General features: G+C 38.0%; 107 protein-coding genes and 1 tRNA gene. 72 read left to right on the forward strand and 36 right to left on the reverse strand.

What is annotated here, in order from left to right; translation table 11 throughout:
- Positions 1–150 precede the first annotated feature (150 nt).
- On the reverse strand, positions 151–888 hold the full coding sequence (locus ESV24_RS04660; RefSeq protein ID WP_111814917.1) for a T9SS type A sorting domain-containing protein: 738 nt from the start codon (positions 886–888) through the stop codon (positions 151–153).
- A gap of 336 nt (positions 889–1,224) precedes the next feature.
- Between ESV24_RS04660 and ESV24_RS04665 the strand changes: the two genes are divergently transcribed.
- Together ESV24_RS04665 and ESV24_RS04670 are read left to right on the forward strand one after the other, a co-directional pair.
- Positions 1,225–2,916 (forward strand): T9SS type A sorting domain-containing protein, encoded by a 1,692-nt coding sequence (locus tag ESV24_RS04665; protein WP_111814915.1) that lies wholly within the window; start codon positions 1,225–1,227, stop codon positions 2,914–2,916.
- Positions 2,917–2,994: 78 nt separating this feature from the next.
- On the forward strand, positions 2,995–3,561 hold the full coding sequence (locus ESV24_RS04670; RefSeq protein ID WP_111814913.1) for an NUDIX domain-containing protein: 567 nt from the start codon (positions 2,995–2,997) through the stop codon (positions 3,559–3,561).
- Between the two features lie 19 nt (positions 3,562–3,580).
- Here ESV24_RS04670 and rsmG read toward each other — a convergent pair whose 3' ends face one another.
- Positions 3,581–4,210, reverse strand: coding sequence for a 16S rRNA (guanine(527)-N(7))-methyltransferase RsmG (gene rsmG, locus ESV24_RS04675; protein ID WP_111814911.1), 630 nt, complete (start codon positions 4,208–4,210; stop codon positions 3,581–3,583).
- A gap of 124 nt (positions 4,211–4,334) precedes the next feature.
- Between rsmG and ESV24_RS04680 the strand changes: the two genes are divergently transcribed.
- The 4 genes from ESV24_RS04680 (at position 4,335) to purT (ending at position 10,926) form a co-directional block, all read left to right on the forward strand.
- Positions 4,335–5,438 carry a fatty acid desaturase family protein gene (locus tag ESV24_RS04680; RefSeq protein ID WP_111814909.1) on the forward strand — a complete coding sequence of 368 codons (1,104 nt, stop codon included), beginning with the start codon at positions 4,335–4,337 and terminating at the stop codon, positions 5,436–5,438.
- Between the two features lie 2 nt (positions 5,439–5,440).
- Positions 5,441–6,628 carry a pyridoxal phosphate-dependent aminotransferase gene (locus ESV24_RS04685; RefSeq protein ID WP_111814908.1) on the forward strand — a complete coding sequence of 396 codons (1,188 nt, stop codon included), beginning with the start codon at positions 5,441–5,443 and terminating at the stop codon, positions 6,626–6,628.
- 122 nt (positions 6,629–6,750) lie between these two features.
- Positions 6,751–9,663 (forward strand): GEVED domain-containing protein, encoded by a 2,913-nt coding sequence (locus ESV24_RS04690; RefSeq protein WP_111814906.1) that lies wholly within the window; start codon positions 6,751–6,753, stop codon positions 9,661–9,663.
- 96 nt (positions 9,664–9,759) lie between these two features.
- On the forward strand, positions 9,760–10,926 hold the full coding sequence (gene purT, locus ESV24_RS04695; RefSeq protein WP_111814904.1) for a formate-dependent phosphoribosylglycinamide formyltransferase: 1,167 nt from the start codon (positions 9,760–9,762) through the stop codon (positions 10,924–10,926).
- Positions 10,927–10,981: 55 nt separating this feature from the next.
- Here the strand turns inward: purT and ESV24_RS04700 are convergent, their stop codons facing one another.
- Both ESV24_RS04700 and trkA read right to left on the reverse strand, forming a co-directional pair.
- Entirely contained in the window at positions 10,982–12,487 is a 1,506-nt protein-coding gene (locus tag ESV24_RS04700; protein WP_111814902.1) for a TrkH family potassium uptake protein, read from the reverse strand.
- Between the two features lie 86 nt (positions 12,488–12,573).
- Complete coding sequence (gene trkA / locus ESV24_RS04705; protein WP_111814900.1) at positions 12,574–13,923, reverse strand: Trk system potassium transporter TrkA; 1,350 nt, start codon at positions 13,921–13,923, stop codon at positions 12,574–12,576.
- Positions 13,924–14,129: 206 nt separating this feature from the next.
- On the opposite strand from trkA, the gene ubiE reads away from it, so the two are divergent.
- Both ubiE and porT read left to right on the forward strand, forming a co-directional pair.
- Positions 14,130–14,861, forward strand: a complete 732-nt coding sequence (gene ubiE, locus ESV24_RS04710; protein WP_111814898.1) for a bifunctional demethylmenaquinone methyltransferase/2-methoxy-6-polyprenyl-1,4-benzoquinol methylase UbiE — start codon at positions 14,130–14,132, stop codon at positions 14,859–14,861.
- A 3-nt stretch (positions 14,862–14,864) separates the two neighbouring features.
- Positions 14,865–15,575: a type IX secretion/gliding motility protein PorT/SprT gene (gene porT / locus ESV24_RS04715; protein ID WP_111814896.1), complete on the forward strand. Its 711-nt coding sequence runs from the start codon at positions 14,865–14,867 to the stop codon at positions 15,573–15,575.
- Here the strand turns inward: porT and ESV24_RS04720 are convergent.
- A complete protein-coding gene (locus ESV24_RS04720) occupies positions 15,562–16,290 on the reverse strand; it encodes an RNA methyltransferase (RefSeq protein ID WP_111814990.1) in 729 nt (242 codons plus the stop codon). The two genes, porT and ESV24_RS04720, sit on opposite strands and share 14 nt — an antisense overlap.
- Positions 16,291–16,326: 36 nt before the next feature.
- Here ESV24_RS04720 and tamL point away from each other — a divergent pair, with 36 nt between their 5' ends.
- From tamL to ESV24_RS04795, 15 genes are all read left to right on the forward strand, one after another.
- Positions 16,327–18,885: a translocation and assembly module lipoprotein TamL gene (gene tamL / locus ESV24_RS04725; protein ID WP_111814894.1), complete on the forward strand. Its 2,559-nt coding sequence runs from the start codon at positions 16,327–16,329 to the stop codon at positions 18,883–18,885.
- Positions 18,886–19,093: 208 nt separating this feature from the next.
- Positions 19,094–20,161 (forward strand): class II fructose-bisphosphate aldolase, encoded by a 1,068-nt coding sequence (fbaA, locus tag ESV24_RS04730; RefSeq protein WP_111814892.1) that lies wholly within the window; start codon positions 19,094–19,096, stop codon positions 20,159–20,161.
- A gap of 163 nt (positions 20,162–20,324) precedes the next feature.
- Positions 20,325–21,200 carry an acetyl-CoA carboxylase, carboxyltransferase subunit beta gene (gene accD, locus ESV24_RS04735; protein WP_111814890.1) on the forward strand — a complete coding sequence of 292 codons (876 nt, stop codon included), beginning with the start codon at positions 20,325–20,327 and terminating at the stop codon, positions 21,198–21,200.
- 120 nt (positions 21,201–21,320) lie between these two features.
- On the forward strand, positions 21,321–21,590 hold the full coding sequence (gene rpsO / locus ESV24_RS04740) for a 30S ribosomal protein S15 (RefSeq protein ID WP_111814888.1): 270 nt from the start codon (positions 21,321–21,323) through the stop codon (positions 21,588–21,590).
- 224 nt (positions 21,591–21,814) lie between these two features.
- Positions 21,815–24,064 carry a polyribonucleotide nucleotidyltransferase gene (locus ESV24_RS04745; RefSeq protein WP_111814988.1) on the forward strand — a complete coding sequence of 750 codons (2,250 nt, stop codon included), beginning with the start codon at positions 21,815–21,817 and terminating at the stop codon, positions 24,062–24,064.
- A gap of 214 nt (positions 24,065–24,278) precedes the next feature.
- Positions 24,279–24,986, forward strand: a complete 708-nt coding sequence (locus tag ESV24_RS04750) for a TIR domain-containing protein (RefSeq protein ID WP_111814886.1) — start codon at positions 24,279–24,281, stop codon at positions 24,984–24,986.
- Between the two features lie 333 nt (positions 24,987–25,319).
- On the forward strand, positions 25,320–26,120 hold the full coding sequence (gene proC / locus ESV24_RS04755; protein WP_111814884.1) for a pyrroline-5-carboxylate reductase: 801 nt from the start codon (positions 25,320–25,322) through the stop codon (positions 26,118–26,120).
- Positions 26,121–26,141: 21 nt separating this feature from the next.
- Positions 26,142–26,912: a glutamate 5-kinase gene (gene proB / locus ESV24_RS04760; protein ID WP_111814882.1), complete on the forward strand. Its 771-nt coding sequence runs from the start codon at positions 26,142–26,144 to the stop codon at positions 26,910–26,912.
- Positions 26,913–26,941: 29 nt separating this feature from the next.
- Positions 26,942–28,141 (forward strand): glutamate-5-semialdehyde dehydrogenase, encoded by a 1,200-nt coding sequence (locus tag ESV24_RS04765; RefSeq protein WP_111814880.1) that lies wholly within the window; start codon positions 26,942–26,944, stop codon positions 28,139–28,141.
- A gap of 124 nt (positions 28,142–28,265) precedes the next feature.
- Positions 28,266–29,300, forward strand: a complete 1,035-nt coding sequence (locus tag ESV24_RS04770; protein WP_111814878.1) for a hypothetical protein — start codon at positions 28,266–28,268, stop codon at positions 29,298–29,300.
- A 19-nt stretch (positions 29,301–29,319) separates the two neighbouring features.
- Positions 29,320–29,874 (forward strand): RNA polymerase sigma factor, encoded by a 555-nt coding sequence (locus tag ESV24_RS04775; RefSeq protein WP_111814877.1) that lies wholly within the window; start codon positions 29,320–29,322, stop codon positions 29,872–29,874.
- 35 nt (positions 29,875–29,909) lie between these two features.
- Positions 29,910–30,554, forward strand: a complete 645-nt coding sequence (locus tag ESV24_RS04780; protein WP_111814875.1) for a hypothetical protein — start codon at positions 29,910–29,912, stop codon at positions 30,552–30,554.
- Between the two features lie 128 nt (positions 30,555–30,682).
- Entirely contained in the window at positions 30,683–31,546 is an 864-nt protein-coding gene (locus tag ESV24_RS04785; RefSeq protein ID WP_111814873.1) for a sigma-70 family RNA polymerase sigma factor, read from the forward strand.
- A 270-nt stretch (positions 31,547–31,816) separates the two neighbouring features.
- Positions 31,817–32,476 (forward strand): ribulose-phosphate 3-epimerase, encoded by a 660-nt coding sequence (gene rpe, locus ESV24_RS04790; protein ID WP_111814871.1) that lies wholly within the window; start codon positions 31,817–31,819, stop codon positions 32,474–32,476.
- Positions 32,477–32,483: 7 nt separating this feature from the next.
- Positions 32,484–33,461 carry a YpdA family putative bacillithiol disulfide reductase gene (locus tag ESV24_RS04795; protein WP_111814869.1) on the forward strand — a complete coding sequence of 326 codons (978 nt, stop codon included), beginning with the start codon at positions 32,484–32,486 and terminating at the stop codon, positions 33,459–33,461.
- Here ESV24_RS04795 and ESV24_RS04800 read toward each other — a convergent pair.
- The 11 genes from ESV24_RS04800 to xrtF form a co-directional block, all read right to left on the reverse strand.
- Complete coding sequence (locus ESV24_RS04800) at positions 33,458–34,309, reverse strand: zinc-dependent peptidase (RefSeq protein WP_160110587.1); 852 nt, start codon at positions 34,307–34,309, stop codon at positions 33,458–33,460. The genes ESV24_RS04795 and ESV24_RS04800 overlap by 4 nt on opposite strands.
- 139 nt (positions 34,310–34,448) lie before the next feature.
- Positions 34,449–35,882: a SusD/RagB family nutrient-binding outer membrane lipoprotein gene (locus ESV24_RS04805; RefSeq protein WP_111814865.1), complete on the reverse strand. Its 1,434-nt coding sequence runs from the start codon at positions 35,880–35,882 to the stop codon at positions 34,449–34,451.
- Between the two features lie 11 nt (positions 35,883–35,893).
- Positions 35,894–39,079, reverse strand: coding sequence for a SusC/RagA family TonB-linked outer membrane protein (locus ESV24_RS04810; protein ID WP_394364089.1), 3,186 nt, complete (start codon positions 39,077–39,079; stop codon positions 35,894–35,896).
- 421 nt (positions 39,080–39,500) lie between these two features.
- Positions 39,501–40,034: a hypothetical protein gene (locus ESV24_RS04815; protein ID WP_111814859.1), complete on the reverse strand. Its 534-nt coding sequence runs from the start codon at positions 40,032–40,034 to the stop codon at positions 39,501–39,503.
- 418 nt (positions 40,035–40,452) lie between these two features.
- Complete coding sequence (locus ESV24_RS04820) at positions 40,453–40,773, reverse strand: four-helix bundle copper-binding protein (RefSeq protein ID WP_111814857.1); 321 nt, start codon at positions 40,771–40,773, stop codon at positions 40,453–40,455.
- A gap of 81 nt (positions 40,774–40,854) precedes the next feature.
- Complete coding sequence (locus ESV24_RS04825) at positions 40,855–41,220, reverse strand: heavy-metal-associated domain-containing protein (RefSeq protein WP_111814855.1); 366 nt, start codon at positions 41,218–41,220, stop codon at positions 40,855–40,857.
- A 31-nt stretch (positions 41,221–41,251) separates the two neighbouring features.
- Entirely contained in the window at positions 41,252–43,486 is a 2,235-nt protein-coding gene (locus ESV24_RS04830) for a TonB-dependent receptor (protein WP_111814853.1), read from the reverse strand.
- A gap of 107 nt (positions 43,487–43,593) precedes the next feature.
- Positions 43,594–44,013 (reverse strand): HYC_CC_PP family protein, encoded by a 420-nt coding sequence (locus ESV24_RS04835; protein ID WP_111814851.1) that lies wholly within the window; start codon positions 44,011–44,013, stop codon positions 43,594–43,596.
- Positions 44,014–44,068: 55 nt separating this feature from the next.
- Positions 44,069–44,611 carry a DUF3347 domain-containing protein gene (locus tag ESV24_RS04840; RefSeq protein ID WP_111814849.1) on the reverse strand — a complete coding sequence of 181 codons (543 nt, stop codon included), beginning with the start codon at positions 44,609–44,611 and terminating at the stop codon, positions 44,069–44,071.
- 36 nt (positions 44,612–44,647) lie between these two features.
- On the reverse strand, positions 44,648–45,082 hold the full coding sequence (locus tag ESV24_RS04845; protein ID WP_111814847.1) for an exosortase F system-associated membrane protein: 435 nt from the start codon (positions 45,080–45,082) through the stop codon (positions 44,648–44,650).
- Positions 45,079–45,624 (reverse strand): exosortase family protein XrtF, encoded by a 546-nt coding sequence (gene xrtF, locus ESV24_RS04850; protein ID WP_111814845.1) that lies wholly within the window; start codon positions 45,622–45,624, stop codon positions 45,079–45,081. Before xrtF ends, ESV24_RS04845 begins: the two co-directional genes overlap by 4 nt.
- A gap of 156 nt (positions 45,625–45,780) precedes the next feature.
- On the opposite strand from xrtF, the gene ESV24_RS04855 reads away from it, so the two are divergent.
- Entirely contained in the window at positions 45,781–46,236 is a 456-nt protein-coding gene (locus tag ESV24_RS04855; RefSeq protein ID WP_111814843.1) for a GAF domain-containing protein, read from the forward strand.
- 221 nt (positions 46,237–46,457) lie between these two features.
- On the opposite strand, the gene ESV24_RS04860 is transcribed toward ESV24_RS04855, so the two are convergent.
- A complete protein-coding gene (locus ESV24_RS04860; RefSeq protein ID WP_111814841.1) occupies positions 46,458–47,717 on the reverse strand; it encodes an ABC transporter permease in 1,260 nt (419 codons plus the stop codon).
- Between the two features lie 177 nt (positions 47,718–47,894).
- On the opposite strand from ESV24_RS04860, the gene purH reads away from it, so the two are divergent.
- From purH to rodA, 6 genes are all read left to right on the forward strand, one after another.
- The gene (gene purH / locus ESV24_RS04865) at positions 47,895–49,427 is read left to right on the forward strand and encodes a bifunctional phosphoribosylaminoimidazolecarboxamide formyltransferase/IMP cyclohydrolase (protein ID WP_111814839.1); all 1,533 of its coding nucleotides are present in this window, start codon (positions 47,895–47,897) and stop codon (positions 49,425–49,427) included.
- A 63-nt stretch (positions 49,428–49,490) separates the two neighbouring features.
- Complete coding sequence (locus tag ESV24_RS04870; RefSeq protein ID WP_111814838.1) at positions 49,491–50,519, forward strand: rod shape-determining protein; 1,029 nt, start codon at positions 49,491–49,493, stop codon at positions 50,517–50,519.
- Positions 50,520–50,622: 103 nt separating this feature from the next.
- The gene (gene mreC, locus ESV24_RS04875; RefSeq protein WP_111814836.1) at positions 50,623–51,453 is read left to right on the forward strand and encodes a rod shape-determining protein MreC; all 831 of its coding nucleotides are present in this window, start codon (positions 50,623–50,625) and stop codon (positions 51,451–51,453) included.
- Complete coding sequence (mreD, locus tag ESV24_RS04880; RefSeq protein ID WP_111814834.1) at positions 51,440–51,949, forward strand: rod shape-determining protein MreD; 510 nt, start codon at positions 51,440–51,442, stop codon at positions 51,947–51,949. The genes mreC and mreD overlap by 14 nt, the downstream gene beginning before the upstream one ends.
- A complete protein-coding gene (locus tag ESV24_RS04885; RefSeq protein ID WP_111814833.1) occupies positions 51,946–53,811 on the forward strand; it encodes a peptidoglycan D,D-transpeptidase FtsI family protein in 1,866 nt (621 codons plus the stop codon). The genes mreD and ESV24_RS04885 overlap by 4 nt, the downstream gene beginning before the upstream one ends.
- Complete coding sequence (gene rodA / locus ESV24_RS04890) at positions 53,811–55,067, forward strand: rod shape-determining protein RodA (protein ID WP_111814831.1); 1,257 nt, start codon at positions 53,811–53,813, stop codon at positions 55,065–55,067. The genes ESV24_RS04885 and rodA overlap by 1 nt, the downstream gene beginning before the upstream one ends.
- 84 nt (positions 55,068–55,151) lie before the next feature.
- Here the strand turns inward: rodA and ESV24_RS04895 are convergent, their stop codons facing one another.
- The 3 genes from ESV24_RS04895 to ESV24_RS04905 form a co-directional block, all read right to left on the reverse strand.
- Positions 55,152–55,967, reverse strand: a complete 816-nt coding sequence (locus ESV24_RS04895) for a DNA/RNA non-specific endonuclease (RefSeq protein ID WP_111814830.1) — start codon at positions 55,965–55,967, stop codon at positions 55,152–55,154.
- An 11-nt stretch (positions 55,968–55,978) separates the two neighbouring features.
- A complete protein-coding gene (locus ESV24_RS04900) occupies positions 55,979–57,085 on the reverse strand; it encodes an ABC transporter permease (protein WP_111814828.1) in 1,107 nt (368 codons plus the stop codon).
- Positions 57,086–57,147: 62 nt separating this feature from the next.
- A complete protein-coding gene (locus tag ESV24_RS04905; protein WP_170227865.1) occupies positions 57,148–59,361 on the reverse strand; it encodes a carboxy terminal-processing peptidase in 2,214 nt (737 codons plus the stop codon).
- A gap of 189 nt (positions 59,362–59,550) precedes the next feature.
- Here ESV24_RS04905 and surE point away from each other — a divergent pair, with 189 nt between their 5' ends.
- Genes surE through coaD form a run of 3 tightly spaced genes read left to right on the forward strand, consistent with a single transcriptional unit; the run spans position 59,551 to position 61,143 of the window.
- Positions 59,551–60,327, forward strand: a complete 777-nt coding sequence (gene surE, locus ESV24_RS04910; RefSeq protein ID WP_111814818.1) for a 5'/3'-nucleotidase SurE — start codon at positions 59,551–59,553, stop codon at positions 60,325–60,327.
- Between the two features lie 22 nt (positions 60,328–60,349).
- On the forward strand, positions 60,350–60,637 hold the full coding sequence (locus tag ESV24_RS04915) for a hypothetical protein (protein WP_111814816.1): 288 nt from the start codon (positions 60,350–60,352) through the stop codon (positions 60,635–60,637).
- A gap of 53 nt (positions 60,638–60,690) precedes the next feature.
- Positions 60,691–61,143: a pantetheine-phosphate adenylyltransferase gene (gene coaD / locus ESV24_RS04920; protein WP_111814814.1), complete on the forward strand. Its 453-nt coding sequence runs from the start codon at positions 60,691–60,693 to the stop codon at positions 61,141–61,143.
- Positions 61,144–61,214: 71 nt separating this feature from the next.
- Here the strand turns inward: coaD and rpsT are convergent, their stop codons facing one another.
- The 3 genes from rpsT to proS all read right to left on the reverse strand — a co-directional run bounded on the left by rpsT (position 61,215) and on the right by proS (position 63,120).
- On the reverse strand, positions 61,215–61,466 hold the full coding sequence (gene rpsT, locus ESV24_RS04925) for a 30S ribosomal protein S20 (RefSeq protein WP_111814812.1): 252 nt from the start codon (positions 61,464–61,466) through the stop codon (positions 61,215–61,217).
- A gap of 26 nt (positions 61,467–61,492) precedes the next feature.
- Positions 61,493–61,564: transfer RNA gene (locus ESV24_RS04930), tRNA-Glu, on the reverse strand.
- Between the two features lie 80 nt (positions 61,565–61,644).
- On the reverse strand, positions 61,645–63,120 hold the full coding sequence (gene proS / locus ESV24_RS04935) for a proline--tRNA ligase (RefSeq protein WP_111814810.1): 1,476 nt from the start codon (positions 63,118–63,120) through the stop codon (positions 61,645–61,647).
- 72 nt (positions 63,121–63,192) lie between these two features.
- Between proS and ESV24_RS04940 the strand changes: the two genes are divergently transcribed.
- From ESV24_RS04940 to ESV24_RS04970, 7 genes are all read left to right on the forward strand, one after another.
- Entirely contained in the window at positions 63,193–64,230 is a 1,038-nt protein-coding gene (locus ESV24_RS04940) for a hypothetical protein (RefSeq protein WP_146743129.1), read from the forward strand.
- A gap of 34 nt (positions 64,231–64,264) precedes the next feature.
- A complete protein-coding gene (locus ESV24_RS04945; RefSeq protein WP_111814806.1) occupies positions 64,265–65,797 on the forward strand; it encodes an OmpP1/FadL family transporter in 1,533 nt (510 codons plus the stop codon).
- A 110-nt stretch (positions 65,798–65,907) separates the two neighbouring features.
- Positions 65,908–66,585 (forward strand): GTP cyclohydrolase I FolE, encoded by a 678-nt coding sequence (gene folE / locus ESV24_RS04950; protein ID WP_111814803.1) that lies wholly within the window; start codon positions 65,908–65,910, stop codon positions 66,583–66,585.
- Between the two features lie 72 nt (positions 66,586–66,657).
- On the forward strand, positions 66,658–68,133 hold the full coding sequence (gene cysS / locus ESV24_RS04955; RefSeq protein ID WP_111814801.1) for a cysteine--tRNA ligase: 1,476 nt from the start codon (positions 66,658–66,660) through the stop codon (positions 68,131–68,133).
- 40 nt (positions 68,134–68,173) lie between these two features.
- Entirely contained in the window at positions 68,174–68,407 is a 234-nt protein-coding gene (yidD, locus tag ESV24_RS04960; RefSeq protein ID WP_111814799.1) for a membrane protein insertion efficiency factor YidD, read from the forward strand.
- Between the two features lie 63 nt (positions 68,408–68,470).
- The gene (gene lgt, locus ESV24_RS04965) at positions 68,471–69,400 is read left to right on the forward strand and encodes a prolipoprotein diacylglyceryl transferase (RefSeq protein ID WP_111814797.1); all 930 of its coding nucleotides are present in this window, start codon (positions 68,471–68,473) and stop codon (positions 69,398–69,400) included.
- Positions 69,401–69,474: 74 nt separating this feature from the next.
- A complete protein-coding gene (locus tag ESV24_RS04970; protein ID WP_111814795.1) occupies positions 69,475–69,972 on the forward strand; it encodes a DUF192 domain-containing protein in 498 nt (165 codons plus the stop codon).
- Positions 69,973–70,081: 109 nt separating this feature from the next.
- Here the strand turns inward: ESV24_RS04970 and secDF are convergent, their stop codons facing one another.
- The 5 genes from secDF to ESV24_RS04995 form a co-directional block, all read right to left on the reverse strand.
- A complete protein-coding gene (secDF, locus tag ESV24_RS04975; protein WP_111814793.1) occupies positions 70,082–73,117 on the reverse strand; it encodes a protein translocase subunit SecDF in 3,036 nt (1,011 codons plus the stop codon).
- A gap of 179 nt (positions 73,118–73,296) precedes the next feature.
- The gene (locus tag ESV24_RS04980; RefSeq protein WP_111814791.1) at positions 73,297–73,911 is read right to left on the reverse strand and encodes a hypothetical protein; all 615 of its coding nucleotides are present in this window, start codon (positions 73,909–73,911) and stop codon (positions 73,297–73,299) included.
- A gap of 69 nt (positions 73,912–73,980) precedes the next feature.
- Positions 73,981–74,835, reverse strand: a complete 855-nt coding sequence (locus ESV24_RS04985; RefSeq protein WP_111814789.1) for a hypothetical protein — start codon at positions 74,833–74,835, stop codon at positions 73,981–73,983.
- A gap of 24 nt (positions 74,836–74,859) precedes the next feature.
- Entirely contained in the window at positions 74,860–76,899 is a 2,040-nt protein-coding gene (locus ESV24_RS04990; RefSeq protein ID WP_235003985.1) for a TonB-dependent receptor plug domain-containing protein, read from the reverse strand.
- A 150-nt stretch (positions 76,900–77,049) separates the two neighbouring features.
- A complete protein-coding gene (locus ESV24_RS04995) occupies positions 77,050–77,391 on the reverse strand; it encodes a hypothetical protein (protein WP_170227866.1) in 342 nt (113 codons plus the stop codon).
- 324 nt (positions 77,392–77,715) lie between these two features.
- On the opposite strand from ESV24_RS04995, the gene ESV24_RS05000 reads away from it, so the two are divergent.
- Positions 77,716–80,268, forward strand: a complete 2,553-nt coding sequence (locus ESV24_RS05000) for an adenosylcobalamin-dependent ribonucleoside-diphosphate reductase (RefSeq protein ID WP_111814785.1) — start codon at positions 77,716–77,718, stop codon at positions 80,266–80,268.
- Between the two features lie 136 nt (positions 80,269–80,404).
- Here ESV24_RS05000 and mdh read toward each other — a convergent pair whose 3' ends face one another.
- Both mdh and gyrB read right to left on the reverse strand, forming a co-directional pair.
- Positions 80,405–81,331 carry a malate dehydrogenase gene (gene mdh, locus ESV24_RS05005; protein ID WP_111814783.1) on the reverse strand — a complete coding sequence of 309 codons (927 nt, stop codon included), beginning with the start codon at positions 81,329–81,331 and terminating at the stop codon, positions 80,405–80,407.
- 207 nt (positions 81,332–81,538) lie between these two features.
- Positions 81,539–83,479, reverse strand: a complete 1,941-nt coding sequence (gene gyrB / locus ESV24_RS05010; protein ID WP_111814984.1) for a DNA topoisomerase (ATP-hydrolyzing) subunit B — start codon at positions 83,477–83,479, stop codon at positions 81,539–81,541.
- A gap of 299 nt (positions 83,480–83,778) precedes the next feature.
- Here gyrB and ESV24_RS05015 point away from each other — a divergent pair, with 299 nt between their 5' ends.
- Positions 83,779–84,321 (forward strand): DUF2911 domain-containing protein, encoded by a 543-nt coding sequence (locus tag ESV24_RS05015; protein ID WP_111814781.1) that lies wholly within the window; start codon positions 83,779–83,781, stop codon positions 84,319–84,321.
- A 36-nt stretch (positions 84,322–84,357) separates the two neighbouring features.
- On the opposite strand, the gene ESV24_RS05020 is transcribed toward ESV24_RS05015, so the two are convergent.
- On the reverse strand, positions 84,358–84,987 hold the full coding sequence (locus ESV24_RS05020; protein WP_111814779.1) for a 7-carboxy-7-deazaguanine synthase QueE: 630 nt from the start codon (positions 84,985–84,987) through the stop codon (positions 84,358–84,360).
- Positions 84,988–85,209: 222 nt separating this feature from the next.
- Here ESV24_RS05020 and ESV24_RS05025 point away from each other — a divergent pair, with 222 nt between their 5' ends.
- From ESV24_RS05025 to ESV24_RS05065, 9 genes are all read left to right on the forward strand, one after another.
- The gene (locus tag ESV24_RS05025) at positions 85,210–85,950 is read left to right on the forward strand and encodes a hypothetical protein (protein WP_146743127.1); all 741 of its coding nucleotides are present in this window, start codon (positions 85,210–85,212) and stop codon (positions 85,948–85,950) included.
- Positions 85,951–86,022: 72 nt separating this feature from the next.
- On the forward strand, positions 86,023–87,552 hold the full coding sequence (locus ESV24_RS05030) for a helicase HerA-like domain-containing protein (RefSeq protein ID WP_111814776.1): 1,530 nt from the start codon (positions 86,023–86,025) through the stop codon (positions 87,550–87,552).
- 121 nt (positions 87,553–87,673) lie between these two features.
- Positions 87,674–88,240, forward strand: a complete 567-nt coding sequence (locus ESV24_RS05035; protein ID WP_111814774.1) for a hypothetical protein — start codon at positions 87,674–87,676, stop codon at positions 88,238–88,240.
- Positions 88,241–88,332: 92 nt separating this feature from the next.
- Positions 88,333–88,518 carry a hypothetical protein gene (locus tag ESV24_RS05040; RefSeq protein WP_111814772.1) on the forward strand — a complete coding sequence of 62 codons (186 nt, stop codon included), beginning with the start codon at positions 88,333–88,335 and terminating at the stop codon, positions 88,516–88,518.
- Between the two features lie 56 nt (positions 88,519–88,574).
- Entirely contained in the window at positions 88,575–88,814 is a 240-nt protein-coding gene (locus ESV24_RS05045; RefSeq protein ID WP_111814770.1) for a DUF7218 family protein, read from the forward strand.
- The gene (locus ESV24_RS05050) at positions 88,815–89,243 is read left to right on the forward strand and encodes a VOC family protein (RefSeq protein ID WP_111814768.1); all 429 of its coding nucleotides are present in this window, start codon (positions 88,815–88,817) and stop codon (positions 89,241–89,243) included.
- The gene (locus ESV24_RS05055) at positions 89,240–90,295 is read left to right on the forward strand and encodes an AI-2E family transporter (RefSeq protein WP_111814766.1); all 1,056 of its coding nucleotides are present in this window, start codon (positions 89,240–89,242) and stop codon (positions 90,293–90,295) included. Before ESV24_RS05050 ends, ESV24_RS05055 begins: the two co-directional genes overlap by 4 nt.
- Positions 90,296–90,781: a DCC1-like thiol-disulfide oxidoreductase family protein gene (locus ESV24_RS05060; protein ID WP_111814764.1), complete on the forward strand. Its 486-nt coding sequence runs from the start codon at positions 90,296–90,298 to the stop codon at positions 90,779–90,781.
- Between the two features lie 62 nt (positions 90,782–90,843).
- Positions 90,844–91,284: a YkvA family protein gene (locus tag ESV24_RS05065; RefSeq protein WP_111814762.1), complete on the forward strand. Its 441-nt coding sequence runs from the start codon at positions 90,844–90,846 to the stop codon at positions 91,282–91,284.
- On the opposite strand, the gene ESV24_RS05070 is transcribed toward ESV24_RS05065, so the two are convergent.
- Together ESV24_RS05070 and ffh are read right to left on the reverse strand one after the other, a co-directional pair.
- Positions 91,281–92,159, reverse strand: coding sequence for a bifunctional 5,10-methylenetetrahydrofolate dehydrogenase/5,10-methenyltetrahydrofolate cyclohydrolase (locus tag ESV24_RS05070; protein WP_111814760.1), 879 nt, complete (start codon positions 92,157–92,159; stop codon positions 91,281–91,283). The two genes, ESV24_RS05065 and ESV24_RS05070, sit on opposite strands and share 4 nt — an antisense overlap.
- A 77-nt stretch (positions 92,160–92,236) precedes the next feature.
- Positions 92,237–93,565: a signal recognition particle protein gene (ffh, locus tag ESV24_RS05075; RefSeq protein ID WP_111814758.1), complete on the reverse strand. Its 1,329-nt coding sequence runs from the start codon at positions 93,563–93,565 to the stop codon at positions 92,237–92,239.
- A 217-nt stretch (positions 93,566–93,782) separates the two neighbouring features.
- Between ffh and nhaA the strand changes: the two genes are divergently transcribed.
- The 6 genes from nhaA to arsB all read left to right on the forward strand — a co-directional run bounded on the left by nhaA (position 93,783) and on the right by arsB (position 98,680).
- Positions 93,783–95,111, forward strand: a complete 1,329-nt coding sequence (gene nhaA, locus ESV24_RS05080; RefSeq protein ID WP_111814756.1) for a Na+/H+ antiporter NhaA — start codon at positions 93,783–93,785, stop codon at positions 95,109–95,111.
- 62 nt (positions 95,112–95,173) lie between these two features.
- Entirely contained in the window at positions 95,174–95,629 is a 456-nt protein-coding gene (locus ESV24_RS05085; protein WP_111814754.1) for a GNAT family N-acetyltransferase, read from the forward strand.
- Between the two features lie 96 nt (positions 95,630–95,725).
- A complete protein-coding gene (locus ESV24_RS05090; RefSeq protein WP_111814752.1) occupies positions 95,726–96,055 on the forward strand; it encodes an ArsR/SmtB family transcription factor in 330 nt (109 codons plus the stop codon).
- Positions 96,056–96,100: 45 nt separating this feature from the next.
- On the forward strand, positions 96,101–96,991 hold the full coding sequence (locus ESV24_RS05095) for an arsenite methyltransferase (protein ID WP_111814750.1): 891 nt from the start codon (positions 96,101–96,103) through the stop codon (positions 96,989–96,991).
- Complete coding sequence (locus ESV24_RS05100) at positions 96,991–97,620, forward strand: arsenate-mycothiol transferase ArsC (RefSeq protein WP_111814748.1); 630 nt, start codon at positions 96,991–96,993, stop codon at positions 97,618–97,620. The genes ESV24_RS05095 and ESV24_RS05100 overlap by 1 nt, the downstream gene beginning before the upstream one ends.
- A 1-nt stretch (position 97,621) precedes the next feature.
- Positions 97,622–98,680, forward strand: coding sequence for an ACR3 family arsenite efflux transporter (gene arsB, locus ESV24_RS05105; RefSeq protein ID WP_111814746.1), 1,059 nt, complete (start codon positions 97,622–97,624; stop codon positions 98,678–98,680).
- A gap of 172 nt (positions 98,681–98,852) precedes the next feature.
- Here the strand turns inward: arsB and ESV24_RS05110 are convergent, their stop codons facing one another.
- Positions 98,853–99,323 carry a GtrA family protein gene (locus ESV24_RS05110; RefSeq protein ID WP_111814743.1) on the reverse strand — a complete coding sequence of 157 codons (471 nt, stop codon included), beginning with the start codon at positions 99,321–99,323 and terminating at the stop codon, positions 98,853–98,855.
- Between the two features lie 191 nt (positions 99,324–99,514).
- Here ESV24_RS05110 and ESV24_RS05115 point away from each other — a divergent pair, with 191 nt between their 5' ends.
- The 4 genes from ESV24_RS05115 (at position 99,515) to ESV24_RS05130 (ending at position 103,119) form a co-directional block, all read left to right on the forward strand.
- Complete coding sequence (locus ESV24_RS05115) at positions 99,515–100,066, forward strand: STM3941 family protein (protein ID WP_111814741.1); 552 nt, start codon at positions 99,515–99,517, stop codon at positions 100,064–100,066.
- A 169-nt stretch (positions 100,067–100,235) separates the two neighbouring features.
- Positions 100,236–100,742, forward strand: coding sequence for a hypothetical protein (locus ESV24_RS05120; RefSeq protein WP_111814739.1), 507 nt, complete (start codon positions 100,236–100,238; stop codon positions 100,740–100,742).
- Between the two features lie 277 nt (positions 100,743–101,019).
- Positions 101,020–102,537, forward strand: a complete 1,518-nt coding sequence (gene kaiC / locus ESV24_RS05125; RefSeq protein WP_111814737.1) for a circadian clock protein KaiC — start codon at positions 101,020–101,022, stop codon at positions 102,535–102,537.
- A 6-nt stretch (positions 102,538–102,543) separates the two neighbouring features.
- Positions 102,544–103,119 (forward strand): chemotaxis protein CheB, encoded by a 576-nt coding sequence (locus tag ESV24_RS05130; protein ID WP_111814735.1) that lies wholly within the window; start codon positions 102,544–102,546, stop codon positions 103,117–103,119.
- A 387-nt stretch (positions 103,120–103,506) separates the two neighbouring features.
- Here ESV24_RS05130 and ESV24_RS05140 read toward each other — a convergent pair whose 3' ends face one another.
- Positions 103,507–104,682: a GNAT family protein gene (locus ESV24_RS05140; protein WP_111814734.1), complete on the reverse strand. Its 1,176-nt coding sequence runs from the start codon at positions 104,680–104,682 to the stop codon at positions 103,507–103,509.
- 268 nt (positions 104,683–104,950) lie between these two features.
- Complete coding sequence (locus ESV24_RS05145; protein WP_111814733.1) at positions 104,951–106,225, reverse strand: DEAD/DEAH box helicase; 1,275 nt, start codon at positions 106,223–106,225, stop codon at positions 104,951–104,953.
- Between the two features lie 276 nt (positions 106,226–106,501).
- On the opposite strand from ESV24_RS05145, the gene ESV24_RS05150 reads away from it, so the two are divergent.
- The 11 genes from ESV24_RS05150 (at position 106,502) to ESV24_RS05200 (ending at position 115,314) form a co-directional block, all read left to right on the forward strand.
- The gene (locus tag ESV24_RS05150; protein WP_111814730.1) at positions 106,502–107,122 is read left to right on the forward strand and encodes a tetratricopeptide repeat protein; all 621 of its coding nucleotides are present in this window, start codon (positions 106,502–106,504) and stop codon (positions 107,120–107,122) included.
- A 72-nt stretch (positions 107,123–107,194) separates the two neighbouring features.
- On the forward strand, positions 107,195–109,081 hold the full coding sequence (locus ESV24_RS05155) for a tetratricopeptide repeat-containing sensor histidine kinase (protein ID WP_111814728.1): 1,887 nt from the start codon (positions 107,195–107,197) through the stop codon (positions 109,079–109,081).
- Positions 109,081–109,845 carry a LytR/AlgR family response regulator transcription factor gene (locus ESV24_RS05160; RefSeq protein ID WP_111814726.1) on the forward strand — a complete coding sequence of 255 codons (765 nt, stop codon included), beginning with the start codon at positions 109,081–109,083 and terminating at the stop codon, positions 109,843–109,845. Before ESV24_RS05155 ends, ESV24_RS05160 begins: the two co-directional genes overlap by 1 nt.
- Before the next feature lie 241 nt (positions 109,846–110,086).
- The gene (locus ESV24_RS05165; protein WP_111814724.1) at positions 110,087–110,566 is read left to right on the forward strand and encodes a M15 family metallopeptidase; all 480 of its coding nucleotides are present in this window, start codon (positions 110,087–110,089) and stop codon (positions 110,564–110,566) included.
- A gap of 42 nt (positions 110,567–110,608) precedes the next feature.
- The gene (locus ESV24_RS05170) at positions 110,609–110,935 is read left to right on the forward strand and encodes a hypothetical protein (RefSeq protein WP_111814722.1); all 327 of its coding nucleotides are present in this window, start codon (positions 110,609–110,611) and stop codon (positions 110,933–110,935) included.
- Between the two features lie 62 nt (positions 110,936–110,997).
- Positions 110,998–111,528 carry a nuclear transport factor 2 family protein gene (locus ESV24_RS05175; protein ID WP_111814720.1) on the forward strand — a complete coding sequence of 177 codons (531 nt, stop codon included), beginning with the start codon at positions 110,998–111,000 and terminating at the stop codon, positions 111,526–111,528.
- A 117-nt stretch (positions 111,529–111,645) separates the two neighbouring features.
- The gene (locus tag ESV24_RS05180; RefSeq protein WP_111814718.1) at positions 111,646–112,584 is read left to right on the forward strand and encodes an NAD-dependent epimerase/dehydratase family protein; all 939 of its coding nucleotides are present in this window, start codon (positions 111,646–111,648) and stop codon (positions 112,582–112,584) included.
- A gap of 37 nt (positions 112,585–112,621) precedes the next feature.
- Positions 112,622–113,554, forward strand: coding sequence for a nuclear transport factor 2 family protein (locus ESV24_RS05185; RefSeq protein WP_111814716.1), 933 nt, complete (start codon positions 112,622–112,624; stop codon positions 113,552–113,554).
- Positions 113,555–113,641: 87 nt separating this feature from the next.
- Positions 113,642–114,409 (forward strand): hypothetical protein, encoded by a 768-nt coding sequence (locus ESV24_RS05190; protein WP_235003984.1) that lies wholly within the window; start codon positions 113,642–113,644, stop codon positions 114,407–114,409.
- Between the two features lie 79 nt (positions 114,410–114,488).
- Positions 114,489–114,824: a hypothetical protein gene (locus tag ESV24_RS05195; protein WP_111814714.1), complete on the forward strand. Its 336-nt coding sequence runs from the start codon at positions 114,489–114,491 to the stop codon at positions 114,822–114,824.
- Between the two features lie 58 nt (positions 114,825–114,882).
- Positions 114,883–115,314 (forward strand): DUF1330 domain-containing protein, encoded by a 432-nt coding sequence (locus ESV24_RS05200; RefSeq protein ID WP_111814712.1) that lies wholly within the window; start codon positions 114,883–114,885, stop codon positions 115,312–115,314.
- Positions 115,315–115,343: the final 29 nt, after the last annotated feature.

The raw sequence follows: 115,343 nt of genomic DNA on the forward strand, positions 1-115,343 counted from the left end.
CGATGTAAGAATCGCTTTGCTTAATTTGATCTACTGACTAATCACCTAATTAAACAATCAGCTTCAGAATAAAATCAAAAAGACCAAAAAATAAAAGGTCGCCTAAATAGTTTTTAGACGACCTCTTTTTTTACATCTATAATTTAGGTTTTATCGAACCACAATTTTACTTGTTTGGGCTCCTCCTTTTTCATTTTTGAATTGAACAATATAAGTTTGCGCATTTAAATCTGAAACATTTATTACCTGACGGCCTATAGCAAGTTGCGTTTGTTTTACAACTCTTCCTTGTATGTCATACATAATCATACTAACCGGTTCGTTTACGTTCAAAACCAATTCACTATTAACCATTGTGGCCTGAATGGTTAAATCTACTTTAGAATTGCTGTTAACGCCCAATGTTGGATTGTATCTATAGGTGAAGGTTAGAGGCGTGCCTATTTCAATAGTACCAGCGGCATCAGAATATTGACGAAAAGCAAAAACAAATTCAACATTGTCAACTCCATTTCCTGGATCATCACTGAAAAAGTGATTTCCTAGCGCTGTGGTTTCGCCAATACCAATGGTAAGAGCTCCTTCATTTGATGGAGGAACTGTATCACCGGCAAGAAGATTATTATAACAAAGGCCATAGCACAGTTGCTCGAACTCTCCATTTGTAGAATTGGATTCTGCTAGATATTCTATTCTTGTATAAATTTCCTGAGATCCGTTATCGTTTGTTACGTAAAACTCATAAGAAGCATCTGGATACACAAAAGTTCCAAATTCCATAACGTCGCCTTCATTCAGGACGGTGCCTGATCTATCTGTAACCGTATATTGGGCATTTGTTAAGGCAACTGAACCCATTACACTCAAAAGAAGTAATTTAAATTTCATTGTTTTTAGTTTTAGGATTAATGTGAAAATTGTTACTGAGTGTAACAAAAGTAAACATAATAATTAAAAATCTTTATCTCCAGAGTCTTTCCATTTCAGATATTTAACATTTTCAAACCTAGTATAATTAAGAAAAAATTGTTAAACTTGAAAATAATTAATGGTAAAACGAATAAATTCTTAATATAAGCTCTCAAAAAATGAAATATTGGAAGCTTATTCGAAATTTTAACATTGAAATGTCAAAGTTTTGCTTTTCAGGCTTCTAATAATAAATTATAAAAAAGTACATTTGTAGCTTTACTTAATTTTCACAACATAAAAAACTAAAAAATCATGTTTAAAAAACTACTTCTAAGCTTAGTTTTTGCATTGTTTGCCTTTGTTACTTATGGACAAACAATCGTATCAACTTCCCCCGAAAACAAAAATGTCGTCCTTGAAGAATTTACGGGAATCAAATGTGTTTATTGTCCATCCGGACACGCAATTGCAAAAACTATTCAGGATGCTAATCCGGATCGTGTGTCAGTTATAAATATTCACGTGGGCGGCTTTGCCGTTCCAAGTCCTGGCCAACCAGATTTTAGAACTCCGTATGGCGAAGCAATTAAAAACCAATCATATTCAGGTTCAGGTTTTGGCTATCCTTCAGGAACTGTTAACAGACACGTTTTCCCAGGTCGCTCTATGGCTAGTGGAGGAGGAACTGCAATGGGAAGAAATTTCTGGAGCATATCATCAACCGAAACCTTAGCAGTTGGCTCACCTGTAAATGTTGGTGTTGAAGCTGTAATTGATGTGCAGACAAATGTGCTTACAGTTCACGTGGAAGGATATTATACAAGCAATAGCCCGCAAAGTACTAATTTATTGAATGTTGCTTTATTACAAAACAATACTAAAGGACCACAAACTGGTGGTGGACAAGGAAACAATTACAACCACATGCACAGACTTGTAGAGATGATTACTGGGCAGTGGGGAGAAGTTATTAATACCACTACCGCGGGTACGTTTGTTGATCGTACTTTTACTTACACTATTCCTGCAGATTACAATGGTGTACCAACCGAACTTGCAGATATGGAAGTGGTAGCATTTATCAGCAATACACAACAGGAAATACCTAGCGGAAGTCGCGCATATCCTACCTATAGTGGCATAGCAAATGCTAATGATGCAAACGTAAGATACCTTGTTGAGTTGCCTAATACTTGCAGCAATACAATCGCGCCGGAGGTGAATATCCAAAATACGGGTCAAAATACCATAACTACTTTAGAAATAGAATACGTTATTAATGGAGACGTAAATAATTATACATGGACTGGAAGTCTTGAATCACTTCGCAATGAGACCATTGAACTTCCTGAAGTTGCTTTTAACTTACAGGGAAGTAATTTGGTGGAAGTAAGCGTTCCTAATGATGACGATAACGGAAACAATGAAGTTTCACAATCCTTTGATGAAGCAGCTGGAGGTTCAGGTACCGTAAATATGGTCCTAATTACAGATGGATATGGGTCTGAATGCAGATGGTATTTAAGAGATGGAGCAGGAACAAACCTATATAATGGCGGACCTTACGGAAACAACCAAACAATAAACGTAACATTTACGCTGGATGCTGGTTGTTATTCATTTGAAATTCGTGATACATTCGGTGACGATGGTGCTTCCGTAACTTTGACAGATCATCTTGGAAACCAAATATATTTTACTGACGGTACTTATGGTTCCGGTGAAACTACACAGTTTTCAAGTAACGGTATATTGGGTGTTAATGATAACCAACTTAGCGACATCAGTTTATACCCAAACCCTGCAAGTACAGTGCTAAACCTTAAAAACGCTGAAAATGCAAACATTCAAGTATTTGACATATTAGGAAAACTGATTCTTTCACAAGAAAATATTTCTATGGACGAGCAAGTGAGCGTATCCAATCTTGAAAACGGTACTTACTTTATGAAGATTTCAAAGGACAATGCGGTAACCACCAAAAGGTTCTTGATTGCCAACTAAATCAATTTTTATTAAACATTCTATAAAACCCCGATTCGTTCGGGGTTTTTTATTACTTTAAACTGAAAATATAGAACAGTGAAATATATTATTAAAGACGAAAAAATTGTGTTTAAGGACCATTACAAAATGGTTAAGGCCACGATAACCTATGATACATTCAGCGGAAATCAAATCAACACAGAAAGATTGGCTTTTGAAAGAGGTGATTCCGTCGCAATACTTGTTTTGGAAAAAGAGACCCAAAGTATTTTGCTAACAAATCAATTTCGGTACCCATCTTGTAAAAATGGCGAAGGCTGGTTGCTGGAAATACCAGCAGGTTCTTTAGAGGAAAACGAAAACCCCGAAGACTGTATAAAACGGGAAGTCATGGAGGAACTGGGCTATAAGTTAAAAACTGCAGAATTATTAACCACATTTTATACCTCCCCTGGAGCTTCAACAGAACGCATCTTTTTATACTATTCCGAAATTTCAATCAAAGACAAAATTGCAAAAGGCGGCGGAAATACCGAAGAAAACGAAGATATCCAATTGATAAAAATTCCTGTTTCAGAAATAATCTCAATTATTTACGAAATGAAGGATGCCAAAACTATTCTCGCATTGCAGTGGTATTTGATACACAAAATTTCTACTTAAAATTTCAGGCTTTGAAGCTTTAACCTCTATATTTCAAAGGCAAATGCACTACGCTTTTAGTTTCAAAAAAATCTTCTTCAAAATAATCGGCTAAAGGAAAGACAGTGGCTTTGGGATAAAATTTTAATTCTTCAGCCAAATCACCACCCTTCAAGTAGAGTATTCCATTTTTACGCTCGTGCAAGCTTTTTTTGGCAATTTTGCCATTCACCCAATGTACAAAGGTTTCCATTTGAGCCACAGCACGGCTTACGATGAAATCATATTTTCCTGAAACTGTTTCCACACGAGCGTTTGTGGCTTTCACATTTTGCAGCTGCAGCCCAGAAACTACCTCATCAACAACCATTATCTTTTTCCCAATACTATCAACTAAATGAAACTGTACCTCCGGAAACAGTATAGCAAGTGGGATACCGGGAAAACCGCCACCAGTACCCACATCCAGTATTTTTGAACCGGCAAGAAAAGGTTGGATTTTAGCGATTCCAAGCGAGTGAATTACGTGCCTTAGATAAAGTTCGTCAATATCCTTCCGCGAAACCACATTTATCTTTAAATTCCAATTCTCGTAAAGCTCTTGAAGCTGAACAAATTGGGCTTTCTGAAGATCTGTTAAATCCGGAAAATATTTTAATATGAGTTCCATAAGTCAATTTAAGGGGCAAAAGTATGTCATCTTTGGGAAAATTATGATTTTCAACAACTAGATTTCCACAAAAGATAATTATTTTTGTAACTTATACAGTAAAACACTCAGTAAAAAATTCACTTTGACATCTACAAATCTAAATTTCTCGAGAGTTGATAGCGCAAAATTTTTCAGAACACTGAATAAGCGCGTTAACGATTATTTTAAGGATAACAATATTGCGCGAACGGGCAATTGGAAACTACACTTGAAAACCGTAATTATGTTTTCAATCTACCTCACCCCCTATTTTCTAATGCTTACACTAGATTTTCCAGGCTGGGCCCAATTACTCTTCACCATTGTTATGGGTGTGGGGATGGCTGGCGTAGGGATGAACGTGATGCACGATGCAAACCACGGGGCTTATTCCTCTAAAAAATGGGTGAACAAAATAATGGGCAGCAGTATGTATATACTTGCAGGAAATGTTTACAATTGGCAAGTGCAGCACAATGTGTTGCACCATACTTATACTAATATCCACGGTCATGATGAAGATTTGGAAGCTGGAAGAATACTTCGTTTTTCAAAACATTCAAAATGGAACAAAATGCATAAATTCCAACATTGGTACAGTATTTTCTTTTATGGTTTACTAACCTTCAACTGGGTGCTGACCACAGATTTTTTTCAAACTAAAAGATATTTGGCCCGCAAGCTATCTTACGGAAAACTGCCAAAACCAATTACACAATGGAGTATTTTGGTTGTTACCAAATTAATCTACATTTCTCTATGGATTGTTATCCCAATCCTGTTTTTCAACATTGTTTGGTGGAAAATTTTAATAGGATTCTTTATAATGCATTACGTTGCAGGATTGATTTTGAGCATAGTTTTCCAACTTGCACATGTGGTAGAAGATACAGATATACTACTGCCGGATGAAAGTGGCACTATGAAAAATACTTGGGCAATCCATCAGTTGTTCACCACGATGAATTTTTCAACGAACAATAAAATTGTGAATTGGTATACCGGAGGCCTAAACCATCAAGTGGAGCACCACATTTTTCCGAATATTAGCCATATTCACTACAAGAATATTTCAAAAATTGTAAAGAGCACCACCAAAGAATATAACCTGCCTTACAAAGAATATAAAACCACCCGCAAGGCGATTATTGCCCATTTCAGACACTTAAAAGAAATGGGGCTCAAGCCTGCCGTACCCGCACAATAATTATGGATAACAGACTTTCAAAACGAGTGAACGAGATGGCCACCTCGGCCACACTGGCAATGGCTGCCAAAACAAGGGAATTAAAAGAGCAAGGCATAGATATTATTGGCCTAAGCTTGGGTGAACCTGATTTTCCAATACCAGAGTTTATAAAGGATGCCGCCATTCAAGCCATTCAGGATAATTATCATTCCTATACGCCAGTGGATGGTTATGGCGATTTGAAAAACGCAATTATAACCAAATTTAAACGAGACAATAACCTCGAGTACAAGCCTTCGCAAATTGTTGTTTCTACAGGAGCCAAACAATCTTTGGCCAATCTAACAATGGTTCTATTAAATGAAGGCGACGAGGTCTTGCTACCAGCTCCATATTGGGTAAGCTATGCAGACCAATGCAAAGTTGCTGGAGGAATTCCTAAAGAAATTCCAAGTTCAATAGAAACTGATTTTAAAATAACTGCTGAAGCCTTGGAAGCTGCTATCACTCCAAAAACAAAACTTATTATTTACAGTTCTCCCTGCAACCCGAGCGGTTCTGTTTACAGTAAAAAGGAGCTTCGAAAATTAGCCGATGTTTTGGTGAAATATCCGGAGATCATCGTTATAAGTGATGAAATTTACGAACATATCAATTTTACCGGAAGTCATTTCTCAATGGCCGAATTTGAAGATATGTACGATCGTACTGTTGTAGTGAACGGTGTTTCCAAAGCTTTCTCTATGACGGGCTGGCGCATTGGCTACATTGGCGGTCCAGAGTGGATTGCCAAGGCTTGCAACAAAATGCAAGGCCAAGTAACTAGCGGTGCAAACTGTATTGCACAAAGAGCCACCATTACCGCTTTGGAGAATCCACCAAGCAAGATAAAATTTATGGTTGATGCCTTTAAGGAAAGAAGGAAGCTGATATTGAGCTTGCTTTCGGAAATTGAAGGTTTTAAAACCAACAAACCAGAAGGTGCGTTTTATGTGTTTCCAGATATTTCCTATTTCTTCGGAAAAACGCTGCGCGGAAAAAATATAAATACGGCTTCAGATTTTTCATTATATCTTTTGGAAGAAGCCAAAGTTGCCACCGTTACTGGTGAAGCCTTTGGCGATCCAAATTGTATCCGGCTTTCTTATGCTGCTTCGGAAACAGAAATAAAAGAAGCAATGCGAAGGATTAAGGAAGCCTTGAACTAGACAAAGCTTTTTAGAATAACTAAAACGGGATTGATTATAATACATCAATCCCGTTTTCATTTTAGAAATTATCTGTAATTTAGACGCTTATAATTTTTTAACTCAAACAACAAACTTTTAAAATGAAAACTAAAATTACTTTACTAATCTTTTTCTTTGCACTATGCCTTGGAGTACAAGCACAGGAAAAAACAAAAGCAACTTATATTGGTACGGTGGGCTCAATGGTTCACGTTCCTTCAATAGCCTCACAGACCAATTTAGCTCCAGCAAGGGTTAAGGAACAAGTTATGCAAGACGGAAGAGCTTCAAAAAACTTAATTATCCCTGGAAAAGATCCGCAGATTGAAGATGATTATTTCAAAAGAAACCCAAACAAAATGGAGCAAGTTCTTAGCGGAAGAGCTCCCTCTTTAGTTTTTGATGCGGCTCAGTCAAGCTCACAACCTACAGATCCTTCCATTGGTGTAGGGCCTAACCATGCTGTAGTAGTATTCAACACCGGATTTAGAATCTTTGATAAAAGTGGAAACCCACTAACCGGTCAAGTTAGTCCAAACCCAACAATTTTTCCAAATGGAGGCTGTTGCGATCTTACCATTTCTTACGACAATGCTGCTGATAGATTTGTAATGACCTTTCTTGGAAACGGTGCACAAATAGCAATTTCTGACGGTCCAGACCCAGTAAACGACGGTTGGTATGTTTATACTATTCCTCAAATTAACGATTACCAAAAGCTTTCAGTTTGGAGTGACGGCTATTACATGACAGAGAATACTGGTAGTACCAATAAAATTTACGCCATGGAAAGAACCAAGATGCTGGCTGGTGATCCAACAGCACAAATAATTGGCTTTCCACTTCCTGGAATTGTAACCAGTGGTTTTTATAGCCCACAAGCTTTAAACGTAACCAATAACAATCTTCCTGCTTCGGGAGACTTGCCTATTATTTATTTACAGGATGATGCTTGGTCCGGAGTTTCTCAGGATCACTTTAAATTGTGGACCGTAGATGTGAACTGGGTGACTCCAGGAAGTTCTACCATTTCAGCACCTACTGAATTTATAACCACTCCTTTCATTTCAGTATTTGACGGTGGAAGTTTCTCGAATTTATCGCAACCAGGCGGTGGCGCTGATATTGATGCGCTCCAAGCTACTATTATGAACCAGGCTCAGTTCAGGAAATTTAGCGGGCACAATTCGGCCGTATTCAATTTTGTGGTTGACACCGATGCATCTGGAGGTGAACGTGCAGGAGTACGTTGGTTCGAACTTCGTCAATCTGCAGATGGACAGCCTTGGTCTATTTATCAAGAAGGTACTTATACTTCTCCTGACGGAAAACATGCTTGGCATGCAAGTATGATGATGGATGTACAAGGAAATATTGGAATGGGTTATACCTCAATGGCAGGGCCAACAACTCCAGACCCAACCACTAAAAGAGTTAGTTCATATTATACCGGACGATACGCAAGCGATCCTTTAAACACTATGACAATTGCCGAGGAGTTAATAGCTCCCGGAAACCAGAATATTCCGGGTTTACGTTATGGCGATTACAGTAAAATTGATTTAGATCCTGCTAACGATAAACAATTCTGGTTCATAAACGAATATATGAACAACGGAAGAAAAGATGTTGTGGGTGTATTTCAAATTGCCCCAAACTTCAACAATGATGTTGGCGTTGTAAGCATTGACGCTCCGGTAACAGGTACACTTTCCAATAGTGAAGCTGTAACGGTTACTATTTTCAATTATGGACAGAACAGCGCTTCAAATATTCCAGTAACCTTTCAAGTGGATGGCGGAGCTGTTATTTCAGAAACATTTACGGGCACTATCGCCTCTGCTGCAACAGCTCAGTATACATTTACTGCTACTGCAAACTTGGGCACTGTGGGGCAAACATATACTATTGTTTCAGAAACTAATCTGGCAGGTGATGAAGATACTTCAAACGATGCCCGGACTAAAACAGTAACTTATTTGGAGCCAAACGACATTGGTGTTAGTGCAATAACTTCACCCGTTTCTGGAATCGACTTAAACGGTACTGAAAATATTACAGTTACAGTCACAAATTTTGGTGGTGAACCACAATCAAATTTTGATGTTTCCTATGATTTGGATGGCACAGTGGTAACAGAAATATTTGTTGGTCCTTTGGTAGCAAACTCTACAGCATCCTACACCTTTACACAGACTGGAGATTTTTCTGCAATTGGAAGTTATACCTTGACCGCCACCACTTCCTTGCCTGGTGATAGTGATACGTCTAATGATTCCACTACTGTAATAATAGCACATCAAAACTGCCAACCTGTTGGAGATTGTTCTTTCGGTGATGGTTTGCAACTTTTCAGTGTTACAGATATAAACAATCCATCAGCTTGCGAGGGTTACGGAGACTTTACCAACCTTGTTGCTGGAATGGAGCCAGACTCTACTAACGACTTGACAATAACCACAGGTTATGGAGATCAGTATATTCGTGTTTGGATTGATTTTAATGATGACTTTGTTTTCACAAATGATGAAACCGTTGTAAACAATGTAGTGATTGCTGCCGGTCAAGGCGGTGGAACGTACACTATAACAACAGATTTAGTTGTTCCCGCGGGAGCAGCCATAGGTCAACATTTAATGCGTGCCAAAACAAACTGGCAAGGTCCGGTGCCCGATGATGCCTGTGAGGAAACTACCTTTGGTGAAACAGAAGATTATTCTGCACAGATTGGAACCGCTGGCATTACTGATTCTATTTTTGACGAAAACGGCCTAACAGTTCTAACTTTAGAAAACAACAACTTTGATGTTAGTTTAAAAACAATTAATTATTCTGCATCAATGAATCTGTCTGTTTACAATACGCTTGGCCAAAGATTATTGTTCAGAAAATTGGAGAATAATGGAAACGGATACAACTACAAGTTAGATATGAGCTACGTGGCCAAAGGAGTCTATTTGGTTCGTGTTGGCAATAAGGACAACGGAAGAGTTAAACGGATCATCGTAAAATAATTTCAAATAAATATTAATTTAGAATACCCAAAGTACAAATTGTACTTTGGGTATTTTCATGAAATCTATTCCCGTATTTTTACAAAAACTCATAGAATGGCCAAAATTTTATTATTGGGAAGCGGAGAACTAGGCAAGGAATTTACCATTGCCGCAAAACGAATCGGTCAAACGGTAATAGCCGTGGACAGCTATCCCAACGCACCCGCAGCACAAATGGCTGATTTTTCTGAAGTAATAAATATGCTCGACGGAAATGCTTTGGACGCACTCGTTGAAAAATACAAACCAGACTATATTGTTCCCGAAATTGAAGCCATCCGTACCGAACGTTTTTACGAATACGAAAAGCAAGGTTACACCGTAATTCCGTCTGCGAGAGCGGCAAATTTCACAATGAACCGAAAAGCGATTCGCGATCTTGCTTCAAAAGAGTTAGGATTAAAAACAGCCGCATATCGCTACGCAACCTCTGCCGAAAGTCTGAAGACAGCAGTTTCAGAAATAGGAATGCCCTGCGTAGTAAAACCACTTATGTCTTCCAGCGGAAAAGGCCAAAGCACCATAAAAACAAAAGCAGATATTGAAAAAGCCTGGAAATATTCACAAGACGGATCCCGTGGTGACGTAGCTGAAGTAATAGTTGAAACCTTCGTAAATTTCAATTATGAAATAACACTGCTCACCGTTACCCAGCTCAACGGAAAAACTCTTTTTTGCCCGCCTATCGGACACCATCAGGAACGCGGCGATTATATGGAAAGCTGGCAACCCGCACCTATGAAAACAGATGTTTTAAAAGAAGCACAACAAATGGCCGAAAAAGTTACCACCGCCCTAACTGGCTGCGGAATTTGGGGTGTTGAATTTTTTGTAGCTGACGATAGCGTTTATTTTTCTGAACTTTCACCGAGGCCGCATGATACAGGAATGGCTACGCTTGCAAAAACCCAAAATTTCAATGAATTTGAATTGCACCTCCGCGCAATCTTGGGACTACCAATTGCTGAAATAACGCAGGAGCGCATTGGCGCTAGCGCAGTTATTCTGGCTTCGGAAAATTCCGGAAATCCAACTTTTGAAGGTTTGGAGAAAGTAGCAGCTTCACCAAAAACAGACTTCAGGATTTTTGGCAAACCCACTTCCCGTCCCTACCGAAGAATGGGCGTTGTATTAACGTATGACACATTGGATGGCAACATTTTAGAAGTAACCGAAAAAGCTAAAAAATTGGCTTCCCAAGTGAAAGTGATATCAGGCTAAAGCGAAAATTTTGATAATGTCACCCTGAGCGCAGTCGAAGGGTTGGAACTTAAAATCATCTATTCCTCCAGAAAAAAGGAGTAAGTAGAATAAGTACCGTAAACAATTCCAATCTTCCAATAAGCATCAAGAAACTGGACCACCATTTTGCGGCATCAGGCAGATATGCGTAATTATCCACAGGACCAAGGTCACCAAGCGCAGGCCCCACATTCCCCAAGGTTGAAGCGGCTGCTCCGAGCGCGGTTTTAAAATCCAACCCCAACCAAGAAAAAACCAGCGTCCCAATAATAAAAGAAAGCATATATAGAATAAAGAAACCAAGAATATTGAAAACAATGGGCTGAGGCACTGCTTTCCTATTGTAACGAACAGGTAAAATAGCATGTGGATGTAGCGTTCGCTTAAATTCAAGTATGCCGTTTTTAATCATAATTAGGTGACGCATTATTTTAATTCCACCCGCGGTGGAACCAGCACAACCACCCAAAAACATCATCCCAAAAAAGAAAATTGTCAAAAATGGAGTCCAAAGTGTGTAATCTGCACTCACAAAACCTGTAGTGGTAACAATAGTAAGAACTTGGAAAAGACCATGGCGAACAGCACTCTCAAAGGGGCCCCAAACCATTGGATGCGCTATGCTTGAAAGTGTTGCGTCTGCCTCAAAATAAATTAATAATGCCGCAACTACGGTGAGCCCAATTACAAATATGGTATACATTTTAAATTCTTCGTCTTGAAATACCTTCTGAAATTTGCGTTTGAAAGCGAAATAGCTCAAAACAAAATTGCTTCCCGCCAAAAACATAAATACAATAATGATGTATTGCACCATAGGATTATCATTCCAATAAGCGACACTCGCATTTTTTGTTGAAAATCCGCCTGTGCTCAAGGTTGCCAATGAATGGTTAATCGCGTCAAAGAAACTCATCCCCGCAATTTTCAGTAAAATAGTTTCCGCCACTGTGTAACCTACATAAATAAGCCACAATCTTTTAGCGGTATCCGTAATTCGTGGATGCAGTTTGTCTCCGCCAGGGCCGGGAGCTTCGGCCGCAAAAAGCTGCATGCCGCCAATTCCTAGTAATGGTAAAATTGCAATTGCTAAAACGATGATTCCCATACCGCCAATCCAATGGGTAATACTTCGCCAAAAGAGCACGCCCCGCGGAATACTTTCAATATCAGTTAATATTGAGGCGCCCGTGGTGGTGTAACCACTCATTGTTTCAAAAAAAGCATTGGTAAAACTTGGTATGGCTCCCGTAAAAATATAAGGTAATGTCCCGATAAGTGCCATAAAAATCCAACCAAATGCAACAATAATGTAACCTTCCCGTTTTTGAACTTCTTTTCTGTGGTTTCGCGTCAGCAACATTAGTATTCCCCCCACACCCAACGCAACTGTTCCCGCCAAAATCATTTGCTGAAGTACACCATCTTCGTAATACCAACTTACTATGGAAGACAAAAGCATAAAACCACCATTCACCATGAGCAAAAGACCCATTAAGTGCGAAATGATTTTGTAATTAAGCTTGGAAAGTGAACTCATTATATGAAATGCCGTTTAACATTTTTTTTACCAACCGAAGATGAATGATTGAGGCATTGCATCTTCCGCTTTGTGAAATATTTAATTTAGATGAAAAGTTTTTCCACTTTCCCGATAGATTGCGGAAGGCAGCAAACCACTACCCTATCACCACTTTTAATCTCGAAATCGCCCAAGGCAATTATACCTTCCCCATCTCTAATAACCCCACCAATTATAGCCGAAACAGGAAAATCTAAGTCTTTAATTTTTTTATTGCAAACTTTGGCGTGTGAGGAAACTACAAACTCTAGTAATTCCGCATTCATATTGTTCAGCTTCGTCATTGCTACCACTTCACCTTTACGAACGTAGCGGAAAATATTATTGGCAGCCAAAAGTTTTTTATTGATAAGCGTATCAATACCAATAGAATGCGAAAGTTGAAAATAATCCATATTTTCTACCAAGGCGATTGCTTTTTTAACCCCTTTTGATTTTGCCACTAAGCAAGACATAATATTGGTCTCACTATTTCCAGTAACTGAGATAAAAGCGTCCATATCTTCTATGGATTCTTCAGTTAATAAATCTACATTTCTACCATCGCCGTTAATTACGAGACAGCCGGGAATATCATCTGCTATTTCAAAAGCTTTGTCTTTGCTACTTTCAATTAGCTTTACATTAAAATTACTCTTGCAAAGATCTTTTGCAGTTTTGTAACCAATTTTACTTCCACCGAGAATCATTACGTTTTTAATTTCCTGCCGAACCTTTCCAGTAAGTTTGAAAATTTGTTCCAAACCATTTTTACAGGTGGTGAAGTAAACTTGATCTCCTTCCTTAAACTGCGTATCGCCACGCGGAATAATTGTGTACTGCGTCCCGTAACGTTGTAGAGCAATGGGTACATAGCGCAATTCTGGATTCAGTTTTGCCACTTCTTTTACAGATTTACCCACAAAAGCCGAAGTTCGGGACAAACTAAGTCCAATCATTGTTAAGGCGCCATTTTCAAATTCATAGGTATCGTTGAAGGCACTTTGGCCAAGCAGAAGTTCAATTTCATTTGCAGCTAGAGATTCCGGTGAAATAAGCTCGTCGATCCCAAATTTTTTAAACCCTACTTCATCTTTTCTGTCAATAAATTCAGTATTGGAAATACGTGCGATAGTACGTTTAGCTCCCAATTGTTTGGCCAGTACACAAACGGTTATATTAGTAGTTTCGCTGGAAGTTACCGCAATTACAAGGTCGGTGTCGTTTACACGACTATCCTGAAGTACCGAAATAGAAGTAGCATCGCCACGAACTACGCGAATGTCCAAATGCGTGTCAGCGTTGGCCAGTGAGTCGCGATTTGTATCAATAAGTGTAATGTCTTGCGATTCAAAAGAAAGTAATTTTGCAAGGTGGAACCCAACTTCGCCGGCACCGGCAATGATAATCTTCATTAAGGCTGAATTTAATTCTTAAAAATAAATTTACAGGAATTTTCCGCAAGTAAATCTATCATAATTATTTACGGAGACAAAGATATAGAAATAAAAGGCATTGATTGTTAAATACTCTTTGCTGCATAATTCTTTACCAAAGTTTGAAACTTCAACAAAATTAACAGCACCTCTCAAAAAATATGTAGTTTTGCAAGCGCAATTTTATGGAAAAGAAAATAACACCTTATAAAGATTCTTCGGAAGGAAAAAAGAAGCAGGTTGAACAGATGTTCGATACTATTTCTGAAAATTATGACGGGCTCAACCGTATAATTTCCTTGGGTTCCGATATTAAATGGCGAAAAAACGTCATTAAGATGGTTGCTGAAAAAAATCCAAAAACCATTCTGGACATTGCCACTGGCACGGGCGATCTTGCCATTCAGTTTGCCGAAAAAACTTCCGCAGAAAAAATTGTTGGTTTGGATATTTCTGACGGAATGCTTTCCGTAGCACGCAAAAAGATTTTGGGAAAGGAAATTTCAGAAAAAATTGAATTTGTGCAAGCAGACTCTGAAGCCTTACCGTTTGAAGACAACTCTTTCGACGCCATTACCGTTTCTTTCGGAATCAGAAATTTTGAAAATCTGGAAAAAGGTCTTTCCGAGATTCTTCGCGTACTGAAAAAAGGAGGCATTTTTGTGATTTTGGAAACTTCGGTACCCACAAAATTTCCTTTCAAGCAGGGTTATTATATTTACTCAAAAAATATTCTTCCGCTTATTGGCAAAGTTTTTTCAAAAGACAAAGTAGCGTACAAATATTTAAGCGAAAGCGCCTCGGTATTTCCGCACGGTGAAAAGCTCAACAATATTTTGCGCAAAATTGGGTTTAATGAAGTGAAGAATAAACCACAAACTTTCGGTGTGGCAACCATCTATAATGCTACTAAATAATTTATGAAGAAGCTATTTTTTGTACTGGCCGTTTTATGTATCGCAAACAGCGCGAATGCGCAATGGTTTTTCAATAATGAGCGTATTGCAAATTTGGAAAATTTCGATAAAAAACGTTTTTCTTACGGCTATTTTTTGGGATTCAACAGTTATGATTTTAAAATTGATTATATAGATCAATATGCTGATGACAATACAGATATTCAGGTGGAGCGTTCCACAGGTTTCAATGTTGGGCTCGTTGGCGATATGCGGATCAATGAGTATTTAAACCTGCGTTTGGAACCAGGTTTATATTTTACACAACGGAATCTTACCTTTCCTGGATTTTCAGAACCTAGAGATTTTTTGCGCGAGGTGAAATCTACCTATATTCACGTGCCGTTGTTGCTTAAAGTTTCCACAAAGCGCTTAAACAATATAAAACCATTTATTATTGGCGGTGTTTCCACCTCTCTCAACCTTTCCAGTAATGAGGCAAACCCGGAAGACAATGAGCAGGGAAAATTCCGGATGACAAAGGGCACCAATTATTATGAGCTTGGTTTTGGGATAGATTTCTATCTCTATTTCTTCAAATTTACACCTTCCATTCGTGGGGTTTTTGCGTTGAATGATGAATTGGTTCGCGATGACGACCCTAATAGTCCATGGACCGGAAATATCGACAAGCTTTCCACACGTGGAATTTTTGTAAACTTTACATTTCAGTAGACCTTCTAAATTCGCTTAAAAGAATAGCGGTAGCAGTAGCAACGTTAAGACTTTCTGTTTTTTGAATTTTTCCGAAACGGGGAATCGTAATTTTATGGGTTATTGTTTTGATTATCTCTTCTGAAATACCGTTGGCCTCATTGCCCATTACCATTATGCCCTCTTTGGGAAGTTTTGCAGAGTAGATATTTTCCCCTTCCATAAATCCGCCATAAATAGGCAAAGTAGTCTTTTCGAAATATTCAGAAAGCGACAAATAATGAACTTGCACACGCGCCAAAGAACCCATTGTTGCTTGTACTACCTTTGGGTTAAAACAATCTGCGGTATCTTGAGAACAAATTAATTGCTGCACCCCAAACCAGTCACAAAGGCGAATAATGGTTCCCAGATTTCCGGGATCGCGCACAGCGTCCAAAGCCAGGATCAAACCCAAGTCTTTTAAAGGTTTTGTTTTGGGAATTTCAAAAAGAGCCAATGAAGTGTTTGCTGTTTTCAGGAAACTTATTTTTTTGAGTTCCGTTTCGGTAACCAGAAAATGGTTTACAGCCGTAATTTCTGAAGTATCGGTTGAAAAAAAAGAGTGGAACTTAAAACCTCCGTCCAACAATTCAGATATTACTTTTGGACCTTCGGCTACAAAAAGACCGCTTTGGGTGCGGTACTTTTTTTGTTGCAGACTCGTTATTAATTTTGTTTGACTTTTGCTGACCAAATTATAGTATTTTTGAATTCGAATAAAAATGTACACTTGAAGCGCGATCTCACAAAAATATCACTATTTATAGTATTTATCAGTCTGTTTTTTTCGTGCAATGCTGTAAAGAGAGTTCCGGATGGCGAGTATCTACTTACCGAGAATATTATTTTGGTGGATAGCGTTAAGATTAAGAATGCGGGTGTTTACAGCCAGCTGGCACAAAAGCCAAATACTTCCATTCCGTTAATTGGAATACCGTTGAGTTTGCACATTTATAATTTAGCAGACCCGCAACCAGACTCTACCTATTACCGATGGCTTCACAAAAACCCCAAACGCGAGGAGCGGCTTATTAGTCTTCTTTCCAAAAAGCAAGTTGAGCAAATAGGCAACAGTTATGTGGGTATAAACGAATGGCTTCAAAAATCTGGCGATGCCCCTGCAATTGTGAGTGAGCAAAAAATTGAAAAATCTATGGTAAGGCTAAAACGCTGGTATGCCAGTTATGGATATTTTAATGACGAAGTAGATTATAAAATTGAACCCAGTGACAAAAAGAAGAAACGCGCAAAAGTGACCTACTTGGTTAAAAAACGCCAGCCTTATTTTGTGGGTGATTCTATTACTGAAAAGATAAGTTCGCCAGTTGTAGATTCTCTTTATCAACGCTCAAAAGGCAGATCATTTATCGTTCCCGGGAAGCAATATGCCGCAAATGATCTCGTAAACGAACGCGATAGGCTTACCATTCAATTTAGAAATTCTGGACTTTATCACTTTGAACAGGAATATGTAGGTTTCGAAGCAGACACTGTGAATACCGATCACAAAGCAAACATTACATATATTATACCCAATCGGAAAATTACCCAGGGCGACAGCACTTATACCGAGCCGTTTAAGGTGCACAGCATCAAAGAAGTCAGGATTGTGACAGATTATTCTTATGACAATCGCAACAAAACTTTCCAAGATTCAATAAGTTATAACGGTTATAAGCTGTTCAGCTATGGCAAGATGCGATTTCGCCCAAAAGCGATTGCTGATGCAATTTCAATAACACCCGGGAAAATTTATAAAGACATTGATCGTAAGCTCACTTACAATCAAATTAGCGATTTGCGAATTTTTAAATATCCGAATATTAATTACTCAGAAATTGCAACAGATACTACCGGCAGCTTACTTAACGCAACTATTCTTCTAAGCCCGCGCGACCGCTTTACGCTTGGGGTAGATTTTGACGCCTATACCTCCACCATTCAGCAGTTCGGGATCAGCTTCAGCGGAAATATGATTTTTCGAAATATCTTTCGCGGTGCGGAAATCCTTGAAATTTCTGGCCGAGGAAGTCTTGGTTCCTCAAAGGACGCAGCAGATAGTGAAAGCAGTTTTTTCAATATTTCAGAATTTGGTGCAGATGTTAAGCTAACTTTTCCGCGGATAATCTTTCCTTTAAATACTGAAAAATTAATTCCAAAATATATGTCGCCTTCTACAAGCATCAGCTTGGGAGCGAGCATCCAAAACAACATTGGCTTAGATAGGCAAACCATCAATGGAATCTATAATTACCGATGGAAACCCTCAAAAATTCTTACCTATCAAATAGATTTATTGAACCTTCAATATGTAAGAAACTTAAATGTTGAAAATTACTACAACGTTTATAAAAGTTCTTATATCCGCCTTAATGAAATAGCGCAAAATTTGGGTTATGATTTCAACGATTCATCTACCAATCCAAAACTTGAAATTCCAGGTGAAACAGAACAATTTTTATTTGACGTTTTACAGGAAAATATTGCTGCAGATTCCGATACTTTTGACGAAGTTTTAAGTATTGCCGAACGCGAAGTTCGTTTAACCGAGAACAATTTGATTTTTGCATCAAACGTTACTTTAACCCGGGATACGCGGGAAAACATAAACGACAACAATTTTTCGCGTTTGCGCTTTAAGGTTGAATCTGCAGGAAATGTGCTTTCGGGAATTTCCAGTCTCGCCAATTTGCAAAAAGACAATAACGGAAACTATGAAACCTTGGGCGTTGTTTACTCACAATACATAAAAACGGAAGCCGAATACATAAAACACTGGGACGTAGACAGTAAAAATATAATCGCTGTACGCGCCTTTGGTGGTATTGCCATTCCTTATGGAAACAGTAATAGCATTCCTTTTACCCGAAGCTATTTTGCGGGTGGCACAAATGACAATCGCGGTTGGAGGGCTTATGATCTTGGCCCGGGAAGCAGTGGCAGTGTTTTGGATTTCAACGACGCGAACTTCAAGCTCGCCTTTAACGCAGAGTATCGGTTTACCATTTTGGGTGCTTTTAAAGGAGCTTTATTTGTGGATGCGGGTAACATTTGGAACGTCTTAGACGATATAAACAGACCCTCGTTTACGTTTGACGGAATTGCAGATTTAAAGGAAATTGCCGTTGCCTCTGGAGTTGGACTTCGGTACGACTTTGGTTTTTTTGTGTTTAGATTTGATGTAGGTTTTAAAACCCACAACCCAGGAAAACCTGTGGGCGAGCGATGGTTTACAGATTATAATTTCCGTGAGGCTGTTTACAACATAGGTATTAACTATCCATTCTAAACCATATAAATTTGTTACTTTTGTTTGCTGAAAAATAGTTGTCGGTTGTCGGTTGTCGGTTGTCGGTTGTCGGTTGTCGGTTGTCGGTTGTCGGTTGTCGGTTGTCGGTTGTCGGTTGTCGGTTGTCGGTTGTCGATTTTCGGTAAAAGTATTCACCATTAACAAATAACAATTAACATATAGCGATTAACACTTTACCCAAAAAATTATGAGTCACGGTATACAGCCCGGTGTAGCAACTGGAAAAGAAGTTCAAGAAATACATAGATACGCAAAAGAGAAAGGTTTTGCTATGCCCGCCGTTAATGTTGTGGGTTCAGATAGCGTTAATGCCGTTATGGAAACCGCAGCGGCGCTTAACGCTCCTGTAATCATTCAATTTTCCAATGGTGGCGCACATTTTAATGCTGGAAAAGGTCTTTCAAACGAAAACGAAAAAGCCGCTATTGCTGGTGGTGTTGCCGGTGCAAAACACATTCACGAACTTGCGAAAATCTATGGAGCGACGGTTATTCTGCATACAGATCATTGTGCAAAAAAACTGCTTCCGTGGATAGACGGTTTGCTTGATGAAGGCGAAAAATTCTTCAAAGAAACTGGAAAACCACTTTATAGCTCACATATGATAGATCTTTCCGAAGAGCCTATTGAAGAAAATATTGAAATCTGCAAACGCTATTTAGAGCGCATGAGTAAAATGGGAATGACTCTCGAAATTGAATTGGGAATCACAGGCGGCGAAGAAGATGGTGTAGATAATACAGATGTAGACTCCTCAAAACTGTACACACAACCGGACGAAGTTGCTTACGCTTACGAGGAGCTTTCAAAAATAAGCGACCAATTTACTATTGCTGCAGCTTTCGGAAATGTGCACGGCGTTTACAAGCCAGGAAATGTAAAACTGACTCCTATTATTCTGAAAAACTCACAAGAATACGTTCAGAAAAAATTCAATACTGGCGATAATCCTATCGACTTTGTTTTTCACGGTGGAAGCGGTTCTACTTTGGAAGAAATTCGCGAAGCTATAGGCTATGGCGTTATAAAAATGAATATTGATACCGATATGCAATTTGCATTTACTGAAGGTGTTCGCGATTATATGGTGAAGAATTTAGATTATTTAAAAACACAAATAGGAAACCCAGAAGGTGATGATCTTCCGAATAAAAAATATTACGATCCAAGAAAATGGCTTCGCGATGGCGAAATCACTTTCAAAAAAAGACTTGAACAGGCCTTTAAAGATTTGAACAACGTAAATACGTTGTAGCGTCTCCCTACCCCCCAAAGGGGTAATAATGAAAACCCAGATAAGTAAATCAATTTATTTATAAACTCTGTTTTCATAGGTAGTTACAAATAACCGAGAACTGAGAACCGAGAACTGAATTCTCATAACTCATAACTCATAACTCATAACTCATAACTAGAATATGCCTTGGTTTAAAAGAACAAAAAAAGGGATACAAACCCCAACAGAAGATAAAAAAGATGTGCCAAAAGGACTTTGGTACAAATCTCCCACAGGAAAAATTATAGACAGTGAAGAGCTTGAAAAGAACTTCTACGTGAGCCCTGAAGATGGCTATCACGTTCGCATTGGCAGTAAGGAATATTTTGAAATTCTTTTTGACGATAATAAATTTAAAGAGCTCGATAAAAATCTCACCTCTCAGGACACATTAAAGTTTGAGGATAAAAAGAAATATACAGATAGACTAAAAGAAGCCCAGGATAAAACGGGTCTTAAAGACGCCATTCGTTGCGCCGTTGGAAAATCCATGGGTGAAGATTTGGTTATAGCCTGTATGGATTTCAGCTTTATTGGCGGTTCTATGGGAAGCGTTGTAGGTGAAAAGATTGCCCGTGCTGCTGATTATTCGCTAAAAAAGAAAATTCCTTTATTGATAATTTCAAAAAGTGGTGGCGCCAGAATGATGGAGGCCGCACTTTCCTTAATGCAGCTTGCAAAAACAAGTGTAAAACTTGCCCAATTAAGTGATGCGGGAATACCTTATGTTTCGTTATGTACAGATCCAACTACGGGCGGCACAACGGCCTCATTCGCGATGCTTGGAGATATCAACATTAGTGAGCCTGGCGCGTTGATTGGCTTTGCAGGTCCTCGCGTAGTTCGCGATACTACAGGAAAAGAACTTCCCGAAGGTTTCCAAACTGCTGAATTTGTTATGGAGCACGGTTTCTTAGATTTTATAACCCATCGCCGGGATTTGAAACGCAGAATAAATCTTTACTTAGATTTAGTTTTGAATCGTCCCCTTCGCGAGAAAGCAGAAAAATCTGCCTAAGTTGTTTCTTGTGTAATATTTCACAAAAACGACCCGCTAACTAAATAACTTTTACTATTTTTGCACCCTTGATTATCAAAACGGTAGTCAGTACATAAAAATCATTTTAACAATATTGGCATGTATTTATCAACAGAAGAAAAAGGAAAAATTTTCGAAAAACACGGAAAGTCTAAGACTGACACTGGTTCAGCTGAAGGACAGATTGCGTTATTTACTTACCGCATTGCCCATTTAACAACCCACCTAAAAGCAAACCACAAGGATTACAACACAGAGCGTTCTTTGGTAATGTTAGTAGGTAAGCGCCGAGCATTGTTGGATTATCTTATGAAAAAAGACATCCTTCGTTACCGTGCTATCATTAAAGAATTAGGATTACGTAAGTAATATTCTCAAAGGGCTCTTACGAGCCCTTTTTATTTTATTATTATTATTTTATTCTTTAGATTTTAGTGTGAAAACACAGAAAAGCTACCCTTAGGTTTTTCATTGGTCAAACCACAACAACACAACAACACTAAGTCTGAAAATCAGGCTTTGACCAAAATTAACGTACTCCTTTGCTAGTGCTGAAAATGCAAAAGCTTTGGAGCACAAAAAATGAAAAACAAATGATACCTAAAGTATTTAGAGAGGTCATTGACCTTGGTGATGGAAGAGAAATTTCCATCGAAACCGGAAAATTGGCAAAACAGGCCCACGGAGCTGTTGTTGTTCAATCCGGAAAATGTATGTTGCTATGTACCGTAGTTTCAAATTACGAACAAAAAGATTTGGATTTTCTACCATTAACTGTAGATTATCGTGAAAAATTTGCTGCTTCGGGTCGTTACCCAGGCGGTTTCTTCAAAAGAGAAGCAAGACCAAGCGACGGCGAAGTATTAACAATGCGTTTAGTAGATCGCGTTTTGCGCCCACTTTTCCCAAAGGATTATCACTCTGAAACACAGGTGATGATTCAGTTGATGAGTCACGACGACGATGTTATGCCAGATGCAATGGCAGGTTTGGCGGCTTCTGCGGCTATCCAACTTTCAGATTTTCCTTTTGAATGTGCTATTTCTGAAGCACGCGTGGGAAGAGTAAATGGTGAATTTGTAATCAACCCTTCAAGAGCACAATTGGAAGAATCAGACATCGATATGGTGATTGGAGCTTCTATAGATTCTGTGATGATGGTTGAGGGCGAAATGAAAGAAATTTCAGAAGAAGAAATGGTGGAAGCAATTAAATTTGCCCACGAACATATTAAAAAACAATGTGAAGCCCAACTTAGATTGGCCGAAGCATTTGGAAGAAAAGAGGTTCGTGAATACCCTTCTGAACGCGAAGATGAAGATTTAGAAAAGAAAGTTTACGATATGGCTTATGACAAAGTATACGCCGTAGCAAAAGCAGGATCTGCAAAACACGAAAGAAGCGCTTCCTTTTCTGAAATAAAAGAAGAAATTAAAGCTACTTTTTCTGAAGAGGAATTAGCAGATTTTGGCGATTTAATTTCAAAATACTATAGAAAAGCTGAGAAAGCTGCCGTTCGTGACCTTACCTTAAACGAAGGTCTGCGTTTGGATGGAAGAAAAACAGATGAAATCCGCCCAATTTGGTGTGAGGTTGATTATTTACCTTCCACACACGGTTCCGCACTTTTCACACGTGGAGAAACACAAGCTTTGGCAACAGTTACTTTGGGAACTTCTCGCGAAGCAAACCAAATTGATATGCCCTCTTTTGAAGGCGAAGAAACTTTTTACCTTCACTATAACTTCCCTCCTTTCTCAACTGGTGAAGCCCGCCCAATTCGCGGAACCTCTCGTAGAGAAGTCGGTCACGGAAACTTGGCACAAAGAGCGTTAAAAGGAATGATCCCAAAAGATTGTCCATATACAGTACGTGTAGTTGCAGAAGTATTGGAATCTAACGGTTCTTCTTCTATGGCAACGGTTTGTAGCGGAACAATGGCGTTAATGGATGCTGGGGTTCAATTGAAGAAACCTGTTTCCGGTATTGCAATGGGATTGATTTCTGATGGCGAAACTGGAAAATACGCAGTTCTTTCTGATATTTTAGGTGATGAAGATCACTTGGGTGATATGGACTTTAAAGTTACTGGAACGGCTGACGGAATTACCGCTTGCCAGATGGACATTAAAGTAAAAGGACTTTCTTACGAAATTTTGGTAAATGCTTTGAAGCAAGCATCAGCGGGTCGTTTGCACATTCTTGGTAAATTAATCGAGACTATTGCAACGCCAAATGCAGATGTGAAGCCACACGCTCCAAAAATGGTTACCGTTACTATTCCAAACGAATTTATTGGTGCTTTGATTGGACCTGGTGGAAAAGTGATTCAAGAGCTTCAAAAAACTACAAAAACCACTATTGTTATCAATGAAGATCCTATTACCGAAGAAGGTATCGTGGAAATTCTTGGAACAAACCAAGAAGGAATTGATGCAGTATTGGCGAAGATAGATTCGCTTACCTTCAAGCCTGAAGTTGGTAGTGTTTATGAAGTGAAAGTGATCAAAATGCTTGACTTCGGTGCTGTTGTAGAATATAAGGATGCTCCCGGAAACGAGACATTACTACACGTTAGTGAACTTGCTTGGGAAAGAACAGAAAACGTAACCGATGTTGTAAATATGGGTGATGTTTTTGATGTGAAATTTATTGGTTTCGATCCTAGAACGAAAAAAGATAAAGTTTCAAGAAAAGCGTTGTTACCAAAACCAGAAGGTTACAAAGAACGTCCACCACGCGACGATAGCCGAAGTGGTTCAAGAGACAGAGATAATCGTGGACGCGACAACCGTGGCCGTGATAGTCGCGATAGCCGTGACAGAGATAGAAAGAGAGATTAATTCTCTTTTTAAATATTCAAAAAACGCCTTCAGCAATGAGGGCGTTTTTTATTTGGAATAAGTTCATTGAAAGAATTTATTGGAAGTAAAAGTCCTTTAGATAATGTGATAAAAAATTTATCTTTACGGGATAACGGTAACAAAAAGATTGACTTATCCTGATATATTTACGGCATAACAAAAGATAATTATATAACGGGTATCTAGCATTTTTATGAAAGATTTTCAAAAAGAAATAGAATCTTTAGATCATAAAGTTTTAATCCTAACCTATAAATCGGATAAATTAAAACAGGAAGTTCAAGAAATAACTGATAAAACTTTAGAACTGTTTACTGCAAAAATAGATGTTCAGGAGAAGATTGATAAATTCAGAAAAATTTTAAAGGCTAAGAGTGTTTCGGAATTTGACATACATAAACTTCGTTTCTCAAATGATTTACATTTACTGAAGATGAGTAGATTAATGGAGCAAACCGATGTTTCTCTTAGTAAGATTAAGTCTGTTCGGTTGCATACCCCTCCATCTAATAAAATTTTTATCGTACATGGACATAATGAAGTAATGAAAAAAAAGGTTGCTGATTTTATCGGAAATCTTGGCTTACAACCAATAATTCTTCATGAGCAGCGAAATCAAGGAAGAACTATAATTGAAAAATTCGAACACGAATCAGACGTTGGTTTTGCAGTAGTTTTACTTTCCGCAGATGATCTAGGTTTGAATAAAAATGATAAATACGAAAATGCTAAGTTAAGAGCTAGGCAAAATGTAATTTTTGAATTAGGTTATTTTATTGGTAAAATAGGTAGAGAAAATGTTGTTGGATTATTAGAAACAAATAATAATTTCGAATTTCCAACAGATTATCAAGGAGTTATTTATGAAAAATTTGATGATGCCAATAATTGGCAAAATTAAATTAGAGAAGAATTAATAGTGAGTGGATACAAATTAAAAAACGACACATAAAACAAATTATCTAGATTTAAAAAACGCATTCAATGCCGAGAATTCGGAGCGGGCGTTTTTTATGCCACAATAGCAGTATTTTACTGATAAGCTTCGTTTACCGACATATTAGCATAGCTTTAATTGTAGATTATAGTTTTAACAAACCTTTAGTGATTCTCTCTCCCTTGCATCAACCATTGAGCTAACATCCCTTTATTTTTAACATTTAGCCGAATTAATAATAAGGCCCCTTTCTAGTACAGTATTTGCACTTATATAGGCTAAATAATAAAACCAACTATGAAAGTACTAGTAATAGGCGCAGGTAATATGGGATTGACCTATGCAGAAGGTATGGTAAAATCGCCATATCTAAATCGTAGGAATTTAATGATCTACGATGTTTCACCAGAAAAAACATTGGAGTTAAAGGAAATCCCGACTTTTGATGTTTACGATAAAATTGATGATTGCCTTCCGAAAGCGGATGTAGTTTTTATAGCCGTGAAACCTTATCACAGTGAAGAGTTATTTAATTCGATAAAAAAGCATGTCAATGAAAACCAGCTTTTTATTTCCTTAATGGCAGGTATTACCATCAATTCCATTCAAGAAGGATTAGGGGTTAAAAAAGTAGTTCGTGCCATGCCCAATCTTCCTGCAAAAGTAGGTTTGGGAATGACTTCCTTTACAGAATCAAAAGAAGTGAGCCGCATTGAACTTATCATGGTTCGCAATCTTCTCGACACTACAGGAGAAGCTATTCATGTTGAAAATGAAACTTTCATAAATGCTTCTACAGGTATTTCAGGAAGTGGGCCGGCCTATGTTTTTTACTTTATGCAATCCATGATGGAAGCCGCTCTAAAAATGGGCTTTTCACAAAACGATTCAAAAATATTGGTTACCCAAACGTTTGAAGGTGCCGTGGCATTGTTCAATGATTCAGACCTTTCACCAAATGCGTGGATGGATATGGTCGCCTCAAAAGGAGGCACAACTCGAGCAGCTTTGGATTCCATGGAAGACAACAACGTAAAAGAATTAATTAAGGAAGCTGCATACGCGGCATTTGACAGAGCAACAGAGCTCGGAAAATAAACAAATACCAAAAGAAAAGTTATGAATAAAAAACGAGTGGTTATTAAAGTAGGAACCAACGTTATGACGAACAGGGACGATAGAATTGTAGGTCCAATTCTAAATGAACTTGTCCGTCAAATTGCAGAATTGTATGAAAACGGGATTATGCCAATATTGGTTTCCTCAGGATCTGCAATTGCCGGAAAAGAAGTTTTGGGCGAATGTAGGGCCAAAGATGATTCTACCCGGAGACAAATTTATTCTTCGGTAGGGCAACCCCGAATGATGAGACATTACTACAGTTTATTTCATGATCACGGAATGCGTTGCGCACAAATTCTGGCAACAAAACGCGATTTTTCACCCGGAAAACATCGAGAAAACATGATTAATTGTTATGAAGGTTTGCTCGATGAAGGAATTGTACCCATTGCAAATGAAGACGACGCAGTATCATTAACAATGTCCATGTTCAGCGATAACGACGAATTGGCAAGTCTGGTAGCAGAACTAGTTAAAGCGGACGCAATGATTATTTTAACAGACACAGATGGCCTATATACTGGGCACCCTGACGATGAGGATTCCCAAAAAATTAATGAAGTGCACCATGAAGAAAAAGTAGAACAATATGTTCAGAAATGCGAAAAAGGTGAAGGCCAAGGTCGCGGCGGAATGAAATCTAAATTGAAAATCGCCAAAGAAACCGCCCGAAAAAATATACCTACCTATATAGCAAACGGAAAACAGAAAAATGTAATTGTAGATATTTTGAACGGAAAAAAAATCGGAACAAAATTTTACGCATAAATAATAACTAAAAACAGAAGAGAGATAATATGAAATTGATAGACACCAAAACAAAGAACAACGTACTAGATTCTATGATGAAAAACATAGAACAAAACCGCGCTGCCATTTTAGAAGCCAATAAAAAAGATTTGGAGGCTTTTAAAAAAGACGACCAGGCATTATACGATCGTTTGGTAGTTGACGATTCCAAAATTAATGGAATGATAAAAGCTATTTCTGAAGTACGCGCACAAGAAGATCCCGTAAATCAGGAAATTTCAAATGCTACCTTAGACAATGGTCTTAATATTATAAATAGAACAGCTCCTTTCGGAACTATTATGATTATTTATGAATCCAGGCCAGACGTTACTGTGGAAGCTGCTGTATTAGCCTTTAAAGCGAATAACAAAATTTTATTGAAAGGTGGCAAAGAAGCGTACAATAGTAATAAAGAATTGGTGTCTTGCTGGCACAAATCACTTGCTGAAAATGGGTTGGAAAACGACTGGATTAAAATGCTGGTATTAAACAGGGAAGAAACACAAGCCTTTCTTAAAAATCCAACCGAACCATTGGACCTTATTGTTCCACGAGGTGGTGAACGATTGATCAATTTTGTAAAGGAAAATGCAAAATGCGCCGTTTTGGTGAGCGGAAGAGGAAATAACTTTTTGTATGTAGCCGAAGATGCCGATTGGATAAAAACGCTACAGGTAATTTTAAATGCAAAGACTGATAAAATATCGGGTTGTAATGCCTTGGATAAAGTTTTAATTGATAAAAAACTTCCCCATTATGAAACACGCCTTCAGGAATTAAAAACTGTTTTGGAAAAAGCCAAAGTAGAAATTTTGGTAGATGATGAAATAAAAAAAGTGCTTTCAGAAAATAAATCTATCCCAAATGAAGCAACTTGGAATGAAGAATTTTTAGCAATGAAAATCGCAGTGGGAAGCGTTGATGGAATGGATGAAGCCATATCAAAAATTAATAAATATAGTGGCGGTCATTCCAGTGTTATTCTCACGGAAGACACTCAAACAGCAAAACATTTTATGGAAAATGTGGATAGTGCTGCCGTTTATCACAATGCCTCTACCCGCTTCACGGATGGCGGCCAAATGGGTGTTGGCGCAGAACTTGCCATCAGTACAGACAAATTGCACCATCGTGGTCCGTTGGGCTTAAAACAGCTAGTTACCAATAAATACTATGTTTTTGGTGACGGGCATGTAAGAGTTTAAAATAAGAAACTTTACCAAACAAGCCTTCAGTTCCGAGTCTTCGGAGCTGGAGGCTTTTTTTTTAATCTTCACGCAACCTTTTAAAAATTTTCAGACTATAGGGTAACAACGTAATGAAATTATTATGAAAAACTTTTTTTATTTACCACTTATTCTTCTGCTCACATTTTTCAATTCATGCGAAAACGAGCCCATAAGCAAGGCGGACCCTTCCAAAGTTATTCAGGTGAATTCTGAACTTTATAACCTTATTGAACGAGCGGCAGGAAATGATTTCGAAAATAAAATTACTTGTATTGATTTCAACTACGCTTTCACATTAGTCATCTATGACGAAAACATGGACATTTTCGCTTACCAAGTTATCAAGAGCGATATTGAATTCAGTGAATTTTTGGGAACTTTGGAAGAAGGAAAATCCATCAGCCTAAGTTACCCAATAAGCAGTATTTTAAATAACAGCCAACCCTATGTTATTAATAACAACGAAGAGCTGAAAGAGGCAATTGATAAATGTTTAGAAACTGATACTATAACCACCTGCAATAATATACTCTGCCAATCCACTTGCATCTGGAAAGTAAAACATCTTGACGGCCCCAACAGTGAATATGAAGGTTCTTACTTCGAAGTAAATTATTCTGGAAACGTGGGGCTCATTTTTCAAGAGAACGCTTTCGGCGGAACGTGGGTTACCTATTTTATAGAAGATGAATTGCACCTCAATATTTTTCCAACAGGAGACGAAAAGGTAAGTGAGGACTGGAATTTTGATTGGAAAGTAATCAATTTTGACGAAATGCAGATGCAAATAGAAAATGGAACAGATAGTTTCTTACTGACCAAGGACTGTTACGAACCCTGTAGAAAATTTCTTTTTGAAGAATGCGAAACCGAACCAGGTTCGCAAAGGGCAGTTTTTGATCTGGAAAGTTTCTTTGAATGTTTTTTTCCATTAGCTGGAATAGAAGACCCAGCAACTGTGGTTACAAGCTATTATGAAACCTATGAAGATATGCTGGCAGGCATTAATGCCATTGTGAATTTACAGTATGAGAACACCGTCAACCCGCAGATTATCTATGTTAGATTTGATGATGTAAATACGGGAGATATTGTAGCAACTTTACCTATAATTTTAAAAGCAATTAAATGCTGATAAAACATTTTCAATTTATTTGAAAGAATCCGAACTCATAAAAGCCTGCATAAAAAACAACCGAACAGCTCAAAATGAATTGTTCCGGCAGTACAAAGACAGCCTTTATTTTACCTCTTTAAAATATTGCAGGAATGAAGTTGATGCTGAAGACAATTTGCACGATGCCTTTATAACTATTTTTCAAAAGATAAAAACGTATAAAAACAAAGGCTCTTTTGAAGGCTGGATGAAGCGGATAACCATCTATAAAGCCATAGATAAATACAAGGCTGTCAAGCCTATAAATATTGAAATTAAAGATGACATTCTGGAAGAGACAATTGCTGTTGAAGAAACAGAAAACCTTGATTTGGAACAACTTCTAAAGCTTATCCAAAATCTTCCGGATCAATACAGGTTTGTGTTTAACCTATACCAAATGGATGGTTTTTCGCATAAAGAAATAGCTTCGCTTTTAAACATTTCCGAAGGAACTTCAAAGTCCAACTATCACCGCGCAAAGCTTATTTTACGCGAAAAAATTATTGAACTCAACAAAACTTTAAAGACGTACGGCCGTACGTCTCAATAAAAACGGAAAGACGCACGGCCGTGCGTCTCAACAAAATGGGACAAAAGAAAGACATAGGAACACTTTTCGAAAATAAGTTGAACGAAGGAAAAAGAACTCCCAACAACAGTCTTTGGGAAAAAATAAATATTTCTCTGGATGAGGAAAAACGCAAAAGGAAAAAAATAATTTTGTACTGGCTCGTAGGCGGCGGGCTGTCGGTTTTAATAGGAGTATTGTTAGTGTTTGACAACGGTAGTTTTTTAATGTCAACTACTCCACCACCACAAAATAATGCAACATTAAATGAAAGATCTTTATCTCCTTCAGAAGGAAAAAATGAAAAATCTGAGGTTAAAATTTTATCGAAAAATGCATTAAGTCAGCAACCGGGAACCGGCGAAAAACTTTCCAAAATTTCAACAGTACAGGAAAATACAACAGAAAATAACGAAGAAAATTCTTTACGAACAGAACCTTCGCCCGAGCCGGCTGCGAACCACGAAACCAGAAAGCTTTCTTCAAAAAAGAATGACATTGACGATACGTTCAATATCTCCGAAATGTATTATTATTACAACAGCCTTAATGGAAAACAAATAATTACCGCCAACAAGAAGGAAGTTGACAGTTTGATTTCGGAAAAACAAAAATCTTTAGATTCAACCGCACTAAATAAAACCATTATTCCTGTACAATAAGTAGCACATTCTGTAGTTTTGAAAACATAATCTTAAAAAAAACTTAAAACTTCTGTAACCTTTTTTAGGTTTCTTACGTATAATAAGGTACACAAGTTTTAAACCTTAATCTACAGGACAAACCTTAAATGAGACAACTTAAAATTACAAAGCAGGTTACCAACAGGGAAACCGCTTCCTTAGACAAGTATCTTCAAGAAATTGGAAAAGTTGACTTAATCACCGCAGACGAAGAAGTAGAATTGGCACAGCGCATAAAGGCGGGTGATCAGAGCGCTTTGGAAAAATTGACCAAGGCAAACCTTCGTTTCGTTGTATCGGTGGCGAAGCAATATCAAAACCAAGGGCTTACGCTTCCAGATCTTATTAACGAGGGAAACCTCGGCCTAATTAAAGCCGCGCAACGTTTTGATGAAACGCGTGGTTTCAAATTTATCTCGTATGCTGTTTGGTGGATTCGCCAATCTATTTTGCAGGCTTTGGCAGAACAATCGCGTATTGTTCGTCTTCCCTTAAATAAAATTGGAAGCATCAACAAGATCAACAAAATGTACGCCTATTTGGAACAGGCCAATGAGCGTCCACCTTCTGCTGAAGAAATTGCAAAGGAGCTGGATATGACCATCAACGATGTGAAGGAGTCCATGAAAAACTCTGGCCGCCACGTATCGATGGACGCACCGCTTGTTGAAGGAGAAGACAGTAACCTTTACGATGTTTTGCGAAGTGGCGAAAGTCCAAACCCAGACCGCGCATTATTGCACGAGTCTCTGCGTACCGAAATAGAGCGCGCATTGGAAACATTAACGCCCCGTGAAGCAGACGTTATCCGTTTATATTTTGGTCTTGCAGATCAACACCCAATGACTTTGGAAGAAATTGGCGAAACTTTTGATCTTACCCGAGAGCGCGTTCGTCAGATTAAAGAGAAAGCAATTAGAAGATTGAAACACACTTCACGAAGCAAAATATTGATGACTTATTTGGGATAATCCCATAAAGACAACTTACAGTATGAGATTCCCGCCTTTGCGGGAATTACAACTGTTCGTTTTTTGATTGATGAATGACCTCCGGCTGATTACCGGAGGTTTTTTCATTCCAACCATTATGAAGGAATCTATTAAGAAAATTTAAAACAATAGATATCAATTCTAACCATATCGAAGTTTTAAGGTTATTAACGCCTAAACTTTTAAACTCATAAACTTATAAACTCTTAAACTCCAAACTTATATTTACCTTTGCCAAAACCTTTATAAATGAGTAATACAATAATAGCCCCTTCTATCCTCGCCGCAGATTTTGCCAACCTTCAGCGCGATATTGAAATGGTAAACAACAGTGAAGCAGATTGGTTTCATCTTGACGTAATGGACGGCGTTTTTGTTCCAAATATTTCCTTTGGAATGCCCGTAATTAAAAGTATTGCGGCATATGCCAAGAAACCATTGGATGTACATTTAATGATAATTGATCCCGATCGTTACATTAAGGCATTTGCAGATTTGGGGGCAAATATACTCACGGTTCATTATGAAGCCTGTACGCATCTTCATCGTTCACTACAGGCCATTAAAGCCGAAGGAATGCAAGCAGGCGTAGCATTAAACCCACACACAAATGTTTCGTTGCTGGAAGACACCATCAATGATATTGATTTAGTCTGCATGATGAGTGTGAACCCAGGTTTTGGTGGACAGAGTTTTATAGAAAACACGTATAAAAAAGTACAGCAACTTCGAAAAATAATTGAAGCTAACGGTGCTTCTACCAAAATTGAAATAGACGGTGGCGTAACCAATCAAAACGCTAAACAGCTTGTAGATGCAGGTGCCGACGTTTTGGTAGCGGGCAGTTATGTTTTTGGAGCAAGCAATCCTTCACAAACTATTTCAGATTTGAAAGAACTTATAAAATAAATTTCGGATGTCTATTGATGAAGCTCCAAAGGACGTTCTAATCATTGGCGCCGGGCCTATTGGCATAGCCTGCGCACTTGAATGTAAAAAGAAGGGATTGAATTATGTAGTGATGGAAAAAGGTACTCTTACTAACTCAATCTATAATTATCCCTTGAACATGACCTTTTTTTCCACTTCAGAAAAATTGGAAATTGACAATATTCCCTTTATAAGCAACAACCCAAAACCTACACGCAATGAAGCGTTGGAATACTATCGCCGTGTTGCCACTTCAAATAAGCTTCAAATAAATTTGTACGAAGAAATAATCTCAGTTGAGAAGTATGAAAACCAATTTGAGATTACTTCAAATAAAAAAACCTACACAGCTAAAAATATAATTGTAAGCACAGGTTTTTACGACATTCCTCAGCTGCTTAACGTAGAAGGCGAATCTTTGCCAAAGGTGATGCATTATTACAAGGAAGCACATCCTTTTGTAATGCAAAAAGTTGTGGTGGTTGGCGCCAGCAATTCTGCAGTTGATGCTGCCTTGGAAATTTGGCGTAAAGGTGGCGATGTAACTATGGTAGTTCGTGGTCCAGAGATTGGAGAACGCGTAAAATATTGGGTAAAACCAGATATTGAAAACCGGATTAAAGAAGGAAGCATCAACGCTTACTTTAATGCTGAAATTCAAAAAATAACAGAAACCGAAGTATTTATTAATACTCCAAACGGAATAGAAATTCTACAAAATGATTTTCTAATTGCACTTACCGGATATAGACCAAACTTTGATTTTCTTAAGAGGTTAGGGGTTCAGATTTCTACTGATAGCGTACAACTTCCAAATTACAATCCCGAAACTATGGAAACAAATGTATCAGGACTTTATTTGGCCGGTGTGATTTGTGGCGGGTTGGAGACCCACAAATGGTTTATTGAAAACTCTAGAATACACGCCCAGATAATTCTTGACAATATTATAAAAGAGCTTTAATAACCGGCAAAATTAAAATTCAGTAATTTTTTTGTGTAGTTATATATATTTGGAAAAATACGTTTGAAATCTGCCGGCGATTCAAAAAAGTATTCTGCCAAAACGGCCATAAACTCGTATTGATTGGTAAAAGCATAGGCGCGAAAAAATTCCGTTTTGTCTAATTGATTCTTTACTTCTTGGCGTGTTAGCTCTTTTAAGATATTTTGAAATTGTTTTGTGAATCTTATTGAATCCAAATCACGGTTTTTTGTTGACTCTAGCTGCATTGCGTGCATAAATTCGTGAATACCCACATTTAGATTGTCATTACTAATTTTAAAACCTTCTTCGAAATCCTTCCAAGAAAGCACTAATGCCCTTTCTCGAGGATTGAATTCGCCCTTATGATAATCATTATTTACCTTGCTGTAAAATTCCTCAGGGTAAATGAGGATAAATTCAATTAGTGAATAGATGTAGTTTTTTCGTCCAAAGCTCAGCATACAGCCTACAGCGGCAATTAAAACCGTCATTAACTCAGTAATCTCCAACTCGCCTCTTCCAACAAATTTCTTTTCAGATACAAATTTTGCCACTCGATGCTCAAATTGTTTCTTTTGCTTTTCGGAAAGTTTATTATAAAAACTGAATTCAGTTGTAAGTATCGCCAATTGAGCACTTGAGAGTTTTTTGAAAACGAGGTAATTTCTAAATAATGGTTTATCAAAATTTGCGGCATACCAGTTTTCAAAAATCCTAAATAGAAAGAAAATGAATCCAAGAATTACTATACCATAAGCATAGGGTGCGAGCCAGGGTGCGACCGCCTCAGATTGAAGAACTAGATTTTTGTTTAAGATAAACAAGTATATACTATTAGTGCGTTGGGTTAAATATAACGTTCTATGAAATGGTTTATTCCCTATACCGTTTGGATACAGAACAAAAAAAATCCCCGACAAATGTCGGGGACTTAATTAAATATTTACTCTATGAGACTTTTAATTAAAAGCCAAATGTATTATCAAATACATCCCAGAAAAGTTTATTCTCTGTTACATCTCCACCAATTGCGCTGGCAGCCTCCTCATAATTCGAATTATTTAAGTTAATTTCAGATACTGGATAAGGATAACGTACTGGATATCCAGACTCAGGATCTAATGGCTCAACCAAAATTGGAAAATCCAAACGTCTTATTGAAAGCCAAGGAGCAAAAGTTCTGTTGTAAAGTGCTAACCAAGCTTGTGTGCCAATTGACTCTCTCCAATTTGCGCTGTCATAAGCAACATCAGGCTTAGCAAGATAATCAGCAATACCATCTGCACCCCAGAAATCAAAAGAAGCTGTAATACCAGCGATATAATGACTTTCAGCATCACCACCCACACTGTAACCTCTTGCAGCAGCTTCAGCTAGCAAAAATTCAGTTTCAGCGTATTGTAACAACCAACCTGGATAGTCTCCATCTAAAATAGATGGCGTTACATGGCTATAATCAGAATAAACAGTTTGATCTCCAATTACACCTCCCACAAATTCACCATTAATTTCAGTATAAAATTGACCTCTTCGTGGATCTTCTAGTTCATTCATCTTATCGATCATAGTTTTAGCACCAACGTAATCATTACGGTTACTCAATACTAAGTTGTTGTTTAACGGGTTTCCGTTTGGAGGAGAAGTATAGTTATAACCTGCGTCATCCGCATTGCTTGTGAAAACTCCAGAAGCGACAGCAGATTCTACAGCAGCTTTAGCAGCACCACCATCAACATCGGCAAGAATGATACCCATTCTTAACTTAAGCGTGTTTCCAAACTTTTTCCAAGATGCAACATCACCAGCATAAACTTTTTCTACATCACCAGTAAAACTTCCTTTGCTAGTATCCATAGAATTAATAGCTGCGGTTAAACGTACAAGTAAATCTTTGTAAACGGTTAAACCATCGTCATACTTAGGTAGCAAGTTATCGATATCCAATGCTTCCGTGTAAGGAACATCACCATAAGTTTCTACCAAATTACTCCAAGCATAAACATTCAATATCTCAATAATTGCCAATTTGTTTGGCTTTAATGGATTTGAAATGTCATTGTCTGTTGCAGCAATATTTATACTTGCTTCCTTTAGATCTCTCAAGACGTCTCTGTACATTTCTCTCCAGTGATTATCTGGAATAGGACGGGTTGCTTGATCATAGTTACTTTCATCAGGATAAGTTGTTTCCTGCCATTGCTGCGTCCACAACCTAAGGTTGTTGAGGTTTACGTTTGGCGTGGTTATTTGATCTGCAAGCTGTTTTTCAGCAGATGCGAACAAACTCTCACCACTTACCGCAGTAGGATCTTTTATATTCTGGTTCAGATCTTCTAAACTATCCGAACAAGAGGCGGCAAAAACGGCCGCTGTTAAAATTAAAATCAGTTTCTTCATTTTTCTATGTATTAAAATTGTGCTTTAATGTTAAACCCATAATCTTGGGTAGTTGGCAATGAACCTGTAATATATCCTTGAGAGTTACCTGAACTCAATCCAGATTCAGGATCTGCATAAGGCGTGTTTTTATCAATGATCCAAAGATTCGATCCAGTTAACGTGAACTGAAGGCCAGTCATAAATGTATTGTCAAGAAACTTTGAAGGCATAGTATAGCTAAGAGAAGCTTGACGTAACTTTACGTAGCTTGCATCATACACAAATTCAGATTGTGGATTAGCAGCATAACCAAATTGGCCAAATCCTGACGCATCCACTCTTTTTGTGTTTGGAGTGCCATCTTCAAGAACTCCAGGGTTTATAAAACCACCTCCATCTTCAATAGAATTTCTAACAGGATTACCTAAATCATTTATGAAATCAGTATCAGGATATAAACCTGTTGCTTGACCGTAGTATTGATCCAGTGAGAATACAGCTCCACCTTGTTGAACATCTATCAAAAAGCTAAATGACCAAGCCTTGTAATTTAAAGTATTAGTAATACCCATCAACCAATCTGGGTTGGTATCTCCAATAACTTCATTTGGACCAGTTCTTTTATACTTACCATTTGCTCCAACTACTTTATCTCCATTTTCATTATAAACGAAGTCAGCTCCATAAATAACACCGTAGGGCTGTCCAAGTGCTGCATTAATTCTCACACCACCTTGATATCTTGCAAGCTCAATAACTTCTGTTCCTTCTGGAAGCGCAAGTACCTCACTCTTATTTTTAGTATAGTTACCATTAATCATCCAACTGAAATTATCAGTTTTTACCGGAGTAGCGTTTAACGATACTTCAAGACCTTTGTTTTCAATTTCACCAGCGTTCAAAAGTTTTCTAGATTGACCAGTTGCTTCAGAAATTGGCACTTGTACAATTTGGTCAAGAGAGTTTGTCTTGTAGTAAGATACATCAAAACCTAATCTATTATTAGCAAATCTCATTTCAAGACCTGCCTCGTAACTTTTGGTGCGCTCAGGCTTCAAATTAGGATTGTTGGCAACACTAGGAACAGAAGTTCCAATATCAGTATTGATATCAAAAGTATTAAACAATTTATCAAATTCTGGTCCATTACCTACTTCAGCGTAGTTTGCTCTTAATTTACCAAAAGAAATAGCGTTTACGTTAATTAATTTACTAAACACAAAACTAGTAGATACAGATGGGTAATAGAATGAACTGTTATCAACAGGAAGTGTTGAGAAATGATCCCTACGGATTGTTCCGTCTATGTAAACAACGTTTCCTAAACCAAGAGAGGCGCTAGCGTAAACACCGTCCACACCAAGTTTCTGTGCTGCTTCTTGAGATTTTGGAATGTCTGATGCAGAATTTTGAATTGAATAAAGCCCAGGAACCACCAATCCACCAGCGGTAGAGTTAGTTATAGAGTTAAACTCATTTCTTCTAATGTTAGTTCCCAAAATACCAGCTATACTAATGCTTTCTGTAATGTCCGCATCAAAATTAAATAATAAATCATAGTTGGTTTCAGTAACTGTTAAATCACGTCTTAAGTATCCAGAATCAACATTTCCTCTAGTAACACCAAAAGAAGTTGGCACAGAACCTACTGCTCTTCGCTCTTCTTGTTGCTCATTATAAGTATCAGTAGAAACTCTACCGGTAACACTTACCCAATCAGCCAGTTCATAATTTAATTCGAAGTTACCAAGAAAACGGTTTCTGCTATCATTTTGAAAGTTTTCATAACGCGTCCAGTATGGGTTATCCCAGTATATCGGGCTAGCTCCAGGCTCGCTGGAACCCGGGTTCCATGAAATGTTTCTTTTTGTAGCGAAATAGATATCTTTTTGAGCTTTCAAATCTACGTTTGTTTGCCACCATTGCTTCATGTTACCTACCACGTTATCGTTATAACCAGTAGAGTTACGTCCCAATGCATCAGTTTTAATAAAGTTTGTAAATGCAGAGGCTGTTAATCTTTCTGAAAGATCAAAAGTTCCGGTAAAAATAAAGTTATGTCTATCTATTTGACTATTTGGCATTAAACCAGATTGATCTAATTTGGAGTAAGACATACGGTAAGAACCATTCTCAAAACCATTAGAGACAGAAATAGAGTTTGTAAGTGTTATAGGAGTTTCGAAGAATGTAATTGGTCCATTTTCCGCATTTCTCCAAGGAGTTCTCTTAAGATAGTTTGGCGAAGCTGGATCAAATGAATCCCACTGATAAATAAATTGGCCGTTAAATGCAGGACCGTAAGAAGCATCATCAAGATAATTTGAAACCACATCATCAATACCGTCACCATTAATATCCTCTGAAGTAAAAGCTTCTCCACCGTAACCAGCACCGTAACCTGTTTGATACTCAGCAAATGTACTCTTATCAATAAAGCCTACGAGAGCGCCAGAGTTAACAGTAACTCCCAATCCTTTTGATTTTTTACCTTTTTTAGTTGTAATAATAATTACACCACTTGCGGCACGTGAACCATAAAGTGCAGATGCAGCAGCACCTTTAAGCACGTTTACAGATTCAATATCGTCTGGGTTAATATCTGCAGCAGCGTTACCATAATCGTAATAGTTACCAGCAGAGGAATTTTTTTGATTCGCATTGTTGGTGTTTCTGTTACTGATTGGTACTCCATCCACAACAAATAATGCTTGGTTGTCACCAGTTAAAGAGGTAATACCTCTAATAACTACGTTGGTAGAACCACCAAAGTTGTTGTTTCTTCTAATCTGAAGTCCCGCAACCTTACCGGAAAGTCCATTGGTAAAGTTATTGGATTTTACAGTAGCCAGATCTTCCCCTGCTACTTGTTGTGTAGAGTAACCCAATGATTGTTTTTCACGGGAGATACCTAATGCAGTTACAACAACCTCGTCCAAAACTGAACCAGCTTGCAAAGTAACATCCATCTTATTTGAGGCCCCAACAGCTTTCTCTTGGGTCTCAAAACCTACATAACTATATATAAGTGTTTGCCCCATAGCAGCATCAATGGTGTAATTACCATCAAAATCAGACTGCGTTCCGGTGCTAGTACCTTTTATAATTATGTTAACTCCTGGAAGTGGCAGGCCTGTGTCATCGGCTACCATTCCGGAAATTGTTTTTTCCTGTGCAAAAGCGAGCTGCACAATTAACACTAATAATAGTGTCAAAATTCCACTAAACTTTGTTTTCATTTTTATGTTTGTTTGAATTAGCACATCAAAAGTGCCAATAAAATCTTACAATTCCAACTTTTAATGAAAGTAGATTATGAAAATTTTATCAAAAAGTTATTTTAAAATGTCCATCTCTCGCCAAATTTGGCTTCAATTTTTTGCAAAGCCTTGGTTTTCTTATGTTTTCGAAAGACCTGTGAAATCTAAATATACAGAAAAGTGTTTGAAATTTTCTTCAAAAAATTTCAAACACTTTATGAACAATTGCCCCAACAATGCGAATAATGGCGTTTTGAAGACTTTTTCAAGGTTTGCGCAATAAATTACTTTGTGTTCCTATTGCAGAAAAAACCATTTTCCAAGGTATACCAATTAACATAAAATTTGTTAATATTTTTATTCAGCTTTTTTCATCCTATTTAGTCACACTTTCGCCTCTAAATTGCTGTGAATTATTTTTAAAAAGAACATTGAAAGTTGTCAAACTTCCGTAACACCGAGTTATGTATTGTTGCAAATCTATTTTGTCCTGCTCAGAAAGCTCTTTGCTCGCATTAATTTTTTGTTCCATTACTCGCAATCGGTCACGAAGCATTACAATTTTATGAAAAAAAGTATCGATAGGAATTTCTTTAGAGGACAAGTTTGAATCAGCTGGCTTTAAGATCATGCTTCCGCCCTTCCATTTGTCGGCTATAGGAACGATCTCACTGAAACCATTCCATTTTTTAAGAATATCGCGAAGGCTTTTTTCAACTTCGTAAAAACTTACCGTATCCACTTCGTCTTCTGCGGCTTCAATAATTTCAAAATCATCGTCCGTAGCTATTGTTTCCAGACCATTTTCAATAAATGTTACCCAATACATTTTTGCCGTAACATTCGTAACAACTCCTTTTCCGTGTTTGGGATGATTTATCCGCGAGCCTATGCCTAAAATTTGTTTCATATTTTTTTGTTTGATGTTTGACCCCTGCCCCTAAAGGGAAGAGTAAAGTTTTTGTGAAAACATTCTTGTTTTTAAAAATGATTATAAATCTCCCTTTAGGGCTGGGGTAAAAATTAACTATTCAAAAATATAAAAAATTTTAGCTATCCGATGGAAATAAAAAAACCATCCAAATTTTAAATCTGGATGGTTTTCTGGTCTAGAATCAGACCGGCCAAAGACTACTTCTTCTTAGGAGCAGTTGGCGAAGCCTTTTTAGGATCCTGTTTTTTGGCTTGTGGGCCATTTGCAGGTTGAGGCTTTTTGTTTTGCGCTTTTTCTGACATAATAATTGTTTTTTTAAAAAAATTAACAATATAAAGGTATAAGGTACCAATGTTAAATTATTCTCTCCTTAGCTTAAATTTAACATCCAGCATTACGCCAAATATACACGGCACTCTTCCGCACATTTTTTACAGGCTTCTGCACATTCCTTGCAGTGTTTTGCTTCGTGCTTGGAACATTCTGTGGCACAGGTATCACATATTCTTGCGCAGTACCTCACTAGATCTTCAACGTCCTTGAAACCCGTTGCCAAAAGTTGATTGAGCGTACTGCAAACTTCGGCACAAACCCTGTCGGTACGGATGCAGTTTACCATCATTTTTACATTTTCTTCATCAAGGCAAGCATCAGCGCAATAGTTGCAATGGTTTATGCAATTGCCCAAAGCTTGAATTAGTTTTTCATTTTTCATAATATAGTTTTTTTTATGAAATTAAATTACCAATTCCAAGCGTTACTGTGTGCTAAGAAAATTATAAAATTTCGCGGAAATTTATTCGCCCCCGTCTTTATGGTCTTCAATTACTTGCGGATCGCGGTATTTACAGCAAGGATTTATAGTTTCATAAACCTCGTCCTTGGCTTTAATGTCCTGCGTATCGTGGCCGCTGTCCGCAACACTTTGTTGAATTTTTGTCAAATCTGTTTTCCCCTCATTATATATAAGGTTTAATTCGTGTGTTTCTACACTCCAAATTGCAGATTTGACGCCCTTCGCCTGAATGGAGGCTTTCTCAATTCGTTCTTTGCACATTCCGCAAACGCCATCAACTTCAATAGTGGCTTTGGCGTTTTTGTTTTGCGCGAAACCGGCAGCACTAATTAATACTATTCCTAAAATTACAATTACATTTTTCATACATTCTATTTTTAAAGTTGCTATTTCTATATTAATTAATTCTATATCTTATCCCAGCATAATACGAGCTGCCGAAAATTGGCCCATACACATAAGTGGTATCAAAAGTGGAGCTAAATGGATTATCGCTTCCCACGATAGGGTTGCTCTGCTTAACGTTTGTTATATTTTCTCCACCCACATAGACTTCAAAATTAGGGGAAAAAACTTTAGTAATTTGCGCATTAAGTGTTGAAACGCTTGGCGAAAATTCAGATAATCCTATTGTGTTTAAATAACTTTCTGTGGAAGCAAAGCGCTGCTCACCCAAATAGTTAAAAGTAGCGTCAAACTTCCAGTTTCCACCATTAGCATTTTGATGCGTTTGGAAAGAAGCATTTGCAAAAAAACGATGGTTTGGCGTTAGTGGATTTTGCTTCTTTCCGCTCAAATAAGTGGTCTCCACATCGTAATATTTGTAAGCTAGCCGAACATCAAAATGTTTGAAAGGATTATAATTAAATTCTACCTGAAAATTATTTGAATAACTTTCACCATCCAAATTATAAAAATTTATTTCGCGAGGGTTTTCATAGTCTACCACAATTTGGTTTACAAAATCAGTTCGGTAAAAATCGAAGGTTACATCCGCTTTTCGATTAAATAGATTGAAACCTTGCATATACGAAAAACCATAGTTCCAGGCAATCTCCGGATCTAAACCGTAAATGTCACCACCATTGCCCAAAATATTCAAGCTTCGTGAAGTAGCAAAAATCTGTTGGTTTTCGGTGAAAATATTTGCGCTCCGCTTTCCTCGTCCCGCAGAAACCCTGAAAGCAGATTTGTCCCAAGGAGTGTATCGCAAATGAAAACGAGGTGTTATGAAAGTTCCAAGTGTATTATGAACATCGGTACGAATTCCTGCACTAAAATTTAAATCGCCCAGATTGTCAAAATTATACTCAAAGAATGCTCCGACGGAGTTTTCAACCCTGTTGAAATTTTCAGTTAAGACCAACTCGTCGTAACCGTCATAGGTTGCACTCAGCCCCGTTTTTATCTTGTGACGCGAATCGCTTATAATAGAGTTATAAAGCAAATTGGCATATATACTGTTGTGCTGAATGTTATAATCATTCAATCCAAAATAGGATTCTTGGTTGTGATGGCTGTAAGCAACTTGCAAGCCGCCGCTTTGCCACGGAATTTCCGGGTTTACAAAACCGAATTTACCGGAAACATCAAATCGCTGGGTCTTAATTTCACTTCCCCAAGCGTTCGTAGTTCCACGATCTTTATCTGGGTCAAAAAATATTTGTCCAGTTTGTTTTTCATCATTCAAATACCGAACATTGAAAAACCCAACATAACCGTTTTCCTGATCTATATATTGCCAGCGGTTCATTACGTTTACTTGCTGCATTAAAGGCGCGTCCAGAAAGGAATCGCCATTGTTGTCAAAATCAGTTTCACGAATATTTCCGTGTAAGTATAAACCTGTGCTCCAACGCTCGCTAACTTTGGTATTGAGATGTGTATTTAGCTCATAACGGCCATTGCCCGAAGCATAGGCATTTACAAAAAGCTTGTCATCCGTCAATGGTTTTTGCAATTCGGCGTTTATTTGTCCTGCAATACTTTCATAGCCGTTGGTAACGCTTCCTGCGCCTTTGGTAATCTGGATGCTCTCAACCCAAGTTCCCGGAATAAAGCTCAAACCATACGCTTGTGAAGCCCCACGAATACTAGGAACATTTTCAGTAGTAATTAAAATATACGGACTTGTAAGCCCCAGCATTTTAATTTGTCGGGTACCCGAAATGGCATCTGCAAAATTTACGTCTATGGAAGGATTTGTTTCAAAACTTTCTGCCAAGTTACAGCAAGCCGCTTTTAAAAGCTCAGCACTGCTCACATTAAGAACATTCGCAGATTGAATAAAGGAACGCGAAGTAGTCTGTTGTCGCGCAGTAATTGTAACCTCATCCAGATTGGCCGTAGATATTAGAGAATGGGTTATAGACTTTCGCGACTTCACCGAAATAGTATCGGTTTTATAGCCCACAAAACTAATGACCAATTTTTTGTATTCGGGTTTATAGTTTAGCTCAAATTTACCTTCAAAATCGGTAACGACTCCTACAGAAGTGTTTAGCCAATATACGTTTGCACCACTAAGTGGCACTTCTTCAGAATTGATATTCTCAGTAATAGTCCCTGTTATTTTTTCCTGTGAAAAAACGCAGAGCGGTACTATAAAAAGTATATATAATAGATTTTTCATTTTTTAGATTTGATTTATATGAGAAATTGCTCCAAAAAAGAATGGAGTTTTAATCATGAATTACCCGCCAGAGTTAGCCTAAGCCAAAGCCGATGGGCAGGCATTAATCAAATCAGGAAAGTCTCGTACAGAATGTTGAAATTCCGTTCGAGTGGTGGCGGACTGTAATCCGCGAAGAAGTTTATTTCAGCGGAAGTGATCTCAACTTCCTGAAGTACAAATATAGAAACGAAAGAAGCTATAAAGGTTTTGTTCAGTTTTAAACCGAACGAAACTTTTGCAAAGTTATCGTCTGTTTGTATTTTGGTAATGTGATTTTTACAGCAAGCGTGGGCTTCGGAAGCGGTATTTTCATCACCGCAATCAGAATCTGAAGCACCTGTCCCCATTCCGCAGGAAAGATTTTTTTCGCCAAAAGTGATTTCTGAATTCATTTCCATCCCACTGCAGAAGTGCTGTGCATACGCAATCCCAGAGCTGCTGGCAAGCATAAGTATAGATAAAAATATGGAAACGGTTTTTTTCATTGAAACACAAAAATACAAAAAAAGCCTCCCAAAAATTCGGCAGGCTTTGTTAAACCTATTTTATTTCAGCATCAACCCTTCCACATTTCAGCATCTTATCGCCAAAATATGGATTCAGAATATCCTTGCTGTTGCTTATCCAAGACGCGCCTTTGTTGTTAAAAGCCATTGGACAGTATTGCTTATAAAGCGTGCCAGATTTTAACGATCCCTGTAGCAAGTTTTCTACTCCACTGCTCAATTTCTCAAAGTTTTGGCGCTGAACTTTTATATCTTCGTAAGTTGCCATTGCAGAAACCGCTGTTTGTGTAGCTTCGTCTGCATTTACTTCTATTAGTAATTTTTCAAGTTTTGCAGATTCAGTTGCTGTTTTGACAGCATCTGTATTTACCAGGGCTGCTTCCACTTTTAAGTATTGTTCAAAAGCAGATTTAATATTGGGGTCCTTAAATTCTACATCTGTTTGTGGTATTTCATATACTTTAACGGTTGCATTGCCAACTGTTACAACCTCCGGCTCTATTTGTTTCGGATTGTCTTTGCAAGATATTACTGCAGCTGCAGTAATAGCGAAGAAAATAAGTGATAATTTTTTCATAATAAATAAATTTTAGAATTGCAAAGGTATCAAAAATTAAGGTGAATTATACTTCTGAAAATAAAAAGCGGGCAGCAGAATTAGCAAAAATAAAGGTTGGATCAGAAATCTTCGCACGTAAAATAATACGAAATGCCCGCCAGCTCCCTCCGAATTAAAAATTATAAAACTGAAAACCAAAAATAGCAGTGTAAAAAGAAGGCTGTAGAGTATGAAGGAAAGCTTAATAATTTCCCTATCATTAAATACCAACCATATTATCGCCAATGAAATAATAGTATTCATCAAAAATCTTAGGGCAATTCCGGTTTGGAGGGCAAAAGTGTCCATTAAAGGAAGTGGAAAACTTTTATAGTCCGTTTCAAAGAAATGTAAAAGCGGATCGTAGAAAAGCGCGTCTTCAAAGGCGCGGATTAAAACCAGCAAGATAGCCAGAATAATGATTCCAAATATTTTTAATGTCTTTCTCATTTTGCTGAATTTGGTTTCAGCATTCGCACCCAAACCATCCAAAGAATAAATACCATACTATAAATAATACCTGGAAATACTACGGAATGAAGGATATTTTCATACTGTGGGAATTTGTAAAGTGCAACGACGAGAATAGCAATTCGCAACAAATTCACAATGTAAATTAATACAGCTCCCGCAAAAAGAAATAAAAACGTTTTTTTGAAATTTTCCGCGAAAGCGATAATAAAAGCCACGAACAAAATGATAACACTAATAGAATTACAGCCTTCAACAATATTCACGGTATAATGGTTATCAATGGTCAAAAGCATTCCCTGCTCCAAAGAATCGGGTTGTAAAACTGCATAAAAACCGAAAGTTTCCAAAACCGCACTACTTTGCTTTGCCACAAGATTGGTAACAAAATCTGGTGAATAATTTCCGCTTACCGAAGTTTTCAGATAAATAGCATAGCAGATGCTGAGCAACAAATAAGTGCCTAAAAAAAGCACGACAAACCGAATAACGGATTTATATTTTGTAAAAAGTTCCTTCAAAAAAAAGATTTTCGGTTTCTACTATTCAATCTCAATCCACAACAAATGTCTTGCAGTTTCCCATCTTTGTTATTTAACAAAAATACAGGAATTGTTTTTGGCGTTTATTATCGTTTTGAAATACTTTTGCCAAAATAATCAAGATTTAAAGAACCTATGCCTTTTTCACATTTAAAGCCGAAAATAAACACCATTTTAGCCAACAATCACAATGGGAGTGACGAACGATTAAAAGAAGTTTGCGAACTTTTGCAAACCTCGATAGCTCACTACGATTGGGTTGGATTTTACTTTGCCAACGAGGCCGAGAAAACACTTCATTTAAAGGCTTTTGCGGGTGAACCTACGGACCACACAACAATTCCATTCGGAAGAGGAATTTGCGGACAAGTAGCCGTGAGCAACAAAAATTTTGTGGTGCCAGATGTGAAGGCACAGGATAACTATATTGCTTGCAGCATTACTGTGAAATCTGAGATTGTAATTCCGCTTTTTAAGGATGGAAAAAATATTGGACAAATAGATATCGACTCGCACGTGGAAGATCCGTTTTCTGAAGAAGATGAGCGCTTTTTGGAATGGGTGAATGAGGAAGTTGCAAAGATACTTTAGTTATTTGAAGTTAAATTTTAGCGCAACTTCTTCGAAAATTTCAAATTTCAAAATTCCAAATAACAAATAAATCTCAAAAAAGAAATTTCAAAATTATAAAGACTATTGCTCCCTCCACTTGGGAGGGGCTGGGGTGGGACTTTTGAAATTTGGAAGTTGTTTTTTTTGGAATTTGGGAATTATTTGGAATTTGGAGCTTAAAATTTGGAATTTGCGCAGCTTTACATCCCCGTTCTAATCGCCTCCACAGGATCCAGTTTTGATGCTGAAATAGCAGGAAGAATCCCAGCAATTAGTCCGATTGCTGCAGAAATTGCCGTTCCCACAAACATATTCCACGGCGAAAGCACAAATTCAAAATCGCCTGTAAATTGGGAGGCAACTATTGAAACTATAAATACTAAGAATAAGCCTATCAAGCCTCCAATTATAGCAAGAATAACTGCTTCAAATAAAAATTGGAAAAGAATGAATTTGTTTTTTGCGCCTAACGATTTTTGAATCCCGATTAAATTGGTCCGTTCCTTTACGCTTACAAACATGATGTTTGCAATTCCAAAGCCACCCACTAGTAATGAAAACCCACTTATCACTAGCCCAATTACATTCATCGTTCCGGTAATTTGATCAATAACATCTGCAAAGCCCTGTAATTGGTTTACGAAAAAATTGTCGATATCATCTGGTCTCATCCCCCTAGAGAGACGCATTTTCTGTTTTAAAGTAGCTATAAACTCGGCATTATCAACACCCTTTTCAGGCTTTATAATTATAAAAGGAAATGTGTTTTTGTTTGAATCGCCAAAGATCCTACGCACCAAATTAACCGGCAGGTAAACAGAGGTATCCTTACTGTTTCCCCCAAAAATATTACTGCCCTCTTTTTTCAGCACCCCGATTACCGTAAATTTTCTACCATACAATCGCACCTGTTTACCAAGCGCCACTTGCGAGGAGCCAAAAAGCGTATTTGCAATCTCATCGCCCAAAACCACAACAGGAGTACCGCTGATAGATTCTACTTCATTGAAGAATCTTCCATCAGCCAACTTTAATGCTTCTATTTCATAATATTCATCGGTAACGGCACCTACTGCAACGTTTTCAACAGACTTGTCATCACTCTTAATTGTCTCGCTGCCCACATTCAAAGTGTATGAAGCCGCCATTAAATCAGGAACTGTTTTTTTTAAATATTGATATTCCTCATAAGAAACGTCTGGGAATTGCTCGCGTTTCCAAGTAGGTACTTCGGTAGGACCAAAAGAATATTTTCCTAAAAAAATGGTGCTATTGTCTAACCCGCTAATACTCCCTTCAATTTCCCGTTTTAAGGAATCAACCGCTGCGAGAACCGCTATGATAGAAAAGATTCCAATTGTAACACCTACCAAAGAAAGAAAAGTACGTAGCTTATTGTTTTTTAACGCGTTGAGCGCAAAATTGAAACTTTCCTTTAAAACGCGAAGATAAATGAGCATTTACGATTTTAGATTAACGATTTACGATTATTGAACTTGTCACCCTGAGCGCAGTCGAAGGGTTGAACTTTGGACTCTCAAGGGGTTGATAAAATTATAAAAAATAAGACGTTTTCTCTGTGCTTATGTTACAAATTTACTATTCAATTATGTACTTTTGCACCTTAATTTTTCATAATGAACAATTCCAAAAAAATTACGTCCGCTTTAATTTCTGTTTTTAGCAAAGACGGCCTTGCTCCAATCGTTAAAAAACTGAATGAACAGAACGTAAAAATCTATTCAACCGGCGGCACTGAAAAATTCATTAATGACCTTGGAATCGAGGTAATTGCTGTTGAAAACATTACCGATTATCCCTCCATTTTGGGCGGACGCGTTAAAACCCTTCACCCAAAAGTTTTTGGCGGAATTTTGAATAGACAGGACCACCAAGGCGATGTTGCCGAAATGGAACAATACAACATTCCGCAGATTGATGCTGTGATTGTGGATTTGTACCCTTTTGAAAAAACTGTTGCCTCGGGCGCTTCGGAAGAAGATATAATTGAAAAAATTGACATCGGCGGAATTTCATTAATTCGCGCCGCTGCTAAAAATTTTAAAGACACTATTTGCGTTTCTTCAGTTGATGATTACGCTGAATTTTTGGATTTGATTTCAGCAAATGACGGCGAAATTTCTCTGAAAGACCGCAAGCGTTTTGCGGCGAAATCTTTCAACGTTTCTTCAAATTACGATACTGCCATTTTTAATTATTTCAACAAAAGCGAAAATTTATCTTCCTTCAAACTAAGCGAAACCAATGGGCAGGAGCTTCGTTACGGCGAAAACCCGCACCAAAAAGGCTTTTTCTTTGGAAATTTTGACGAAATGTTCACTAAACTTCACGGAAAGGAATTGAGTTACAACAATCTTTTGGACGTTGATGCAGCTGTGAATCTGATGAACGAGTTTAAAGGCGAAGCTCCAACTTTTGCAATATTAAAACACAACAACGCTTGCGGAATTGCGCAGCGTGAAACCGTGCAACAAGCATATATGGCAGCTTTGGCTGGCGATTCGGTTTCAGCTTTCGGCGGTATTTTAATCAGCAATGTTGAAATTGACGAAGCCACCGCAAACGAAATCCACGACCTTTTCTGCGAAGTTGTAATTGCACCTTCATTTTCAGCAAAAGCGCAGGAAATTTTAGAAGGAAAAAAGAACCGAATTTTATTAATTCAGAAAGAAACCGAGTTGCCATCAAGTACTGTTAGAACTTGTTTGAACGGCGTTTTGGTTCAAGATAAAGACAATATTACTGACAGCGCTGAAATTTTAACGCACGCAACAAACAATAAACCAAATTCAACAGAGTTAGAAGATTTGTTGTTTGCTTCTAAAATTTGTAAGCATACAAAAAGCAACACAATTGTTCTGGCAAAGAGAAAACAACTTTGCGCCAGCGGAACCGGCCAAACAAGCCGTGTTGACGCATTACGGCAAGCAATTGAAAAAGCAAAAGCCTTTAATTTTAACCTTGAAGGAGCCGTGATGGCAAGCGATGCTTTCTTCCCGTTTCCAGATTGTGTAGAAATTGCGGACAACGCAGGAATAACTGCTGTAATCCAGCCCGGAGGATCTATAAAAGACCAATTAAGCGTTGATTATTGCAACGAACATAAAATAGCGATGGTATTTACCGGAACACGCCATTTTAAGCATTAAATTTTATTACATTTGTTAAAACCAAATCTAACACGTTAACCTTCAATACCACCGACTTAAACTATGGGATTTTTTGACTTCCTGACTGAAGAAATAGCCATTGACCTGGGTACCGCGAACACCCTAATAATCCACAACGACAAAGTAGTTGTAGATGCTCCATCTATTGTTGCGCGCGATCGAACTACCGGAAAAATAATCGCTGTAGGCCGAGAGGCTGCCATGATGCAGGGAAAAACACACGAAAACATTAAAACGATTCGCCCTTTGAAAGATGGTGTAATTGCAGATTTTGATGCGAGCGAAAAAATGATAAACATGTTTATCAGCGATATCCCTGCCTTGAAAAAAAGGTGGTTAAAACCATCATTGCGAATGGTTATTTGTATTCCAAGTGGAATAACCGAAGTAGAAATGCGCGCGGTAAAAGAAAGCGCTGAACGTGTTAACGGAAAAGAAGTTTATTTAATCCACGAACCAATGGCAGCCGCGATCGGTATTGGTGTTGATATTATGCAACCCAAAGGAAATATGGTGGTTGACATAGGAGGTGGAACCACTGAAATTGCCGTAATTGCTCTTGGTGGAATTGTTTGCGATAAATCCATAAAAATTGCTGGTGACGTTTTCACGAATGATATTGTTTACTATATGCGTACCCAACACAATCTTTACGTTGGTGAACGTACTGCAGAAAAAATAAAAATCCAGATTGGTGCCGCAACTGAAGATCTTGAACTTCCACCGGACGAAATGGATGTACAGGGTCGCGATTTGCTTACCGGAAAACCAAAACAGGTGCAAACTTCATATAGGGAAATTGCAAAGGCATTGGACAAATCAATTCTTAGAATTGAAGATGCGGTTATGGAAACCCTTTCCCAAACGCCACCCGAACTTGCTGCGGATATTTATAACACTGGAATTTATCTTGCCGGAGGTGGTTCTATGCTTCGTGGATTGGATAAAAGGCTTTCTCAAAAAACCGATCTTCCGGTTTACATTGCTGAAGATCCTTTGCGTGCCGTGGTTCGTGGAACTGGGATTTGCTTAAAAAACCTTGCCAAATATAAAAGCGTATTGATTAAATAATTTTTTCGGAAGAAATTATTTCTCTGAAAAATTTCAAAAGAATAATTGCCCATTAATGGCGTTGCTCCCATCAAAAAGCACAATTTATTAACCCCAAATAGCAATGCAGCAGATTATATTTTTCTTCATTCGGAATAAAAATTTCCTGTTGTTTGCCGTGCTTTTTACAATTTCTGTAGCGCTAACTATTCAAACACATAATTACCACAACGATAAATACATTAGCTCTGCCAATTTTATTACGGGCGGGGTTTATACCTTCAGAAATAATATAGCAGATTACTTAAACCTCGGGAAGGAAAACGAACAGTTGCTCCAAGAAAATTTAATGCTTCGAAAAAAACTGGATCAGTTAATAGAAGTTGCAAACGTTGAAAAATTAGACAGTACCGTTCTACCAAATAAGTACGAATATTTCACAGCGCGAGTAATTAATAACAATTATTCAAAAACTAAAAATCAGCTCACGCTTGATAAAGGCGAAAATGATAGTATAAGAATTGACCTTGGCGTAATTTCTTCTAAAGGAATTGTAGGTATTATAAGCGACGTTTCAGAAAATTATGCAACCGTACAATCTATATTGAATACTAAAAGTAGAATTAATGCGAAACTGAAAAAATCCAGCCATTTTGGTTCGCTCATTTGGAATACGGAAGATCCAAACGTAGTTCAATTAGTTGATATTCCTCGGCTTGCACCTCTTGCAAAAGGCGATACAATTATTACCGGTGGACGTTCCACTATTTTTCCTGAAGGTATTTTAATAGGCACAGTAAAAGATTTTCATCTCGATAACGATGACAATTATTATTATGTGAATATTGACCTTTTTAATGATATGACGAGCCTAGAGCACGTTTACTTAATTGAAAACAACGAGGCTCTAGAAATTTTAGAACTCGAAAAAGGAGTAGAAGATGTCGAACAGTGATATTTTAATAAATATTGTACGTTTTGTACTGCTGGTTTTCCTGCAGGTGCTCTTGCTTAACAACGTGAATCTGGCGGGATATATCAATCCTCATATTTACATTTTATTTATTGTTCTATACCCTTTGGACGGAAACAAGGGACTCTTGATTTTTTTGAGTTTTCTGTTGGGACTGTCCATAGATATTTTTGAAGATTCCGGAGGCGTTCACGCCGCGGCCTGCGCATTTATAGCATATATACGCCCAGTAGTTTTAAAATACTCCTTCGGGGTAAGTTATGAATACAATAGCATAAAAATTAAAAAAGCCGACCCTATGGAAAGGCTCACATACATTGCCTCTTTGGTTTTTATTCACCATTTAATAATGTTTTCTTTGGAAATTTTCAGCTTTAAACATATACTTCTCTTGCTGAAATCTACGTTATTTTCTGGGTTGTTCACTATAATTGTCATTGTATGCACAATGATTATTTTCAATAAAAAAACCTCATGAGAAAAATTGTACTTATAGCTTTAGTTTTGTTAAGCGGTTTACTTTTTACCGCTAGGCTTTTCTATTTGCAGGTTTATGATGCTTCGTCAGATTCGCTTCAGCAGAACAGCGCAATTAAGGTAATGTATGATTATCCGCAACGCGGATATATGTTTGATAGAAATATGAAGCTTTTGGTTTCCAACCAACCATCTTATGACGTTATGGTTGTTCCGAAGGACGTAAAACCTCTGGACACTTTAGAGTTTTGTGGGTTACTAAAAATTACCAAAGAAGAGTTTAAAGAAATTCTGCGAAAAGCGAAGGTATATTCGCCAAGATTGCCTTCAGTTGTGCTTCCACAGTTGAACAAAGCTGATTACGCTTCCCTTTCCGAAAAAATGCATAAGTACGAAGGTTTCTACATTCAGCGCCGTTCCCTTCGCGAATATCAAGTAGACCATTCAGCCAACGTAATGGGCTATATTGCTGAGGTTAACAATGCTATTATTGAAAAAAACCCATATTACCAAATGGGGGAACTTATTGGTACGGCTGGTGTAGAAAAGGAATATGAAGAAGTGTTGCGCGGGGTAAAAGGTGTGAAATATATTCAGAAAGATCGTTTCAACAGAGACATAGGGCCTTATAAAGAAGGAATTTTTGATACTTTGCCCGAACGTGGACACGATGTACAGCTTACTATTGATGCGGTGCTTCAAAAATATGGCGAGGAATTAATGGTCCATAAACGTGGCGGTGTTGTGGCAATTGAACCAGCTACGGGAGAAATTCTTGCCTTGGTAACTGCGCCAAGTTATGATCCGTCTTTATTGGTGGGCCGCGATCGTTCAAAGAATTTCACAAAACTGTGGTATGATACTATTGGCAAACCATTGTATGACCGTGTTCTGATGGGAGAATATCCTCCGGGTTCTCCTTTTAAAACCTTAACGGCGCTGATTGGTCTTCATGAGAATGTGGTTGATACATTAGACACTTTTGCTTGCTATCACGGTTACAGATATGGAAACCGAACTTTGGGTTGCCACTCCCACCCTAGCCCACTGGCAATGGTTAGTGGAATCGCAAACAGCTGTAATGCTTATTTTTGTAATGTTTATAAACGGATTATTGATAAATATCCAAATCCGCGGGAGGGAATAGACCATTGGAGAGAGGGGCTTTTAAGCTTCGGTTTGGGGGATTTTTTAGGGTACGATCTTCCAAGTGGCAAAAGAGGTAATATTCCGACTTCAAAATATTACAATAAAATACATGACTTTCCTGCTCACAACTGGTCTTCATTAGCAACAATCTCTAACGCTATCGGCCAAGGTGAAGTTTTACTCACCCCGATTCAAATGGCAAACTTTACTGCTGCCATTGCAAACAGAGGTTATTACTACACACCCCACGTTATTAAAAACGTTATTGGCCCCGACACAATTCCTAATAAATTTAAGGAGAAACATTACACAACCGTTGAACCCGAAAATTTTAAACCTGTGGTAGAGGGCATGTTCCAAGTGTATCAACGCGGAACAGCATCTTCAATACAAATTCCAGGAATAGAAGTATGCGGAAAAACTGGAACTGCTGAGAACTTTACTAAAATTGACGGTAAACGAGTTCAACTTACGGATCACTCTATTTTTATAGCTTTTGCCCCCAAAGACAACCCAAAAATTGCGATTGCTGTTTTTGTCGAAAACGGTTATTGGGGTTCGCGTTGGGCGGGACGTATTGCAGGACTTATGATTGAAAAATACCTGAAAGGCGAAATAACCCGAACAGATATGGAAAAATATGTGCTGGAAGGAAGCTTGGAAGCAGAATATGCCAAACCCTACAGCGGACAACCTTTTTCAATTAACCGATAATGGCAGGGAGCAAAACATTTGTAAAGTTTGATTGGCTGCTTATCTTTATGTTCATCGCATTGGTAACCATGGGGTGGATCAATATCTATTCTGCATCATTGAGCGATACCGCCAAAGGATTTTGGGATTTTGACCAAATTTATGGCAAGCAGATGATTTGGATAGGTTTGAGTGTTATTATCATCATTTTTGTGTTGGCAGTAGAGTCTAAGTTCTATGAACGTTTTGCCAGCGTTATTTATATCATTTCATTGCTAACCCTTTTGGGGCTATTTGTCTTCGGAAAAACCATTGCTGGATCAACCTCTTGGTATGATTTCGGCGGGATTAGCATACAACCCAGCGAATTTGCAAAAGCCACAACGGCTTTAGCACTCGCCAAATATGTGAGTGATATCCAAACCAATATGCAAGATTTTAAGAACCAAATAGGAGCTTTTATAATCTTAGTCCTACCGGCAATTTTGATCATTCTTCAGCCCGACCCTGGGAGTGCGTTAATCTATGCGGCTTTTGTATTCCCTCTTTACAGAGAAGGACTTCACGGGGTATATTTGCTATTCGGTTTATTTGCAGTTATGTTATTTGTTTCCACACTTGCCTTTGGCGCAGTTTGGGTCGCAATAGGCGTCGCTCTATTGGCTGGACTCCTTTTTTATAGGAACAGAAAAAAGCGCCCCAAAATTCTTAAATATGTTTTTATAGTTATAGGCTGCATCGCTTTTGCCTTTTCAGTAAGTTATATTTTCAACAATGTTTTTAAGCAGCACCATCGTGATCGTTTCAACATTGTATTAGGCAAGGAAGTTGATTCTCGCGGTATAGGTTACAACACAAATCAAAGTGAAATTGCAATAAGTAATGGTGGGTGGCTAGGCAAGGGATGGACGCAGGGTACTCAGACCAAGGGAAATTTTGTTCCCGAACAGCACACGGATTATATTTTCAGTACCGTCGGCGAAGAATGGGGCTTTGTGGGAAGTATGATTGTAGTTTTATTGTTCGTGGGACTGATACTTCGAATAATCTTCAAAGCCGAAAAACAAAAATCTCAATTCGGAAGGGTTTATGGTTATAGTGTGGCGGCAATATTATTTTTTCACTTTTTTGTGAATATAGGGATGGTTTCTGGAATTTTCCCCACGGTTGGAATTCCACTTCCCTTCTTTAGTTACGGAGGTTCAGCACTCTGGGGATTTACTATTTTACTCTTTATTTTTGTGAAATTAGACGGTTCTAATTACCACTACGCATAAGAAATCGAAGTTGAAGTTGAAGTTGAAGTTGAAGTTGAAGTTGAAATAAAATATTACTGCAAACTGCAACTGAAAAATGCAAACTTATTTCTTCCCCCAAGCTTTTAAATCAACCATTTGCTCCAAATTAGTTTCAACTGAATCTGGTAAATTCGGAAAAAAATCGATTCCGGTTTTAGCTTCTATTTCATTAATGGAAATTGCATAATTATAAAAAGATTCGCTTGAGGATTTATTAGGAATTAAAAAAGCAATCGCTTTATAATTACCTTCAGAAGCATCCACTACTATTTTGTAAAATTCATTCGGAACCGAAACATTCTCATCGCCAATAGTTTTCATATTTCCTTTTAAGACACCTCCTGTAACAACATAAACTCCGTCATATTTTTCTGCCCAAAAGCGAACTTTTTGTTCCAAACGGTTCCAGATTCCAGCATTAAAATCGTGATTCTGCGGACTGATGTTGCTCGTCAAAAAAGTTTCGTTGTAAGCTTCAAAAGAAAATCTTCTGTCACCGGCCGGACAAAGATGTCCGCGGTCATAACCCGAGTTTTTATAGTTGCGCCAATCTGCTGAATATGTTTTGACGCTTCGATCTTCAATGAAATATGGACGTTCAAATTCATTTTTAGCGAGATCATTCCTGTTTAGTTCATATGCAACCCACTCTGCCTGTTCATCCTTTTCGGAATATGAAAGTGTGAAGAAGTTATGCTTTACAATAGCTCCGGTGGTTGAAGCGGGAAGAAAGGAGTCGTTAAATTCCTCGGAATTTCGCTGTGCTGTACTTGAAGAATTTTCAACCGAATTTGTATCCTTTTCAAAAAAATCATCTGCATAATACAATGCAACGGTTACTATAATAATTACTAAGGGGTATATGTATTTTCTATTCATTTTAGGTTTATTTACTCGTTCCGCACATCCATCGCGTCGCGCAGTGCATTTCCTATTAACATAAAAGCAGTAACAAGACTCATAATTGCCAATCCGGGAATTAGGGCAAGATAGGGTTTCCCTAAAATAATGTAGGCATAGTGGTCTTTTATAATTCCACCCCAGCTGGGCATTGGAGGTTGTGCCCCTATTCCCAAGAAGGATAGCCCGCTCTCAATAAGTATTGCTCCCGCAAAATTAGCAGCAGAAATTATAATAACTGGAGCCATACTATTTGGCAAAATATGCTTTACAATTATTCTGAAATCATTAAAACCTAAAGCCCGAGCAGCCGTAACGTATTGCATCTGCTTAACGCCCATAACCTGCCCGCGGACTACACGGGCAACTTCTACCCACATCGTTAACCCAACGGCTATAAAAACCTGCCAAAATCCTTTTCCGAGTGCCAAAGTGATTGCAATTACAAGCAACAAAGTTGGAATGGACCAAGTAACATTGATGAGCCACATTATTGCAGCATCCACTTTCCCGCCGAAATAACCTGCTATCGCTCCCAATGTAACTCCAATAACCAAAGAAATAAAAACCGCCACAAACCCAATAGCCAACGAAATACGAATACCGATTAGCATTCTACTTAATAGGTCTCGGCCGTATTTATCGGTTCCGAGAATGAATTCTTTTTCTGAAATATATTTTTGGGAAATCTCCTTTACCGAAGCAGCATTGGGAAATAATGAAAGCACATATTCCTTTTGAAGTCCATCTGTTCCATCCACTGTGTATTCGGTAATTTCGATAGAATTTTCCTTTAAGGTATATTTGGAAACCGGAATCTCAGTATCGGCATTTTTCTTTCCGAAAAAGAAAACCGAAATCGGGTTCTGTGGTTCCAGCGCAACGGGAATGGTTAGCATTTTTACTGAGAAACCTGGGTTTTTGGAATGAATGGAAAGATGCATTTGGTTGGCATTTTGCGAATTATCTGGCGCCAAAGCATACGCAAAAATCGCAATCAAAACACATAGCATTAAAAAACCCAAACTGAAAACGCCCCAAAAGTTTTTTTTAAACTTTTGGAGCGCTATTCTGGTTAATGAAGTGGTGTTTTTCACACTTCAAATTTAGTAAAAATTAGCTTGTTCTATTCAGAAACGGGCATTCGGTTTACGCAATATTATTTTTTAATATCTGCTACTTTCCCTGCCTTAATATTATTTAGTTTTAAATCTTCCAATACATTCACTGCTTCTTCAACATACATATCCTTACTTAGATTTTTGTGCCATCTTTTGCGCTTTTCAGAAAGGGTTGTATCCTTTTTCATAAGTGCGGTTTCATAGGGCAGTGACTCAAAATTGAGTTTATTGTCGTATTTATCAATAGCATCAAATCTCTTAGTTTCTTCTTTGCGTTCTTCGATCTCGGCGGTGTAGGTGTCAAAATTTAAATTGACTTCTTTCTCATCCCTTCGAGCCTTAATCCATCGGGCGTCTTCATCAATCAATTTTAATTGCTCGTTTTGTAACAAACGCGCTTTACTTTTCTCAATTGTTTCATCATAACCTATATAACCATCCCAAATATCATATTTTGCAGCATCAATTTTATCGTAAGGCAATGGATTGTCATAATCTCTTTCACCCACATCAATATAGCTGTAGCGATCTGGCATTACCACATCACTTTTTACGCCTTCCAACTGGGTGGAACCACCATTGACGCGGTAGAATTTTTGTGAGGTAATTTTCAACGCACCCAAATCGCCCAAATCATTTTTGCGAAGCCATTGGTTTAGGTCAATTACGTTTTGAACGGTACCCTTTCCGTAGGTTTGTTTGCTTCCCAAAATAATAGCTCGTTTGTAATCTTGCATAGCCGCAGCTAAAATTTCAGAAGCTGAAGCGGATAATTCATTTACTAAAATTACTAAAGGACCGTCCCAAATAATTTCACTGTCATTATCTTCTAACACTTCTTTATTTCCATTGGAAGCAACCTGCACAACAGGTCCTTTTTTGATAAAAAGTCCGGCAATATCTACAGCTGTTCTCAAAGACCCTCCACCATTATCACGAAGATCCAAAACAAGACCTTCCATTCCTTCTTCTTTCAAACGGATAATTTCTTTTTTAACATCTGTAGCGGCGTTACGTTCTTTATAGTTTTCCATATCGAAGTAAAACTGCGGCAGATTGATAAGTCCGAATTTACGGTCTCCTTTGTCAATTAACGACGATTTTGCATAGGTTTCTTCAAGCTCCACAACGTCGCGCGTTATAACTTTATCAGAAATAGTTCCGTCTACATTTTTAATGGTCAAGGTTACTTTAGTCCCCTTTGGGCCTTTTATAAGTTTCACCGCATCGTCAATACGCATACCAACTATGCTAACAGCATCCTTTTCCTCATCTTGCTTGACTTTTAAAATAGCATCACCAACTTCTATTTTTTCACTTCTCCAAGCTGGTCCGCCACTAATAATTTCAATAACAGTGATGTAATCATTCTTCTTTTGAAGTCTGGCGCCTATACCTTCCAATTTTCCAGACATTCTAAGGTCAAAGCGATCCTTATCTTGCGGAGCGAAATAATTGGTATGTGGATCAAATTCTTCAACAATTGTATTCAAGTAGATTGCAAAATAATCTTTGCGCTCTAAATCTTTTGTAAAATCGAAATATTCGTCCAACGAGCTTTTAGTAGTTTCTCTAGCGTTCTTTTCAAGTTCTGTTTTAGATTTAACTGTAAACGGTTCTTCGTTTGTAGTTTTTGGTTTTTCTAAAGATTCGGGTAAATCCATTTCATCTTCTTCGGTATCCTTCATTTCTTCAGTAGAGGCTATCCCTTTCTCTCTATTATTTTGGTTTTCCACCAAGTCATAATACCCAGCCAGCGTTGAAAATTTCAGTTGCTGCTTCCAACGTTCTTTTAATTCTTTTTTAGAAGTGGCATAAGCAAGGTTATCATAATCTACATTGATCGTCTCCTGTTGGGTAAAATCGAACGGTTCACTTAAAACCTCAGGATATATCTTCTTTACATTTTCCATTCGCTCATTGAAACGGCTATAAACCAAATCAAAAAATGACAGATCCTTATTTTTTATCTGATCATCTATTTCAGTTTTATATTTGCTGAATTCAGCAATATCTGATGCCAGAAAATATCTCTTTAAAGGATCCAGTCCTTTTATGAAATCTTCATAGACACCAGCAGAAAATTCATCGTTAATATCTTTAGGGTCATAATGCCCTTTTTGAAGTACATAGGTTATAAGGTCTAAAAGCAGCTTATCCTTATCGGGATCGTCAAACTCCTTTGTAGTAAAACTACAGGAAGCTACAGAAACGAAAACCGCCAAAAACAAAACTTTAAAATTCTTCTTCATTATCCGCATAGTAGTGGTATTATTTTATGAGTGCCTAAATTATATAAAAAACTGTGCCATTAATAGATCTCGATACTAATTTTTTGTTAAACAGTTTTATTCAATTCTGAATTGAGAATTCCAATCTATATGGCTCTTGGAAGAAGATTTTAAAATGTATTTTTGTTTCTTCAAAATTCAACAATATTCATGACAAAGAAAAGACCGCTAATATTAGTAACCAATGATGATGGCATCAACGCGCCAGGCATCAGAACATTAATTGAAGTTATGAATACGCTGGGCGATGTAATGGTTGTAGCTCCAGACTCGCCACAAAGTGGAATGGGCCACGCCATAACTATTAACGACACCTTGTACTGTAATAGTATAAACGTAATTAACGGGGACCCCCAAAAAGAATACAGTTGCAGCGGAACGCCCGTGGATTGTGTAAAAATAGCGGTAAACGAAATCTTAAAACGGAAACCAGATCTTTGCGTGAGCGGTATTAATCACGGAAGCAATTCATCTATAAATGTAATTTACAGCGGCACGATGAGCGCCGCCGTAGAAGCGGGAACACAAGGCATACCGTCGATAGGTTTTTCACTTTTGGATTATTCTTTGGAAGCAGATTTTAAACCTTCAAAAAAATTCGTAAAAGCAATTGCCCAGGCAACACTTAAAAACGGTCTCCCAAAAGGCGTAGTTCTCAACGTGAATATTCCTAAACTGAAAGTCTCAGAGATAAAAGGCATAAAAGTTTGTCGCCAAGCAAATGCCCATTGGGAAGAAAAATTTGATAAAAGGACCAATCCACTGGGACGCGATTATTATTGGCTTACCGGTGAATTTGTTAATGAAGATAAAGGCGAGGATACTGATGAATGGGCGCTTCACAATGGCTTTGTCTCCGTAGTTCCCGTACAGTTTGACTTAACGGCACATCACGCTATGAAAGAATTGAACACTTGGGATTTTTAATTTTTAAAATGAAAAGATTTAAATGAAGCCACACATTAAGGAAGTTCTAATTGGTTTAATAATTGGTTTGCTGGCAAATATGGCAGGAACCTATTTGTACATATTCTTTTTTTCAAAACTAAGTTTGGAATCAACGCTAGAAGCGGCTTTGGAAAATGATTTTCTGGGAAGTTTAATTGCTTTAGGCGCCATTTTAAACCTGATCGTTTTTTTTATACTTTTAAAAAAGAACCAATATTATAGAGCAAGAGGGGTGGTTTTGGCTACAGTTATAGCTGCAATCGCAATTTTGATTTCGAAATTTTTCTGAAAAGAAAAGAGTTTTCCCTATAACTCATTAACTTAGTACCAAATAACTTAATAATGAGACGCGCAGTTTTTCCCGGAACTTTTGACCCAATCACCCTTGGACATGTTGATATAATAAAACGTGCGCTCCCGCTGTTTGATGAACTTATAATTGCCATAGGCGTGAATGCCGATAAAAAAACAATGTTTTCATTGGAAGAGCGAATAAGCTTTATTGAAAAAACTTTTGATAGCGAAGGAAAAATTAAGGTAAAAAGCTATACCGGGCTCACGGCAAAATTTTGCATTTCTGAAGAAGCCCAGTTTATAGTTCGCGGTTTGCGAAACACTACAGACCTTAATTACGAACAGCCCATTGCACAGACCAATTATAAGTTAACGCAAGTTGAAAGCATCTTTTTAATTTGCTCTCCTGAGGTTTCAAACATATCTTCAACCATTGTTCGGGATGTGATGCGTTATGATGGGAATTACTCCAGCTTAGTTCCTTCCCCAGTAACACAGTAATTGTTTTTATGCAATAAAAAAACCCTATCAGTTTCCTGAAAGGGTTCTCTAAAAATTTGTTATAAAAAGAATTATAGCGCAGCTACGTGCTTAGCCAAATTCGATTTTAAATTGGAAGCCTTATTCGAATGAATAATATTTTTCTTAGCCAATTTATCAATCATTGAAACAACAGTTGGGAACATAGTTTCTGCTTCTTTCTTGTCAGAAAGTTCTTGAAACTTCTTCATGGCGTTACGTGCAGTTTTGTGCTGGTAACGGTTACGCAAGCGCTTTGCCTCGTTGCTTCTTATTCTCTTTAATGCTGACTTGTGATTTGCCATTTTTGTTTTATTAAATTCTAATTTTGTAGTCCGTAGGGGAATCGAACCCCTGTTACCAGGATGAAAACCTGGCGTCCTAACCCCTAGACGAACGGACCATTTTTATTTTTAAATGCGGATGCAAAAATACAACAATTTTTGAATGGCGCAAATCCTAAATAACTTTTTTCAAAAAAAATTAATACGCCTTTGCAAAAAGCACTTTTCTTTCTGAAGGTTTGCCAGTAACCATACAGGTTCCGGACTCATTGTCACCATCCAAAGGAATACATCTTATTGTTGCTTTTGTTTCGTTCTTTATTCGCTCTTCAGTTTCTGATGTTCCATCCCAATGCGCTAAAATAAAACCACCTTTGCCGTTCAAAACTTTTTTAAATTCTTCATACGAAGCTACTTCTGTAGTATGTTCAGTTCTGTAAGAATCAGCTTTTTTGAAAAGATTGACCTGAATTTCGTTCATTAAGGAAATAACTTTTTCTACAACGTTTTCATTGCTTATAAATTCTTTTTGTAGCGTATCTCTTCGGGCAAGCTCAACAGTTCCTTTTTCAACATCTTTTGGACCAATTGCAATTCGAACTGGAACTCCTTTCAATTCGTATTCGTTGAACTTCCACCCTGGTTTGTGGGTGTCGCGGTTGTCATATTTCACTCGAATCCCTTTAGATCGCAGCTCTTTCATCAGGTTTAAAGCCACTTCATTTACAGCTTCAAACTCTTCATCTTTTCTGTAAATAGGAACTATTACAACTTGATCTGGCGCCAAATTAGGAGGCAGCACCAAACCGTTATCATCACTATGAGTCATTACCAAAGCGCCCATCAATCTTGTGGAAACACCCCAGGAAGTTGCCCAAACGTAATCCAAAGTGCCGTCTTTGGCAGCAAATTTTACATCAAAAGCTTTTGCGAAATTTTGCCCCAAAAAATGGGACGTGCCTGCCTGCAATGCTTTTCCATCCTGCATTAAAGCTTCAATGCAGTAAGTTTCCAATGCACCAGCAAAACGCTCACTTTCAGTTTTTGTGCCTTTTATAACCGGCATCGCCATGTAATTTTCTGCAAAATCTGCATAGACGTTCATCATTTGCTCCGCTTCTGCTATTGCTTCATCTTTAGTGGCATGGGCAGTATGCCCTTCTTGCCATAAAAATTCTGCCGTACGTAAAAATAGACGCGTTCGCATTTCCCAACGCACCACATTTGCCCATTGGTTGATTAAAAGAGGAAGATCACGGTAAGACTGTATCCATTTGCGGTACGTATCCCAAATAATGGTTTCGGAAGTTGGACGTACTATCAATTCTTCTTCCAATTTAGCATCTGGATCTACAATAATCCCACTTCCATCTTCGGCGTTTTTTAATCTATAGTGCGTCACAACGGCACATTCCTTTGCAAAACCATCAACGTGGCTCGCTTCTTTACTGAAGTATGATTTTGGAATAAAAAGTGGAAAATATGCATTCTGATGTCCTGTTTCCTTAAACATTCTATCGAGCTCTGCTTGCATTCGCTCCCAAATAGCATATCCGTAAGGTTTTATAACCATACATCCACGAACTCCGGAGTTTTCGGCAAGGTCTGCTTTGATTACCAGTTCATTATACCATTTGGAATAATCTTCCTCTCTTGTAGTTAAATTCTTTGCCATAGTCCAGATTTTGGCACAAATGTTGTGTCAATGTTAAATGATTAGTTATTGTCCGCAAAACTACTTATTTTTATGAAGTTCAACAATAAAATTACCACAGATATGTCTATTCAAAATATAAATTCTAAACGTTTCATTCCTCTTGCATTCATAGGCGCCTTCGCCTTTTTGCTAGCATCGTGTGGAACGCATAACAATGGTTATAATCAAAATGACGGGATATATTCTTCTGGCAATAATTCTACTTCGCAAGAAGAATATGCAAATGATGAGCCTTCCAATGAAAAATCTAGTTACTATCAGCAGTATTTCAGAAGTAAGTCTGACGCGTACTCAGATCTTCCTGAGGAAGGTGCGATTTTTACAGATATTGAGGCATATTCCACTACAGAAAGGTTAGATGAAGAGGGAAATATTATAATTGAAGAAAATTACGATGAAGAAGGCTATGGCTCATGGGGCAGCAATAGTGATGACATAACAGTGAACATTTATAATTATGGCGGATTAGGCTACGGATTCTATCACAGACCATATTGGTACGGTGGTTATTGGGGCTATTCGAACCACGGCTATTACGCCCCTTACTGGGGAATTGGTTATGGATGGAATTATCCATATTATAACTACGGCTATTACGGATACGGATATGGTAATTACCCATATTACGGTTACAACCATTACAACAGCAATTATTATAATGGAGTTTCTTATAATCGTGGCAGAAGAAATACGGACTATAGCAGGACCGAGACACGCGGAAGATCAAACAATGTTTCAACACGCAATTCCTACAGTCGTTCAGAGCTATCTCGCCGCGTTAACAGGAATAATGTCCGGGCAAATAACACTACCCAAACCACCCGTAGTAATAGTAACGTTAGGACTACCCGATCCAATTCTAATAATACAATAAGAAACACCCGTTCTAATAATACTAGGAACAATACCTATTCGCAACCCACCCGAAGTAATTCGCGCAGTACCAAGAATAGTAATTATTCTTCGCCAACACGAAGCAGTAATTCTGGTTCAGTTAGAAGTTCAGGAAGCAGCCGTGGAAACTCAAGTGGTGGAAGCAGCAGAAGTGGCAGAGGTGGACGCGGTTAAACGAATTTTCAGAATATTTCATTAAGTTTTATCTATGAAAAGAATATCCTTCTTTTTTATTATGGCCGTAATATCTATGTCAGTTATGAAAGCCCAAAATACAACTGACGGCTTAAGATATAGCACAGACCAAAATACAGGCACAGCACGTTTTACTGGACTGAGCGGGGCAATGGGTGCCTTAGGGGGTGATTTTTCCGCAACCAATATCAACCCAGCAGGCGGAGCAGTTTTCTTGAAGTCGAACCTTATGTTTTCAGCTTCCTTATTTGATATCGAAAATAATTCTAATTATTTTTCCAACGCTGAAAAGAGTTTCGCTGATGATCTCACGCTTAACCAATTGAGCGGTATTTTTGTAATCAATAATTCCAATGAAGATTCTGCCTTCAAAAAGTTTACCGTTGGAGTAAATTATAACGTAACAAAAAACTTTGAGAACGAACTTTACATTGCAGGAACTGGAAATACTTCCATTGGAAATTTCTTTTTGGAACAAGCTCAAGGCATTCCTGTAAGCTTTTTGGAATTACAGCCTGGGGAATCCATTTCGAGCCTATATCAATTTTTGGGAGAAACTGAAGGAACTGCTGCACAGAATGCCTTTCTTGGCTATCAAGCATTTCTTTTTGACCCAGTGGAATTTAACAATCCTTTAAATGATGCATATGTTTCAAATATTGCAGGGGGAAGTTTTAATCAGGAATATTTTTACCTTTCCCAGGGTTACAATAGCAAATTTTCCATAAATCTCGCAACACAGCTTAGGGAGGATTTATTTTTCGGAATAAATATTAATACGCACACCATCGATTTTGATCAAAGTTCGTTTTTACTGGAAAGCAATGACAACAACGGCTCAAAAGTTAATCGGGTAGGGTTTGAGAATAATCTGTCAGTAACAGGCGCGGGAGTATCGGCACAAGTGGGCGCAATTGCCAAAGTTGGTGAAAATTTTCGTTTAGGCTTAAGCTTGGACAGCCCAACTTGGTATCAAATATTTGAAGAAACAACGCAATACCTTGAAAGTAGGAGATTTTTTGAGGGCCAAACAATAAGCGAAACAGTAAATCCAAGGGTAATAAATGTATATGAAGATTATACGCTGAAAACTCCTGCCAAAGTTACTGCGAGCGCAGCCTACATTTTTGGTCAAAATGGATTAATAAGTTTTGATTATTCCTATAAAGACTATGCGTCAATTAAATTTAGTTCTGAATTTAATTCTTCTGATTCCTTTTTTAATAATTTGAATACCACTATCGACAACACCTTGAAAGGTGTTTCCAATTATAGGGCCGGTGCAGAGTATCGTATAAATCAACTAAGCCTTCGGGGCGGTTTTAATTATGAAGATAGCCCATACCAAGATACAACTACAATAGGCGACCTTATAGGCTTCTCACTTGGCGCAGGATACAACTTTGGACGCTACACTTTTGATTTAGCCTATTCAAGATCTGAACAACAAAGAAACCAACAGCTTTATTCCGTCGGTTTAACCGATGTTTCTAAAGTGAATTCTATTTACAATAATATTGTGATGTCGCTTGGCTTCCAATTTTAATTTTCTTCTAAAATATTATTGACTGCTTGAAACCAGCATAAAATTCGTTGCAATTTTCAGTACCTTAATGCTATTCCGTATCTTTGCAGGCTTATTATATATTTCAATAAATGGATTTAGAAAAACAACTTAAGGACATAGAAGAAATGGGGAATGACCACATAGGTAATTCCACAGAAACCCCCATGAGGCATGACGCTTTTGAGCTCAGCGATATCGAAAAAATTGCAAGTATCAAAAAAGATGTTCAGAATATAATGCACACCTTGGGCCTCGATCTTACTGACGACAGCCTAAAAGGTACGCCAACCCGTGTGGCAAAAATGTTTGTACAGGAAATTTTTGGAGGACTTCACCCAGACAGAAGGCCCAAAGCTTCCACTTTTGAAAATAAGTACAAGTATCAGGAAATGCTGGTAGAAAAAAATATAACCCTCTACTCTACTTGCGAGCATCATTTATTACCGATTGTAGGAAAAGCTCACATCGCCTATATTTCTAACGGCACTGTGGTGGGACTCTCAAAGATGAATAGGATTGTAGATTATTACGCAAAAAGACCACAGGTACAAGAACGATTAACAATGCAAATTGTAAAGGAACTTCAAGATGTTCTAAACACTGAAGATGTAGCTTGCGTAATAGATGCCAAACACCTTTGTGTAAACTCTCGAGGAATTCGTGATATTGACAGCAGTACCGTAACCAGCGAATTTGGTGGAGCCTTCAAAAAACCTGAAACACGCAGGGAATTTTTGGATTACATTAAATTGGATACTGAATTTTAAGACCACCATATAAATTCCAAAACACAATTGACCATTATCTATTCTTGAATTTTAAACCTTGAATTCCAAAATTTGAAACAGCAAGACCTTTTTATATATAATTCACTTTCAAAAAGTAAAGAAAAATTCACTCCCATTCACGAAGGCGCAGTAGGAATGTACGTTTGTGGACCAACTGTTTATAGCAATGTGCATTTGGGCAACTGCCGCACCTTTCTTTCTTTTGATTTAGTTTTCAGGTACCTAAAACACTTGGGATACAAAGTTCGCTATGTGCGAAATATAACAGATGCCGGCCATTTGGAAAACGACGGTGAAAGCGGCGATGATCCAATTCTTAAAAAAGCACGTCTTGAACAGTTGGAACCCATGGAAATTGTTCAAAAATACACGGTAGATTTTCATACCATAATGGCAAAGTTCAACGCACTGCCCCCAAGTATTGAACCTACGGCTACAGGTCATATTTACGAACAGATTCATATAGTTGAAAAAATAATTGAGGAAGGTTTTGCGTACGAAAAAAATGGCTCCGTATATTTTGACGTTTTAAAATTCAATGAAACTAATAATTACGGTAAACTGAGCGGCAGGCAAATAGAAGATATGGTTGCTAATACCCGTGAACTTGCCGCACAAAGTGATAAAAAAAACCCGCAGGATTTTGCGCTTTGGAAAAAAGCCGAACCCCAGCATATTATGCGCTGGCCATCGCCTTGGAGTGAAGGTTTTCCAGGCTGGCACTTGGAGTGCACGGCTATGAGCACTAAATATTTAGGCAATCATTTCGACATTCACGGCGGCGGGATGGACCTGAAATTTCCACACCACGAATGTGAAATTGCACAAGCAGAAGCCTGCAACCATACTTCACCTGTGAATTATTGGATGCACGCAAATATGCTTACCCTTAACGGTAAAAAAATGTCTAAATCTACTGGAAACTATATCCTCCCGAATGATATGTTTACGGGAGAAAATGATGTTTTAAGCAAGCCCTTCTCGCCTACTGTTACCAAATTCTTTATGTATCAAGCACATTACCGAAGCATTCTAGATTTTAGCAGTGATGCTTTGGAAGCTTCGGAAAAAGGTTTTAATAAATTGATGGATGCTTACCGAACTTTTGATGAAATAACTACTTCAGAAAAAAGCAGCATTGATGTTGAAAGCTGGCGAAAATCCTGCTATGAAGCAATGAATGACGATTTCAATAGTCCTATTTTAATAGCCACACTTTTTGAAACCGTGAAATTTGCAAATGCTTTAAAAGAAGAAAAAGATACAATTTCCGAAAAAGATTTAGCACTGCTAAAGCAAACAATGAGCGACTTCCTTTTTGAAGTTTTGGGACTGCAGGATAATGTTTCGGAAAATTCGCAGGACGGCGAAAAACTTTCAGCAGCAGTAGAACTTCTTATTCAATTGAGAAATCAGGCACGCGCCAATAAAGATTTCGCGATGAGTGACAAAATTCGAGACGAACTCGCTTCAAAAGGAATTCAACTGAATGACGGAAAAGACGGTACTACTTTTACGTTGAATTAAAACATTTCCCTTCCCTCTTCAGAGGGGGAAATATTGAGTTATGAAAAAAATTCTCACATATCCATTCATACTTTTAATTAAAGGATATCAAATTTTTATTTCACCATTATTGCCTTCCAGTTGTCGCTACACGCCTACGTGTTCGCATTATGCAGTTGAAGCCTTGCAAACACACGGAATCCTAAAAGGCGGTTGGCTTGCAGCAAAACGAATTGCGAGTTGCAACCCTTGGGGCGGCTCTGGTTACGATCCTGTTCCACCTAAAAAGAAATAAAACAATGTTCGGTTATACTTTTTCGCTTTTAGTATCTTTACGCGGCGCAATAAATACTTCAATATGCATTATTTAAGTTTTACCTGGAACCCTTCTGAAGGGATCGATCTTGGTTTTTTTATGATACGTTACTACAGTTTAATGTTTGTAGTGGCATTCACACTGGGCTGGATTCTCACCAAAAAGATTTATGAACGCGAAGGGCTGGCTCAGGAAAAACTGGACAGTCTTTTTATCTACATGGTTGTAGCTGTTTTGGTTGGTGCTCGTTTGGGGCATGTTATTTTTTATCAACCAGAGCTTTTTGTGGAAGATCCGCTTTCTGTTTTTCTTCCTATAAGCACAGTTCCAGAATTTGAATTTACAGGCTTCCAAGGCTTGGCAAGTCACGGTGCTGCAATCGCTATTCTTATTGCAATGTATTATTATACAAAAAACGTTGTCAAAAAACCTTTCTTGTGGATTATGGACCGCATCGTAATCGCCGTAGCCGCCGGTGGCATTTTTGTGCGTATCGGGAATTTTCTAAATTCTGAAATAATCGGAAAACCTTCTGGCGACTTTCCGCTGGGCGTTCGTTTTGTGCACGAGGGTATTGGGAAGCGGGAAGCTGTGGCCGCAACGGGAATTGACAGTCCAAGTAAAGCTTATGACGCCATTGTACATAATCCACAGTTTGCGGAACTACTTAATAGCGTCCCCTTCCGCCACGCGGCACAACTCTATGAGGCAGCGGGTTATGTGATTGTGTTTTTAGTTTGCTGGTATTTATATTGGAAAACCGAACGCAGAAAACAAATAGGTTACATATTTGGCGTGTTTTTGATACTCCTATTTATGGTTCGCTTTATTGTGGAGTTTGTAAAAGAAAGCCAAGGCGGATTTGAGTCTGCTTTGGGCTTACTCTCTACAGGACAATGGCTGAGCGTTCCCTTTGTACTTGCTGGAATCTACATTATGTGGAAAGCTTCAAAAAAACCTATGACTGAATAAAAAATGTTTGCCACGAATTCACGAATGCTCAAAGTAATTATTCGTGAATTCGTGGTTTTTTAATATTTCATTCGATGAAAAAAATACTTATTTCGGCAGCACTTGTTGGCTCTATGCTTACATTTTACAATTGTAAAGATACTCCTTCCTCAGAAGGAAAAAGTCTAACAAAGGAAATCACTTTCAATAAAGAAGGCGAGCTCACTTTAATGAAAGCTGCAAATGATTCAATAATTGCAAAGCTAGATATTGAAATAGCCGATGACGAATATTCAACCCAAACTGGGCTTATGTACCGTAACGCTATGGCTGAAAACCAAGGGATGCTTTTTGTGTTCAACGATATGCAGGAGCGCTCTTTTTATATGAAAAATACGCAAATACCGCTGGATATTATCTATCTGAATGCTAAAAAGGAAATAGTAAGCATACAAAAAAACGCAAAGCCATTTGATGAGACTTCACTAACTTCTGAAGCTGCTTCGCAATATGTGCTAGAAGTTAATGCAAACCTTGCCGATAAATGGAAGCTTGAAAAGGGTGATAAGATTGATTTCAATAAAAGCAATTGATAATTTAGACTTCTCAGTAAAATTTTACACTTTAGATTAAAACTAAAAACAAAAAGACCTTTCCAAATTGGAAAGGTCTTTTTCTAGTACTCCTGAAGAATTTCAGCAATTATGCCTCAAGGGCTTGAGCTTCCTCTTCTTCTTTTTTATCAATTAAATCTTCAACTCTTTTGCGTTTCACCGTATCATACATCACCGGAGTTGCGATAAACAATGATGAATAGGTACCTACAACAATACCTACGATGATTCCAAACAGTAGCCCGCGGATAGATTCTGCACCAAAGAAGAACATACTCAACAATACTATAAGCGTAGTGAAAGAGGTATTTAATGTTCTACTTAGCGTGCTACTTAAAGCTACATCTATAATACGGCTCATTTTCCAGCTTGGGTGTTCGCCAAAGTATTCACGAATACGGTCAAATACAATTACCGTATCGTTCAGCGAGTATCCAATTACCGTTAGTATTGCCGCGATAAACGCTTGGTCAATCTCCATGCTGAAAGGCATGAATTTATAAGTTAGTGAGAACACACCCAGCACGATAAGCACATCATGGAAAACAGCTGTTACCGCACCCAAACTAAACTGCCATCTTCTGAATCGTAGCAGGATATAAAGGAATACTACTACTAACGAACCGAATACGGCCCAGAATGAGTCTTTCTTAATATCATCTGCAATAGTAGGGCTCACTTTATAATACTCCATTCTACCAATTTCTTTTCCGTCACGATCGCCTACAAATTCATCGTAGGTCATATCTGCGGGAAGATCTTTTTTAACGGTCGCAAAAATCATTTGCTCTATCTCTTCGTCAATCTCGGTTCCGGTTTCGTCAACTTTATACTTAGTAGTAATCTTCAACTGATTGTCACCACCGTAGGTTTTAGCCTCGGCACTTCCGAAGGTCTGGATCAAGTTGTCTTGAATTTCCTGTGAATTAACATCCTTCGCAAAACGAACGGTATAGGTACGTCCACCCACAAAATCAACACCCTGGTTAAGACCATTGAAGAATAAGGAAGAAACACTTATCAAAATCATAATTGCAGAAAAAATATACGCCATTTTGCGTTTTTTCAAGAATGAAACGTGAACGTTTGTGAAAAGGTTCTTAGTAATTGAAGTAGAGCAAGGCAATGGCTTGCCGTTTTTCGTATAACTATTAATAAACAACCTTGTAATGAAAATTGCCGTAAACAATGAAGTTGCAATACCTATCAATAAAGTAGTTGCAAAACCTTGTATTGGGCCAGTTCCGAAAACTAAAAGAATTAAACCAGTAAGACCAGTTGTAATGTTTGCATCTAGAATGGAAGACAACGCATTGTTGAAACCATCCTTTATAGCATCCTTCTGCGCTTTACCTTTGGCTAGCTCTTCTTTAATTCTTTCAAATATAAGTACGTTCGCATCTACAGACATACCTACCGTTAATACAATACCGGCAATACCAGGAAGCGTTAGCACAGCTCCAAGACCCGCCAATATTCCGAAGATAAATAGAATGTTGACCATCAAGGCAACATCAGCAAAAGCTCCAGCTTTTCCGTAATATCCAATCATCCATAAAAGCACGATAATAAGTGCAACTGCAAAGGACATTACGCCACTATTTATAGCTTCTTGACCCAAAGTTGGTCCCACAACCTCACCTTGAATAATCTCAGCAGAAGCAGGAAGCTTACCAGCACGTAGTACGTTTGCTAAATCCTGACCTTGGTTTACGGTAAAGTCACCTGAAATCTGGCTGCGTCCACCAGCAATAGGACCGGAAGTAACACCGGGCGCAGAGTAAACTATGTTGTCAAGTACAATAGCAATTTGGCTCTGGTTTTCGTAAGCACTGCCTGTCATTTGTTCCCAAACTTTGGCTCCTTGACCATTCATTTGCATAGATACAACCACGCGGCTCAAGTTGTCATATTCCTGTCTGGCATCTACCACAACGCTACCTCCTAGCGGTGGAATATTGTCGCGGTTAGCTTTTAGAGCATACAGCGCGGTTACTTCCTCACCATTCAATTGTACGTTTGCTTCTGGCAAGCCCCATACAAATTTTGCATAACGCAATTCATTTGGCAAAAGCGATTTAATTTGTGGATTGCGCAAATAACCGTTTATAACTGAAGTATCCTTTAATTTGAATGTAGCAATAACCGGACTTCCTTGAGTTCCCAAAGAAACCATTTTTGAAAGAATCGGGTTTGCTTTATTATCACCAACAAGCGAATCCTTTACATCCTGACCGCCTAAAAGTTTACTTACGTCATCTTCTTCTGTTTTTGAAGAATCGGCCACTATTTCAGTTGTTTCTATAGTTTCAGATTCAGTTTTCGCCATTGCAATTTCACCTGCTTTAGTATCTGCAGCTTGAAGGAAACCAGCTATTTCATCAAATTTATATACATCCCAGAATTCAAGTTGGGCGGTACTTTGAAGTAATTTCTTAACCCTGCCTACATCTTTGGCTCCTGGAAGTTCTACAAGTATTCTTGCAGATTTTCCCAAACGCTGAATGTTCGGTTGGGTAACACCAAACTTATCGATACGCTTTCTTAAAACCTCAAAAGCAGAAGTTATAGACTCATCTATTTTCGTCTCAATAACCGGCTTAACTTGCTCGTTGGTCATCCCAACGTTAATAACGTCCTCTAAATTCTTGTTAAAGAAAATATTTGGGGAAGCAAGATCATTTTCACCCGGAAGCGCTTCAAAAGCCTTAAAGAAAGACTCTAAGTAAGTATCTTGGCTATCCTTTTGAAGAGCAGTTGCATTTTCCAATGCTTGGTTAAATGCAGGGTCTTTTGTATTGTTTGCAAGTCCTTTCAAGATATCCTTTACAGAAACCTCAAGAATTACGTTAATACCCCCTTTAAGGTCAAGACCTTTGTTAAGCTCCTTTTCCTTGGCGGTTTTATAGTCAATACCTAAAAATACGGTATTGTTTGCCACAGAATCAAGGTAGCGCGCTTCTGCGATATCCCGCTCCTGTGGTTCATTTTCAGAAAATTTGCTATTGGCAAATTCCTTGGCGCTGTCTTCTACTTTGTTCGCAACGAACGTAAAAGAGAGCTGGTAAATACTTACCAATCCAAAAAGGATGGCAAATACTGTAACTAGTCCTTTGTTTTGCATGTTTATATTTTTTTTGGTCAGATTTTTTTAAATCGCGCAAATATATGATTTGCGGTTATATCTGACAATTATCGTGGTTATTTAAAATTAATTTTGTTGGCTTCGGAAATGTGAAAACAAAAAGCCATTTTCTTAAAGTGAAGACTTTTTCAGCTATAAAAATTATAATGAAGATTTCTTTAGGAAAAAGGGCCAGCCCTTACCTCAGGGATTTTATGTGAAGTAATATCTATTAAAAGTGAAATGTCGCGATAGTTTTTATACGCTACATTTTCATCACGCTGCTTTAAATCGAAATTGATTTCCGAAGCAGAAAGCGATATAATAGGCTTTAAATAATTATCCTTGGCAGACTTTACAACTACGGGCAATCCTTGCAAACCGATGTTTGAACCATAATCTTTTTGGATTTTGATTACATCCAGTTTATAAATATTGGAATGATTGCTGAAAGGAATTTTAGAAGAATCTTCCGTTTCATTAAAAGCGGTATCGCCCAGCTCAAGTTTGTCCTGCTTACCGAACAACCCTTTAATTACGGCAACATCTGTCGCGCTATAGTAAGTAACCTTTAGCTTACCATCGTGCATTTCTGAGACTACAATATTCGCTATCCCAACAGATTTTAATTGCGAAGTAATATTAGCAATGGCACGCTGTGCTTGAGAAGAACTGACATTTTCGGCATTAAACTGAACAATAATTTCCTGATTGGGAAGGGTAGATCGCTCTAAGCCCACCCCAAAAGCAGCTAGAATTATTATAAATACAGGAATGTACCATTTACAGTTCACGCGCCAAATATAAAAAAATAAAGACTGTATCGCTACAGTCTTTAAAACAATATAGTCTAAAAAATGAAATTAGAACTCCAGCTCAAAATAAAGGCTGCTTTGTGGATTGGCTTCTGTTACATCTTCACCTTTCAAAGTTTCTCCGGCTGCATTCATCAATTTTAAATTAATTTTCCAATAGCCCGTCATTGTTAATGATAGTTTACCATCATACATTTTTGATGCTGAACTGTAAGTCATATCTACATTATTTGGCGAACTGTGGTTACCCATTCCGGGCATTCTTGGATCTACTGTTATTTTGTAATTTTCAACCACGGGGAAACTCATCATAGTTTCCATTCTGTAAAGCACAGCTTGTAGATCATTAATTGCAACCTCTGGGGTTTTCGGATTTACGTAAGCCAAAATGTAACGTGTATCATCACTGCCCATGAATACTTGTGTCTTTTTTAGACCATCTACAGGTTGTGAAACAGAAACTCTCAAAGCTTCTTCCATTGCTTGACCATTCATTGAATAGTTAAACATTACTTCCCAATACTCCGTATTATTGCTTGGCATTTGGAAAACAATATGTCCTTTATAAACAGTGCTTTCTTCATTATTGCTTAACATGCTATGTGGCGCAGAATGTTGCGTGGTTTCCATATACATCATTGGCATCCACGTAGGTGCAGCGTTAGTAACATACTTATCACTTGCCAGGTCTTTTATTCTAATGGAAACTTCGTTGTAACCTACTTCCAGGTTTTGCTTTTCTGAATAGATCTGTACAATATGGTCTGCCGCAGGAATTTCATAAATCATGGTTAACCCTTCAACAGGATTAGTTTCCATTGGGGTTTCATCATTGTCATCAGAACAACTAACGAATGAAACTGAAAGAATTAAAATTGCGAAAATATATTTTAGTGTTTTCATATTTATAATATTTGTCTTTAGTAATTAATTTACTGAATAAGAAATTGTTACGTAAAAGTTTCTGCCCATCCGTGGAATGTTGTTCCAGTCTGTATAGGTTGAATAATTAGTGTCAAGAATATTTTCAATCCCCGTTTTTACGAAAAGGTCGTTATCATTTATAAAAAAACGTTTCCCGAAGCTAGCCGAAAGTGTAGCATAAGCAGCACTTTTAGTTTCACCATACGTTGGATTGTAATTAGTTTGCTCCCCAGCGCCGTCTACTGAAAGCGACGCGGAAAATTGGTTTTTATAGAAATCGATTGCGCTTCGGTACGAAAGCGGACTAATGAGCGGCAAGTTTTCGCCTGCATCATCAACGCCACGATGGTACGAAACCTGCCCAGTCAATTTAAATGCATTTGAAATACTATACCTTCCCGAAAGTGAGGCATTAAAAAGCTGTGCATAATCAAGATTGGTATAAATTTTAACACCTTCAGCACCAATAGTCATTGTACTCAACGAATTATCTACCACGCCGATTATATAATTAAAAACGTGGAAGTAATTTGCTGCAGCAGTAATTTCAAAAATTGGTTTTTTATAGGTTACCGAAATATTAGCTTCCGCAGAACTTTCAGTAGTAAGGCTTGGATCACCAATATAATCGTGGTTATCAAAACTGTTGAACAAATAAAAACCATAACCTTCCGAAACTGAAGGTGCACGCTCGCCGTATGAAATGCCACCGTTCAAGTGAAAATCATTCAGCATTTTATGGTATTGCGCCGAAAAGCTTTTCAGGAAACGCGTATTTGTACGATCCATTTCAGGATAGAAAATTTTTAAACTATTCAGCCCAAAATCATCTGCCACAGTATTGGAATGAAACGCCAAACGTGTTGAAAGTTTTACCGAAGCATTGCTTAATGGAATGTGGTCTTCAGCATAAAAGCCAACGTTTTTGGTCCGCACATCTGGCCAAGTAAGCATAAACATCAAGGGCTCATTGCTGTTGGTTGGGTACATCGTCATTTCAGCGTAACTCTTGTTGTAGAAACCATCCAACTTAAAAAAGAAATGATGCTTTTCCTTATTCAAATTTGCTTGCGTATAAAACCCAGCAGTCTCGCTCCAGCCAGGCATATCCATATGTATTGGCACATCCGGGCGCTTTGTATCGTCCATTACGTGCTTAATTGTATTGTAATACATTTTGGATTCCCAATTGCTGAAATTGCCAAACAAAGTATCCTGATTAAAACTCACCGAACCAATTACCGCTCGAGCCAAGGAAACATCCATTGTTAAGGCAGGATAACCCACATCATTCGCTTCATCATATATTAAGGTAGCAGCGATGGATTTGCCTTCAGCCAATTTATAACCGGAATTAACAGAGAAGTTATATTTTTCAAATTGTGAAAAAAGCACTTCTTCATCTCCCCCAGCTTTGTAATTATCAGCTTTACGATAAATTACATCTGTATTTAAATAGAATTTTTCATCGGAATAATTCAGCTCGCCACCAAAAACGCGCATTGTGTAATTACTTTCAAAAGCACTTTCCAAAGAGGCGTTCCAGCCCGTTGGTTTAAAATTGCTTTTGTCCAGTTTTAAGTTGATTCCACCACCAATGGTATTCCCAAAAGCCGCGCCCTGTTGACCGGAACCAATTTGAGCTTCCGCTAAATTTGATACATCAACGTATGAAGTTATGGGATCCATCTTATCGGTACACGCACCAAAAATCTGCATTCCATCAATGGTTATCGCCAAACGTTCCGAAGCCATGTCGTTTATGGTTGGCTCCCAAGCGTAGGCGCCGCGTTTTACCATATTGATACTGCGGGACGATTCTAAAAACTCGTCTAAAGTAGACAAAGGTTTACGTTGTTTTTGGTGATCCAATTGTTTGCCTGCTGAAATTACAATAACCTCATTAAGTTGTATTAGTTTCAGACTATCCTTGGGCGCTTCTTGGGCATACAATTGCGATGTAAAAATACCGCAAACTAGTGCACACAAAAGACAACCCATAAGTATTCCCTTTGAAGGAAACACATTTATAGATGATTTCATCTTTGTTGTTTTTAGGGATTTTTGAAGACCTACAAAGCATTGCTTCACTTTGCAATAATCTATAAACAGATTTCGCTTAGCTTGTAATATTAGTAGGAAATTAATGGGCAGCAATGCAGTCTGTAGGATTGCTTTGCTGCGCTCGCAATGTTATACCAACTGCGGCGGATGAAGAATTTTTGAAGTAAAAAGAGAAGAATTCAAATTTGGCCTATAGCCTATGTTTTCAACGGAAGAAATTTCAATTTCCGAAGCAAACGCGTATTCATTTATATTTTCTGAAATAATAAATTGCGGTATTTCAGTTTTAGAAGTTTTACTGCTGAAAGGATTTTCATCCTCGGCTCCAGCTTCTTTTGCAAGTTCTTTTGTTAAATGGCACTTACCGTTACATTGCATTTCTGGCTTGTCTTTGTTTTCACAAAGTACATTTACTATATAATCATAATTCACAACATACTCCACCACTGGCCACATAGGTTTTGTGAGCATTATTACGGAGGCGATTATGAGAATTACACTTTTCACAAGACAAAGATACCATGCACACAGACGTTGAAAAAATGACTTATATCACATTTCAAGCTCTATTTAGGATAAAACAATCTATAATAATAAAAAGATTTCAGAAAGATTATTTTAATTTTAAAAATTTGTCAACTTCTCAATGTTAATAAATATTTATCATACTGAATAACAGACTATTAACAATGCTTTCTTGACAACTTTAATTTTTAAATTTCAAATTGAGGTTACTAATTAGTTATATTTACCTACTTTAAATTTCAATTCAAAATAACCAATAATCAATTAAATATGCAAATAAAAACCGCCATCCCCACGCCACAAACCTACACACAAGATGAAGCTTTCGACGCTTCGGTTGAATATTTTAAAGGTGATGATCTTGCTGCACGTGTATGGGTAAATAAATATGCCTTGAAAGATTCTGAAGGCAATATTTATGAGAAAACGCCAGCAGATATGCACCGCCGAATTGCAAAGGAAATTGCCCGCGTAGAGCAACGTTATTCAAACCCGATGACAGAGGATGAAGTTTTTGAAGCAATAAAAGATTTTAAATATATAGTGCCTCAAGGTAGCCCAATGGCTGGTATTGGCAATCCGTACCAGATTGCTTCGCTTTCCAACTGTTTCGTAATTGGCAACGATGGCAATTCTGACTCGTACGGTGGGATTATGAAAATAGACCAAGAGCAGGTTCAATTAATGAAGCGCCGTGGCGGGGTGGGTCACGACCTTTCACACATTCGCCCAAAAGGTTCGCCTGTTAAAAATTCTGCTTTAACCTCAACGGGGATTGTTCCATTCATGGAGCGTTATTCAAACTCCACTCGTGAAGTAGCGCAGGATGGGCGTCGAGGCGCTTTGATGCTTTCTGTTTCTATTAATCACCCAGATTCCGAAGATTTTATAGATGCGAAAATGGAGCAAGGAAAAGTAACCGGGGCAAACGTTTCTGTTAGAATGGACGATGCTTTTATGCAAGCTGTGAAAGATGGGAAAAATTACACGCAGAAGTACCCAATTTTCAGTGAAGATCCAAAAAATACCAAGGAAATTGAAGCAGGAAAACTTTGGAAAAAAATAGTTCATAACGCGTGGAAATCTGCCGAACCGGGTATTCTTTTTTGGGATACAATTATTAAGGAATCGGTGCCAGATTGCTACGCAGATTTAGGCTACAAAACCGTTTCTACCAATCCGTGTGGTGAAATCCCGCTTTGCCCTTACGATTCTTGCCGTTTGTTGGCAATCAACTTATTTTCATACGTTGAAGAACCTTTCACAAAAAATGCAGCTTTCAATTTTGAACTCTTCAAAAAACACATCATAATCGCTCAACGCATTATGGATGATATCATTGATTTGGAGCTTGAAAAAATTGATGCAATAATCGCAAAAATTGATGCTGATCCGCAGGCGGACGAAATAAAAGCCGTTGAAAAAAATCTTTGGTTAAACATTAAAAATAAAGCTGAAGAAGGCCGAAGAACTGGAATAGGAATTACCGCAGAAGGTGATATGCTTGCCGCTTTGGGTATAAAATACGGCAGTAAAGAAGGTAACGATTTTTCAGTTGAAATTCATAAAAAAATGGCAATTGAAACGTACCGCGCTTCAGTTTATGCTGCAAAAGAAAGAGGTGCTTTCAAAATATTTGACGCTGAAAGAGAAAAAAACAATCCGTTTATTCTTCGCCTAAAAGATGCAGACGAAAAATTGTATTATGATATGTTAGAGTACGGCCGAAGAAATATCGCGCTGCTAACTATTGCCCCAACCGGAACAACTAGCTTGATGACGCAAACTAGTTCTGGAATAGAGCCAGTATTTATGCCTGTTTACAAACGAAGAAGAAAAGTAAACCCAAACGATAAAAACGTCCGTATTGATTTTGTGGACGAAGTGGGTGACAGTTGGGAAGAATACGTGGTTTTTCACCACCGTTTTAAGCAGTGGATGGAAGTAAGTGGTTTTGATACCAGCAAAAATTACAGCCAAGAAGAACTGAATAAAATTGTAAAAAAATCGCCATATTACAAAGCAACTTCTAACGATGTAGATTGGTTGAGTAAGGTAAGAATGCAAGGCGCGGTTCAGAAATGGGTGGATCATTCCATTTCCGTAACTATCAATCTACCGAATGACGCTACTGAAGAATTGGTTGGCAAATTGTATTTGGAAGCTTGGCAAGCAGGCTGTAAAGGCGTTACTGTTTACCGTGATGGATCTCGTTCCGGGGTTTTGATTTCAAACGAAGAAAAGAAAGAGGAAGAAAATGAAACGCTAACGGCTTTCCCAACAAAACGTCCGGAAGTATTGGAAGCAGACGTAGTTCGTTTTCAAAATAGTAAAGATAAATGGATTGCTTTTATCGGTTTGATAGATGGAAAGCCGTATGAAATTTTCACAGGTTTTGCTGATGATGAAGATGGAATTTTAGTTCCGCGTTGGGTGTATGACGGCGCAATCATCAAAAACCGAAACGAGGATGGAAGTTCGCGTTACGATTTTCAATACAAAAACAAAAGAGGCTACAAAACCACTATTGAAGGGCTTTCGCATAAATTCAACCCAGAATTCTGGAATTATGCAAAATTGATTTCAAGCACCCTACGCCACGGAATGCCGATTGAAAAAGCGGTTGACCTAATCAATAGCCTGCAACTGGATAGTGAAAATATTAACACTTGGAAAAACGGTGTTGCCCGTGCTTTGAAGCGCTATGTTGCAGATGGCACGGAAGCTCGCAAACAGAAATGTGAAAACTGTAAGAGCACTTCGCTAATTTATCAGGAAGGTTGCTTGACCTGCAAGGATTGTGGGTCTTCGAAATGTGGGTAAAAGAGTCAAGACCGCTTTGCTGAAAGAGCCAAGAATCAAGACTAATTAATTCTTATAAATAAAAGTAGAATCAGAGAAACAAAAAAAGCCGGCAAATTGCCGGCTTTTTCAATATTATAAATAAATTCATTTAGATTTACAATTCAAGTAAATCATTGGTTTTGCGAACCCCTTCAGCACTTTCTTTCATATGTGCTTTTTCAGCTTCGTTCAATTCAAGCTCTACGATTTTTTCGATACCATTTCGGCCCAAAATAACTGGGGCTCCAATGCAGATGTCTTTTAGTCCGTATTCGCCGTCAAGCATTACGGAGCAAGGGAACATTTTCTTTTGGTCGCAAGCAATGGCTTGTACCAATGCTGAAACCGCTGCGCCCGGAGCGTACCAAGCTGAAGTTCCCAAAAGTTTTGTAAGAGTAGCGCCGCCAACTTTGGTGTCTTCCATTACTTGATTCAATCTGTCTTCTGAAATAAAAGCAGTTACGGGAACGCTATTTCGGGTTGCCAATCTTGTTAACGGCACCATTCCGGTATCGCTGTGACCGCCAATCACCATTCCGTCCACATCGCTAATGGGAGCTTCTAGAGCTTCCGCCAAACGGTATTTAAAACGTGCGCTATCTAACGCTCCGCCCATTCCGATAATTTTATTTTTATGCAACCCTGAAGTTTTATGAACCAAATAGGCCATAGTATCCATCGGGTTACTTACCACGATTATAATAGTTTTAGGAGAATTTTTCACAAGGTTTGAAGAAACGTCTTTTACAATGCCCGCATTAATACCAATCAATTCCTCGCGTGTCATTCCTGGCTTGCGCGGAATTCCACTGGTAATTACACAAATATCGCTATCGGCTGTTTTGGAATAATCGTTTGTTACGCCCGTAATCTTAGTGTCGAAACCGTTTAATGAAGCCGTCTGCATAAGATCCATAGCCTTTCCTTCAGCAAATCCTTCTTTAATGTCCAACAAAACTACTTCGCTTGCAAAATTCTTAATGGCAATGTACTCTGCACAACTTGCACCCACAGCACCTGCTCCTACAACTGTTACTTTCATATCTTTTTAGTTAATGGTTAATTGTTATTTGTTAATAAGGGTCAAATCTGAAGTTATAATTATGAAATGACACCTATTTCAAAGCTCATTCTGAGCTTGTCACAAAAGTACTATTATCTGCTTAAAATTATAATAACAAAGGGTTAAAAGTAAAAAGCCCATTGCTGATTATTTCAGAAATGGGCTTTTCAAATTATTTATTTTTCATTAGACATCAATATTCGCATAGATTGCGTTTTTCTCTATAAACTCTCTTCTTGGCGGAACTTCATCTCCCATTAGCATTGAGAAAATTCTATCTGCTTCTGTACCGTTGTCTATTGTTACTTGGCGCAGGGTGCGAAATTCAGGATTCATTGTAGTATCCCAAAGTTGTTCTGCGTTCATTTCACCCAAACCTTTGTATCTTTGAATTGTGGCGCTACCGCCAAAATCCTCATTCAATTTGTCACGTGCTTTATCACTCCACGCATATTCTTTTTTAGCTCCTTTTTTTACCAAATATAGTGGTGGCGTGGCAATGTAAACACAGCCAGCCTCAACTAATTCGCGCATATAACGGAAAAAGAATGTCAAAATTAAGGTTGCAATGTGGCTACCATCCACATCCGCATCACACATAATTACTACTTTGTGATAGCGCAATTTTGTAAGATTTAACGCTTTACTATCCTCTTCAGTCCCAATGGTTACACCAAGTGCTGTGTAAATATTTCTAATTTCTTCATTTTCAAAAACTTTGTGATGCATCGCTTTTTCAACGTTCAGAATCTTTCCTCTTAATGGAAGAATAGCTTGAAAATTTCTATCGCGACCTTGTTTAGCCGTTCCACCTGCCGAATCTCCCTCCACGAGGAATACTTCGCATTTTACAGGATCCTGTTCAGAACAATCTGAAAGTTTTCCTGGCAAACCACCACCGCTCATTACGGTTTTGCGCTGCACCATTTCACGAGCTTTGCGAGCCGCGTGGCGTGCCTGTGCGGCAAGAATCACTTTTTGAACAATTGTTTTTGCATCATTTGGATGTTCTTCCAAATAGTTTTCGAGCATTTCTGAAACAGCCTGGCTCACCGCTGCCGTAACTTCACGGTTACCCAATTTGGTTTTCGTTTGGCCTTCAAATTGAGGCTCTTGAACTTTCACTGAAATAATCGCTGTCAATCCTTCACGGAAATCATCACCAGCAATTTCAAATTTAAGCTTATCGAGCATCCCGGAAGCATCTGCATATTTCTTCAAAGTACGCGTCAATCCAGCACGGAAACCAGCAAGGTGGGTTCCACCTTCGTGTGTATTAATATTGTTTACGTAGGAGTGTAAATTTTCGTTGAAAGATGTGTTGTAAACCATTGCAACCTCAACTGGAATATCGTTCTTTTCACTTTCCATTGAAATCACATCGGCAATTATGGGCTCACGGTTTACGTCCAAAAAGCGGATAAATTCCTTTAAACCTTCCTCACTGTGGAATTTTTCAGTTTCAAATTCGCCGTTTTCATCTTTATGTCTTTTATCTGTGAAGTAAATGGTAATCCCTTTATTCAAAAAGGAAAGTTCACGCATTCTACTTGCAAGTGTATCATAATTATATTCCAACGATTGTTGAAATATTTGCGAATCTGGTTTAAATGTAACAATTGTTCCGCGAGAATCTGTTTCTCCAATAGACTTTACAGGATACATAGCTTTACCGCGCTCGTATTCTTGCTGCCAAACTTTACCGTCGCGATGCACAGTAGCCGTTAAATGCTCAGAAAGAGCGTTCACTACGGAAACCCCAACCCCGTGAAGTCCACCGGAAACTTTATAGGAATCTTTATCAAACTTTCCACCTGCTCCAATTTTGGTCATTACAACCTGCAGTGCAGAAACACCTTCTTTTTTGTGAAGATCCACAGGTATTCCACGACCGTTATCTTCTACAGTTACAGAGTTATCTTCGTTAATCCACACTTTAATAGTGTCGCAGTAGCCGCCCATCGCTTCATCAATGGAGTTATCTACAACTTCATAAACCAAATGGTGCAGTCCACGTGGACCAACATCCCCAATATACATAGATGGACGCATGCGCACGTGCTCCATTCCTTCTAACGCTTGAATCTGGTCGGCGCCATAGCTGCCTTTTTTCTGTTCTTCGCTCATATAATAATTTGAATGATTTTCAGTTTTTTTCGTAACGAACAAATATAACCAAATCACCAATAGAATTAAGGGTTTCCGTAATTTATAAGCGATAAGTTATTAACAAATAACTGTGAAAAAAGCAGCTTTTTTCATCGCTTTGAAAGAGATTTGGAAGTTGGCGTAATAGTTGAACACTATTTTCGACAAAACAAACGTTCTTAGGTTTTATTATTTATGGAATTTTTGGATTTTCATTAAACTTATTATTAGAATAATAGTCCTATTTTAGAATTCGTTAAGCCTTAAATTAAAACATTATGAAAAAATTATTTCTCCTTTCGCTCTTTATCGTTTCATCACTCACTTTTCAAAATTTGAACGCACAGAGTTTCCCCCAAATGGATGCCTCTCCTATGGATTTGGTGGTGGCAAGACCTGATAAAAATAGCCCCCCTATTGCCAGAGTGATCTACAGCCGTCCACAGAAAAAAGGACGTGATGTTTTTGGTGATTTGGTGCCTTACGGCGAAGTTTGGAGAACGGGCGCGAATGAGGCTACGGAATTGACTATTTACACTTCCCTAAAATTCGGCCAAACAATCTTAAAACCTGGAACATACACGCTTTATACTATTCCTGGTGAAGACAAATGGACCATAATTATAAACAGCGATACCAATGTTTGGGGCGCTTACAGTTATAAGAAGGAAAAAGACGTAGCGCGAATATTGGTTGACTGCAAAGAAGCTGCAGCTCCCATTGAATCACTTTCAATGATATTTCGTCCCGAAAAGGATGGAACTACTTTAATGATAGGCTGGGATGACCATTATGTGGAGATTCCGTTTAAGAAAGCGTAGCGACGCAGGGCCGTAGAGACGCACGGCCGTGCGTCTCTACGGAATATTTAAATATTTATGCGTTTGTAATGATACTTTCCATTTCGGATTCTGCATAACATAATCTACAATTAACGCACTCATTTTTTCTCGCTTGCTCCACTCTGGTTGAAGGTAAAGAATACATTCTTCATTTACTTTTGCAGCTTGTTCTTCCGCGAAGCGGAAATCATCATTATTGAAAACAATCACTTTTAATTCGTCTGCTTTTCTATAAACTTCTTCCGTTGGAAGTTTCATTTTTTTTGGCGAAAGACAAACCCAATCCCAAATTCCTGTTAGCTTGTAAGCTCCGGAAGTTTCAATGTGGATTTGCATTCCACGATCTTTCAACATTTTGGTTAAAGGTCCCATGTCCCACGTAAGCGGTTCGCCGCCTGTTATCACAATGGTTTTTGAGTGTTTTGCCGCGTTTTCAACAATATTCTCTATGGCAGTTGGCGGATGCAGTTCAGCATTCCAGCTTTCTTTTACATCGCACCAATGGCAGCCAACGTCACAACCCCCAACTCTTATAAAATATGCGGCTGTTCCTTTGTGAAATCCTTCACCTTGGATGGTGTAGAACTCTTCCATTAATGGGAGCATTTCTCCCTTTTCAACTAATATTTTAGTTTCCTCTTTCATAGGCTGCAAAGGTAGAAAAAGAGAAGTTTATATACTTGCCAAAGATTTAATTAAATACTTTGAAATTAATGAACCATTTAGGCATATTAACCGATAATCTGATTTAATAGTATAATAATCGAAAACTTGAATAAAAAGAAAACACGACTTCTTTTTATCTATGGGATAAGTATATTTTTCCGTTTTATTATAATCCCCAACTCCCTAAAGTACTCCTCATAGATGATATTTCCTCCCCAATTAGTTCAACGATTATTGTTTTTTATTTTAATTTTCAGTTTCTTTATAAAAGCACATTCCCAAGTTGCTATAGGAACAACAAACCCCGACGATGGTTCTGCTTTTGAAATTGAAAGTACCACAGCAGCATTTGTTCCACCGCGAATGACAACAGCCCAAATGCTTGCCATACCAACACCATTAAAAGGAGCTACAATTTTTAATACGTCAACCGATACAATTTTCGTTTTTAATGGTACGGCTTGGAAAAATCAATTGCGTGCAACTGTTTCAACATTGACACTCTACCGTGATTTCTCCGGCTCAGAAACCATTAATGGGAATAGCACCTTTAATAATTTTACCATTGGTGCAGTCGCCAACGAGATTAAAAGTATAGACACCGATATTTTTGAGGTTTTGGGAGATGGTAAAATTAAAGTTAAGGTTGATGGTGTTTACCAATTTTCTGCAGGATTAAACGTACGTAATTTTAATGGCACCGCATCTGGTAGTGCGAGAAAATTTATTATTGCAATTTTCAAAAACAATATTAGATACGGTTATTTTTCAAGAGGATTTGCCTTTATACCCAGTGCCAGTGAGTATTGGGGAACTTCTGGCGTATTTCAGGCAGCATTTAGCGCAAACGATGTTATAGATGTGCAATATTATTTGGACAACAGTAGTGCAGGTACCCTGTCCGTAGATTATATGAATATTGGTGTGATATTGGTGCAATAATACTTTTCATAAATTCTTAAGGATATTTCGCAGGCTTCGGTACAATTGCTACTTTTGAATAAAATTTCAGGAATGGCAGACAAACAAGCATTTTTTGACCACATAGAGTCGGGCTACGCTACAAAAGGTGATTTCATCACGCTCGGATCCGCAATGTTTGAAGGCGAAACCATAACTGATGCATACGTAAAAATCCCTCTAAAAACCCTGAACCGCCACGGATTGATTGCTGGTGCAACAGGAACTGGGAAAACAAAAACACTACAGATAATTGCCGAAAATCTTTCTGAGAAAGGAATCCCAGTCCTTTTGATGGACGTTAAAGGTGACCTTAGCGGTATTGCCCAGCCTGGAACCAATAATTCCAAAATTCAAGAACGCCACGCTGCTATTGGCTTTCCGTATGAACCGAAAAAATTTCCTACAGAAATATTAACACTTTCAGAACAAGGAGGCGTTCGTCTTCGTGCTACGGTTAGTGAATTTGGACCAGTACTGCTCTCTCGAATTCTAGATTTAAGCGATGTTCAGGCAGGCATTGTTTCAGTAATCTTTAAATACTGTGACGATTACAAAATGCCGTTGCTTGATTTAAAAGATTTCAAAAAAATACTACAATACACCACAGATGAAGGCAAAGACGAATTTGCCGAAGCTTATGGCCGAATTTCCTCTTCTTCCACGGGAGCTATTCTTCGTAAAGTTGTGGAATTGGAACAGCAAGGCGCCGATATTTTCTTTGGTGAAAAATCTTTTGATCCGCAGGATTTACTTCGTATTGATGAAAACGGAATGGGCTATATAAACATCATCCGTTTGACCGATATTCAGGACCGTCCAAAGCTTTTTTCAACATTTATGTTGAGCCTTTTAGCAGAAATCTACGCCACATTTCCCGAACAAGGCGATAGCGGCAGGCCAGAACTCGTTATTTTTATAGACGAAGCACATTTAATTTTCAACGAAGCCAGCAGCGCACTGCTCAATCAAATTGAAAGCATTGTAAAACTGATTCGCTCCAAAGGTGTGGGCCTCTATTTTGTAACCCAAAATCCGACCGATGTGCCTGATGCTGTTTTAAGTCAATTGGGTTTGAAAATTCAACATGCACTTAGGGCGTTTACAGCGAAAGACAGAAAGGCAATCAAGCTAACCGCAGAAAATTATCCGCTTTCCGACTATTATAAAACTGACGAAGTTTTAACGGCTTTGGGTATTGGTGAAGCATTGGTAAGTGTCCTGAATGAAAAAGGAATTCCAACGCCACTGGCACGCACAATGCTTCGTGCTCCAATGAGCCGGATGGACATTTTAACCGATGATGAACTAAAAGATTTATTAAAAACCTCCAAGTTAATCCCGAAATACAACGAAGTTGTAGATCGCGAAAGTGCTTATGAAATGTTGAATGAAAAAATAGAAATAGCAAATAAAGAAGAAGCAAAAGAAAAATCAAAACAGGAAAAAGAAGCCTATAAAAAAACTTCTACTAGCCGAGGTAGTTCTAGCAGAAGAAGCACTTCAAATCCTTGGCTAAAAACTCTTTCCAGCCCTACGGTTATAAGAAGTGTCCTTGGCATTTTGGGAAAAATGATGCGGTAAGGCTGTAAGCTGTAAGCTGTAAGCTGTAAGCTGTAAGCTGTAAGCTGTAAGCTGTAAGCTGTAAGCTGTAAGATAAAACAATTAACTCTTAAACTCATAAACTTTTAAATTTAAAACATAAATGAAAAAAACACTTTTACTAATAGGAATAGTTTCACTTGCTTTTGTACAATGCGGAAAGGATAGCGATCCTTTTGCAATTAAAAATGGCGTTATTGGGAATTTAAATAACGAAATAAAGATTAAACAGATCGATTCCATCTTCGCGGAAGATTCTATCGTAAAAATAAATTCATCCCCCAATGCCCTTGAAACCCAAGGTGAAGTGGAAATTTATGAAAAAGGCGGAAAAAAACTTTTATTGCTTTCTCCCGATGATGAAAACGACCCAAATTCAACGATAACAAACGTTCAGGTTTTTGATGCGCGTTACAAAACTGAAAAAGGGCTAACCACAGCAAGTACGTTTAAAGACGTAAAAGCAAATTATACAATTGACAATATTGAAACAACCATTAATGCAGTTGTAATATTTTTAAAGGAGACTGATGTTTATTTAACCATCGACAAAAAAAGCCTACCTGAAGAACTTCGGTACAACATGGATCTTAAAGTTGAGGCCAGTCAAATACCCGATGTTGCGCCTATCAAATATTTTATGATTGGTTGGGAACCTGCTGCTGAATAATTGCAGGCGCTGCAAAGTTTTTGTTAAGGTTAATAACAGAATGAATGTTTTCCTTTAATTTTAATCCAATTAACCATCAAATTTAATTCATTATGATCAAGATTTTAGGATTTGTTTTAACCATTGCCGGCGGAATTGGCTTAGTGATGGGCATACTTGGCGCATTTGGCAGTATGAATGTCGGGATGAGCCCTTGGGCCTTGATAATTTTAGGGATAGTATTCTTTTTTGCAGGTATTGGGCTACTTAAAAATAGAAAAGATACTGATCAATCATAAATAATAATTTCAAACCCTTTGTACTACAAAGGGTTTTGTCTTTAAATCTAATTACCATGCCAAACCCAAGAATTAAGAACGAAGAGCAATACCAAGCGCTGCGCGATAAAGGCTATAGCCAAGAAAAATCCGCGCGAATAGCGAACTCTTCAAACGCCTGGAAAAAAGGAGGCGAGGCAAATCCTTATGAAGAATGGACTAAAGACGAACTTTATGATCAAGCCAAAAATGCAGATATTGAAGGCAGGTCAAAAATGAAAAAGGAAGAATTAATTCAAGCTTTAAGGAACAATTAAATGAGCAGTCAATTAAGACCATTTCATCTTGCCGTTCCTGTAGATAATTTGGAACGTTGCCGAAAGTTTTACAGAGACGTACTTGAACTTCCCGAAGGTCGCAGTAGTGACCATTGGGTAGATTTTGATTTTTTTGGACATCAATTCGTAATTCATTTAAAGGAGAAAAAAACTGAAGATAACGCGAGTACTAATCCTGTGGATGGAAAAAACGTGCCAATACCGCATTTTGGGGTTATTCTAGATATGGAAACCTTCAAAATTTTTTCTGAAAAATTACAGCGAAAAAATATTAAATTTATTATTGAGCCCTACATTCGTTTTGAGGGTGAAGTGGGCGAACAGGCAACCATGTTTTTTAAAGATCCTGCTGGCAACGCACTCGAATTCAAAGCTTTTAACGACTTAACCCAATTGTTCGCAAAATGATAAAACAAATTCCGACCCAAATTATCCGACAGATATTTGTCATTTTGCTTATTTTGACAATGGGAACCCTTATTTTTAGGGAACTGCTCCCCTATCTTACCGGAGTTTTAGGCGCGATTACCATTTATGTCCTAATGCGAAATTGGATGACAAAATTGGTAACAAGAAAAAAGTGGAACCCTTCACTTGCTGCATCAGTCCTCATGCTTCTTTCTTTCTTTGGAATACTAATCCCCATAGCAGGAATTATTTTGATGCTAACCAATAAAATTGGAGATGCCGTTGAAAATTCTGCAGAAGTTGTTGCCGCACTCAAGGAGCAGCTGGGCAAAATTGAAGATAAAGTAGGTTATGATCTCAACTCTCAAATAGACCCATCTGCTATTACCGGCTGGCTTTCGGAAAATCTACAAAACTTAGCGGGTGGTACCTTTAATGCATTTATTGCTATCGGCTTAATGTATTTTATGCTTTATTATATGTTTACGAACCGCACCAATTTAAGAGAATCACTCAAAGGATACATTCCGATGGACAAGGATAATCTTAAGGAAATCGGTTCAGAAGTACAGGCCATGGTTCGCTCCAATGCGCTAGGAATACCTATGGTTGCAATAGCGCAAGGAATTATCGCGTTAATAGGGTTTTTTATTTTTGGAATTGAGGATCCCTTCTTTTGGTTTGCTATTGTAACTATTGGAAGTATGATTCCTTTTGTGGGAACTTTAATTGGAATCTTACCTGTTTTCGTCCTAACCCTTTCAACCGGCCACGCTTTCCAGGCTTGGGGAATTCTTATTTATGGATTTGTGGTTGTAGGCTCAACAGATAATATAATTAGACTCTACGTTCTTAAGAAATTAGACAACGTTCATCCTTTGGTAACACTTATAGGGGTTATTGTTGGAGTGCCTCTTTTCGGTTTTATAGGTTTAATCTTTGGACCTTTGTTAATCAGCCTTTTCATGGTATTGGTTAAAATATACCGCAAGGAATATGGCAAATACAAGGTAGAATCCCAAGAAGAATCGTTGAAAAAAATAGTGAAATGAATGTTTTCAAAAATAGACAGAACAGCCTTCCCGCCCGCTGAAAAACCAATGATGGTTTGGGATGGCGAATGTGGTTTTTGTAAATACTGGATCACACGGTGGAAATCAAAAACTGAAGACCGCATAATTTATAGAACATTCCAACAGGTTTCAGAGAATTATCCTGATATCCCTTTAAAAGAATTCAAAAAAGCATCCCGGCTTGTTGAAACGGATGGTTCTATCTACAGCGGACCAGATTCTGCGTATAGAAGTTTTAATTATTTTGAAGAGTCCGATTCCCGATGGCATAATCTATATTCTAAGAATGGATTTTTTACTTCGGTAAGCGATTACACTTATAATTTTATAGCTAATAACAGAAGTTTTATGCTCAAAATAACAAAGCTCTTCTTCGGAAATGATCCCGCGGCAATAAAACCTTATTGGTTTATATTGCTACTATTTGTTTTTTCAATAGTTTATGTGCTGCTGACATATTTATAACATAATTTTAAAAGTATTCAATTTTCAAAGCTTTACTTTTAGAAAAGAAAAAAAAACAAATTATGCTATTCGGAAAAAAGAAAGATAAGAAACCATCAAACATCGCTATGATGGACTCCAAGGTAAACGAAGATTATGTGGAGGAAAAAGTTACCAAAATAAAGGATGAAGACGTTGAAATAGTAATGGATAATGAAGAAGCCATTTCTAAAAAATTGAGCAATGCCGGTCCTTTGCGCAAATATACAGAACTTGGAAAAATCATGTTTTCAATGCTAAAAGATGTAAAAAAAGGCAGTTATACAAATGTGCCTTGGTTTACTATTGCAACCATAGTTGTGGCTTTACTCTATGTCTTCAATCCATTTGATCTGGTTCCGGATTTTATTCCTGGAATTGGCTATATCGATGATTTGGCAGTCCTTTCTATGGGAATGGGCTGGATTGAAACCGATCTTCACAAATATCTGGATTGGCGACTATCTGGTGGGGAAGAAGCTTAAACGCTTCGCTGCTCGCGTGCTAACAATGTATTTTTTAGAAGCATGGCAATCGTCATCGGTCCCACGCCACCGGGAACGGGAGTGATGAATGAAGCTTTTTTGCTGACATTTTCAAAATCTACATCGCCAGTTATTACGTAGCCTTTTGGGTGGCTTGCATCTTCTACTCTAGTAATTCCAACATCTATAATTACAGCATCATCTTTTATCATTTCGGCCTTTAAAAAATTGGGAACTCCCAATGCCGAAATAACAATGTCTGCCTGAGTAGTAATTTGCGCAATATTTTTTGTATTGCTGTGCGTTAGTGTTACCGTACTGTTTCCTGGCCAGCCCTTTCGGCTCATTAAGATGCTCATTGGTCTTCCTACAATGTGACTTCTACCAATAACAACAGTGTGTTTCCCTTTTGTATCTACATTATATCTTTGAAGTAATTCAAGAATTCCGAAAGGCGTTGCTGGAATGAACGTACTCATATCCAAAGCCATTTTTCCGAAATTCTCCGGATGAAAACCATCTACATCCTTGGAAGGATCTACGGTAAGCAGTACTTTTTGGGTATCAATTTGCGGAGGCAACGGAAGCTGAACAATAAAACCGTCAATATTATCGTCTTCGTTAAGCTCCTTAATTTTTTTCAGCAATTCCAATTCGCTAGTGGTTTCGGGCATTTTCACCAAAGTAGATTCAAAACCAACACGTTCGCAAGCTCTTACTTTGCTTCCCACATACGTAAGACTAGCACCATCATTACCCACAATAATTGCGGCAAGATGTGGTACTTTTTCGCCGTTGGCTTTCATCTTATCAACTTCGGCTGCGATTTCGTTTTTGATGTCGTTTGAAACTTTCTTACCGTCGAGTATTGTCATTTGCTGTATATTATTTGTTATTTGTTAAAAGTTAATTGTGGGTGGTTCCATTAACCGTTAACAATTAACTCTTTCACTTACCTCATCTTCCCCATTGCCTGCATCATCTTTCTTCCGCCGCCGCCTTGCATCATCTTCATCATTTTACTCATTTGGTCGAATTGTTTCAAAAGTTGATTTACTTGCTGGACACTTGTACCGCTTCCTGAGGCAATTCGTTTTTTGCGGCTTCCATTTATCACGGAAGGTTGTGTTCTTTCTGTTGGTGTCATAGAATGGATTATGGCTTCAATTCCCTTAAAAGCATCGTCGTCGATATCAACATCTTTCAATGCTTTTCCGGCACCGGGAATCATTCCTACCAAATCTTTCATGCTTCCCATTTTCTTAACCTGTTGAATTTGGTTAAGAAAATCATCAAAACCGAATTGGTTCTTCGCAATTTTCTTCTGAAGTTTTCTGGCGTCTTCTTCATCAAACTGTTCCTGGGCGCGTTCCACGAGCGAAACAACGTCTCCCATACCCAAAATTCGATCCGCCATACGGGCTGGGTGAAACACATCAATGGCATCCATCTTTTCACCGGTACCGATAAATTTAATTGGCTTATCTACTACGCTTTTAATGGATATTGCAGCACCACCTCGTGTATCTCCATCTAATTTTGTGAGTACAACTCCGTCAAAATTCAATCTTTCATTAAAGGTTTTTGCCGTATTTACAGCATCCTGCCCTGTCATTGCATCAACCACAAAAAGTGTTTCCTGTGGGTTAATTGCTTTGTGCACGTTAGCAATTTCAGCCATCATCGCTTCATCTATTGCAAGACGGCCAGCGGTATCTACAATCACCACGTTAAAACCATTTTGTTTGGCGTGTGCAATTGCGTTTTGCGCTATTTGAACCGGGTTTTTATTTTCCGGTTCGCTGTAAACCTCAACACCTATTTGGTCTCCCACAACGTGTAATTGGTTAATTGCCGCGGGACGGTAAATATCACAAGCTACCAAAAGTGGTTTTTTCGCTTTTTTGGTTTTTAGATAATTGGCAAGTTTTCCAGAGAAAGTAGTTTTACCACTACCCTGCAAACCGGACATTAAAATAACCGTTGGCGTACCGCTTAAATTGATGCCAGCAGTTTCGCCACCCATCAATTCCGTCAGTTCGTCCTTTACCAATTTAACCATCAACTGGCCTGGTTGCAGCGTAGTTAGTACGTTTTGGCCTAATGCCTTTTCCTTTACAGTATTGGTAAACTCCTTTGCGGTTTTAAAGTTAACGTCGGCGTCCAAAAGGGCGCGACGCACTTCCTTTAAAGTTTCGGCTACGTTTACTTCGGTGATGCTGCCGTGACCCTTCAGTACATGCAGCGCTTTGTCCAGCTTATCGCTTAAATTATCGAACATATTGTTACTTTCTTTTTGAGAATCGCAAAGATAAAAAAAAGTAGGCAGGTTTCAGTGGTCAGTGCTCAGTATTCATTGTTCAGTACTCAGTGGCAATATTCAATGGCATTTTTCAGCGCATCTTGTTTCATGTTTCTTGTTTCTTAGTATCTTTGAAACTGCATCCGCCCAAGAATATGATTGAAGGATTCGTATATTGCAAACCCTATAAAAATATATGGTAAAAGAAAAAGTACTTTCTCCTTTTCAAAAATTCTTCAACCTTCAAAGCTCTACTGGAATACTGCTGTTGGCAACTACCATTATTGCATTGATTTGGGCAAATTCTGCCTTCGCCGGAAGTTATCAGTCATTTTGGCAATATGAAATAGGAATTACTTCAGACACTTTTGAACTTAAAAAACCATTACTTCTTTGGGTAAACGACGGGTTGATGGCTATTTTCTTCTTTTTGATTGGTCTCGAGATTAAACGAGAGTTTCTAATTGGCGAACTCAACACTACCAAAAAAGTAATGTTTCCACTTTTTGGTGCGTTAGGCGGGATTGCGCTACCTGTTATTCTTTACATCATACTCAATCAAAACCCTGACACTTTAAAGGGCTGGGGAATACCGATGGCCACGGATATTGCTTTTTCGTTGGCCATTTTAAAAGTGTTGGGCAATAGAGTGCCCTTGAGTTTAAAGATATTTTTGACAGCGTTTGCAATTGTTGATGATTTGGGTGCGGTATTAGTAATTGCCGTATTTTATAGTAGTAATCTAGACTTGACATTGTTGGGGTCTGCTTTGGCAATATTAGCAGTTGTCTATTATTTAAGTTACAAGAAATTGTATTTTGAATACTTAACAATTGCAGCAGGCATCGTAATATGGCTATTGTTTTTGAAAGCCGGCCTTCACCCTACTTTGGCGGGCGTATTAATGGCTTTTGCAATACCCGTTAGACAAAAAATAAGCACTTTTGAATTTTCTGACCAATTAGAAAGTGTGGTAGAAAACATTAAGAAAAGTAATATTCTTCAAAAGCCAGTTCTGTCGCCAGAGCAACTGGATTTAATAGACGATTTGGAGGACTGGTCTGATAAATACAGATCACCACTTCAGCATTTAGAGCATAGACTGCATAACTGGGTGGCGTATTTGGTAATACCTATTTTCGCCCTCGCCAATGCTGGGGTTGCCCTAACCAGCGAAGGTGGGCTGGAGACGGCATTGATTGTTAATATTGTAATCTGTCTTATTTTAGGCAAGAGTATCGGCATTTCAACAATTATTTTCGTGGCGAGAAAACTAAAAATTATTGAAGTACCTTCAGATATTACCAACAAACAAATAATTGGGGTCTCATTTTTGGCGGGTATCGGTTTCACGATGGCTATTTTTATCGCTAGTTTGGCTTTTAACAACAGTCCAGAATATATAGATTCTGCTAAGATTGGTATCCTCATCGGGTCTTTTCTTTCGGCTATCATTGGTTTTAGCATCCTTCGTTTTAATACGGTTAAAGGGAATTTTAACCACGGCCCTATTCGCAAAAGATAAAAAGTGTATTTACATTTTTCTAAGCAACTTAGCATCCAAAACAACGCTGATTTTATTTAGATATGATTTCATTAAATCGCACCAATTCAGAAAACGAAGACTTTAAAAAACTTGTAAAGCAGTTGGACGCCGATCTTACCATTCGCGATGGTGAAGATCACGCGTTTTATGACCAATTCAACAAGCTTGATTCTATAAAATACGCAGTCGTAGCTTATAACGAAAACAACATACCCGTTGGCTGCGGTGCCATTAAACAGTTTGAACCACAAGTGATGGAAGTGAAAAGAATGTATGTTCCATTAAAGGATCGTGGAAAAGGAATTGCGGTTGAAATATTAAAGGAATTGGAGACTTGGGCTAGGAAGTTGGGCAATACAAAATGTATTTTGGAAACGGGTATTAAGCAACCCGAAGCAATTGCTCTTTACAAAAAGTGTGACTATCAAATTATCGAAAACTATGGGCAATATGCTGGGGTTGAACAAAGTATTTGTTTTGAGAAACTGCTGAAATAAGTCAAATAAAATCTCCATAAGAATTATAAAAACTTCAATAATATTTTTATTATAAAATCTTTCATCGTAATATTGCAATAAATATATATTACGATTATGGGAATCACAAAAACGGAAATCTTCACAGACCAGCAAAACCAGATTGCAATTTTTGCCAAAGCTTTTGGACATCCCGCCCGAGTGGCTATTCTTCAACATTTATTCAAAATTAATAGTTGCATTTGTGGCGATTTGGTGGAAGAAATAGGTTTGGCCCAGCCTACCATCAGTCAGCATTTAAAAGAATTGAAAAACCTTGGTTTGATAAAGGGAAATATTGAAGGCACAAGCATTTGCTATTGCATCGATAAAGATAACTGGACCAATATGAAAGAAGTGATGCTACAGTTTTTGGATCAAGACATTTCCAAAGAAAACTGTTGCTAAAAAAATTTACAAACTAATTACACAACACATTAAAATTTTCAAAAAATGAAAAACGAGCAAGAATTAAAAGAAATAGTAAAAGACCGCTACGCAAAAATAGCCGAACAAGGTAAAGCTGAAAACGCTGCTTCCTGCTGTGGCGCAACAACGCCTTCAAACAAAGTTTATAACATTATGATGGATGACTACTCCGAAACGGGTGGCTATGTTGAAGATGCCGATTTAGGATTGGGCTGTGGCCTTCCGACCCAATTCGCCAAAATAAAAAAAGGGGATACCGTAATTGATCTAGGCTCGGGCGCAGGAAATGATTGCTTTGTAGCCAGACACGAAACCGGAAGCGAAGGAAAAGTCATCGGGATAGATTTTACGCCAATAATGGTTAAAAAAGCACGTGCCAATGCAGAAAAATTGGGTTTTAATAATGTAGAATTTAGAGAGGGAGATATAGATGCAATGCCTATAAACGATGACACTGCAGACGTAATAGTGAGTAATTGCGTTTTAAACCTTGTGCCGAATAAGCAGATGGTAATTGGTGAAATTTTCAGGACGTTAAAACCTGGTGGACATTTTAGTATTTCAGATATCGTTTTGGTTGGAAACCTTCCCGATGCTTTAAAGGAAGATGCTGAAATGTATGCAGGATGTGTTGCAGGTGCAATCCAAAGAGTGGAATATTTACAATTCATAAAAGATGCAGGTTTTCAAAATATACAAATCCAGAAAGAGAAACCTATTGTAATTCCGGATGATATTCTTGAAAAATACCTTTCTTCAGAAGAAGTAAAGACCTTCAATAATTCAGACACGGGAATTTTCAGCATCACGGTTTATGCAGAAAAGCCGGGAACAAAAAAGGACAAACCAAAACTGACAATGGTTAATTTACAGGAAAACGAATCTAGCTGTTCTCCTAATTCTGGTTGTTGTTAATGGAAAATAAACCAGGCTTATTCAACGAGCTAAAAAATTATATTGAAAAGCTTAGCACTGCAACCCTTTCTGAAGAACGCAAAGGGTTGCTTAAACCTTTGATTGATTATATAAAGCGTAAAGCATTAAAAGGCGAACCCACTCTTCTTAACTTTATCTGCACACACAATTCGCGGCGCAGCCATTTGGCGCAGGTTTGGGCGCAGGCAATGTCGGCTTACTTCAACGCACCAAATATTTCATGTTTTTCTGGAGGGACCGAAGCCACAGCAGTGTACCCAATGGTAGTGCAAACTTTGGAAGGAGCTGGCTTTCAAATTTCCAAAGAAACCTCAGCCGAAAATCCTGTCTATCACATAACATACGCCACTAACAAAGATTCCTTGCTTGCCTTTTCAAAAAAATATGACGACGATTCCAACCCCAAAAGTGGTTTTGCTGCAGTAATGACCTGTTCACATGCTGATGCTGGCTGCCCTTTTGTTGCTGGATCGGAAAAACGAATTTCCATAATGTATGAAGACCCAAAAATTTCAGACGGCACTCCCCAGCAACAGCAGATTTATAAAGACCGTAGCGAGCAGATTGCTACCGAAATGAAATACATATTCTCAAAAATCGATTTATAAAATGGCAGCATCAAAAAAATTAGGTTTTTTAGATAGTTATCTAACCCTTTGGATTTTTATAGCAATGGCTATAGGTGTGGGTATCGGTTATTTTGTCCCCTCCTTTCCTGATTTGTTGAATTCCTTTAATAGCGGTAGCACAAATATCCCTATTGCAATTGGTTTAATTTTAATGATGTACCCGCCGCTGGCGAAGGTAAATTATGCCCTTTTGCCAAAAGTATTTAAGGATGTAAAAGTGCTTTCTATCTCTTTGGTGTTAAACTGGATTATCGGTCCCGTGCTAATGTTTGTACTCGCAATAACCTTTCTTCGGGATTACCCCGAATATATGGTAGGGCTTATTTTAATTGGCCTTGCCCGTTGCATAGCCATGGTTTTGGTATGGAACGACCTTGCAGAAGGAAGTAGTGAATATGGCGCAGGTTTGGTAGCGCTCAACAGTATTTTCCAGGTGTTTGCATATAGTTTCTACGCTTGGCTTTTTATTACCGTACTGCCTCCCTATTTTGGGTTTGAAGGCGCTATTGTTGACATTTCCATAGCTACGATTGCCGAAAGTGTGGCAATTTATTTAGGTGTTCCATTTGTACTTGGCATTTTGAGCAGGGTGATTCTGGTGCCTTGGAAAGGTGAAGAATGGTACACAACCAAGTTTATTCCTGCCATTTCGCCAATTACACTTATTGCACTGCTATTTACTATTGTAGTGATGTTCTCTTTAAAAGGAGAAATGATTGTGGAAATCCCAATGGATGTGCTGCTTATTGCAGTTCCGTTGTTGATTTATTTCATTTTAATGTTTCTTATAGGATTCTTCTTTTCAAAAGCTATGGGTACAACCTATGACAAAACCGCTTCCATAGCCTTTACTGCAGCTGGCAACAACTTTGAATTGGCTATCGCCGTGGCCATAGCCGTTTTTGGCTTGAATTCCGGACAAGCTTTTACGGGAGTTATTGGTCCTTTAGTGGAAGTTCCGGCACTTATTTTATTGGTTCGGGTGTCATTTTGGTTGCGGAAGAAGTATTTTGGGAGGGGTGAATCTGTGAGTTTGTGAATCTGTGAGTTTGTGGTTTATGCCGCTGAACTTTTTGTCCAGTATCGAAAAAAGGAATAGTAAATTCCCAAACATCATTTCTTCGTTTTATCTTTTCACAAATTAAAGGAAATGCTCCGGAATCATTGTGAAGATTTTTATAAGAGTACTGAACTTTTGCAACTTTTGTTTCCTAAGTCACCCTAAAACTGAATCTATTCTGAAGCAAATAGCTGTAAATAACCGTGATTATCACAGTTAAAAATCGGGATGGCGTAGGGTAAAATTCCAGCACATCCACCAAGATTTTCATGCAGATATAACTCAACAGTAACGAACCCATCCCCACAACAAAATATCTAAAAATCTGAACTTTCCACGGTAGGGTTGAATCTTCAAATGTGATAAACCTATTCAATAAAAAGCCTGTGGTGAAGGTAATGGGAAACACAAAAAACAGAGAAGCAATGTGTGGACTCAACACCACAAAATACAATTCGATATTCTGTTTGGCGAAAATAAAGTGGTAGAAAATAAAATACAAGCAGATATCAAACACCAAATTACTTCCCCCACACACCGCATACCGATAGGTTTTTAGTGGCAGCCAGCGCCGGAATAAAAAATAGAAGGTGTCAATAAATTTGGTGATACCGTTTTTCATGTTTTGAATTGCGGGCAAATGTACTGAAAAAGCTTTAGGCTTTATGCTGTAGGCTTTAAGCTAAAAATTGCTTTTAAAAAACTTATATTTGGGTTACACAACTTTCGCACATTTGTGGGATAGACGTAATAGAATTTTAAGAACTTGCGTATATACACGTGTTGTAGTGCATTTAAAAAAAACCGCGTCAAATGAATGAAAATATTGAAATTCCATTGAGTAAAAACAAAATTCTATTACTGTTTTTAGGAGCTATAACCTTCGTTTTATTAGGATTTTGGTTGGCTATCGACCCTGAAAATTTTAAAGTTTCTGTTTTTCGCTACAGAAGTCCTGAATTGATAAGAGTAGTTGGAATCATTGGTGTTGCACTTTTTGGAATTTTTTCGTTTTTTATCTTTAAAAAAGTATTTGACAAAAAGTTTGGTTTAATAATCGACAAAAATGGAATTACGGACAACTCAAATGCTACGAGCATCGGATTAGTAAAATGGACGGATATTATCGGAATTAGAGTTTTAGAAGTAGTTAACCAAAAGTTTGTTATGATAGACGTTTCTAATCCCGAACACTATATTGGGCTTAAAAAAAACGGAATCGGAAAAATGGCGATGAAAGCGAATTATAATAAATATGGTTCACCAATTAGTATAACCGCCAATTCATTAAAAGCTGATTTTAAAGAAGTATGGGAAATAATTGAAAAACAGTACGAAAAAAACGCACTACAACACCGTATATAAGCTATGGCTTGGTCTGTGCCTATTTGGAAAATTTATGGATTTCCCAAAGCCAGTTTATATTTGGAGAGGTTCGTGCTTTAACACGCCACAGCTCATATACATCAACGTTGTGTGTAATTACTAAAAAACAAAAAGAGTGGACTTATTTTACGTTTTAACGATAGTCATAATGACTTTAATCTTTATCGGAATACCACTTGTTTTGATTTGGATGATTCATAAATTCCTAAAGAAAAAAACGACCAAGAGAACCTCAATAATAATTACTAGTTTTTTATTTCTAATTTTCTCTTACTTCTTGTTTCGTGATTTTTATCCGACTAACAATTTTTACCTAAATGATTACAAGGAAAAAACAAATTTACAACTTCCTAATTCAGCTAAACTGATTGAGAAAAAAGGCTCTAATTCAATTTTCAATTTCGGAGATTATAATATCTCATACACAATTGAACTAGCCGAAAATGACTTTGACTTGACGCACAAAGAACTCCAAGACAAAGGATTTAAAGAGAATAAAATGTACTTGGAAACTCCAGAAAACGAGTTTTTACTTTCACAGTTTCAAGATACTAGAATAGAAAAGATTCTAGTAAAAGATTATGGATTTAAAAATTATGAAATACTATTTATGGATAACAACAAAACGATAATTTGTAACTCGAATAAATGGTAAAAAACTACACACAACACCTCATAAAATTTATGCTTAAATTTGAACTAGTACAAACCGACAAACATTCAACAAACGATTTGCTACGTCCGAAAAATCTCCGATTTTTAAGTCGCACAAATCTTATAAAAACTCGTTAACGGTCATGCCGTGGCGATTCAGGAAATATTAATATCTAAACAATTAACACCCCATTAATATCAACAGTATTAATAATTTATTAAATTCAGCTTGAAAAAAAATCTATGGAAACTCTATCTTAATTAAAAGGACTATCAATATGGCAAAAACTACAAAAGAAAAAATTACTGCCAAGCGTATTAAATTACTCAAATGCCCTACCGGCATCAAAGGTTTCGACGAAATTACCGAAGGCGGGCTTCCGAAAAATGGATCCACGTTGGTTTCCGGCAATCCAGGCTCCGGAAAAACGCTGTTTGGGGTTGATTTTCTAATCAACGGTGCATCCGATTATAACGAACCGGGGATTCTCATGTCATTTGAAGAGACAGAAGAAGAACTCTATAAAAACGTGGCTTCGCTCAATATGGATTTGGCAGCGCTTGTGTCGCAGAAAAAAATTGTGCTCGAACATGTTATTTTAGAGCGCAAGGACATTGAGGAAATCGACTTTAATCTTGAGGGGCTATTCGTTCGTTTGGAAGATGCCATTGATTCTATCGGTGCCAAACGTGTTGTTTTAGATTCTATTGAATCTCTTTTTGCGGGTATTACAGATCTTGGCATTCTTCGCTTAGAGATAAAAAGACTTTTCCGATGGCTTAAAGAAAAAAAAGTCACGGCAATCTTTACAGGCGAGGCCGCAAAAACCGGATCTTATACACGTCATGGGCTGGAGGAATATATCTCTGATTGCATTATTCTGCTGGATAACAGAGTCAAAGACGAAATTGCCACCCGTAGAGTTCGTGTCATTAAATACAGGGGGTCACGTCATGGAACAAGCGAATATCCATTTGTAATAGATGATCAAGGGCTTTCAGTAATTCCCATCACGTCCGCCGGACTTGAACAACCGGGCACAGACAAGCGGGTTTCGTCAGGGATTCCATCGTTAGATAAATTGTTCACAGGTAAAGGTTTTACCAAAGGCAGTACTATACTGGCTTCGGGCACTGCGGGCTGCGGAAAAACAAGTTTTGGGGCGGCATTCGCAGTTGAAAGTTGTAAACGTGGGGAACGCTGTCTTCTCTATTCTTATGAAGAATCAGCAGGGCAACTTACTCAAAATATGAAATCAATCGGCATTGATTTTGCGCCATGGATAAAAAAAGGACTCTTAAAGATTGTGGCTATCAGACCTTCCTTTCTTGGTTTGGAGATGCATCTACTGAATATTTATAAGCTCGTTGATAGTTTCAAACCAAAAGCTGTTGTGGTAGACTCACTCACAAGTCTTATTGGAGAAGGCGATGAGCGTGAAGTTTCATCGATGCTTACCCGTATGATTGACCTCTTTAAATCAAAGGGCATCACTACCTTTTTTACAAGCCTTGTTTCTGCAAACTTTAAAAGTAATACGAGTGGCGAAATAGGAGTTTCATCTCTGATTGACACCTGGATTGTTGTGAGAATGGTAGAAGATGATGAGGGCAGAAGACGCACCCGTGAAGTATTCATTGTGAAATCTCGTGGCACTAACCATAATAAGGATGTGCACAAATTTACTATGAGCGATGATGGAATAAGCGTGACGCCTTATGATGAATCTACTTTTAACCGAAATGAGAAAAAGAATTTTGATAAGAATGTTGCTGAGAATAAAAAAAATAAATAACACTCAATGAAAACCGTTCAACCATTATACATTGTAGGAATTGGTGGCTCAGCCGGCGCACTTAACGCATACCGAGGACTGCTGGATGCAATGCCGCCTGATACAGGAATGGCCTTTGTTGTTATTTCTCACATGATGCCCACGGCCCATAGTCAGTTAACTAGAATACTGTCGAGGCACACTGAAATGTCAGTCCTCTTGGCTTCTGATGGGATGTCGATCCATACGAATCATGTTTATGTAATGCCTCCGGACTCAGATCTTACTGTGGAAAATTTTAAGCTTAAATTAATTTCTCCTCGGACTGGCAGGAACAAACAGGTTGATTTATTTTTCATTTCTCTTGCAGAGGCAATGGGTGTTCGTGCGGTGGGCATTATTCTTTCCGGGTATGATGGCGATGGCACTGAGGGCTGCAAGCAGATCAAAGCCAACGGAGGAAAAACCTTTGCTCAAGACTCGTCTGCCGAAGTTGGCAACATGCCGCTCAGTGCTCAGGCAGCAGGTTGCGTTGATTTTGTTTTACCAGTTAATAAAATTCCAGATAAGCTAAAAAGCCTGGCAGCTGCGCTTGAAACTTAAAAACGATTTACAAAACCCGAAAGTCTTGAGTACATGTAAAACAGACCAAAATAAAGTTCAGTTTTTTGAATGAGCTATAAGAGGAATTAAAATGTTTTGACAATTGAAACATGACAGGAGAAAAAGCACGAACCGCTAACAGCAGCTACCCAAAAGTCGGGGTTTACCTTCGGTGCAGCTTCGCGGTCGTGTTCCAAAGACAGTTTTGTGGTTAATGGAAATTTAGTTTTTCAAATCAGGTTTTGTGGTAAAAGTAAGGATTTTTGGGCAAAAGATTTTGACCTTTACCAAATGCAAATGAAGAATAAAAACTAATGCCAACACCGAGTCCTATGAAAAGCACTAATCCCGTTCTTTAAAAGAAGAAAAATAAAACCTAACCCATTTTTATTCCCCCAAAAGCTTATCACCAAAAGGTCTCCGCAACTCAAACGTACTGGGCTCAATATTTTCCAAAACAGGTTTTAGTAATACATTTTTAATCTTTGAAGTATGTCGCGCATAAAGCGTCATTGCAACTGGCGCTGCGCCAACGGCACTTTTTATCAGCTCGCTGGTGCGGCCTAAATGCAATTCCGAAACTTTTAGTGTGATGGCTTCTTCCACATAATCGTACAACAAGCGTTCATAAACCGCATATTCAGTATTGTATTCATAATCAATGCCCACATAATTTGCTTCCAAAGCATCGCCATTCACAAAAGCGGTGCTAAAAGCAATCAATTCAGCATTCAAAAAAACCCCTTTGCAAATAAACAGATCGCCCAGACTTTCCTTTAAAGCCGCAAAAGAAGCAGGATAGTTTTCGCCATAACGGTATTCAGATTTATTGAGAACATTGGAAAACAATTGCTGAATATTGTTTTGCTGTTCAGCTATTTCTTCCGAAGAAAGGGTACGAATGGAAAGGGTTTCTGATTTTTTATAGGCACTGTTCGCTTTGGTGCGATACTTGGCTTTCATACTTTGCAGATAGTTGGCAAATGTTTTCCAAGCAGGATGCATTGATAAAACCATATTCACATCGGCTTGAAAAGGCCTGTATTTATAATCTTCCAAAACTGTAGCGCTTTTTGAAGATTCAGGCCAAAATTCCTTAAAAAGAATAACCTTAAACAAATCTTCCCAACGGGCGTCCTTTTGAATTTTCTTCGCGGCTTTTGCTAGCAACGCAATTGTATTTTGCTTTGAAATCTTTTCGGTATAAGCAAATCCGTGTTCTCCAGTTGCAAAAATATTTCCACAAACTAAGCCTTTTATAGAAAAGCTATCGTCCTCATTCCGGCAATCCTGAAACAGTTTTATGAACACATTTTGTTGTGTCGCCTTTTTATAAGTAAAAGTTGCAATTTGAAACATACCCGCCACAATTGGAATCCCTTCGGTATTATATACCAAAAGGTAAATTGGTTTTATAGTATGCAACAAAGTTTCTTCTAAAGACTTTAAATAGGGTAAGGAAAGATAAACCTGATTACTATGTACAACTTCGCACCAATGCGATTGTGGAATTTCAGTTATTGATTGAAAAAAAACAATGTTTTCAGAAATACTGTTCGGCATAAAAAAAGTTAATTCAGATATAAAGATAGTGACAGTTATTGGTATGGATTGTAGAAGATACGTTACAGATTGTCTCTTGGTTTTTATAGCGCGGTTTTCATTGTTTCAATATTTAAACCAATCAAATTGCATCTTACTAAAAATTTTATTGCAAAAAATTAGGCGATAGTTGAAACAAGAATACCGTCATTTTACAACTTTCGATATATTTCGATTGCGTATAAAAAGACGGTATTGTTTTGAACGTGGAAATCAGAAGCTAGAAATACTATCTTCTACCTCTATTCCTGCCGCTATTTTGACTTTGGGAATGGTTGGATTTCTTAGGTTGGGAATTCCGTCCACGACTGTGGCGTTGTGCTTTTTGCTGCTTTTTTTCTTCTTCGGCAGCTTTTACATCGGCCATGGTTTCAGTGAGTTCAAAGTCTGTAAGAGTTTTGGGCTGAAGGCGTTCGCCTATCAGTTTTTCAATATCCTTTAAGTAGCCAACTTCGTCTAAACTTACTAAAGAAAGCGCTTCGCCACTGGCTCCTGCCCTACCTGTTCTTCCAATTCGGTGAACGTAATCTTCAGATATATTTGGCAATTCAAAATTGATAACATGCGGCAATAATGGAATGTCTAGTCCGCGGGCTGCAATATCAGTCGCAACCAAAACACGTACTTTTCCTTCTTTAAATCCGGAAAGAGCTCTTGTTCGCGCGCCCTGACTTTTGTTTCCGTGGATTGCTGCAGAAGTGATTTTTGCCTTTTCCAGCTTTTCACTTAAACGGTTGGCTCCGTGCTTGGTTCTTGTAAAAACTAAAACCTGTTGCCAATTTCCTTCGGAAATAAGTTTTATGATTAGATCTGTTTTTTGAGCTTTATCGACACGGTAAACGGTTTGTTCAATTTTTTCAACGGTTGTATTCTGAGGTGTAGCTTCCACCAAAACTGGATGGTGAAGAAAGTCACCTGCCAGTTTTTTTATTTCTTTTGAAAAGGTTGCCGAGAAAAGCAGATTCTGTCTTTTGGAAGGAAGTAACGCAAGTATCTTTTTAATATCGCGAAGAAAGCCCATATCGAGCATTCTATCGGCTTCGTCCAAAACAAGGATTTCCACTTTTGAAAGCGTAAGCGCGCGTTGATCAACTAAGTCCAACAAACGTCCGGGCGTTGCTACCAGAATATCCACCCCATTTCGCAATGCTTTAATCTGTGGATTCGCACCAACCCCACCAAAAATAACGGTGGAACGCAGGTCTGTAAATTCGCTGTATTCCCTAAACTCATCCTGCACTTGGGCTGCGAGTTCGCGGGTCGGGGTAAGTATCAATGCGCGAACGGGCCGTTGGCGCAAAGTAGGTTCGTTGCTCAGTATTTGAAGCATAGGTAGTGCAAAACCAGCGGTTTTTCCGCTTCCCGTCTGGGCAGAGGCTAACACATCTTTTCCTTCTAAAATTAATGGAATTGCTTTTTGTTGAATTGCCGAAGGCGTTTCATATCCTTTTTTGCTGATTGCTTTCAGCAGGGCATCGGACAGCCCAAGTGATTTAAATGACATATTTTATTTAGATTGTTGGAAGCGCTTCGCTTTTGGATTCTTCGATTTTTAGAATCTGGAAACTTTACGCTTTGTATTTTTTTAGACCGCTGCGCTTGGAGATAGTATATCGCGGCGCTTTTAGATTTCGGTTTTTTGAAAAACCATTAAAACTAAGAAGACGGTTTTAATAAGCGGCGAAGATACGGCTATTTTTCTGCGTGGACGATTTTATATTTAAATCTGCAGAATTGCCAAAAAAACAGTATAATTGGAAATCAAACAATAACAACTGCTATGTTAGGAGGCTTTGGAAGTATAAACCATATGATTGTTACCCTTCGCAACAATAAAAATCTGCTTCCTGCAAAGAGATCTTATTTTAAAAATCGCAACTACAGCTCCATCAAAAACGAATATTACAACGCCGTTGGTGATTCCTTCAACATAAAAAAAGCAAGTGGAAAACAACTGTTAGAAGTAAGGTATAAAATAAGACTAAAAAGAAAAAGAGAGACGCGGAATTTTATACTTCTGCTATCGCTTGGCTTACCATTAATTTGTTTTACACTTTATTTTACTTTCAATAATTTCAGTTTCGGATTTCCAAAAATGGAACAGGTTGCACCACTGGATATTGAGAAAAACAACAAAGAAAAATATCTTTTCTATTTAAGCGATGGTGATGCGTGGCTGGAAAAAAGAGATTGGTACAATGCCATATTTCAATATAAAAACGCAGTAAAACTTTATCCAAATGATTTTGGCGCAAATTACAGATTAGCATTAGGGTATGCTTATCGGTGCCAATATGAATTTGAAGACTGTGCAGTAGGCAAAAAATTGATTGATAAGCTGGAAAAACAATTTCCAGAAAACATAGATGTGAAAGCTGTAAAAGCAATATTTCTGCACTAGGGGGAATAATACGGTTGTAACTAAAAAAAACTCCCTATATTTATAAGCAACTAACAATCAATCATTATAGTGATGAAACGACTATTACTCATTGTAGTATTAGCTTGCGTTTCGTGGAGCAGTCTTCCTCAAACTCCTTCCCAAACACAAGAAGACACATTAAAAACCTCTTTATTAGAGAGCGAAAAAAATCTCCAAATAACGAAAGATACCCTTTTGGAGTACGCTAATTTCAAGAAAACAATTCAGCTTTCCAAAGAGAGTAATGATTTTGAAACCCTTGGAAAGACGTACATTGATTTGGCAAAATGGCACGAAGACCATACCGTGCTAGACTCTTCAATTGTTACTTTACAAAAAGCTATTGCTGTTTACAAAAAACAGGAAATGTCCAAAGCTCTGGCAGATACCTATCTTTTATTAGTAGTAAATTATAGCGGAAGTGCAGAATATGACAAAGGTTCCGAAACAGTCTATAAAGCATTGGCGCTCTACGAAAAAATGGGCGACCAACGCGGAATTGCTCAGTGCTATACAAAAATAAGCGACCTCCTTTATTATTCAGACAGTTACGCCGAAGGTGCAGAATATTGCAAAAAAGCAATCGCAATTCAGGAGAAAAACGGTTATGAAGAAGACTTGGCGCTATCATACAGAAGGCTCTCTGAGAATCAATTGTTTTTAGGCAATCTTGATGAAAGTTTGGCTAATATGAACCGCGCCATAGCTTTATATAAAAAGATTGGCGAAAACGGACCACCACTTTTGGCCTGCTACAATGGTAGAGGTAATATTTATAAATATATGGAACGCTTTGACGAGGCAATTGAAGATTATAACCGCTGTTATAACGGTGCTGAAAAAATAGGTTTTACCCGTTATATGATGCCGCCTACTGCAAATATTGGCCACGTTTATATTTTACAAGGAAAATATGCCGAAGCATTACCTTACAATCTTCGGGCTATAGAAATTATGAAACGCATAGGCAACACCAAAAATCTTTGGGAAAACTATATGCACGTTTCCAATATTTATAGTGAATTGGGTGATTATAAAAATGCTCTGGAATATCACGAGCTATACCAACAAGGCCATGCAGAATACCTGAGCACTATCATTGCACGACAGGAAAGCGAACTACAAGTGAAGTATGAAACCGCCAAAAAGGATATCGAAATTCTGGACCAGCAGGCAAAGATTTCGCAACAGCGCAAAACACAGTGGCTCTATATTGGTATCGCGGGACTGCTTGGTATTATTCTCTTCGGAATGTATTTCACGCTGAAGAACATTCGCAAAAAACGGAAATCACTTTCTTTATTGAATATTGAACTTGACGCCAAAAACAAACAAAATGAATTACTGCTGAAAGAAATACACCACCGTGTAAAAAACAATCTGGAAATGGTGAAGAGCCTCATTGCGCTACAATCTGCAAAACTAGAAGATGGTGCCAGCAAAGAAGCAATGCTCGCCAGCCAAAACCGCGTTCAGAGTATGGGCATTATTCACCAAAAATTGTATCAAGGCGAAAACTTGGGCAGTATTGAAATGAAGGATTATTTCATCAATTTGGGCGAAGGTGTTTTAGACACGTTTAACGCAGAGCAAAAAGTGAAAATTGAATGTGCCATGGATAACTTAGATTTAGATGTGGACACAGCTGTACCTATAGGATTGATAGTGAACGAACTTTTAACCAATGCCTTAAAATACGCTTTCCCCGAAGGCGAAAAAGGACAAATAAACATCAGCCTTAAAAAAGAAAACGATGGGTTATTCTTAAAAGTTTCAGACAACGGTATTGGCAAAACAGTAGGTTTAAAACCAAAGGGCACTGGCTTCGGCACACAATTGATACAACTACTTACCCAGCAATTAAACGGAACTATTTCTGAAGAATATACAAACGGAACTACGGTTTTTTTCAATTTCAAAAACTTTAAAACCGCCTGATGGAGAAAGCCGTGAAAATATTAATTGTTGAAGATGAAATGATAATTGCAGCAAATATTTCATTACAATTAACTGAATTGAACTATGAGGTAATAGGTATTCTTCCTCGCGGGGAAGAAGCACTTTCACACATAAAAATTGAAAAACCAGATATTGTTTTGATGGACATTCAGTTAAAAGGCAAAATGGATGGCATTGAAACCGCCAAGGAAATTGAAAAGCAATATAACATACCTATCATCTATTTAACCGCAAATGCAGATGATGCACATTTTAGCCGTGCCAAGGAAACGCATCCGTATGCTTTTATCTCAAAACCCTTCAAAAAACTAGATCTACAGCGCGCTATAGAATTAACCGTTGATAGAATTTCATTGGAAAACGCTTCGGACATTGGTAAAATTAGCAATGACACTATAGCAACCAACGGAAACGCTACAGATTTCATATTGAACGACCGCATTTTCGTGCGCCATAATGAGAAGATGCTGAAAATAGATATTAAAGACATCTACTATATTGAAGCAGACCGCAACTATTGCCGCATCTTTTCGCAGAACAGAGAATATCTATTGGTGATGACCCTAAAAGATATTGACGAAAAACTTCCGCAAAACCATTTCCTGAGAATTCATCGTTCGTATATCATCAATCTTTCCCAAATAGATGAGGTAGCGGGAACGCATGTTGTTATTTCGAAAAAAGCAATCCCGATGAGCAAAGTGATGCGCACGGAACTTCTTAAACGCCTGCAAACTATTTAAGCTACAGTAACTGCCAGTTTGTAAATTGCATCAATATTTGGTTGGCATTTATCTTAGAATCCCTCAAATTCAATGATTTAAGAATATTTCTTCATTTCAAGGTACTCAACTATTTTTCAAAAGTACATTTCGGCAAGTAAATGCTTGTCTTCGGACAGAAAAACATACCCTTCATCCTAACTGGTTTGTTTTCAATGCCTTAATTCAGGTACTTTGGTCTAAACCAATAAATTTTAATATTATGATTTCAACTACAGAATTAAAAAAGGAATTCGGAGCACCCGATCAGGAAGGATCCTATTTAGTGACCATCAAATTGCCTTACCCAATGAAACTGGCTTGGGATAAGCGGGTAACCGTAAACCGCATGCGCTGCCATATAAACGTGGCAGACCAGCTAACCAATATATTCAACGAAATACTTGAGCATTACGGAATGGAAAAAATTCAGGAACTGGGACTTGACCTATTTGGCGGATGCTTTAACTATAGGCAAATGCGGGGTGGTTCAGATTGGTCTCGACACAGCTGGGGTGTTGCCGTAGATTTAGACCCTGAAAACAATCCACTGAGAGCTACCTCAGAAACTGCAAGCTTTGCAAAACCGGAGTACAAACCCATGATTGATATTTTTTACAAACACGGCTTTGAATCTTTGGGAAGAGAAAAAAATTACGATTGGATGCATTTTCAGGTAAAGTCGAAAGAACTAATTTCTTAGTTTTTTACACTTAAGCTTCATTCATTATGAACCAACTAAATTATGAAAAGTCTATTTCTTATAGGATTTGCAATGGTCCTTTTTACAGCTTGTGAAAAACAAGAAAAGCGGTATACCCAACAATCGCCAGAAATTGACACTCATTACCCAGTAAATGATCCCTCCTCAATGAAGCAAAAAATCGTTACCGAACTTGGACTTTTGGATATATCAATAATTATCTCCGACTTGGAAGAATTACAAGAAAAAGTAAAATATATTTCAAAAAATCTCCCTTTAAATTCATCGGAGATAAAGATTGACACGTTGAATTACACAACTAATGAACTTAGTTCAATAGCATTCATTTCAAAAAATAATAAGCGTTAAATCCAGATACGGTCAAACTGAATAAACTAATAATTAACTAACCAATTTAAATATTAAAAAATATGAAAAAACTACTCTTTTTAGGACTTACAATAGTCCTTTTTACAGCCTGTGAAAAACAGCAAACACGTTACACTCAGCAATCACCAGAAATAGACACTTATAAAAAAGTAATTGCTGATTACGAAAATCGCGATTGGGAATCTTTGGCAAGCCATTATGCAGATACTGCAAAAATATTGAACAATGTAACAATGAAAGATGCGAAAACCATTGAGCAGGAAATAACAATGGGCAAAGAAGACGCCGGGCTTTTCGCTTCGTGGAAGTATCAACCAGAAAGTGTTGAATATGAAATGGTAATTACCGATAAAGGTCAAACTTGGGTAAACTTTTGGGGCATATGGGAAGCTACATTATTGGCGAATAACAAAACGTACGTAATTCCGGCTCACATTACAGCTCAATTTGTTGACGGAAAAATTGTTAGAGAAGATGGCTATTGGGATCTTTCAGAAATCATGACAGATATGCAGGAGATGCAATACTCCGAGCAAAGTGTGCCGGGTGAAACGGCCGTACCCGAAGAATAATTTTTCCCCCAGACCTAACGGGCATTGCAAGTGAGGAGGCAATCAACCCGTTGGGTCTTTATTAAAATATCCCAAAGAAATTAATTAAAAAGTTACCCGACTTCTCGGGCACTAAAGATGAAAACAGTAGGCATCATAGGTGGTTCTGGGTTTATAGGAAGCCACACCACAAAGAAATTTTTAGAAGAAGGATACAGTGTAAAAGTATCCGTTACCGATATCAAAAAGAGTGAAAAATACAAACATCTTTTCAATCTTGAAAATTCGGACAACCTCAACATCAGCGCATTGAAAGTGGAAGATTTAGAAACCTTGAAAGACTTCATCAGCGATTGCGAAATTGTAATTCACGGGGGTACACCATTTCAGCTTGACGTAAAAGATCCGCAAAAAGAACTTTTTGACCCAACCATTAAAGGAACGGAGAATTTCTTGACGGCGGTAAGTGAAACCCCATCCATTGAAAAGGTTGTTATAATTGCTTCCGTTGCGGCGTATAATACAAATTTTCCGATGCCCGCAGGTGGAAAAACACCCCACGATACCTTTAGTGAAAATGACAAGCCCTTTATGAGCGAGGAAAGTCATCCGTATGCACAGGCCAAATTTCTTGCCAACCAAGCCGTGGAAAAATTTATTTCAAAGCACCCAAACTTATCCTTTGAAATCACTTCTGTCTCGCCAGTTGGGGTAATGGGAAAATCCCTTTCTACTCGAGAAGATTCCACCTCTACAGGGTTGCAATTTCTGTTCAAAAATAAAATTGCTCCCAATCCATTTGTACAAATGCTCTATGACACCAATGCTGAGATGGCCATTGTAGATGTAGAAGATGTAGCCGAAGCTATTTTTAAAGCTGCGACCATTTCAGGATTGCACGGCAAAAATTATTTGTTGAGCAGTGAAAGCTATCCCGTTTCAGACTTGAGCTTGATGCTAAACCACGAATCACCAAAAAATAATCCATCCATTATTTATAAGAATGGAATGGCACAAAAAGAATTGGGGATGAAATTCGGCCCTGTTCAAGAGACATTAAATAACTATTCCAAGTAAAATAAAACAGAATATTAACCAAATAAATAACTATACAATGAAGACAATTATTATTTCGGCAATGATGCTAATAGCATTCATTTCCACAGCACAAAAAAAGAACGGAACTATTTACAGTGACCATCCGGCCATTACCACAGTGGAGGCCATGACCCAAGCCTTTGTTAGTGGAGACACAGACAAGGTAGCCGGTTATCTATCCGATGATTTTAAGGCATACAACGGCACGAGCATCAACCCAAATGACAAGGGGCAGGACAAAGCTGCATTTTCTAATTCGGCTAAAAGCTGGAATAACAACCTCGATTATTTTTCTATAAGCCGCTCCCCTGGAGCTTATCCCGATGCTTTAGAATATAAAGACGATAACCAAAAAGATGTGGTGTGGGTACAAACCTGGGAAGACATTAAAGGTGTGCAAAATAAAACAGGAGTTAAGGTTAACCAACCTATGCACCGATTGTTTGTTGTGAATAAAAACAATAAAATACAAACCATTATAACCTATAGCAACGACAATATTGGATCAGAAATTCGCCAAAGTTATTCGGATAGGAAGAACGGTACCATCTATAACCATCACGAAAACATCAACACTGTTCGGAAAATGATGTATGCCATAGAGTTTAATGACTGGGACAAAGCTTACAGTTTTTATGATAAAGATGTACAGTTCATAGATTCCAGTTCACCCACCATGGAAAGCATTTCCTTAACAGAACAAAAAGTGATGGACAAAAATATTCTGGAGAAATATGACGTTGCCAGTATAGATATGGTAGGCTATCCAGATTATTTGAAATATGAAATGGGCAATTTAGGTTTAGTACAATCTTGGTGGAATATCAACTTCATCCGCAAATCTGACAAAAAAGCAATTGTACTGCCCATTTTTTACACGACGGAATTCAATGATGAAGGAAAAATAACTTCTGAAACAGCTTACTACAACGCGAAATTATTGGATTAAAATCTCTTAATAACTCCCCTGTTTATTAAGTAAAACACTTTAATACTAACCCGTTTCCGCCTCAGGCGGAGACACAAATTAAACATTATGAGAAAATTAATTTTTACAATGCTTTTATTGCCGCTATTGGCAATATCGCAAAACAGCACCGAATACGGTGTATTGGAAAATGTGATGATAACACCTAATCCTTCCCAGCTATCGCAATTTGAGGCAGGACTAGCAGCGCACAATAAAAAATATCACGGTAATGGAGCTTATGGCGCCAGAGTTTACTGGATAAGCAGTGGACCCAATGCGGGCAGCTATATGTGGGTGATGGGACCCACGCCGTGGAGCGCCATGGATGCAAGACCTGCACAAGTTGACGGGCATGATGCAGATTGGAACAAAAATGTAGCAGCATACGCTATGCCGCAAGGCAATACTACTTATTGGAAATTTAACGCTGAAATGTCGCGTTTTTCGAAAGATTTTACACTAAAAAATCTACTGCTGGATACATACGATGTTAAGCGGGGTAAGATGAAGGAAGCTATGGCTCTTGTAGAAAAAATAGGAAAGGTGTACGCCCAAAAATTACCAAATGAAATTTATGGAATCTACACCAATGAATTTTCCAGTACAAAAGAAGGAAAAGATCTTACAGTAGTTTCATTTTTTGACAAGATGGGCTGGATCAGCGAGGATAACGGAATGGACAAGAAATTTGATGAGGTACATGGAAAAGGAAGCTGGGATAAATTCTTAGAAGATTGGTATGATGTTACCGATGGCGGCGAAACCGAACTGTGGATTTTCCGTCCAGAACTAAGCGGTATTAGCGGCGATGTAAAAGCTGCAGATAGAAAATAACGTAAAGAAGGTGAATGTACGGTGCGGCGTTGCCGTGCCGTACATTTTTCATTTTAAAGAATATCTAAAAAAAATAATTATGAAAACTGAAGAAACACAATGGAGTAAGGAAGAGCTGAAAACTTATATTTTGTTGCTCTGCGCAAAGGCAGATAATTTAGAAAGCGAAGCAGAAATTGAACTAATAAAAACAAAAACCACTGCTGAAATTTTCGAAAAAATGTTCCTTGAATTTAAGAGCGACGAAGAAGATGAAAGTCTTGAAAAAATTCAGGATGTTTTGGAACGGCACCAATATTCTGAATTGGAACTGTGTGAACTGAAAAATGAAATTCAGCAAATCTTTGCCGCCGACCGCAAGATACAAATGGCGGAAAGCAATCTGGGTAGGATTTTGGACAATATTATTTATTGAGAAAAAAGAATAAAGAAAAAAGATAAAAGAATACCCATACTCATAAAAGTCAAATCCGATGAAACCGAAAATCTTTAAAACCTTGTTTTTAATATTACTGAGCTTCGCAATGAACGCCCAAGGTGAAGACCCACACGGAAATCATGAATCTGCAGTAACTGGTATGCCTTTGGAAAAAATATTGATGGTTTTGGATATCACCGTCCACGATTCCCTTCAATACCAACAGTACCGACTAAAAGTGGAACCACTGATTGAAAAATTTGGAGGTACTTATTTGGTACGTTCTGGCGGAATGGCTTTTGATACCCGACCGGATAGAAAAATAATTCCAGGAGATGGAAACTGGAACCCAAATAGATTTATTATCGTGCAATGGGATTCGATGGAAGCACTCCAAAAATTTACAGATTCAGAGGAATACAAAGCTACCGCAAAACTGAGGGAGAATTCGGCAACAACAAAATCCATTATTGTAAAAAAATATTGAAAATTATACTCACTTAAAATCTTATAAGA

The organism is Aequorivita lipolytica (assembly GCF_007997135.1).
Lineage (GTDB): Bacteria > Bacteroidota > Bacteroidia > Flavobacteriales > Flavobacteriaceae > Aequorivita > Aequorivita lipolytica.

Bases quoted from the DNA above. Each gene is read 5' to 3' on its own strand.
- ESV24_RS04660 (WP_111814917.1), bottom strand. From the start codon at position 888: ATGAAATTTAAATTACTTCTTTTGAGTGTAATGGGTTCAGTTGCCTTA.
- ESV24_RS04665 (WP_111814915.1), top strand. From the start codon at position 1,225: ATGTTTAAAAAACTACTTCTAAGCTTAGTTTTTGCATTGTTTGCCTTT.
- rsmG (WP_111814911.1), bottom strand. From the start codon at position 4,210: ATGGAACTCATATTAAAATATTTTCCGGATTTAACAGATCTTCAGAAA.
- ESV24_RS04685 (WP_111814908.1), top strand. From the start codon at position 5,441: ATGGATAACAGACTTTCAAAACGAGTGAACGAGATGGCCACCTCGGCC.
- ESV24_RS04690 (WP_111814906.1), top strand. From the start codon at position 6,751: ATGAAAACTAAAATTACTTTACTAATCTTTTTCTTTGCACTATGCCTT.
- purT (WP_111814904.1), top strand. From the start codon at position 9,760: ATGGCCAAAATTTTATTATTGGGAAGCGGAGAACTAGGCAAGGAATTT.
- ESV24_RS04700 (WP_111814902.1), bottom strand. From the start codon at position 12,487: ATGAGTTCACTTTCCAAGCTTAATTACAAAATCATTTCGCACTTAATG.
- trkA (WP_111814900.1), bottom strand. From the start codon at position 13,923: ATGAAGATTATCATTGCCGGTGCCGGCGAAGTTGGGTTCCACCTTGCA.
- ubiE (WP_111814898.1), top strand. From the start codon at position 14,130: ATGGAAAAGAAAATAACACCTTATAAAGATTCTTCGGAAGGAAAAAAG.
- porT (WP_111814896.1), top strand. From the start codon at position 14,865: ATGAAGAAGCTATTTTTTGTACTGGCCGTTTTATGTATCGCAAACAGC.
- fbaA (WP_111814892.1), top strand. From the start codon at position 19,094: ATGAGTCACGGTATACAGCCCGGTGTAGCAACTGGAAAAGAAGTTCAA.
- accD (WP_111814890.1), top strand. From the start codon at position 20,325: ATGCCTTGGTTTAAAAGAACAAAAAAAGGGATACAAACCCCAACAGAA.
- rpsO (WP_111814888.1), top strand. From the start codon at position 21,321: ATGTATTTATCAACAGAAGAAAAAGGAAAAATTTTCGAAAAACACGGA.
- ESV24_RS04745 (WP_111814988.1), top strand. From the start codon at position 21,815: ATGATACCTAAAGTATTTAGAGAGGTCATTGACCTTGGTGATGGAAGA.
- ESV24_RS04750 (WP_111814886.1), top strand. From the start codon at position 24,279: ATGAAAGATTTTCAAAAAGAAATAGAATCTTTAGATCATAAAGTTTTA.
- proC (WP_111814884.1), top strand. From the start codon at position 25,320: ATGAAAGTACTAGTAATAGGCGCAGGTAATATGGGATTGACCTATGCA.
- proB (WP_111814882.1), top strand. From the start codon at position 26,142: ATGAATAAAAAACGAGTGGTTATTAAAGTAGGAACCAACGTTATGACG.
- ESV24_RS04765 (WP_111814880.1), top strand. From the start codon at position 26,942: ATGAAATTGATAGACACCAAAACAAAGAACAACGTACTAGATTCTATG.
- ESV24_RS04770 (WP_111814878.1), top strand. From the start codon at position 28,266: ATGAAAAACTTTTTTTATTTACCACTTATTCTTCTGCTCACATTTTTC.
- ESV24_RS04780 (WP_111814875.1), top strand. From the start codon at position 29,910: ATGGGACAAAAGAAAGACATAGGAACACTTTTCGAAAATAAGTTGAAC.
- ESV24_RS04785 (WP_111814873.1), top strand. From the start codon at position 30,683: ATGAGACAACTTAAAATTACAAAGCAGGTTACCAACAGGGAAACCGCT.
- rpe (WP_111814871.1), top strand. From the start codon at position 31,817: ATGAGTAATACAATAATAGCCCCTTCTATCCTCGCCGCAGATTTTGCC.
- ESV24_RS04795 (WP_111814869.1), top strand. From the start codon at position 32,484: ATGTCTATTGATGAAGCTCCAAAGGACGTTCTAATCATTGGCGCCGGG.
- ESV24_RS04805 (WP_111814865.1), bottom strand. From the start codon at position 35,882: ATGAAGAAACTGATTTTAATTTTAACAGCGGCCGTTTTTGCCGCCTCT.
- ESV24_RS04815 (WP_111814859.1), bottom strand. From the start codon at position 40,034: ATGAAACAAATTTTAGGCATAGGCTCGCGGATAAATCATCCCAAACAC.
- ESV24_RS04820 (WP_111814857.1), bottom strand. From the start codon at position 40,773: ATGAAAAATGAAAAACTAATTCAAGCTTTGGGCAATTGCATAAACCAT.
- ESV24_RS04825 (WP_111814855.1), bottom strand. From the start codon at position 41,220: ATGAAAAATGTAATTGTAATTTTAGGAATAGTATTAATTAGTGCTGCC.
- ESV24_RS04830 (WP_111814853.1), bottom strand. From the start codon at position 43,486: ATGAAAAATCTATTATATATACTTTTTATAGTACCGCTCTGCGTTTTT.
- ESV24_RS04835 (WP_111814851.1), bottom strand. From the start codon at position 44,013: ATGAAAAAAACCGTTTCCATATTTTTATCTATACTTATGCTTGCCAGC.
- ESV24_RS04840 (WP_111814849.1), bottom strand. From the start codon at position 44,611: ATGAAAAAATTATCACTTATTTTCTTCGCTATTACTGCAGCTGCAGTA.
- ESV24_RS04845 (WP_111814847.1), bottom strand. From the start codon at position 45,082: ATGAGAAAGACATTAAAAATATTTGGAATCATTATTCTGGCTATCTTG.
- ESV24_RS04855 (WP_111814843.1), top strand. From the start codon at position 45,781: ATGCCTTTTTCACATTTAAAGCCGAAAATAAACACCATTTTAGCCAAC.
- ESV24_RS04860 (WP_111814841.1), bottom strand. From the start codon at position 47,717: ATGCTCATTTATCTTCGCGTTTTAAAGGAAAGTTTCAATTTTGCGCTC.
- purH (WP_111814839.1), top strand. From the start codon at position 47,895: ATGAACAATTCCAAAAAAATTACGTCCGCTTTAATTTCTGTTTTTAGC.
- ESV24_RS04870 (WP_111814838.1), top strand. From the start codon at position 49,491: ATGGGATTTTTTGACTTCCTGACTGAAGAAATAGCCATTGACCTGGGT.
- mreC (WP_111814836.1), top strand. From the start codon at position 50,623: ATGCAGCAGATTATATTTTTCTTCATTCGGAATAAAAATTTCCTGTTG.
- mreD (WP_111814834.1), top strand. From the start codon at position 51,440: ATGTCGAACAGTGATATTTTAATAAATATTGTACGTTTTGTACTGCTG.
- ESV24_RS04885 (WP_111814833.1), top strand. From the start codon at position 51,946: ATGAGAAAAATTGTACTTATAGCTTTAGTTTTGTTAAGCGGTTTACTT.
- rodA (WP_111814831.1), top strand. From the start codon at position 53,811: ATGGCAGGGAGCAAAACATTTGTAAAGTTTGATTGGCTGCTTATCTTT.
- ESV24_RS04895 (WP_111814830.1), bottom strand. From the start codon at position 55,967: ATGAATAGAAAATACATATACCCCTTAGTAATTATTATAGTAACCGTT.
- ESV24_RS04905 (WP_170227865.1), bottom strand. From the start codon at position 59,361: ATGAAGAAGAATTTTAAAGTTTTGTTTTTGGCGGTTTTCGTTTCTGTA.
- surE (WP_111814818.1), top strand. From the start codon at position 59,551: ATGACAAAGAAAAGACCGCTAATATTAGTAACCAATGATGATGGCATC.
- ESV24_RS04915 (WP_111814816.1), top strand. From the start codon at position 60,350: ATGAAGCCACACATTAAGGAAGTTCTAATTGGTTTAATAATTGGTTTG.
- coaD (WP_111814814.1), top strand. From the start codon at position 60,691: ATGAGACGCGCAGTTTTTCCCGGAACTTTTGACCCAATCACCCTTGGA.
- rpsT (WP_111814812.1), bottom strand. From the start codon at position 61,466: ATGGCAAATCACAAGTCAGCATTAAAGAGAATAAGAAGCAACGAGGCA.
- proS (WP_111814810.1), bottom strand. From the start codon at position 63,120: ATGGCAAAGAATTTAACTACAAGAGAGGAAGATTATTCCAAATGGTAT.
- ESV24_RS04940 (WP_146743129.1), top strand. From the start codon at position 63,193: ATGAAGTTCAACAATAAAATTACCACAGATATGTCTATTCAAAATATA.
- ESV24_RS04945 (WP_111814806.1), top strand. From the start codon at position 64,265: ATGAAAAGAATATCCTTCTTTTTTATTATGGCCGTAATATCTATGTCA.
- folE (WP_111814803.1), top strand. From the start codon at position 65,908: ATGGATTTAGAAAAACAACTTAAGGACATAGAAGAAATGGGGAATGAC.
- yidD (WP_111814799.1), top strand. From the start codon at position 68,174: ATGAAAAAAATTCTCACATATCCATTCATACTTTTAATTAAAGGATAT.
- lgt (WP_111814797.1), top strand. From the start codon at position 68,471: ATGCATTATTTAAGTTTTACCTGGAACCCTTCTGAAGGGATCGATCTT.
- ESV24_RS04970 (WP_111814795.1), top strand. From the start codon at position 69,475: ATGAAAAAAATACTTATTTCGGCAGCACTTGTTGGCTCTATGCTTACA.
- secDF (WP_111814793.1), bottom strand. From the start codon at position 73,117: ATGCAAAACAAAGGACTAGTTACAGTATTTGCCATCCTTTTTGGATTG.
- ESV24_RS04985 (WP_111814789.1), bottom strand. From the start codon at position 74,835: ATGAAAACACTAAAATATATTTTCGCAATTTTAATTCTTTCAGTTTCA.
- ESV24_RS04990 (WP_235003985.1), bottom strand. From the start codon at position 76,899: ATGAAATCATCTATAAATGTGTTTCCTTCAAAGGGAATACTTATGGGT.
- ESV24_RS04995 (WP_170227866.1), bottom strand. From the start codon at position 77,391: ATGCTCACAAAACCTATGTGGCCAGTGGTGGAGTATGTTGTGAATTAT.
- ESV24_RS05000 (WP_111814785.1), top strand. From the start codon at position 77,716: ATGCAAATAAAAACCGCCATCCCCACGCCACAAACCTACACACAAGAT.
- mdh (WP_111814783.1), bottom strand. From the start codon at position 81,331: ATGAAAGTAACAGTTGTAGGAGCAGGTGCTGTGGGTGCAAGTTGTGCA.
- gyrB (WP_111814984.1), bottom strand. From the start codon at position 83,479: ATGAGCGAAGAACAGAAAAAAGGCAGCTATGGCGCCGACCAGATTCAA.
- ESV24_RS05015 (WP_111814781.1), top strand. From the start codon at position 83,779: ATGAAAAAATTATTTCTCCTTTCGCTCTTTATCGTTTCATCACTCACT.
- ESV24_RS05020 (WP_111814779.1), bottom strand. From the start codon at position 84,987: ATGAAAGAGGAAACTAAAATATTAGTTGAAAAGGGAGAAATGCTCCCA.
- ESV24_RS05025 (WP_146743127.1), top strand. From the start codon at position 85,210: ATGATATTTCCTCCCCAATTAGTTCAACGATTATTGTTTTTTATTTTA.
- ESV24_RS05030 (WP_111814776.1), top strand. From the start codon at position 86,023: ATGGCAGACAAACAAGCATTTTTTGACCACATAGAGTCGGGCTACGCT.
- ESV24_RS05035 (WP_111814774.1), top strand. From the start codon at position 87,674: ATGAAAAAAACACTTTTACTAATAGGAATAGTTTCACTTGCTTTTGTA.
- ESV24_RS05040 (WP_111814772.1), top strand. From the start codon at position 88,333: ATGATCAAGATTTTAGGATTTGTTTTAACCATTGCCGGCGGAATTGGC.
- ESV24_RS05045 (WP_111814770.1), top strand. From the start codon at position 88,575: ATGCCAAACCCAAGAATTAAGAACGAAGAGCAATACCAAGCGCTGCGC.
- ESV24_RS05050 (WP_111814768.1), top strand. From the start codon at position 88,815: ATGAGCAGTCAATTAAGACCATTTCATCTTGCCGTTCCTGTAGATAAT.
- ESV24_RS05055 (WP_111814766.1), top strand. From the start codon at position 89,240: ATGATAAAACAAATTCCGACCCAAATTATCCGACAGATATTTGTCATT.
- ESV24_RS05060 (WP_111814764.1), top strand. From the start codon at position 90,296: ATGTTTTCAAAAATAGACAGAACAGCCTTCCCGCCCGCTGAAAAACCA.
- ESV24_RS05065 (WP_111814762.1), top strand. From the start codon at position 90,844: ATGCTATTCGGAAAAAAGAAAGATAAGAAACCATCAAACATCGCTATG.
- ESV24_RS05070 (WP_111814760.1), bottom strand. From the start codon at position 92,159: ATGACAATACTCGACGGTAAGAAAGTTTCAAACGACATCAAAAACGAA.
- ffh (WP_111814758.1), bottom strand. From the start codon at position 93,565: ATGTTCGATAATTTAAGCGATAAGCTGGACAAAGCGCTGCATGTACTG.
- nhaA (WP_111814756.1), top strand. From the start codon at position 93,783: ATGGTAAAAGAAAAAGTACTTTCTCCTTTTCAAAAATTCTTCAACCTT.
- ESV24_RS05085 (WP_111814754.1), top strand. From the start codon at position 95,174: ATGATTTCATTAAATCGCACCAATTCAGAAAACGAAGACTTTAAAAAA.
- ESV24_RS05090 (WP_111814752.1), top strand. From the start codon at position 95,726: ATGGGAATCACAAAAACGGAAATCTTCACAGACCAGCAAAACCAGATT.
- ESV24_RS05095 (WP_111814750.1), top strand. From the start codon at position 96,101: ATGAAAAACGAGCAAGAATTAAAAGAAATAGTAAAAGACCGCTACGCA.
- ESV24_RS05100 (WP_111814748.1), top strand. From the start codon at position 96,991: ATGGAAAATAAACCAGGCTTATTCAACGAGCTAAAAAATTATATTGAA.
- arsB (WP_111814746.1), top strand. From the start codon at position 97,622: ATGGCAGCATCAAAAAAATTAGGTTTTTTAGATAGTTATCTAACCCTT.
- ESV24_RS05110 (WP_111814743.1), bottom strand. From the start codon at position 99,323: ATGAAAAACGGTATCACCAAATTTATTGACACCTTCTATTTTTTATTC.
- ESV24_RS05115 (WP_111814741.1), top strand. From the start codon at position 99,515: ATGAATGAAAATATTGAAATTCCATTGAGTAAAAACAAAATTCTATTA.
- ESV24_RS05120 (WP_111814739.1), top strand. From the start codon at position 100,236: ATGACTTTAATCTTTATCGGAATACCACTTGTTTTGATTTGGATGATT.
- kaiC (WP_111814737.1), top strand. From the start codon at position 101,020: ATGGCAAAAACTACAAAAGAAAAAATTACTGCCAAGCGTATTAAATTA.
- ESV24_RS05130 (WP_111814735.1), top strand. From the start codon at position 102,544: ATGAAAACCGTTCAACCATTATACATTGTAGGAATTGGTGGCTCAGCC.
- ESV24_RS05140 (WP_111814734.1), bottom strand. From the start codon at position 104,682: ATGCCGAACAGTATTTCTGAAAACATTGTTTTTTTTCAATCAATAACT.
- ESV24_RS05145 (WP_111814733.1), bottom strand. From the start codon at position 106,225: ATGTCATTTAAATCACTTGGGCTGTCCGATGCCCTGCTGAAAGCAATC.
- ESV24_RS05150 (WP_111814730.1), top strand. From the start codon at position 106,502: ATGTTAGGAGGCTTTGGAAGTATAAACCATATGATTGTTACCCTTCGC.
- ESV24_RS05155 (WP_111814728.1), top strand. From the start codon at position 107,195: ATGAAACGACTATTACTCATTGTAGTATTAGCTTGCGTTTCGTGGAGC.
- ESV24_RS05160 (WP_111814726.1), top strand. From the start codon at position 109,081: ATGGAGAAAGCCGTGAAAATATTAATTGTTGAAGATGAAATGATAATT.
- ESV24_RS05165 (WP_111814724.1), top strand. From the start codon at position 110,087: ATGATTTCAACTACAGAATTAAAAAAGGAATTCGGAGCACCCGATCAG.
- ESV24_RS05170 (WP_111814722.1), top strand. From the start codon at position 110,609: ATGAAAAGTCTATTTCTTATAGGATTTGCAATGGTCCTTTTTACAGCT.
- ESV24_RS05175 (WP_111814720.1), top strand. From the start codon at position 110,998: ATGAAAAAACTACTCTTTTTAGGACTTACAATAGTCCTTTTTACAGCC.
- ESV24_RS05180 (WP_111814718.1), top strand. From the start codon at position 111,646: ATGAAAACAGTAGGCATCATAGGTGGTTCTGGGTTTATAGGAAGCCAC.
- ESV24_RS05185 (WP_111814716.1), top strand. From the start codon at position 112,622: ATGAAGACAATTATTATTTCGGCAATGATGCTAATAGCATTCATTTCC.
- ESV24_RS05190 (WP_235003984.1), top strand. From the start codon at position 113,642: ATGAGAAAATTAATTTTTACAATGCTTTTATTGCCGCTATTGGCAATA.
- ESV24_RS05195 (WP_111814714.1), top strand. From the start codon at position 114,489: ATGAAAACTGAAGAAACACAATGGAGTAAGGAAGAGCTGAAAACTTAT.
- ESV24_RS05200 (WP_111814712.1), top strand. From the start codon at position 114,883: ATGAAACCGAAAATCTTTAAAACCTTGTTTTTAATATTACTGAGCTTC.